87 protein-coding genes and 2 pseudogenes (2 of these 89 only partly in view) are annotated in these 115,343 nt (G+C 72.0%); 25 read left to right on the plus strand and 64 right to left on the minus strand.

All coding sequences use genetic code 11. The features are described from left to right. On the plus strand, positions 1–102 hold the final stretch of the coding sequence (locus tag OEB99_RS08685; RefSeq protein ID WP_263509652.1) for a sugar phosphate isomerase/epimerase family protein. The gene continues 918 nt to the left of window position 1, outside the view; 102 of the gene's 1,020 nt are visible here — the last part of the coding sequence; its start codon lies beyond the left edge, outside the window; its stop codon occupies positions 100–102. A 3-nt stretch (positions 103–105) separates the two neighbouring features. Next, positions 106–495, plus strand: a complete 390-nt coding sequence (locus OEB99_RS08690; protein WP_263509653.1) for a C-glycoside deglycosidase beta subunit domain-containing protein — start codon at positions 106–108, stop codon at positions 493–495. Positions 496–590: 95 nt separating this feature from the next. Here the strand turns inward: OEB99_RS08690 and OEB99_RS08695 are convergent, their stop codons facing one another. The 5 genes from OEB99_RS08695 to OEB99_RS08715 form a co-directional block, all read right to left on the minus strand. Continuing rightward, positions 591–1,775 carry an ROK family transcriptional regulator gene (locus OEB99_RS08695; RefSeq protein WP_263509654.1) on the minus strand — a complete coding sequence of 395 codons (1,185 nt, stop codon included), beginning with the start codon at positions 1,773–1,775 and terminating at the stop codon, positions 591–593. A 101-nt stretch (positions 1,776–1,876) separates the two neighbouring features. Beyond that, entirely contained in the window at positions 1,877–2,893 is a 1,017-nt protein-coding gene (locus OEB99_RS08700) for an oligopeptide/dipeptide ABC transporter ATP-binding protein (protein WP_263509655.1), read from the minus strand. Beyond that, positions 2,893–4,875, minus strand: a complete 1,983-nt coding sequence (locus tag OEB99_RS08705; RefSeq protein ID WP_263509656.1) for a dipeptide/oligopeptide/nickel ABC transporter permease/ATP-binding protein — start codon at positions 4,873–4,875, stop codon at positions 2,893–2,895. The genes OEB99_RS08700 and OEB99_RS08705 overlap by 1 nt, the downstream gene beginning before the upstream one ends. Continuing rightward, positions 4,872–5,813, minus strand: coding sequence for an ABC transporter permease (locus OEB99_RS08710; RefSeq protein ID WP_263509657.1), 942 nt, complete (start codon positions 5,811–5,813; stop codon positions 4,872–4,874). Before OEB99_RS08710 ends, OEB99_RS08705 begins: the two co-directional genes overlap by 4 nt. Positions 5,814–5,894: 81 nt before the next feature. Beyond that, a complete protein-coding gene (locus tag OEB99_RS08715; protein WP_263509658.1) occupies positions 5,895–7,466 on the minus strand; it encodes an ABC transporter substrate-binding protein in 1,572 nt (523 codons plus the stop codon). A 443-nt stretch (positions 7,467–7,909) separates the two neighbouring features. Here OEB99_RS08715 and OEB99_RS08720 point away from each other — a divergent pair, with 443 nt between their 5' ends. The 4 genes from OEB99_RS08720 (at position 7,910) to OEB99_RS08735 (ending at position 12,447) form a co-directional block, all read left to right on the plus strand. Then, the gene (locus tag OEB99_RS08720; protein WP_263509659.1) at positions 7,910–9,190 is read left to right on the plus strand and encodes an ROK family protein; all 1,281 of its coding nucleotides are present in this window, start codon (positions 7,910–7,912) and stop codon (positions 9,188–9,190) included. An 88-nt stretch (positions 9,191–9,278) separates the two neighbouring features. Beyond that, positions 9,279–10,082 carry a polyphosphate--glucose phosphotransferase gene (gene ppgK, locus OEB99_RS08725; RefSeq protein WP_263509660.1) on the plus strand — a complete coding sequence of 268 codons (804 nt, stop codon included), beginning with the start codon at positions 9,279–9,281 and terminating at the stop codon, positions 10,080–10,082. Between the two features lie 213 nt (positions 10,083–10,295). Next, positions 10,296–11,399: a Gfo/Idh/MocA family protein gene (locus OEB99_RS08730; RefSeq protein ID WP_263509661.1), complete on the plus strand. Its 1,104-nt coding sequence runs from the start codon at positions 10,296–10,298 to the stop codon at positions 11,397–11,399. A gap of 28 nt (positions 11,400–11,427) precedes the next feature. Continuing rightward, the gene (locus OEB99_RS08735) at positions 11,428–12,447 is read left to right on the plus strand and encodes a sugar phosphate isomerase/epimerase family protein (RefSeq protein ID WP_263509662.1); all 1,020 of its coding nucleotides are present in this window, start codon (positions 11,428–11,430) and stop codon (positions 12,445–12,447) included. Between the two features lie 76 nt (positions 12,448–12,523). Here OEB99_RS08735 and OEB99_RS08740 read toward each other — a convergent pair whose 3' ends face one another. Beyond that, a complete protein-coding gene (locus OEB99_RS08740) occupies positions 12,524–13,504 on the minus strand; it encodes an NADP-dependent oxidoreductase (protein WP_263509663.1) in 981 nt (326 codons plus the stop codon). 132 nt (positions 13,505–13,636) lie between these two features. On the opposite strand from OEB99_RS08740, the gene OEB99_RS08745 reads away from it, so the two are divergent. Beyond that, complete coding sequence (locus OEB99_RS08745; protein ID WP_263509664.1) at positions 13,637–14,056, plus strand: nitroreductase family deazaflavin-dependent oxidoreductase; 420 nt, start codon at positions 13,637–13,639, stop codon at positions 14,054–14,056. 80 nt (positions 14,057–14,136) lie between these two features. Here OEB99_RS08745 and OEB99_RS08750 read toward each other — a convergent pair whose 3' ends face one another. The 3 genes from OEB99_RS08750 to OEB99_RS08760 form a co-directional block, all read right to left on the minus strand. Then, entirely contained in the window at positions 14,137–15,549 is a 1,413-nt protein-coding gene (locus OEB99_RS08750) for an alpha/beta hydrolase-fold protein (RefSeq protein WP_263509665.1), read from the minus strand. Between the two features lie 335 nt (positions 15,550–15,884). Then, positions 15,885–18,059 carry a hypothetical protein gene (locus OEB99_RS08755; RefSeq protein WP_263509666.1) on the minus strand — a complete coding sequence of 725 codons (2,175 nt, stop codon included), beginning with the start codon at positions 18,057–18,059 and terminating at the stop codon, positions 15,885–15,887. Between the two features lie 255 nt (positions 18,060–18,314). Further along, positions 18,315–18,956, minus strand: coding sequence for a GntR family transcriptional regulator (locus OEB99_RS08760; RefSeq protein WP_263509667.1), 642 nt, complete (start codon positions 18,954–18,956; stop codon positions 18,315–18,317). A gap of 202 nt (positions 18,957–19,158) precedes the next feature. Between OEB99_RS08760 and OEB99_RS08765 the strand changes: the two genes are divergently transcribed. After that, positions 19,159–19,857, plus strand: a complete 699-nt coding sequence (locus OEB99_RS08765) for a GntR family transcriptional regulator (RefSeq protein WP_263509668.1) — start codon at positions 19,159–19,161, stop codon at positions 19,855–19,857. After that, entirely contained in the window at positions 19,854–20,987 is a 1,134-nt protein-coding gene (locus OEB99_RS08770) for an aminotransferase class V-fold PLP-dependent enzyme (protein ID WP_263509669.1), read from the plus strand. The genes OEB99_RS08765 and OEB99_RS08770 overlap by 4 nt, the downstream gene beginning before the upstream one ends. Before the next feature lie 6 nt (positions 20,988–20,993). Here the strand turns inward: OEB99_RS08770 and OEB99_RS08775 are convergent, their stop codons facing one another. Next, positions 20,994–21,746 (minus strand): Bax inhibitor-1/YccA family protein, encoded by a 753-nt coding sequence (locus tag OEB99_RS08775; RefSeq protein ID WP_263509670.1) that lies wholly within the window; start codon positions 21,744–21,746, stop codon positions 20,994–20,996. Positions 21,747–21,843: 97 nt separating this feature from the next. Here OEB99_RS08775 and OEB99_RS08780 point away from each other — a divergent pair, with 97 nt between their 5' ends. After that, a complete protein-coding gene (locus OEB99_RS08780; protein WP_263509671.1) occupies positions 21,844–24,450 on the plus strand; it encodes an alpha-L-rhamnosidase in 2,607 nt (868 codons plus the stop codon). 57 nt (positions 24,451–24,507) lie between these two features. Here OEB99_RS08780 and OEB99_RS08785 read toward each other — a convergent pair whose 3' ends face one another. The 15 genes from OEB99_RS08785 to OEB99_RS08855 form a co-directional block, all read right to left on the minus strand. Further along, positions 24,508–27,000 carry a GH39 family glycosyl hydrolase gene (locus OEB99_RS08785; protein WP_263509672.1) on the minus strand — a complete coding sequence of 831 codons (2,493 nt, stop codon included), beginning with the start codon at positions 26,998–27,000 and terminating at the stop codon, positions 24,508–24,510. 48 nt (positions 27,001–27,048) lie between these two features. Then, the gene (gene pgmB, locus OEB99_RS08790) at positions 27,049–27,753 is read right to left on the minus strand and encodes a beta-phosphoglucomutase (RefSeq protein ID WP_263509673.1); all 705 of its coding nucleotides are present in this window, start codon (positions 27,751–27,753) and stop codon (positions 27,049–27,051) included. After that, positions 27,750–29,444: a glycoside hydrolase family 3 protein gene (locus OEB99_RS08795; protein ID WP_263509674.1), complete on the minus strand. Its 1,695-nt coding sequence runs from the start codon at positions 29,442–29,444 to the stop codon at positions 27,750–27,752. Before OEB99_RS08795 ends, pgmB begins: the two co-directional genes overlap by 4 nt. Continuing rightward, complete coding sequence (locus OEB99_RS08800; RefSeq protein WP_263509675.1) at positions 29,441–30,490, minus strand: ABC transporter permease; 1,050 nt, start codon at positions 30,488–30,490, stop codon at positions 29,441–29,443. The genes OEB99_RS08795 and OEB99_RS08800 overlap by 4 nt, the downstream gene beginning before the upstream one ends. Before the next feature lie 45 nt (positions 30,491–30,535). Next, positions 30,536–31,735, minus strand: a complete 1,200-nt coding sequence (locus OEB99_RS08805; RefSeq protein ID WP_263509676.1) for a type 1 periplasmic-binding domain-containing protein — start codon at positions 31,733–31,735, stop codon at positions 30,536–30,538. A gap of 59 nt (positions 31,736–31,794) precedes the next feature. Continuing rightward, entirely contained in the window at positions 31,795–32,829 is a 1,035-nt protein-coding gene (locus OEB99_RS08810; protein WP_263509677.1) for an ABC transporter permease, read from the minus strand. Further along, positions 32,817–34,316 carry a sugar ABC transporter ATP-binding protein gene (locus tag OEB99_RS08815; RefSeq protein WP_263509678.1) on the minus strand — a complete coding sequence of 500 codons (1,500 nt, stop codon included), beginning with the start codon at positions 34,314–34,316 and terminating at the stop codon, positions 32,817–32,819. The genes OEB99_RS08810 and OEB99_RS08815 overlap by 13 nt, the downstream gene beginning before the upstream one ends. A 393-nt stretch (positions 34,317–34,709) precedes the next feature. Further along, positions 34,710–35,909 (minus strand): SGNH/GDSL hydrolase family protein, encoded by a 1,200-nt coding sequence (locus OEB99_RS08820; RefSeq protein ID WP_263509679.1) that lies wholly within the window; start codon positions 35,907–35,909, stop codon positions 34,710–34,712. Next, the gene (locus tag OEB99_RS08825; RefSeq protein WP_263509680.1) at positions 35,906–37,009 is read right to left on the minus strand and encodes a Gfo/Idh/MocA family protein; all 1,104 of its coding nucleotides are present in this window, start codon (positions 37,007–37,009) and stop codon (positions 35,906–35,908) included. Before OEB99_RS08825 ends, OEB99_RS08820 begins: the two co-directional genes overlap by 4 nt. Then, entirely contained in the window at positions 37,006–37,707 is a 702-nt protein-coding gene (locus OEB99_RS08830) for a cupin domain-containing protein (protein WP_263509681.1), read from the minus strand. Before OEB99_RS08830 ends, OEB99_RS08825 begins: the two co-directional genes overlap by 4 nt. After that, positions 37,704–38,639, minus strand: coding sequence for a DUF6807 domain-containing protein (locus tag OEB99_RS08835; protein WP_263509682.1), 936 nt, complete (start codon positions 38,637–38,639; stop codon positions 37,704–37,706). The genes OEB99_RS08830 and OEB99_RS08835 overlap by 4 nt, the downstream gene beginning before the upstream one ends. Next, entirely contained in the window at positions 38,639–39,286 is a 648-nt protein-coding gene (locus OEB99_RS08840; RefSeq protein ID WP_263509683.1) for a hypothetical protein, read from the minus strand. The genes OEB99_RS08835 and OEB99_RS08840 overlap by 1 nt, the downstream gene beginning before the upstream one ends. A 2-nt stretch (positions 39,287–39,288) precedes the next feature. Continuing rightward, positions 39,289–40,188: a carbohydrate ABC transporter permease gene (locus tag OEB99_RS08845; RefSeq protein WP_263509684.1), complete on the minus strand. Its 900-nt coding sequence runs from the start codon at positions 40,186–40,188 to the stop codon at positions 39,289–39,291. After that, complete coding sequence (locus OEB99_RS08850; protein WP_263509685.1) at positions 40,185–41,135, minus strand: carbohydrate ABC transporter permease; 951 nt, start codon at positions 41,133–41,135, stop codon at positions 40,185–40,187. Before OEB99_RS08850 ends, OEB99_RS08845 begins: the two co-directional genes overlap by 4 nt. A 91-nt stretch (positions 41,136–41,226) precedes the next feature. Continuing rightward, positions 41,227–42,549 (minus strand): ABC transporter substrate-binding protein, encoded by a 1,323-nt coding sequence (locus OEB99_RS08855; RefSeq protein ID WP_263509686.1) that lies wholly within the window; start codon positions 42,547–42,549, stop codon positions 41,227–41,229. A gap of 224 nt (positions 42,550–42,773) precedes the next feature. Here OEB99_RS08855 and OEB99_RS08860 point away from each other — a divergent pair, with 224 nt between their 5' ends. After that, positions 42,774–43,937, plus strand: coding sequence for a Gfo/Idh/MocA family protein (locus OEB99_RS08860; RefSeq protein ID WP_263509687.1), 1,164 nt, complete (start codon positions 42,774–42,776; stop codon positions 43,935–43,937). Further along, positions 43,934–44,836: a sugar phosphate isomerase/epimerase family protein gene (locus tag OEB99_RS08865; protein WP_263509688.1), complete on the plus strand. Its 903-nt coding sequence runs from the start codon at positions 43,934–43,936 to the stop codon at positions 44,834–44,836. Before OEB99_RS08860 ends, OEB99_RS08865 begins: the two co-directional genes overlap by 4 nt. Before the next feature lie 126 nt (positions 44,837–44,962). Here the strand turns inward: OEB99_RS08865 and OEB99_RS08870 are convergent, their stop codons facing one another. The 9 genes from OEB99_RS08870 to uxaC form a co-directional block, all read right to left on the minus strand. Then, positions 44,963–47,089, minus strand: coding sequence for an FAD-dependent oxidoreductase (locus OEB99_RS08870; protein ID WP_263509689.1), 2,127 nt, complete (start codon positions 47,087–47,089; stop codon positions 44,963–44,965). Positions 47,090–47,100: 11 nt separating this feature from the next. After that, a complete protein-coding gene (locus tag OEB99_RS08875; protein WP_263509690.1) occupies positions 47,101–47,886 on the minus strand; it encodes a 3-ketoacyl-ACP reductase in 786 nt (261 codons plus the stop codon). A gap of 144 nt (positions 47,887–48,030) precedes the next feature. After that, a complete protein-coding gene (locus tag OEB99_RS08880; RefSeq protein WP_263509691.1) occupies positions 48,031–49,044 on the minus strand; it encodes a LacI family DNA-binding transcriptional regulator in 1,014 nt (337 codons plus the stop codon). A 78-nt stretch (positions 49,045–49,122) separates the two neighbouring features. Continuing rightward, on the minus strand, positions 49,123–50,640 hold the full coding sequence (locus OEB99_RS08885; RefSeq protein ID WP_263509692.1) for an alpha-N-arabinofuranosidase: 1,518 nt from the start codon (positions 50,638–50,640) through the stop codon (positions 49,123–49,125). 57 nt (positions 50,641–50,697) lie between these two features. Next, entirely contained in the window at positions 50,698–51,807 is a 1,110-nt protein-coding gene (locus tag OEB99_RS08890) for a mannonate dehydratase (protein ID WP_263509784.1), read from the minus strand. A 49-nt stretch (positions 51,808–51,856) separates the two neighbouring features. Continuing rightward, entirely contained in the window at positions 51,857–52,972 is a 1,116-nt protein-coding gene (locus tag OEB99_RS08895) for a sugar kinase (protein WP_263509693.1), read from the minus strand. A 2-nt stretch (positions 52,973–52,974) separates the two neighbouring features. Next, positions 52,975–53,622: a bifunctional 4-hydroxy-2-oxoglutarate aldolase/2-dehydro-3-deoxy-phosphogluconate aldolase gene (gene eda / locus OEB99_RS08900; RefSeq protein ID WP_263509694.1), complete on the minus strand. Its 648-nt coding sequence runs from the start codon at positions 53,620–53,622 to the stop codon at positions 52,975–52,977. Further along, positions 53,619–55,061, minus strand: a complete 1,443-nt coding sequence (locus tag OEB99_RS08905) for a Gfo/Idh/MocA family protein (protein WP_263509695.1) — start codon at positions 55,059–55,061, stop codon at positions 53,619–53,621. The genes eda and OEB99_RS08905 overlap by 4 nt, the downstream gene beginning before the upstream one ends. Next, entirely contained in the window at positions 55,058–56,488 is a 1,431-nt protein-coding gene (uxaC, locus tag OEB99_RS08910) for a glucuronate isomerase (RefSeq protein ID WP_263509696.1), read from the minus strand. Before uxaC ends, OEB99_RS08905 begins: the two co-directional genes overlap by 4 nt. A gap of 196 nt (positions 56,489–56,684) precedes the next feature. Here uxaC and OEB99_RS08915 point away from each other — a divergent pair, with 196 nt between their 5' ends. From OEB99_RS08915 to OEB99_RS08930, 4 genes are read left to right on the plus strand one after another with little or no spacing between them, the layout of a single operon-like run. Then, positions 56,685–57,686 carry a LacI family DNA-binding transcriptional regulator gene (locus OEB99_RS08915; RefSeq protein WP_263509697.1) on the plus strand — a complete coding sequence of 334 codons (1,002 nt, stop codon included), beginning with the start codon at positions 56,685–56,687 and terminating at the stop codon, positions 57,684–57,686. Continuing rightward, positions 57,683–59,188 carry a mannitol dehydrogenase family protein gene (locus OEB99_RS08920; RefSeq protein ID WP_263509698.1) on the plus strand — a complete coding sequence of 502 codons (1,506 nt, stop codon included), beginning with the start codon at positions 57,683–57,685 and terminating at the stop codon, positions 59,186–59,188. Before OEB99_RS08915 ends, OEB99_RS08920 begins: the two co-directional genes overlap by 4 nt. Continuing rightward, positions 59,185–60,738, plus strand: a complete 1,554-nt coding sequence (locus OEB99_RS08925; RefSeq protein ID WP_263509699.1) for a UxaA family hydrolase — start codon at positions 59,185–59,187, stop codon at positions 60,736–60,738. The genes OEB99_RS08920 and OEB99_RS08925 overlap by 4 nt, the downstream gene beginning before the upstream one ends. A gap of 56 nt (positions 60,739–60,794) precedes the next feature. Next, a complete protein-coding gene (locus tag OEB99_RS08930) occupies positions 60,795–62,819 on the plus strand; it encodes a beta-galactosidase (protein ID WP_263509700.1) in 2,025 nt (674 codons plus the stop codon). A 224-nt stretch (positions 62,820–63,043) separates the two neighbouring features. On the opposite strand, the gene OEB99_RS08935 is transcribed toward OEB99_RS08930, so the two are convergent. From OEB99_RS08935 to OEB99_RS08945, 3 genes are all read right to left on the minus strand, one after another. Next, positions 63,044–64,375, minus strand: coding sequence for an ABC transporter substrate-binding protein (locus tag OEB99_RS08935; RefSeq protein WP_263509701.1), 1,332 nt, complete (start codon positions 64,373–64,375; stop codon positions 63,044–63,046). A gap of 66 nt (positions 64,376–64,441) precedes the next feature. Then, positions 64,442–65,347, minus strand: a complete 906-nt coding sequence (locus tag OEB99_RS08940; protein WP_411910678.1) for a carbohydrate ABC transporter permease — start codon at positions 65,345–65,347, stop codon at positions 64,442–64,444. Beyond that, positions 65,340–66,281, minus strand: coding sequence for a carbohydrate ABC transporter permease (locus tag OEB99_RS08945; RefSeq protein WP_263509786.1), 942 nt, complete (start codon positions 66,279–66,281; stop codon positions 65,340–65,342). The genes OEB99_RS08940 and OEB99_RS08945 overlap by 8 nt, the downstream gene beginning before the upstream one ends. 302 nt (positions 66,282–66,583) lie before the next feature. Here OEB99_RS08945 and OEB99_RS08950 point away from each other — a divergent pair, with 302 nt between their 5' ends. From OEB99_RS08950 to OEB99_RS08960, 3 genes are read left to right on the plus strand one after another with little or no spacing between them, the layout of a single operon-like run. After that, a complete protein-coding gene (locus OEB99_RS08950) occupies positions 66,584–67,621 on the plus strand; it encodes a LacI family DNA-binding transcriptional regulator (protein ID WP_263509702.1) in 1,038 nt (345 codons plus the stop codon). A gap of 36 nt (positions 67,622–67,657) precedes the next feature. Next, the gene (locus OEB99_RS08955) at positions 67,658–68,644 is read left to right on the plus strand and encodes an acetylxylan esterase (RefSeq protein ID WP_263509703.1); all 987 of its coding nucleotides are present in this window, start codon (positions 67,658–67,660) and stop codon (positions 68,642–68,644) included. Beyond that, entirely contained in the window at positions 68,641–72,243 is a 3,603-nt protein-coding gene (locus OEB99_RS08960) for a glycosyl hydrolase 115 family protein (protein ID WP_263509704.1), read from the plus strand. Before OEB99_RS08955 ends, OEB99_RS08960 begins: the two co-directional genes overlap by 4 nt. A 15-nt stretch (positions 72,244–72,258) precedes the next feature. Here the strand turns inward: OEB99_RS08960 and OEB99_RS08965 are convergent, their stop codons facing one another. Both OEB99_RS08965 and OEB99_RS08970 read right to left on the minus strand, forming a co-directional pair. Further along, complete coding sequence (locus OEB99_RS08965) at positions 72,259–73,182, minus strand: pseudouridine synthase (protein ID WP_263509705.1); 924 nt, start codon at positions 73,180–73,182, stop codon at positions 72,259–72,261. A gap of 119 nt (positions 73,183–73,301) precedes the next feature. Then, the gene (locus OEB99_RS08970; protein ID WP_263509706.1) at positions 73,302–79,007 is read right to left on the minus strand and encodes an Ig-like domain-containing protein; all 5,706 of its coding nucleotides are present in this window, start codon (positions 79,005–79,007) and stop codon (positions 73,302–73,304) included. A gap of 234 nt (positions 79,008–79,241) precedes the next feature. On the opposite strand from OEB99_RS08970, the pseudogene OEB99_RS19780 reads away from it, so the two are divergent. From OEB99_RS19780 to OEB99_RS08980, 3 genes and pseudogenes are all read left to right on the plus strand, one after another. After that, positions 79,242–79,364, plus strand: a pseudogene (locus OEB99_RS19780) (LacI family DNA-binding transcriptional regulator); the annotation flags it as partial. Positions 79,365–79,617: 253 nt separating this feature from the next. Continuing rightward, on the plus strand, positions 79,618–80,343 hold the full coding sequence (locus OEB99_RS08975; RefSeq protein WP_263509707.1) for a LacI family DNA-binding transcriptional regulator: 726 nt from the start codon (positions 79,618–79,620) through the stop codon (positions 80,341–80,343). A gap of 72 nt (positions 80,344–80,415) precedes the next feature. Then, on the plus strand, positions 80,416–81,186 hold the full coding sequence (locus OEB99_RS08980) for an SDR family NAD(P)-dependent oxidoreductase (RefSeq protein ID WP_263509708.1): 771 nt from the start codon (positions 80,416–80,418) through the stop codon (positions 81,184–81,186). A gap of 18 nt (positions 81,187–81,204) precedes the next feature. On the opposite strand, the gene OEB99_RS08985 is transcribed toward OEB99_RS08980, so the two are convergent. The 25 genes and pseudogenes from OEB99_RS08985 to OEB99_RS09105 all read right to left on the minus strand — a co-directional run bounded on the left by OEB99_RS08985 (position 81,205) and on the right by OEB99_RS09105 (position 112,122). After that, positions 81,205–82,137: a nucleoside hydrolase gene (locus tag OEB99_RS08985; protein ID WP_263509709.1), complete on the minus strand. Its 933-nt coding sequence runs from the start codon at positions 82,135–82,137 to the stop codon at positions 81,205–81,207. Further along, positions 82,137–84,608 (minus strand): beta-glucosidase family protein, encoded by a 2,472-nt coding sequence (locus OEB99_RS08990; protein ID WP_263509710.1) that lies wholly within the window; start codon positions 84,606–84,608, stop codon positions 82,137–82,139. Before OEB99_RS08990 ends, OEB99_RS08985 begins: the two co-directional genes overlap by 1 nt. A gap of 136 nt (positions 84,609–84,744) precedes the next feature. Then, a complete protein-coding gene (locus OEB99_RS08995) occupies positions 84,745–86,868 on the minus strand; it encodes a beta-galactosidase (RefSeq protein WP_263509711.1) in 2,124 nt (707 codons plus the stop codon). Further along, positions 86,858–88,351, minus strand: a complete 1,494-nt coding sequence (locus OEB99_RS09000) for a glycoside hydrolase family 43 protein (RefSeq protein WP_263509712.1) — start codon at positions 88,349–88,351, stop codon at positions 86,858–86,860. The genes OEB99_RS08995 and OEB99_RS09000 overlap by 11 nt, the downstream gene beginning before the upstream one ends. A gap of 28 nt (positions 88,352–88,379) precedes the next feature. Continuing rightward, a complete protein-coding gene (locus tag OEB99_RS09005; RefSeq protein WP_263509713.1) occupies positions 88,380–89,273 on the minus strand; it encodes an ATP-binding cassette domain-containing protein in 894 nt (297 codons plus the stop codon). Next, positions 89,270–91,033, minus strand: a complete 1,764-nt coding sequence (locus OEB99_RS09010; protein ID WP_263509714.1) for a dipeptide/oligopeptide/nickel ABC transporter permease/ATP-binding protein — start codon at positions 91,031–91,033, stop codon at positions 89,270–89,272. The genes OEB99_RS09005 and OEB99_RS09010 overlap by 4 nt, the downstream gene beginning before the upstream one ends. Next, positions 91,030–91,971 (minus strand): ABC transporter permease, encoded by a 942-nt coding sequence (locus tag OEB99_RS09015; RefSeq protein WP_263509715.1) that lies wholly within the window; start codon positions 91,969–91,971, stop codon positions 91,030–91,032. The genes OEB99_RS09010 and OEB99_RS09015 overlap by 4 nt, the downstream gene beginning before the upstream one ends. Before the next feature lie 67 nt (positions 91,972–92,038). After that, a complete protein-coding gene (locus OEB99_RS09020; protein ID WP_263509716.1) occupies positions 92,039–93,577 on the minus strand; it encodes an ABC transporter substrate-binding protein in 1,539 nt (512 codons plus the stop codon). A 196-nt stretch (positions 93,578–93,773) separates the two neighbouring features. Next, the gene (locus tag OEB99_RS09025; protein ID WP_263509717.1) at positions 93,774–94,757 is read right to left on the minus strand and encodes a LacI family DNA-binding transcriptional regulator; all 984 of its coding nucleotides are present in this window, start codon (positions 94,755–94,757) and stop codon (positions 93,774–93,776) included. Positions 94,758–94,991: 234 nt separating this feature from the next. Then, positions 94,992–95,897, minus strand: coding sequence for a PRD domain-containing protein (locus tag OEB99_RS09030; protein WP_263509718.1), 906 nt, complete (start codon positions 95,895–95,897; stop codon positions 94,992–94,994). Next, complete coding sequence (locus OEB99_RS09035) at positions 95,897–96,367, minus strand: PTS sugar transporter subunit IIA (protein ID WP_263509719.1); 471 nt, start codon at positions 96,365–96,367, stop codon at positions 95,897–95,899. The genes OEB99_RS09030 and OEB99_RS09035 overlap by 1 nt, the downstream gene beginning before the upstream one ends. A 14-nt stretch (positions 96,368–96,381) precedes the next feature. Continuing rightward, positions 96,382–98,271, minus strand: coding sequence for an oxidoreductase (locus OEB99_RS09040; protein WP_263509720.1), 1,890 nt, complete (start codon positions 98,269–98,271; stop codon positions 96,382–96,384). A 62-nt stretch (positions 98,272–98,333) separates the two neighbouring features. Then, on the minus strand, positions 98,334–99,755 hold the full coding sequence (locus OEB99_RS09045) for a PTS transporter subunit EIIC (RefSeq protein WP_263509721.1): 1,422 nt from the start codon (positions 99,753–99,755) through the stop codon (positions 98,334–98,336). A 429-nt stretch (positions 99,756–100,184) separates the two neighbouring features. Next, entirely contained in the window at positions 100,185–100,484 is a 300-nt protein-coding gene (locus tag OEB99_RS09050) for a ferredoxin family protein (RefSeq protein ID WP_263509722.1), read from the minus strand. Further along, the gene (locus OEB99_RS09055; protein WP_263509723.1) at positions 100,481–101,767 is read right to left on the minus strand and encodes an FAD-dependent oxidoreductase; all 1,287 of its coding nucleotides are present in this window, start codon (positions 101,765–101,767) and stop codon (positions 100,481–100,483) included. Before OEB99_RS09055 ends, OEB99_RS09050 begins: the two co-directional genes overlap by 4 nt. 48 nt (positions 101,768–101,815) lie before the next feature. Then, the gene (locus OEB99_RS09060; RefSeq protein WP_263509724.1) at positions 101,816–103,150 is read right to left on the minus strand and encodes a sugar porter family MFS transporter; all 1,335 of its coding nucleotides are present in this window, start codon (positions 103,148–103,150) and stop codon (positions 101,816–101,818) included. After that, the gene (locus OEB99_RS09065; RefSeq protein WP_263509725.1) at positions 103,141–104,013 is read right to left on the minus strand and encodes a MaoC/PaaZ C-terminal domain-containing protein; all 873 of its coding nucleotides are present in this window, start codon (positions 104,011–104,013) and stop codon (positions 103,141–103,143) included. The genes OEB99_RS09060 and OEB99_RS09065 overlap by 10 nt, the downstream gene beginning before the upstream one ends. Before the next feature lie 44 nt (positions 104,014–104,057). Next, positions 104,058–105,635, minus strand: coding sequence for an AMP-binding protein (locus OEB99_RS09070; RefSeq protein ID WP_263509726.1), 1,578 nt, complete (start codon positions 105,633–105,635; stop codon positions 104,058–104,060). A gap of 22 nt (positions 105,636–105,657) precedes the next feature. Then, positions 105,658–106,548, minus strand: coding sequence for an electron transfer flavoprotein subunit alpha/FixB family protein (locus OEB99_RS09075; RefSeq protein ID WP_263509727.1), 891 nt, complete (start codon positions 106,546–106,548; stop codon positions 105,658–105,660). A gap of 12 nt (positions 106,549–106,560) precedes the next feature. Further along, positions 106,561–107,304 (minus strand): adenine nucleotide alpha hydrolase family protein, encoded by a 744-nt coding sequence (locus OEB99_RS09080; protein ID WP_263509728.1) that lies wholly within the window; start codon positions 107,302–107,304, stop codon positions 106,561–106,563. Positions 107,305–107,325: 21 nt separating this feature from the next. Further along, on the minus strand, positions 107,326–108,540 hold the full coding sequence (caiB, locus tag OEB99_RS09085; RefSeq protein WP_263509729.1) for an L-carnitine CoA-transferase: 1,215 nt from the start codon (positions 108,538–108,540) through the stop codon (positions 107,326–107,328). 12 nt (positions 108,541–108,552) lie between these two features. Next, positions 108,553–109,689 (minus strand): crotonobetainyl-CoA dehydrogenase, encoded by a 1,137-nt coding sequence (caiA, locus tag OEB99_RS09090; protein WP_263509730.1) that lies wholly within the window; start codon positions 109,687–109,689, stop codon positions 108,553–108,555. 16 nt (positions 109,690–109,705) lie between these two features. Further along, positions 109,706–110,476 carry an alpha/beta hydrolase fold domain-containing protein gene (locus tag OEB99_RS09095; protein WP_318011397.1) on the minus strand — a complete coding sequence of 257 codons (771 nt, stop codon included), beginning with the start codon at positions 110,474–110,476 and terminating at the stop codon, positions 109,706–109,708. Beyond that, positions 110,368–110,766: pseudogene (locus tag OEB99_RS19725) on the minus strand (alpha/beta hydrolase fold domain-containing protein); the annotation flags it as partial. The gene OEB99_RS09095 and the pseudogene OEB99_RS19725, both read right to left, overlap by 109 nt. A gap of 30 nt (positions 110,767–110,796) precedes the next feature. Further along, positions 110,797–112,122, minus strand: coding sequence for an MFS transporter (locus OEB99_RS09105; RefSeq protein WP_263509731.1), 1,326 nt, complete (start codon positions 112,120–112,122; stop codon positions 110,797–110,799). 300 nt (positions 112,123–112,422) lie between these two features. On the opposite strand from OEB99_RS09105, the gene OEB99_RS09110 reads away from it, so the two are divergent. The 3 genes from OEB99_RS09110 to OEB99_RS09120 form a co-directional block, all read left to right on the plus strand. Beyond that, positions 112,423–113,865 carry a helix-turn-helix transcriptional regulator gene (locus OEB99_RS09110; RefSeq protein ID WP_263509732.1) on the plus strand — a complete coding sequence of 481 codons (1,443 nt, stop codon included), beginning with the start codon at positions 112,423–112,425 and terminating at the stop codon, positions 113,863–113,865. A 105-nt stretch (positions 113,866–113,970) separates the two neighbouring features. Beyond that, the gene (locus OEB99_RS09115; protein ID WP_263509733.1) at positions 113,971–115,134 is read left to right on the plus strand and encodes an ROK family transcriptional regulator; all 1,164 of its coding nucleotides are present in this window, start codon (positions 113,971–113,973) and stop codon (positions 115,132–115,134) included. Positions 115,135–115,202: 68 nt separating this feature from the next. Next, positions 115,203–115,343, plus strand: partial view of a beta-galactosidase gene (locus OEB99_RS09120; RefSeq protein ID WP_263509734.1) — the start only. The gene runs 1,914 nt beyond the window's last position; only the first 141 of its 2,055 coding nucleotides appear in the window; the start codon lies at positions 115,203–115,205; its stop codon lies beyond the right edge, outside the window.

Genomic DNA, 115,343 nt, shown 5'->3' on the forward strand with positions numbered 1-115,343 from the left:
GAGGGCAACCGGTTCACCCCGGTCGACCAGCCGATCCACGACCATGAGCAGGTCCGCCGGCACCAGGCGATGCTCGCCGCCCACCTCAACGACGGGAAGTGACCCATGTTCGACGGGTACGTGTTCACCGACGGCTCGGCCAGGAACGTCGTCGAGAACGGTGAGGTGACCGGCTTCCAGGTCGAGACCCTCATCACCTACTACCGCGGCATCCCGCTGTCGATGGTCCACGACATCGAGCTGGTCGTGGACGGCGCCGACGTCCCGCGCGACGAGCTCGTGATCTCCCCCGACGGGGAGGACTGGTTCACCCTCGCCGAGGCCGAGACGGTCACCACCTACCGCTGGGAGTACGGCGACCCGCTGTACGTCCGCTGGCTCCACGCGGGCGGCGTGCCCGCGGGTGAGCACGAGGTGACGCTCAGGCTCAAGATCCGGGTCGCGTACATCCCGGTCCCGTTCGGCGGTGAGCGCACCCGGCTCGTCGCCGTCTGACCCGCACCCCGCGAACGGCCCCGCCGCACGACGTCTGCGCGGCGGGGCCGTTCGCGAGCGTGACGGCCGCACCCGACGACCGAGACCGGGCGCGGTCAGCCGACGGGAGCGGCGAGCGCTGCCACCTCGGCGTTGATCGAGTCGGCGTCGAGCACGTTGTCCAGCACCAGCCGAGCGGCACCGATCGCGCCGCCGAGCGCACCACCCTTGGCCAGGACCACCTCGAGGTCGCGGCTCGCGAGCGGCAGCGTCCGGGCGAACACGACCTGACGCACGCCGGAGATGAGTGACTCACCGGCCGTCGCGAGCTCACCGCCGAGCGCGATGAGCCGCGGGTTGAGCAGCGCGATGCAGGTCGCCAGCACCTCACCGAGCGCCTGCCCGGCCAGCCGGAGCGCACGGATCGCCTCGAGGTCGCCCGCCCGGGCGAGCTCGGTGACGTCGTCCGCGTTGTCGGCCCGCACACCGGCCTCGGAGAGCAGCTGGGCGATCCCGATCCCGCCGGCGACCGTCTCCACGCACCCGGTGTTGCCGCACCGGCACTGCCGCCCGGCCGCAGCCTGGCTGAACACGTGACCGAGGTCGCCCGCGGCTCCCTGGACACCGTGGACGAGGCGGCCGCCGGTGATGATGCCCGCGCCCACACCCGAGGCCACCCGGATGTACAGCAGCTCGTCGAGGTCGGGGTACGCGACCGTCTGCTCGCCGAGCGCTCCGAGGTTCGCGTCGTTGTCGACGAAGATCCGGGCGCCGTAGTGGGCCGAGAGCGCCTCGACGATGTCGTAGCGGTCCCACCCGGGCATGATCGGCGGGCTCGTGGGCCGTCCCGTCGAGTGCTCCACGGGGCCGGGGATGCCGACCCCGACGCCGGCGACCGTCCGGCCCGACCCCACGGACGCCACGAGCTGGTCCATCGCCGCGACGACCTCGGGCATGACCACGTCGGGCCCGTCGGCGATCTGGATGTCGATCACGGTCGTGGCGATCGGCGTGCCGGCGAGGTCGGTCAGCGCGAGCGTCGCGTGCCGCACACCGAGGTCGGCCACGAGCACGACCCGGGCCTCCGGCTTGAACTCGTAGGCCGCGGACGGGCGCCCACCCGTGCTGGCCTGCGCCTGCGCCGTGCCGACGAGGCCCAGCCGCTGCAACGGGTCGAGGCGCTGACTGATCGTGGCCCTGGTCTGGCCGGTCATCGCGGCGAGCTCGGTGCGGGTCCGGGTCCGGCCGTCCCGGAGGATCTCGACGAGGTCCCCCGAGGTGCCCCCTCGGTCACCGTCCACGGTCGGCCTCCTCGCAGTCGTCATCCCGCTCGGACGAGACGCTGTCGGCAGTGTTCCACGGACCGCGGCGCGGGGCGCAGCGCCCCGCCCGGCCGGCGCGCTCATGGCCGCACGACGGGTGACGGCACCCAGGCGGGCCGGTTCGACGGCCCGAACAGGTGGCACTCCACGACCTGCTCGCCGACCGGGACCGCCTCCGGTCGTTGGGTCCAGCAGCGCGACATCACCTTCGGGCAGCGCGGCGCGAACGGGCAGCCCTCGGCCGGTGGCTGGGCCGCGGTCCCGGTGCTGACCGCGGTGGCCCGGCGGCGCGCGCGGCGCACCCGCTGGACCGCGGGGTCCGGCACCGGCACCGCGGCGAGCAGCATCTGGGTGTAGGGGTGCAGCGGCGACTCGTGCACGGCACGGGCCGGTCCCTGCTCCATGATGCGGCCGCGGTACAGCACGACGGTGCGCTGTGAGACGTAGGTGACGATCGGCAGGTCGTGTGCGATGAACAGGTAGGCGAACCCGCGCTCGCGCTGCAGGTCGCCGAGGAGGTTCAGCACCTGGGCGCGGGTCACCAGGTCGAGTGCGCTGACCGCCTCGTCGCAGATGATCAGCTGCGGCGAGATGGACAGCGACCGGGCGATCGCGATGCGCTGGCGCTGACCGCCGGAGAAGCTCGGCGGGTACCGGTCGGTCGAGTCCTCGGGCAGGCCGACGTCGGCGAGCAGCGAGGCGACCTTCTCCACGGCCCCGGCCCGTGCCGCACCGCCCTGGACCTCGAGCGGCTCGACCATCGTCCGGCCGACCGTCCGCGCCGGGTTCAGCGAGCTGTACGGGTCCTGGAAGATCGCCTGGAGCCGGCGGGACACCTGGCGCTGGGTCGCACGGTCGCGATGCGTGACGTCGTGGCCGCCGAACTCGATGCGGCCGCCGGCCGGTTCGAGCAGGCCCAGGACCGCTCGGCCGATGGTCGACTTGCCCGAGCCGGACTCCCCCACCAGGCCGACGGTCTCGCCTCGCCGGATCTCGAAGCTCACGCCGTCGACGGCGCGGAACGGCGCACTGCGCCATCCCGTCCCGGGGTACTCGACCCGGAGGTCCTCGACCTTCAGCAGCGTCTCGGTCTCCATCATCGCTCCTCGGTGGACGGGTGCGCCGGCGAGATCGCGGCCACCTCCCTGGCGGCCAGGCACCGGCTCAGGTGCCCGGCGTCGACGATCGTGGCGTCGACCGGCGCCTGCGTGCACGCCGGCATCCGGAACGCGCACCGCTCCGCGAACCGGCACCCGGTGGGCCAGTCACGCGGCAGGGGCACCCGGCCCGGCAGGGCAGCCAGCCGGTCGCCCTCCGCCGCCGCGTCCGGCACGGCGGCGAGCAGCCCGCGGGTGTAGGGGTGACCGGGCCGCGCGAACACGTCCGCGGTGGTCCCGGTCTCGATGATCTCGCCCGCGTACATCACGGCGACCCGGTCCCCGACGTCGGCGAGGACACCCAGGTCGTGCGTCACGAGCACGATCGTCATGCCCTCGGAGTCCCGCAGGTCGAGCAGCAGGTCGAGGATCTCGGCCTGGATGGTCACGTCGAGCGCCGTGGTCGGCTCGTCCGCGATGAGGATCTCCGGCTTCCCGGTCAGCGCGAGCGCGATCGCCACACGCTGGGCCATCCCGCCGGAGAGCTGGTGCGGGTAGCTCTGGAACACCGCCATCGGGCGCGCGATGCCGACCTTCGTGAGCAGCTCGAGCGCCGTGGCCTTCGCCTCGGACCGGGACATGCCGCGGTTCGCCCGCAACGCCTCGACCAGGGCCGAACCGGCGGTGAAGCACGGGTCCAGGGCCACCATCGGCTCCTGCCCGATCATCGCGATCGTCCGGCCGCGCAGGCGCGCACGATCCTTCTCGGACATCGACGAGACGACGTGCCCCGCGATCGAGACCGACGCCGCCTGCACCGCTCCCGGCGCCGGGACCAGGCCGAGGACGGCGAGCGCCGTCATCGACTTGCCGCAGCCGGACTCCCCCACCAGGCCCAGGACCTCACCGCGCTTCGCGTGCAGCGACACGGTGTCGACGACGGCGATCTCGCCTGCGTCCTGCGGGAAGGACACCGTCAGGTCGCGCACGTCGAGCGCCAGGTCCTCGTCCACGAGCTCGCGCGGAGCCGCGAGGCCGCTCGTCCCGTCGGGCGTGAGGGCACGGTCGGCGAGGTTGGCCGGCTTCGGCGCAACCCGCGGACGGTCCGAGACCAGCATCGACTCGCGGCGGTTCTGCGGCAGCGACTCGCGCAGGCCGGCGCCGAGCTGGTTGAAGGCGAGCACCGTGAAGATCAGCGCCGCGCCGATCGGCACCATGAGCCAGGGGTGGTCGTTGATCTCCTGCGTCGCCTGCTGGACGAGCTGGCCCCAGTCAGGTGACTGCGGGTCGAACCCGAGGCCGAGGAAGGACAGCGACGCGAGGATCAGGAACGCCTGGGCGAGGAACAGGAACGTCTGGACGATCAGCGGCCCGGTCACGTTGGGGAACACGTGCCGGGTGATGATCCGCGGCGTGCTCAGCCCGGACACCCGCGCCGAGTCGACGTACAGCAGGTTGCGCGCCGCCTGGGTCGATCCGCGGACCAGCCGCGCGATCGCGCTGGAGAAGACGACGCCGAGCGAGGCCATGATGACGACGACGTTGTTCCCGGAGATGAACGCGACGGTGACGATGATCACGAAGCCGGGCACGGACAGCAGGACGTTCACGTAGAACGAGACCGCACTGTCGGCCCAGCCGCCGAAGTACCCGGCGACGAGCCCGAGGACGACGCCGATCACGACCGCGACGACCGCGGTGAGCACGGCGCCCTGGAGCATGCCGGTCGAGCCGAAGATCAGCCGGGAGAGGATGTCCCGGCCCAGGTTGTCGGTGCCGAGCCAGTGCGTGGCACTCGGCGGCTCGAAGATCGCGCTGAGGTCCTGCTTCAGCGGGTCGTACGGCGCGAAGAAGTCGGGAAACACGGAGATGAGCACCAGGAGCCCGACCCAGACCAGCGCGACCACGACGGCCGGCCGCCGGACCATGGCACCGAGCGCCGCTCGGAACGGTGAGCGGGTACCGGTCATGACGGCGCTCACGACAGCCTCACCCGCGGGTCGAGCCACCCCGTCGCCAGGTCGACGGCGAGGTTCGTCAGGATCACCAGGATCGCGAAGACCACGATCGTGCCCTGCACGACCGGGAAGTCGGCGCCCTGGACCCCGGTGAGGAGCAGGTTGCCGAGACCCGGCGTGTTGAAGATCGCCTCGATCACCACGACCCCGGAGAACACCCCGATGAACGAGATGCCGGTGGCGACGGCGACCGGGATCGCGGCGTTTCGCAGCACGTGCTTGGTCAGCACGGCACCGCGGCGGATCCCGGTGGCCTGCAGCGTGCGGATGAAGTCGCGGCTCTGGACGTCCAGGACGCTGGCCCGGGTCTGCAGCAGGATCTGGCAGGTGTTGGCGATCGCGATCGACGCGACCGGTAGCACGAGGGACTTGAGCCAGCCGACCGGGTCCTGGTTGATCGGGACGTACCCGGTGGCGGGGAAGAGCTGGAACGTCAGCGCGAAGACGAGGATGAGGATGTAGGCGACCCAGAAGTTCGGGATCGCCAGCCCGACGCCGGCGACCTGCTGGATCGCCCGGTCGGTCCAGCCGCCCTTGACCGCGCCGAGCATCCCGAAGGTCACGCCCAGCAGGAGCGACACGACCGTGGCGAGGATCGCCAGCGACATCGTCGGGGGCAGCGCGAGGCTGAGCGACGAGACGACCGAGCGCCCGGTGATGATCGACGTCCCGAGGTCGCCGGTGATCGCCGAGCCGAGCCAGGAGACGTACTGCTCCATCGGCGGCTGGTCAAGGCCGAGCTGCGTGTGCAGGTCGGCGATCTGGGACTGCGTCGCGTTCTGGCCCAGGATCATCAGAGCCGGGTCGCCCGGGACGAGCTGCATCAGGAGGAACGAGAACGTCGCGACGACGAACAACGTGGGTACGGCGAGCAGGAGCCGCCGTACAACGAGCCTTGCCATCAGGGTCTCCTCGGCCTTCGCGGCCCTGGTGGGTGGTCGTCAGGACCGGCCTGACGACCACCCACCTGTCGATGTCGGCCGTCAGGCCGGCGTGATCATGTACAGGAACGGCACCGGCGAGCCGGGGGGGCTGTCCACGACGAGCTTCTGGTCGTCGTAGGCGCAGGCGCCGCGGACGAGCGTCGGCGAGAGGTACCAGGACTCAGTCTGGAACTCCTTGGCGATCTCTTCCAGGATCGCGGTCCGCGCGGCGTCGTCGCCGGCCTGGTCGAGCTGGCCGAGGAGGTCCTCGATGGTCGGGCTCTCGTTCTGCATGACGTTCCAGAAGCCGTTCGGGCTGACCAGGTTCTCGTACGTGTGGATCGGGTTGGTGCCGATCGAGAAGTTGTACGTGATCATCGGCCAGGTCTTGGACGTGAGCTGCTGGAAGAAGTCTGCCGACTGGTCGGACAGCTCGAGCGTGATGCCCACCTCGGCGAGCTGACCTGCGATGGCCTGGGCCGCGTCACCGTAGATGAACGGCACGGTCATCACCTTCACCGTGAACCCGTCGGCGTAGCCCGCCTCGGCGAGCAGCTCCTTGGCCTTCTCCGGGTCGTAGGGGTAGGTGTCCTTGAGTGCGTCGGTCCACCCGTCGGCCTCGGTCGTGAACGGCGTGGAGTAGCCGGTCTCCGCGGCGTCGCCGTAGATCGCCGACGCGATCGCCTCGCGGTCGATCGCGTACTGCATGGCCTGTCGCACCCGGACGTCGGCCAGCGGCTCGGACAGGGTGCCGGTGATGTCGTTGAACATCAGGCCGCGGAAGTCGGTCGAGGTGAGCTTGATCGCCAGGCCCGAGCTGGTGTCGGTGGCGTCGACCGACTGGATCAGGTCGATCTGACCGGCCTTCGCCGCGTTGGACGCAGCGGTCGCCTCGGAGAAGTAGGTCAGCTTGATCGTGTCGAACGGGAACGCCTCGGGGGCCCAGTAGTCGGGGTTGCGCGTGTAGGCCCAGACCTGACCCTGCACCGAGTTGGTGTCGTCGAGCAGGTACGGCCCGGAGCCGGCCGGGGTCGAGCTCAGCGACTCCGGGTTGTCGAACGCGGTCGGGTTGACGATCAGGCCGGCGCACGTGCCCAGGTCGGTCATGAAGCCGACGCTCGGCTTGTCGAGCGCGATGTCGACGGTCGTCGCGTCGGTCGCGGTCGCGGTCACGCCGGCGACCCACTCGTTGCACTCACCCGGCGTCGTCGCGGTCTTGGCGTACTCGAAGTTCGCGACCACGGCGTCGGCGTCCAGCGGCGTGCCGTCGGTGAACGTCACGTCGTCCCGGAGGGTCAGCGTGTAGTGCGAGGAGTCGGCCTCGGTCCAGTCCGTCACGAGCCAGGGCTGGGGCTCGCCGCTGGCGTCCAGGTGCACGAGCGAGTCGTACAGCGCCTGGTTGCTGAGCAGGCTGCCGTTGTAGCCGCTCTGCGCCGACCACGGGTCGTAGGTCGTGATGTCGCCCTGGAGTGCGATGTTCAGCTCACCACCGCCGGCCGCGGACGAGGTGTCGTCCGACGGGGTCGTCGACCCTTCGTCGCTCGTGTTGGTCCCGCCGCACGCTGTCACGGCGACGGCGAGTAGGCCGGTGGTCAGCAGCGCGAGCGCTGGCCGGCGGAGTCGTGTCTGCATCATTGCTCCGAATCTCCTTGGGTGTACCGGTATCTCAGTGGGGATAGGTCATGGGGCGCGCCGCGACGCACCGTCTGGGGCAGTACCGCGCGTGCCGCTCGGTCGTAGTGTGCGAGCAGCAGGCCATCGGCTCTGGCGCCGTATCCGCCGCCTCGACCGACGGGATCGGCCGGGTCCGGACGGTCCTGCTCTGCTGCTGCATGCCGCCACCTCCTCGTGGACTTCCAATGGCCCGCCGCTTATGCGTCCGAACGACGGTACTGGATGCAGGTTATGGTACTGGCTGACGTATCACAAGGTGTCTTGATAACGTGGTGGTCACAGTTCACCGGATCTTCCGCCAGACATGAGGGCACCGGGACGGCCTTGAGCCCTCGCAGGAGACTGCGGTCCTAGACTCGTGATCATCGCGGCTGCGCCGCGGGACGTCGGAAGGTGGAGCAGTGGTCGTGGTACCCCCGCAGGACCCCTGGGCGCAGGTCGCCGAGGTCGTCCGACTGATCCGCGGCGGCGAGGCACAGACCCGCCCCGAGCTCGCCGACGTCACCCGCCTCGGGCGCAACGTGATCAGCCAGCGCGTCCAGGCCGCGCACGACCTCGGCCTGGTCCGCCCGTCGGGTGACATGCGCTCGCGCGGGGGGCGGGCGGCCGACGTCTGGGAGTTCTGCGGCGACGCGGGCCACGTGCTCGTCGGGCTGATCGGGACGACGAGGTTCACGGTCGCGCTGGCCGGCCTGAACGGCGACGTCCTCGACGAGGTGGTCGTCGACTGGAAGGTGGCCGAGGGGCCGGAGGCCAGCTCGCGGCGGATCGCCCAGGAGATGCGCGCGCTGCTCGCCGCGCACGAGGTCGACCACCCGTGGGGCATCGGCATCGCCCTGCCGGCGCCGATCGAGTTCACCACCGGGCGCAGCGCCGACCCGGTGGCGCCCAGCTCGATGAACTACCGGTGGCCGGTCGACTTCGACATCCGGCAGTGGTTCATCGAGGAGTTCCGGACCCCGACCTTCACCGACTCGGTGATCCACATGGTGACGCTCGGCGCGGCCGCGGCGCCGGACGCCCCGGACGACCTGGTCTACGTGCGGATCGGCACCGGCCTCGGCGCCGGGCTGGTCTCCGGTGGCCGGATCCACCGCGGGGCCACCTGGGTCGCCGGCGAGCTGAACCACGTCACCATGTCGGACGACCCGCGGCGGATCTGCCCGTGCGGCCGCGTCGGCTGCCTGGAGACCTACTGCAGCGGGTGGGCGATGATCGCGGACGCGCAGCGGATCGCCGCGTCGGGCGCCTCCCCCTACCTCGCCAAGATCGCCGCGACCCGCGAGCTCGAGCTCGACGACCTGGGCGCGGGCGTCGACTTCGGGGACGCGGCGTGCGTGGAGGTGGTCGCCGGCGCGGCCGACATGCTCGGGCGCGCGCTCGCCACCGTGATCACCCTGTTCAACCCGGCTCGTGTGACGATCGGCGGCTTCCCGATCTCGCACAACGGCCTGCTCCAGCGCGTGGTCGAGCGAGCCATCCGCACGCACACCCTGGCTGCGTCGATCGCCGGGCTCGAGATCGTCCCGGGCGACCCGGAGCAGCGCGAGGGCATCCACGGCGCCGCGGAGCTCGTGGTGGACGCGCTGCTCGCACCGGAGAGCCTGGCGACGTGGGGTCCGCTCGGCTCCCCCGTCGGCGTGCCCGAGCTGCTCGAAGGGCCCCAGCAGCCCGGTTCGTAGACCTGGCCCCTCGCACCCGGGCAGATCCGGCACCATCGATGCGTTAGGTGCGATCACTTGTGCATCCCGGGTGCTAAAGTCGCGTCCCGTGAGCAGCGACGCACCTACCCACGTCATCGGGATCGACATCGGCGGCAGCAGCCTCAAGGGCGGCGTCATCGACGTGGGCGCCGGCGCGCTCGCCGGCCCGCCCCGCTCGGTCGTCACGCCGGAGCCCTCGACGCCCGAGCTCGTCGCGACGGCCGCCCGCGAGCTCTTCGACCTCCTCGACGGGGCGTCGGTCGGCGGCCCCGTCGGCGTGGCGTTCCCGGGCGTCGTCCGCGACGGACGCACCTGGACGGCCGCCAACGTGGACCGCTCCTGGGTCGGCGCACCCGCCGAGTCGATCTTCGAGGAGGCGCTCGGCCGGCCGGTCCGGCTGATCAACGACGCCGATGCCGCCGGCCTCGCCGAGGCGCAGGTCGGCGCCGGTGCAGGCTTCCCCGGGTCGGTCCTCGTGCTGACCTTCGGGACCGGGATCGGCTCGGCGCTCATCCACGACCGGCACCTCGTCCCCGGCCTCGAGCTCGGCCACCTCGAGCTCGACGGCGCCGTGGCCGAGCACCGGGCCTCCGCGTACGCGAAGCGGCGCGAGGACCTCGACTGGCCCGAGTGGTCGGCCCGCGTCGACCGGTACCTCAACCACGTCGGCCGGCTGGTGAGTCCCGACCTCGTGGTGGTCGGCGGCGCGATCAGCGCGGACGCCGAGCAGTGGCTGCCGCTGCTGCACGTGGACTTCCCGGTGGTCCCGGCCCGCCTCGGCAACGACGCCGGCGCCGTGGGTGCCGGCCTCTACGCGCTCACCGCCACGGCGCCCGACGGGCAGCCGCGGACCGCGGCCCTCGCGGGCTGAGCCAGGCCTCACGAGCCGGCCTCGGACCGCGCCTGCCGCGCGGCTCGGGGCCGGCCACGCGCTGCTGCGTCGAACCCGTCTCAATGGCCGCAGAGCGGGCGGAACCATGCTCGCCTAATGCTTGACACCCGGCGTAAGCCTCTCTACTTTTGCACGTAGCGGGCGGAACTTGCCTGGCATACGACGGCGTGAGCACGGCTTAGGAGAACTTCCATGGACAAGTTGCGGGTTGGCATCATCGGTCTCGGCTTCATCGGGACCGCGAAGCACCTGCCCGGTCTGGCCGCGAACGCGGACCTCTGCGACGTCGTCGCGTTCTGCGACCTCGAGCTGGACCGCGCCGAGCAGGCCCGCGAGACGTTCGGCTCCGCCGACGCCTACACCACCACCGAGTACCAGCGGCTGGTGGACGACCCGAGCATCGACGTCATCCACGTGTGCACGTGGAACATCAGCCACGCCGAGATCACCATCGCCGCCCTCGAGGCCGGCAAGCACGTCATGTGCGAGAAGCCGATGGCGATCACCGGTGCCGAGGCGCGCGCCATGCTGGAGGCCAGCAGGCGCACCGGGAAGAAGCTCACGATCGGCTACCAGTACCGGCTGCGCGACGACGCCCAGTTCCTGCGCGCGGCCGTCGACAAGGGCGAGCTCGGCGAGATCTACATGGCGCAGGCCCACGCGGTCCGCCGGCGCGGCGTGCCGATCTGGGGCGTCTTCACCGACAAGAGCAAGCAGGGCGGCGGTCCGCTGATCGACCTCGGCACGCACGCACTCGACCTGACCCTCTGGTACATGGGCAACCACGAGGTCGAGTCCGTCACCGGCACCGTGTTCCACAAGCTCGGCGACAAGCCGGAGGGCAACATGGCCGGGCCCTGGGATCCGGCCACCTACACGGTCGAGGACTCTGCGTTCGGCTTCGTGAAGATGAAGAACGGCGCGACCGTGTACCTCGAGGCGGCCTGGGCGCTCAACGTCAAGAACTCCCGCGAGGCGTGCGTCACGCTGATGGGCACCGACGGCGGCGCGGACATCGAGATGAAGGGCGGCGACTACCAGGTCACGCTCAACAGCGTGCTCGGCAACCAGCTGGTCACCACCGCTCCCGAGGCCGGGGCCGGCTACTTCGGCTCGGGCGGCAAGACCGTCTCCGGTTTCGAGAAGATGGGCACGCTCGAGGCCCGGCAGTGGCTGCGCGCGATCCTCGACGACACCGACCCGCTGGTGCTGGCGGAGCAGGCCTGCGTGGTCACCGAGGTGCTCGACGCGATCTACCGCTCGGCCGAGTCCGGCCAGCCGGTCTACTTCGACTGATCCGCCCGAACGAACCAAGGAGCCAAGGATGCCTCGCCCGGTCACGCTGTTCACGGGCCAGTGGGCCGACCTCCCCTTCGAGGAGGTCTGCCGGCTGGCCGGGGAGTGGGGGTACGACGGCCTGGAGATCGCCTGCTGGGGTGACCACCTGGACGTCTACCGCGCCGCGGAGGACGACGCGTACGTCGCCGAACGCAAGGAGATCCTGGCCCGCAACGGGCTGAGCGTGTGGGCGATCTCCAACCACCTCAAGGGTCAGGCCGTGTGCGACGACCCGATCGACTTCCGCCACCGGGACATGGTCTCGGACCGGGTCTGGGGCGACGGGGAGGCCGAGGGCGTGCGCCGGCGCGCCGCGGAGGAGCTCAAGCTCACCGCCGTGGCCGCCCGCAAGCTCGGGGTGGACACCGTCGTCGGGTTCACCGGGTCGAAGATCTGGCAGTACGTCGCGATGTTCCCGCCGGTGCCGGACGCGGTGATCGACGCCGGGTACGAGGACTTCGCGGCCCGGTGGAACCCGATCATGGACGTGTTCGACTCCGAGGGTGTGCGGTTCGCGCACGAGGTGCACCCCTCGGAGATCGCCTACGACTACTGGTCGACGAAGCTCACGCTGGACGCGATCGACCACCGGGAGGCGTTCGGGCTGAACTGGGACCCGTCGCACATGATGTGGCAGGAGATCGACCCGATCGGCTTCCTGGTCGACTTCGCCGACCGGATCTACCACGTGGACTGCAAGGACACGAAGATGGCGACCGGCAACGGCCGCAACGGGCGGCTGAGCTCGCACCTGCCGTGGGCCGACCCACGCCGCGGCTGGACGTTCGTGTCCACCGGCAACGGTGACGTCCCGTGGCAGCGCGCGTTCCGCACGCTCAACGCGATCGGCTACACCGGCCCGATCTCGATCGAGTGGGAGGACGCCGGTATGGACCGGCTCCGCGGCGCCAAGGAGGCCCTCGACTTCGTGAGGGCCAACCTCTTCGACCCACCCACCGCATCCTTCGACGCGGCGTTCAGCACGAACACCCAGCCGGGCGACTGACCGGACGACGCAGCAGGGACCCGGTGCGGCCTCCGACCCCGTCAGGGCTCGGGGGCCGCACCCGTCTCCCGGACGGTCAGTGGCGCACCTCGAGCACGAGCTTGCCGGCCACGGTGCTCGTCGCTCCGTCCCGGTGCGCCGCCGCGGCGTCGGCCAGCGGATACGTGCGGGCGACGCGCGCGTGCAGCGCACCGGCGGTCATCAGGCGGGCCAGCTCCTGGAGCCCGCCCTCGTCCGGCGCGACCAGCATCCCGGTCGTCACGCGGACCCCGCGCTCGGCCGCGACGGCCCTGGCGGCGGCCTGGTCGCACGGCCCGATCGGGACGTACGTGCCACCGTCACGGATCGCGGCCAGGGTGGCGGCCACCGTCTCGGGCGACCCGCCGGCCAGGTCCAGCGCCACGTCGACCGGCGCGGTCACGGCGGCGACGCTCGTCTGCGTGTAGTCCACGAGCTCGTGCGCGCCGAGGGACCGCAGCCAGTCGTGGTTCGCGGCCCGGGCCGTGCCGACCACGTGCGCCCCGAGCGACACGAGGATCTGCACGGCGAGGTGCCCCACCCCTCCCCCGGCGCCCTGGACCAGCACGCGCTGGCCCGCCCGCACCCCTGCGACCTCGGTGAGCGCCTGCCACGCCGTCAGCCCGGCGAGCGGCACGGCGCCGGCCTCGACGAACCCGACACCCTCCGGGACCCGGACGAGCTGCCTGGCCGGCGCGGCGACGTACTCGGCGTACGCCCCCGCGGGCCGCGGGAACCACGGCATGCCGAACACCCGGTCGCCGACGTCGAAGCGGTACACGCCGGGGCCGACCTCGACCACGACTCCCGCGACGTCCCACCCCAAGACGTGCGGCGGCGGCCCGAACGCGAGCGCCGGCGGGGTAGGGGCCCCGGCGCGGGTCTTCCAGTCGACCGGGTTCACGCCGGCCGCGTGGACCTCGACCAGGACGTCGCCGGGCAGCACGCGCGGGACGTCGATCTCGGCGAGGGACAGCACCTCCGGCCCGCCCGGCCGGTCCATCACGACGGCCTGCATCCGAGTCGGGATCGTCCGCATCGGTCTCCTCGTGCTCCTGGTCGACGGGCAGCGCTCCCATCCTGCCGCCCCGGGCCTCGACCTGCGCTCGCGGCCCGCGCGGCTCATGATGCCGATGGGGGGCGGCGCGCGACCGTCCGGGAGGAGGGTCCGATGGCCGGCTACGGGGACTGGAACCAGAAGGTGATCGACGAGTTCCGCGACAACGACGGGACGGTGACGACCGCGGGCTTCGGACGCAACCTCGTCCTGCTCCATCACGTCGGGGCCAGGTCGGGTACCGAGCGGGTCTCGCCGGTGATGGGCATCCGGCAGGACGAGGGCACCTGGCTGATCGCGGCGTCCAAGGCGGGAGCCCCGGAGAACCCGGCCTGGTACCACAACCTCCTCGCGAACCCGGACGTGACCATCGAGACGCCCGACGACGGCGTGGTCGCGGTCCGCGCGGACGAGCTCGCCGGCGAGGCCCGGGACCGGGCGTGGGCCCGGTTCACCGCGAAGAGCTCGGGCTTCCGTGACTACGAGGCCCGGACCACCCGGACGATCCCGGTCATCGCCCTGAGGCGTCGCTGAGAGCAGCGCCGGGCGCCTGATCCGTGGCCCCGGCGGGCGAGCGGGCCCCGGCGCGACGCTGCCGGGGCCCGCTCGGCGTGCTAGTTGGTGCTCCAGGTCGCGAACGGCAGCGGCTGGAACGCGACGCGGGTGACGAAGTCCTTGAGCAGGATCCGCCACACGTACCACTCGTGGCCACCGTTGACGTAGTCGGTGGACACATGGATGCCGGCAGCGGTCAGGAGGCTGACCTCCTGGGCCGGTCCGGTGTGGAAGGTGTTCCCCCCGATCCCGAAGCCGACGGCGAAGATCGGGTCCTGCCAGCCGGCGCCGACGAAGACCGACACCTGCTGGAGGGCGGCGACCTGCTCCGCGCTGAGCGTCGTCCCCGGCGGGAGGCCGGCCGACATCATCCCGTAGTAGCCGAACTGGTCGGTGTTGTAGAGCATGAGCTGGTTGGTGCGCAGGCCACCGGCGGACAGGCCGGAGTAGGCCCGGTCGGCCGCGTCGGCCGAGACGTTGAAGTTCGCCTCGATGAACGGGAAGACCGTGTTGATCAGATCGTCACGGTAGGCCTGGTTGTTCGACGAGCTCGGGTAGCCGTTGCCGTTCGGCATCACGACCACCATCGGCTGGACCTCACCGGTGTCGATCAGGTTGTCCATGATGTTCGCGAGGTTGCCCTGCGTGCTCCAGCCCATGGCGTCCTCACCGCCACCGTGGCTCAGGTAGAGCGTCGGGTACGGCTCGGCCCGCGTCGGGTCGTAGCCGGGCGGCGTGTAGACGACGAGGTAGTTCGAGTCGGCCGGGTTCACGTGACCGGGCGAGGCGTACGTCAGGAACTGCAACGCGCCCTGCTCGTCGTTCGGCGCCTGCCACGAGTAGTCGATCGTGTCGAACTTCGCGTCCGAGGGCACGTAGACCTGCGACACGGTCACCGGCGCACCGGTGACCACACCGTCCACCACGTCCCACGCGGGGTTCGCCGGGTCGGGGACCTCGGTGCAGCCGGACTGGTCCGCCGTCTCGCAGTCGACGTAGAACCCGTAGCTGAACACCCCGGACGGCAACGGCGTGGTGTAGGTCCACACACCGCTGCTGCCGCGCTCGGTCATGTCGACCACGGGCCAGTTCGGGCTGGTCGAGTTCGGCGACGCGATCGGCACGTCGCCCGGCTGCCAGTCGGCAGGCATGATGCCCGGGGTCTCGACCGTGTAGTCGGGCGTGCTGGCCAGCTGCGCCAGCTCGCTCGGCCGCTCGAAGTACCACTCGCCCTTGATCTGGACCCGCGTCGCAGACGGGTCGTAGTAGCGGAAGGTCACCGTGTAGCCGGTGGGCGCCTTGCCGGTGTGGCGGACCTGCGGGCCGAGGTCGTGCTGCGAGGACCCGTGGCTGTCCTTGAGGGCCGCCGGGCCGCTCGCGACGGCGGCGGAGGCGCCGACCGACGCGGTGATCAGGCCGAGGCCGATGACGGCCGCGACGACGCGGCCGGGACGGTTGATGTGTCGTGACATGCGGACGTGCTCCTCGTCATCGAAGGCATTCGTCAGGTGGGCGGCGCGGTGGCCGCCGAGGGGCGCTGGGGCCCGGTCGTGGAGGCGCGGACGAGCAGCGGCACGGCGGGGCGCGTGCCCGGCGCGTGCCGGCGGAGCCGCAGCCGTGCGGCATGTGCGCTCCTTCATCGGCGGTCAAGGGCCGCGGCGCGCCCGACGGCGCGGGGCGGCCGACATCGCGGGGCACCGAGCGGTGCGGCCGACGTCGCCGCGTTCCACTATGCGCCCGCACGGGGCAGGCGCCAACGGGGCGCTGCGGCGGCCCCGGCGGGAGAGCGCCAGGGCCGCCGCAGACCTCAGTCGGTCACCTTGATGGCGACCGCACCCTTGCCGTCGAGCGACAGGTCGGTCGTCGAGGTGGCGACCACGGCGAACTGCGTGGACGTCTCGTCGGCCGCGACCGTGAGCAGCCCGGTGGCTGAGATCGACGTTCCGTCGACGTGCGGCCCGACCAGGCCCCAGGTGACCGACGGGTCGGCCGCGTAGAACTGCTCGGTCGTCCCGCGGGCGACCTCCCACTCGAACCGGCCGGTCCACGGGGTGACCTCGATCCCGGTCCACCCGACGTCCACGGCCTGCTGCCAGGCCCACTTCTCGTGGGTGATCCAGTTCGAGGTGCCCCACGGGATCACGTACCCCGGTGCGGCCCGGAGGCCCGGGTCCGCCGCGGTCGGGGCGAGCAGCCGGCCACCGGCGTAGACCTTGTCGAAGGTCACCGGCGTGCCCGCGACGTCCGTCGTCACGGTCTGGCCCATCCGGCGCGTGATGTACAGCGAGTTGCCGATCAGCTGGATGTTCCGGTCGGCGACGCCCGAGCCGTCGAACACCGTCGCCTCGGCCGCCTCGCTCGCGAGGTACGGCGTGCCTCCGGCGTCCTCGGCGTAGTAGACGGTCTGGTCGGCGACGGTCGCCACGAGCGTGTAGGTGGCCGGGGACATCAGCTGCTGCCACGACTCGAGGTTGGTGAACCCGTAGAAGCTGTACGCGGTCACCGTGCCGTCGATGGTGGTGCCACCGCCGCCCTGCTGCGCCTCGTAGACGTAGACGCTGACGGCGTCGTACGAGGCCTGCAGCGTCGCGGCCGCGAGACCGCCCGCATGCTTGAGCGACGTGCGGTCGACGGCCACCGTCAGGGTGGTGAAGACCGGGGTGAACGACCAGTTGATCGCCGTGATCGCGACCTGCGTCTCACCGGCCGAGGAGCTCACCACGTAGTCCGTGCCGGGCACCAGGACCTTCGAGTCGCCGAGCGCGTTGGACAGCGTCACGGTGACGTCGTCCTGGGTGACCTTGCTCGCGTCGACCCGCGTCGGCCAGGTGACGTAGACGTCGTCGGCCACGTGGTCGACGAGGTTCGGCAGGTCGCCGGCACCGACCCAGGTCCACACCGGCACCGTGCCCGGGCCGGGCGGGTCCGCGACCTTGGTGCTGAGCGGGGCGATGACCGGGTCCACGACGATGCCGCTGCCGTAGAGCTCGTCGGCGCCGCCGCCGTAGTCCTGACCGTAGATCTTCACGTACGCGCCGAACGTCGAGGTCGCGACCGGGAGTCCGTTGTAGGTGATCCCGCTGACCTCGAGCGTGAAGTGGTAGTTGCCCTGGCCGTCGCCGCCGAGGCAGCTCCACTCCCGGCCGCTGTTCGTGTCGCTGATCAGGTAGCCGTCGGTGTCGATCACGATGTCGCCGGCCTGCAGCGCGTACTGCGTGGCACCGTGGTGCCACGCACCCGTGAGGGCCGTCCCGGAGAACAGGAACTCCGACGCGTAGTAGCCGTCGCCGTCGACCATCGCGACCGCAGCGGCGCTCGCGTCGATCTTGCTGTCCCGCAGGCCGGCCAGGCTGAGGGTCAACGTCGCGGACGTGTCCGGGTCGTAGCCGACGTCGATCCCGAAGTCGCTCTTCAGCGTCGACTTCGACGCGGTGAACGCGCTGCCGAAGATGTCGCTGTCGACCGTCAGCCTCGGGATCACGTACCGGCCCACCCGCACCGCGGCGGGCGCGCGCGACGGGGTCTGCCCCGCGACGAGCAGAGCGGACGCCGGGACCTGTGCGTAGATCGCCGCCGGTCCGTTGGTGGCGAAGGCCTCGATCGCGCCCGCGTCGATGGTCACCGTCAGCGTGGAACGCCCGGAACGCTGGGCCACGGCCACGCCGTCCGACGGCGCGAACGCCGGGACACCGTCCGCGGTCACGAACCAGCCGGTCACATCGTCTCCCGGAGACACCGCCCAGGTCGTGCTGCCGAGGGCGCTCAGCTCGACCCGGTAGTCGGTGTCGCGCTCGATGGTGACCTGCCGGCCGTGGAGGGCGACCCGCGGCGCGGCGGCACCGCGGGTCGACGGGGCGGCCGTCACGGCAGCCCCGTGGCTGCCGACGGCCGGTGACGCGTTGGCGGCGGCTGCCGGCACCACGAGGGCGACGACGACCGATGACACGAGCGCGAGGCTTCGCGCTCGCCGACTGACGTTCATGGCGACTTCCTTGGGTCGGGATGGACGGGGGGTGGCGGACGGGTGCCGGCGGAGGGCGACCGTGACGGTGCGCGGGCGGCGCGCCCGAGGAGGCCGGCGGGGCGTCCCGGGCGGGGCACGGCACCGTCGCGGCGACGTGCCGGGCGCGGCCGCGTGGCCGGCCATGCCCTCCCCGGCGGCGCGGGACGGGTGCGGGGTGCGCGGTGGCTCGGGAACGTTCGTGCCGGGCACCAACCCTTCTTCCGTCCCGTCAGGTCAGCCGAGGGCCTGCAGGGTGTCGATGACGCTGTCGATGTGCGCTCTCATGGCGGCCTCGGCGGCCACCGGCTCGTGGGCCACGACCGCGTCGATGACCGCGAGGTGCTGCTCGAGCGAGACGGCCGCGCGGCCGGGTACGCGCGCCAGGGCGAACCGCTGGCGGACGAGCTGGCCGCGGATCCGCTCGAGGACCCGGGCGGCCGTACGGTGCCCGGACACCTCGCGCAGGATCGCGTGCAGCTCGGCGTCGAGCTCGAGGTACTCGCCGAGCTCGCCGGCCGCCACGGCCTCGCGCATCCGTCGTCCGACGTCGGTCAGCCGGTCGACGTCCGCGGGGCCTGCGAGCTGCGCCGCGCGGCGCGCGACGAGCCCCTCGACCAGCTGGCGCACCTCGGCGATCTCGATCGCCTCGGCGAGGGGGATCTCCCGGATCCGGGCACCGCGATGGTGCTCGCGCTCGACGATCCCCTCGACCTCGAGCCGGTGCAGCGCGTCCCGCACGGCTGCCCGGCTCGCGCCGAGCTCCTCGCACAGCTCGGACTCGACCAGGCGTTGCCGAGGCGCGAACTGCCCGCGCAGCACCGCCTCGCGCAGGTCCTCCGAGACGTCGTCCCGACGGGACGCCTGCTCGGTGGTCATGGCTGCGCTCCGAGCAGGGCCGGACCGAGGAGCTCATCGTCGAGCACACGACGATCGTTGTGCCCTCGGGGAACGACTGTCAATCGTTTTGTCCGACAATTTTGCCGACGTTTTGGTCGGACGTGGCATCACCGTGGGGATGGAAGCGCCACCGCACCACGGGGTGGCCGCCGGGCCCCTCGCGCAGCGGGATGATGGGCCCATGGAGCGCCGAGGTGACCCGCGCCCGGACCGCGGCCTGGCCGGGGCGCTCCACGACGCGCTGCTCCGCGGCGAGTACGCCCCCGGCCAGCGACTCGTCGAGGCCGACCTCTGCGACCGGTTCGGAGCCAGCCGCGCCGCCGTGCGGGAGAGCCTGCGGCTGCTCGCGGGCGACGGCCTGGTGGTCCTCGAGCCGCATCGCGGGGCGCGCGTACGGCGCATCACGCTCGACGAGGCGATCGAGATCGCCGAGGTCCGGGTGGCGGTCGAGGTCCTGCTCGCGCGCCGCGCGGCCGAGCACATCACACCGCAGACCGCGACCGAGCTCCGCGACATCGCGACCGGGATCCGCGGCGCGATCGAGGGGTTCGACCCCGTCGCGCACTCGGCGCTCAACGAACGCCTGCACCTGCGGATCGCCGAGATCGCCGACCACGAGACCGCCGCGGCCGTGGTCCGCAAGCTCCGGACCCAGCTGGTCTCCTTCCAGGTCCGGCTGTCGACCCTGTCGGGCCGCGCGCAGACCACCCTGGCCGAGCACGAGCAGATCACCGCAGCGATCGCCGACGGCGACCCGGACGCCGCCGTCGCGGCCATGCGTCGCCACCTCGAGGGTGCGGTCGCCGCGCTGCGGGCCCTTCGCGCCTCGGACGGGTCCGACGCGGCGGGGCGCGCGGCCCACGTGGCGGGCGCCGGATGAACGACCGCCGCAGCCTGTTCACCCTGGACAGCACGCTCACCTACCTGAACCACGCCTCGTTCGGCGTGCCGACCCGTACCGCGCTGCGCCGTGCGGACAGCGAGCGACGGCGCCTCGAACAGGACACCGCGACCCACCTCGGAGCCGAGCTCGTCCAGCGGCTCGAGACCCAGGCCGCCCACGTCGCCCGCCGGCTCCGGGTTCCGGCGGGCACGCTCGCGCTCACCACGAGCTCGACCGAGGGGAACGCCGCCGTCGCGACCTCGTGGCCGCTGTCACCCGGCGACCACGTGCTGCTCCTCGACCTGGAGTACTCCTCGGTCATCCGCGCCTGGCAGGTCGCAGCCGAACGCGCCGGCGCGGCCGTGGACGTGGCCCACCTCCCGCCGCCTGTGACGCAGGACGGGGTGCTCGCGGCCGTCTCGACGGCGCACCCGGCGACCACCGTGGTGGTCCTCAGTGCGATCACGTCCTCCACGGCCGTGCGGATGCCGGTCCGCGACGTCGTCGAGGCGTGCCGCCGCCGCGGCATCGACGTCGTCCTGGACGCGGCGCACGTCGTCGGCCACGTGCCGCTCGACCTGTCGGCTCTCGGCGTCACCGCGGCCTTCGGCTCGTTGCACAAGTGGCTCCCGGTGCCCCGACCGGTCGGCTTCCTGTGGTTGGCCGACAGGCTGACCGACGTGGTGCGCCCGGCTGCGGTGTCGCTCACCTGGGACGCGACGTCGCTGGTCGAGAGGTTCAGCTGGCGTGGCACGTGGGACCCGGCGCCTGCCCTCGGCCTGGTCCACGCCTTCGCCGAGCACGACGAGTGGCGCCTGGCCGGCGACCTCGACTCCGCCGTGGACGTCGCCGACACGCTCGCGACGGGGCTGGTGGACGCCGGGCTGCGCCCGACCGCGGACGGCGCCCTGGTCCCGCCCCGGCTGCGCGGGTTCGTCGTGGACGGGGTGCCCCTGCAGGGCCTGCGCACGGCGCTGGCGGAGCACCGCGTCCGCGCCTGGACCGGCGCGACGCCGGACGGGACTCCGGACGGCGCGACCCTCCTGCGGGTCGCGACCCACGTCTACAACGACGCCGCCGACCTCGGCCCGCTGACCGGCGCCCTCACGGCCGCCCGGGACGCCTGACCGCGTTCAGCCGTTGCGCGCGGCGGCGACGCGGGCGAGCAGCCGGAGCACCTCGAGGTAGATCCACACGATGCTGGACACGATGCCGAACGCCGCGTACCACTCGGCGGCCTTCGGGACACCCGCCTTCACACCCTGCTCGACGTACGTGAGGTCGACCAGCAGCGTCGAGGCCGCGATGCCGAGGATCACCAGGCTGACGACGATGGCGGTCGGCGAGTAGCCGTAGAGGAAGGTCAGGTTGACGCCGAACAGCGAGAGCAGCCAGCCGGTGAGGTACAGCAGGCTGACCCCGAGGACCAGGACGGCGATGATCTGGGCGCCGCGCGGCGTGACCCGGAACCCCGCGACCGAGAACAGCAGGAGCACGCCGAGGCACACGGCGAGCGTGCCGAGCAGGGCCAGGCCGACGATGCCCTCGAAGACCTCCTCGTAGAACCGCGAGATCGCGCCGATCCACAGTCCGTTGAGGACGGCGTAGAGCAGTCCGGCCGCCAGGGCCAGCCGCGGGTTCTGCACTGCGGCGACGGTCAGCCCGATCAGCACGATGAAGCCGACCAGGTAGACCAGGCCCGAACCCTGACCCGCGACGACGCTCGCGTTGGCCCAGCCGATCGCGGCCAGCGCCGCGGTCACGGCGAGGAAGAACACCGCCTTGACCGCCACCCCGCCGTACGACATGGTGCGCTGCGCCGGCCGGAAGGCGGTGCTGACCTCCGACGACGTCCAGGTGCGCTCGTTCAGCATCTCCCGAGACATGGCGTGACCTCCTGGGGCTCGAGGGCAGGCTAGCGCGGGTACACTTGCCTGAATCGTTTCATGCCGTGCCGACGGCGCCTCGACGGAAGATGGACCCGTGACGTTCGACGTACCTGCCCCGATCCTGAGGGTCGAGCACCACGCACCCCCGTCCGCGCTCGGCACCGGCGAGGCACGGCCACGGCTCTCCTGGCAGATCGCCCGCGCGCCCGGCTCCTACCGGCAGGCTGCGTACGAGGTCTCCTGGCGCACGACCGCACCGGACGGCACCACCACCGAGGAGTCCTCGAGCGTGACCGCCTCCGCCGACCAGGTGCTCGTCCCCTGGCCCGGCGCGCCGCTCGCACCGCGCCACCGCGCCGAGGTGCGGGCCCGCACCCAGGACGCCGCGACCGGGCTGTGGGGTCCGTGGAGCGAGCCCGTCGTGGTCGAGCGCGGGCTCGGGCCGGACGACTGGCGCGCCGAGCTCGTCGGGCCCGGCTACCCCGAGGGGCCGGAGGACGACCGCCGCGCCCCGCTGGTCCGCGGCCGGTTCACCGTGCCGACCGGGTCCGTCGCCGCGGCCCGCCTGCACGTCACGGCCCACGGCCTCGTCGAGGTCGAGCTGAACGGCACCCGGGTCGGGCAGGACGAGCTCCACCCCGGCTGGACCCCGTACGCCGAGCGGCTGCGGGTCCGCACGTACGACGTCACCGGCCAGGTCCGGCCCGGCGAGAACGCGATCGGCGCGTGGCTGGCCGACGGCTGGTTCCGCGGCCGGTTCGGCTTCGAGGGCGGGACCACCGACATCTACGGCGACCACGTCGGCGTGCTCGCCCAGCTCGAGATCACGCTGGACGACGGGAGCACCGTCACGATCGGCTCGGACGCCACGTGGCGCAGCGCGCCCGGCCCACTGACCAGGGCCAGCCTGTACGACGGCGAGCGCATCGACCTCCGGCTGCTGCCCGCAGGCTGGTCCGAGCCCGGCTTCGACGACTCGGCGTGGGCTCCGGTGGCGGTCCTCCCCCTCGACCGGGCGGTCCTCGCCGCACCGGACGCTCCCCCGGTGCGTTGCACCGAGGTGCTCGAGCCGGTCGAGGTCACCGCGGTCGACGGCGGCTGGCTGCTCGACTACGGGCAGAACCACTCCGGCCGGCCCCGCGTGCGCCTGCCCGAGGCACCGGCCGGAACCCACGTCACGATCCAGCACGCCGAGGTGCTCCAGGACGGTCGGGTCTACCGTCGGCCGCTGCGGCAGGCTGCGGCCACCGACGAGATCATCACGGACGGTCGCGCCGTCGAGTGGGAGCCCAGGTTCACGGTGCACGGCTACCGCTACGCGTTCGTCACCGGGTGGCCCGGCACCGAGCCGCCCGCCCCGGGGGCCGTGGTGTCCCGGGTGCTGCACTCGGACATGGCGCGCACCGGCTGGTTCTCCTCCGACCGGGCGGACCTCGACCGGCTGCACGAGAACGTGGTGTGGGGCCTCCGCTCGAACTTCGTCGACATCCCGACCGACTGCCCGCAACGCGACGAGCGGCTCGGCTGGACCGGCGACATCCAGCTGTTCGCCCCGACCGCCGCCTTCCTCTACGACGTGCACGGCGTGCTGTCGGACTGGCTGCGGTCGGTGAGCATCGAGCAGCAGCGCTACGGCGGGACGGTCCCGGTCTACGTGCCGTGGGTGCCGGGCGGCCAGTGGTGGCGCCCCGACATGGACGTGGCCGCCTGGGGCGACGCGGCCACGGTCGTGCCCGAGGCCCTGTTCCGCGCGTTCGACGACCGCGACCTGCTGGTGCGTCAGTACGAGTCGGCCCGGACCTGGGTCGACAAGGTCGCCGGGCTCGCCGGACCGAGCCGGCTGTGGGACCAGCAGCTCCAGCTCGGCGACTGGCTCGACCCGGCCGCGCCGCCGGACCGGCCGATGCAGGCGATGACCGATCCGCACCTGGTCTCGACCGCGTACTTCGCCCGGTCGGCGGACGCCCTCGCCGGCATCGCGGCCGCGCTCGGCCGCGACGACGACGCCGCGCACTACGCCGGGCTCGCGGCCGAGGTCCGCGCCGCGTTCGTCGGGCGCTACGTCGGCACCGGCGACCCGATGCACGACACGGTCTGCGCGCACGCGGTCGCGATCGCCTTCGACCTGCTGCCGGACGCCGAGCGCGACCGGGCCGGCGACCGGCTCGACGAGCTGGTCCGGGCCCGCGGCTGCACGGTGTCGACCGGGTTCGTCGGCACACCCGTGGTCACCGACGCCCTGACCGCGACCGGGCACCTCGACACCGCGTACCGCCTGCTGCTCAGCCACGACGACCCGTCCTGGCTCGCCACGGTCGACCGCGGCGCCACCACGATCTGGGAACGCTGGGACTCGATGCTCGCCGACGGGACCGTGAACCCCGGGGACATGACGTCGTTCAACCACTACGCACTCGGGTCGGTGATGGACTGGGTGCACCGCACGGTCGGCGGCCTGGCGCCGGCCGCACCCGGCTACCGCGAGCTGCTGGTCGCACCACGGCCCGCCGAGGGCATCACCCGGGCGCGCGTGCGGCACCTGACCCCCTACGGCGAGGCCGCGGTCGCCTGGGAGCTGCGCGACGGCGAGCTCGTCGTGTCGTTCACCGTGCCGGTCGGGACCACGGCCGTCGTCGACCTGCCCGGCCAGGAGCCGTTCCGGGTGGGCCACGGCGACCACGAGGCGACCGTCCCGGCCTGAGCGCAGGCGCAGGGCGGCGGCCGGCCCGCGCGACGACCAGGCCGCCGCGCCCGCGACCTACCGCGAGTGCGCGCCGGTCGGCACGATCTCGACGAACCGCACCTCGAGCGGCTCGAGCACCGCCGACACGGTCAGGGCGTCGCCGTCCACGACCGTGTCGTTCACGATCATCTGCGGGACGGCGACCTGCCGGATGTACTCCACGCACTCCGGGTCGATCGTCGGTGCCCCCATCTGCAGCCAGGTGTCGAACGCCGAGCCGTGCTCGGCGTTGATGACCCGTTCGCGCAGGCGGTAGGCACCCGGCTCGAGCCCGGTGAGCTCGATCGAGACGTCCATCCGACCGACCTCGGAGAACGGTGCGTAGCGCTCGAGGTAGGTCATGTCGTACCGCTCGCCGGAGGCGAACAGGTGGCTGAAGTGCTCGTAGTTGTAGAGCACGACCTGCATCGCCGACCCCCGCGCGGTGACCACGTAGCCGTCACCGCGCGAGACGAGCCGGTCACCGAGCCGCGAGAGACCCTCGAGCACGTGGTAGTGCGGCTTCTTCACGCCGTTGTAGGTGAGCAGCCCGAGCCCGCCGTGGAACATGTCCGCGCTCGGCTGGAGCTCCTCGAGCAGGTCGGTGAGCGTCCAGTACGTGAAGGCGTCGAGCTCGTCGTAGTTCTCCAGGAGGTTCTTGGCGAGGTAGCAGCTCTTGAAGGTCGTGTCGTTCAGCAGGTCGCGGTGCGAGACCGTGAGGTTCCACTCGGTGAGGTAGACCGGCACCTTCAGCCCGAGGTCGCGGAGCAGCAGCGTGAGCTGGCCGATCGTCTTGCCGAACGCGTCCTGGTCGCGGTTCAGTCGCGTCGAGCTCGGGTGCCCGGGCGTGTGCTCGTCGAGCGTCGACCCACTGAAGTCGTTGTCGTAGAAGTGCACGGCCAGGAAGTCGGGCGAGCACCCGCGCCGACGCACGTCGTCGAGGAACCCGACGAGCCACTCCTTGCCCTGGGTGTAGGAGACCAGCATCGCCGGGCTGCCGAACTGCAGCGACTCCCCGAACCCCTTCACCGCGCGGTAGGTGGCCTCGTAGAACTCGTAGAACTCCGCGTCGTCCTCCCAGCCGAACAGGGTCGGGCCGGTGTCGGGCTCGTTCCAGACCGTGAAGAGCCAGGTCCCGACCTCACGCGCCGAGTACCGGTCGATCGCGTGCCGCATGAACGCCTCGACCAGGTCGACCCACCGCTCGGTGCTGCGCGGCGGGCTGACGTTGAACGGCGCGGAGTACACCGTCCGGTCCGGCACGGAGGCGAGATCCTGCGGCGTGAAGGAGAGCTGGACGAACGGCTTGAGCCCGATCGACAGGAGGAAGTCCAGGACCTTGTCGACCAGGACGAACGAGTACACCGGGGCGCCGTCGGCGTCCTCGCGGTAGACGTGCATGTCGTCCGCGAACAGGCCGTGGAACTTCACGTACTCGAACCCGACGTCGCTCTGCCACTGCCGCAGCCAGTCCCGGACCTCCTCGAAGAGCAGCTCCTTCGCGCGCCCGACCGCGGTCATCTTGCGGTAGCTGTGCCGCAGCGGCCTGCCCGGCGCGGACACGTCGACGCCGTCGACGGCGACCACCTTGGTGGGCGGCTCGACCTCGGCGCGGCGCTCGACGGTCGGCTCGGCCGGCAGGTACTGCGCGAGGATCCGCAGCGGCGTGTCCGGCGCGGCCCCGAGCGTCGTCGGCGGGCGAGACTCGCTCGGCTCGGCGGCGACGTGGTCCCGGCGGTACTGGCTCGGCAGGACGCCGTACCGGTCCTTGACCTGTTTGACGAATGCCCGCGGGTCGCGGAAGCCGTTCCGCTTGGCGACCACCTCGATGCTCTCGTCGGTCGTGACCAGGTCGTCCACCGCGCGGTCGAGCCGCAGCTGGGTGTAGTACGCCGAGAACGTGGTGCCGACGTGCTCCTTGAAGAACGCCGACAGGTACGGGGCCGAGAGGTGCTCGTGCGCGGCGACCTGGTTGAGCGAGAGCCCCTCGGCGTAGTGCTCGTCGATGTACCGCAGCAGGCCCCGCAGCCGTGCGCGGTGCTTGTCCGAGGTGGTCTGCTGGCCCGGGCGCGCGACGAACCGGTGCATCAGCTCGTCGAGCAGCGCGTACAGCAAGGCGGTCGTCTGGAAGCGTCGCTGCTCGTCCTCGGTGCTGTTGACCTTGATGATCGTCGCGAGCAGGTGGACCAGCGGGCGGAACGCGGCCCGGCCCTGGACCGCGGTGGAGTTGGCCCGGAACTGCACGTCGTCCAGCGACGGTGCGAGGCGGTGCACGTCCACGCGCAGCACGATCAGCTGGCACCGCGCACCGGCCTCGACCTCGAGCAGGCTGTGGGGGTTGACCCACAGCACGTCCTCGACCCCGAGGGCGACCTCTTCGTCGTCGACGACGAGCAGCGCCTGACCGTGGACCACGAAGACGAGCTGTGCCTCGTCACGCCGCGACGGGCCGGCCCCGTCGGTCTCGACCATGAGAACCCGAGCCGGGACCGACCGGGACAGCTTCACCAGCTCGGACTCGGTGTGCATCTCCGGGATTATCCCGCACGGGCGCAGGCCAGGCGGCCCGCTCCGGGCCTAGCCCGCGACCCGGGCGGGCACCTCGGCCAGCCCGTCGATGCGCCAGGTCACGTCCGGGTGCGTGGCAGCGGCCCCGATGCCGAAGCAGGCGAAACCACCCGCGAGCGCGGCGTCGACCCCGGCGTGCGCGTCCTCGACCACGGCGCACTCCCCCGGTGAGAGCGCGAGGAAGTCGGCGGCCCGCAGGAAGACCTCGGGGTCCGGCTTGCTGCGGGTGATGTTCTCCCCGTCGGAGACCGCGTCGAAGAGGCCGCGCAGACCCACCTTGTCCAGGATCACCTTGGCGTTGCGGCTCGACGAGCCGATCGCCAGCCGCAGGCCCATCGCGCGCAGCGTCCCGAGCGCCGCCCGCACCTCGGGGCTGACGTCGTCCGGTGTCATGGTCTCCAGGAGCCGGCGGTAGAGCTGGTTCTTCTCGTCGGCCAGCACCTCCTTCTCGGTCTCGGACACCTCGGCGCCGCCGAGCGAGAGCACGATGTCCAGGCTCTCCGCGCGGGACACCCCGCGCAGCCGGTCGTTGTCCGCCCGGGTGAACGGGATCCCGAGCCGGTCCGCAGTCGCCGACCACGCCTGGAAGTGCAGCTCGTCGGTGTGCACCAGCACGCCGTCGAGGTCGAAGATCACGCCCCTCAGACGGCGGCGCGCGCCCCCGCGCGCGCCGTCCTGCGCGGAGTCCTGCTCACCCTCCTGCTCGCCGCTCACAGGTGCGTGTCCCACTGCCCGCAGAACGCGTCGACCGGGCTGGTGCCCGCGAACGGCGCACGGCCCTGGAGCCGCTCGAGCAGCGCATCCAGCACCGCCGGCGAGGAGCCGTAGGTGTTGACGAAGGTCCGGACCCGGGGCACGTCGAACAGGTGGTACGGGTTCTCCAGCGAGACGAACACCGTCGGCACGCTGTGCACGTACGCGGGCACGTTGGCGCCCATCGGCTCGGCCCACTCGATCCGCACCACGGTCTGGTTGGACCGGGTGGACAGGTTCGCCAGGTAGAGGATCAGGTCGTAGCTGTCCGTCACGTCGGTGGTCGGGCTCGCCATGCCCTCCCAGCCACCGCCCGGCTTGAACCGGGTGACCTGGTGGCCCGCGGCGGTCAGTCGCTCGATGACCTGTTCCACCGCCCCGGCCCGGGCCCCCTGGCCGATCGGGCTGCCGCCGTTCTCGAGGTCGTGGACCAGCACTCGGGGGTACCGGTCGGCGGTGAGCGGCAGGACGCCGGGCTCCTGCTTGACGAGCGTGACGGACTCGCCGGCGATCCGCCGGGCGACCGCGTCGTGCTCGGGGTCGGCGAGGACCTCGGCGGCGTCCGGCCGGGGCAGGTTGTCCCCACGGTGCAGGCCGAGCGACGCCTTGAGCGCGAGCACCCGGGTCACCGCCTCGTCGAGCCGCTCGCGGGTGATCACCCCGTCGCGGACGCCGGCCTGCATGAAGGCGACGTCCTCGTCCAGGTTCTTGGTGAACAGGAACATGTCGCACCCGGCGGCGATCACCCGGGGCACCGCCGCGGACCGCGGCAGCACCGAGGCGAGCCCCGCCATCGTGGTCGAGTCGGACACGATCAGGCCGTTGAACCCGAGGCGGCCGCGCAGCAGGTCGCCCAGCAGCTCCTCGGCGACGATGCCCGGCATGATCTCCGCGTCGGCGATCCCCGGGCGCAGCTCGCGGCTGTAGGCCGGCAGCATGATGTGGCCGACCATCACGCTCTTCACGCCCGCGTCGATCGCGGCGCGGTACACCCGGCCGAAGGTCTGCTCCCACTCGGGCACCGACAAGGTGTTCACGGATGCGAGCAGGTGCTGGTCGCGCTCGTCGACGCCGTCGCCCGGGAAGTGCTTCACCGACGCGGCCACGCCCTCGGCCTGGATCGCGGTGACGTACTCGGCGCCCATCGCCGCGACCTTCTCGGCGTCGGAGCCGAAGGTGCGGGTGTTGGTGATCGGGTTGCGGAAGCTCGCGTCGACGTCGACCACCGGCGTGAACGCCCAGTTGATCCCGACGGCGCGTGCCTCCCGGCCGATCACCCGGGCCGCGTCGTGCGCGGCGTCGGCGCGACCCGTGGCGGCGATCGCCATGTTCGAGCCGACGTGGGTCGCCTCGGCGATGGTCTGCGACGCGCCGCCCTCGAGGTTGGCCGAGATCAGCAGGGGCACGGCGGCGGTGCTCTGCAGCGTCGTGACCGTGCTCACGGCCTCGTCGGTGCTCATCGTCCGCAGCAGCACGCCGCCGACGTGCTGGCCACGCGTGAGGTGCTCGAGGTACCCCGGGTCGCTGGTGTACGTGATGAGGCAGAAGAGCTGGCCGATCTTCTCGGCGTCCCCCATGCCCGCCAAGGTGTCGGTCACCCAGGCCACGCCGTCGTCGTCGAGGGAGAACGGCGGTGCGGTCAGATCGATCATGATGCGTTCACTCCGGAGGTCACGGGGGCCTTGTTCGGGGTCGCGGCCGTGGTGGGCGCTGCCGGTCCGGACGGGCTCGCGCCGCGGCGGTGCGTGACCGAGCGCCATGCCCGCCCGATGCGCTCCTCGTTGCTGAGGAACATCAGGAACCCGACGAGCAGCAGTGCGTTGGTGATGGACTGAACCGTGCTGCTCAGGCTCAGCGCGGCGAACGCGAGACCCACGAGCGTCATGGTCAGGGCGCCGAGCAGGAAGCCCAGCTTGTCGTTGGAGAACCGCCCGATGTAGCCCCCGATGAAAACCGGGAGGAAGGCGGTGAACATGATGCCGATGGACCCGAAGTTCAGCTTGCCCGCCTCGATGTAGCCCATCTGCGACGCGATGATCAGGCCGACGACGCTCATCAGGGCCCCGCTGACCGCGTAGGTCAGCACGGCGTTCCGCTTCTCCTTGGTGCCCGAGGCGACCGCGGCGGCCTGCCCGGTGATCAGCGCGCGGTAGTCGAACCCGAACCGCGTGCGGTCGAAGACCGTGTAGACCAGCACCAGGCCGACGGCGACGACGAGCACCATCGCGAGAGTGCTCTTGGCGAACGACGTGAGGCCGCGGTCGAGCAGGAAGCTGACGTTGGCGCCACCGGTGATCGCGAACGAGATCCCCTCGTACAGCAGCGTGATGCCCAGCGAGCACACCATCGGGGAGATCCCGAGCAGCACGTACACCAGGCCCGAGACCACGCCGAGCAGGATCCCGGTGCCGATCGTGACCAGGGCCATCACGGCGAAGCCGCCGCCGGTCTGGATCGCGACCGTCGCCCCGACCACCGACGACAGCGTGGCCATCGCGCCGAGCGAGAAGTCGAACCGGCCGCTGTTGAGGTTGATGGCCAGGGCCATCGAGGTCAACATCGTGGTCGCGACCCCACGGGTCAGCAGCAGCAGGCTGTCGTCGGTGTGGAACAGGGAGACACCGTTGAGCGAGCACAGTGCGGTGAGCACGACGAACGCTCCCACCGGGATGATGAGCGTCCCTGTCGCTCGTCGCATGAGTCCGGCTCCCATCAGCGGTGCCTCCCTGGTCCTCTCGTCGGGTCAGTCGGCGACGTAGGTGTAGGCCGCGACGAACGCCTCGAAGGTGTCGTAGCCCTGGTCACCGTTGGCGAACTGCTCGAGCTCCGCCTTGCCGTAGAACGGGTTCTCGATGGTGTCGCCGGCGAGGAACGCGTCGAACTGCTCCGGCGACGTCGCGACCCAGTAGCCCTGCTCCAGCGCGAGCGCCGTGTCGCCCTCGGCACGGATCGGGTGGCCCTCGACCGCTGCGTAGGTGGCGGCGAAGATCGGGCCGATGCTCGAGGTGAACTTGCCGGCGAGGTAGCCGACCAGCCCTTCCTTCATCGCCTGGCCGTTCTCGTCGGTGTAGGCGTCGATGTCACCGATCGTGATGCCGGTGTCGGCGACCGCAGCGCCGAAGACCGCGAAGCCGGTTCCGGCCGCGAGGATCACGTCCGGCTTGGACGCGACGACGGCGGCCAGGTTGGCCTGCCACGCGGCGTCGTCGAAGCTCCACACCTCGTGGTAGCCGGTGAGCTCGTAGACGTCGGACTGGAAGTCGGCGACCTTGACGGTGCCGTCCTGCATGATCTTCCCGAGGATCGCGCCGAAGTCCGTCGCGCCGCCGTACGACGTCGAGGGCTCCTCGGCGAGCGCGGCGAGCATGCCCGCGGTCCGGTAGATGTGCATGTCGATGTAGTAGGGGACGCCGGCGCCGTAGATCGCGAAGCGGGTGTCGCCCTGCTCCACGAAGTACTTCGCCATGTCGTAGCCGGCCTGGTACTCGACGCCGAGGCTCGGGCCGATCGCACCGACGTAGTACTGGTAGTCCTTGAACTCCTCGTACTGGTCGTCGCTCAGCGTGCCGGTCGCGACCGCGTAGTAGATCCCCGCGTCCTCGGCCATCTGGATCTGCGTCGGGCGGTCCGCGGAGGCGAACGAGATGATCGCCTCGCAGTTGTTGGCGATGAAGCTCTCCATCGCGCGCTTCTCGGCGTCGGCGTCGCCGACCTCCTCCGAGTAGACGAACTCGACGGGGAAGTTCTCCTGGATGTACGTCGTGTAGTAGTCCTTGAAGCCCAGGGCCTCGGAGGACGTGGCGTCCGCGACCAGGACGCACATCTTCACGGGGTCGGAGCCGCCGCCGGCAGCGGAGTCCGAACCGCCGCCGCAGGCCGTCAGGCCGAACGAGAGCCCGAGCGCTGCCGTCGCGGCGAGCGCGGTGGACCTGCTGATCTTCATCGATCTTCCCTTCACTTGGTGAGTCGTGCTTCTCAGGGGTTGGAGGTTCGGTCCCGCGCCTACCGCGGGAGCAGCTTGCTGCGGTGGCCGCTCGTGGCGACCCACACGACGGCCAGGAAGAACAGGGCGCGGACCACCTGGGAGATGCCGTTGCCGGCCGAGGACGTGGCGAGCAGGGTCGTCATGGTCTGGTTGAGCACCGCCATCGACAGGCCACCGAGCAGCGCCGCGTAGATCCGGGTGCGCGGGCCGCCGGAGATCGGCATACCGCCGAAAACCATCGCGACCAGCACGTTCATCCCGATGTCGGCGGCCGAGCTCGTGGTCATCGTCGGCGTGCGCAGCACCGTGAGGAAGGCGCCGAGGCCCACGCCGAGCCCGGCGATCGCGAACGCCGCGATCGCGGTCTTCTTCATCGAGACGCCGGTGAGCCGCGCGGTCACCGGGTTCCCGCCGATCAGCTTCTCGACCCGGCCCAGCCGGGTGTAGGTGAACAGGAACACGCACAGGGCCAGGAAGGCCACGGCCACCGAGAGCTTGACCGGCAGCGTGTCGTACTGGCGGGCGAAGGAGCTGTCGACCTTGATCTGGGCGCCACCGGTGGTCTGCACGAGCGCGACGGCGACCGCACCGAGCACCGAGAGCATCGCGACGGTGGTGACGAACACCGGCAGGTTGAAGACCGCGGCGAGCGACGCGCTCACCAGCGACGTCGCGACCGCGGTGAGGATGCAGGCCACGAGCATCGCCACGAGGCTCTCGGTCGCGTTGTAGGCCAGCCCGCCGACCATCGCCGCGACGAGCGTCGAGGCGCCGAGGCTGATGTCGAACGAGCCCATCGCGAAGATGAAGATCGCGCCGGTCGCGATGATCACGATCACCACCGACTGGTTGATCAGCGTCTGGACGCTGTAGGACATGTTGACGCCGCTCACGGTGCCGACGACCACGAAGGCCACGGTGAGGACGACGAGCCCGAGCAGCGGCGCGAGGGCCGGGACGAGCTCGCGCGGCGACCTGCGCCGGGCAGCCGTGCCGTTCGGTCCGCTCGTGCCGTTCGCGCCGGGCCGGGTGCGCTGGGTCAGATCATGCACTGGATGATCTCCATCTCGGTCAGTTCCGGGCCGCGCTGGAACTCGCGCGCCACCGTGCCGTCCTTCATGATCAGCAGGCGGTCGCACATCCCCATGAGCTCGGTCATCTCCTCCGAGACCATGACGATGGCCTTGCCCTCGCTCTTGAGCTGCACCATCAGCCGGTACATCGCCTGCTTGACGCCGATGTCGACACCGCGGGTGGGGCAGTCCAGGATCAGGACCTCGCTGCCGCACGCGATCCACTTGCCGAAGACGACCTTCTGCTTGTTGCCGCCGGACAACGTCCCGACGACCTGCCGGTCGTTCGTGGCCTTGATCGCCAGCTGCCGCATGGGCCCGGCGACGTAGCGCTCCTCGGCGCGGCGCGTGATCAGGCCCCCTCGGCCCCGGCCCAGCAGCCGCAGGCCGGCGCTCGCGATGTTGTCGCTGATGCTCGCGGTCAGGCTGAGCGACTCGGTGTCGCGGTCCTTGGACACGTAGCCCATGGCGGCGCGCACGGCGCGCTGCTCGTTGACGATCCGCTTGCCGTTGACCACGACGTTGCCGGCGTCGAGGCGGACGGCTCCGAACAGCGCCTGGCCGAGCTCGTGCATGCCGCAGTGGCTCAGCCCGCCGATGCCCACGATCTCCCCGGCCCGGACCACGAGGTCGACGCCGCGCACCTTGTCACCGACCGTGACGTCGGTCGCGCGGAGCAGGACCTGCGGGAAGGCGGTGGCCGTGGTGTCCGCGCGGTAGTAGTGGCCGTCGAGGTTCCGGCCGATCATCGCCGCCCGGATCGCGTCCTCGTCGAACTCGGACTTCTCGAACGTGCGGATCATCTCGCCGTCGCGCAGCACCGTGAGGCGGTCGCAGACCGCGAGGATCTCCTCGAGGTCGTGCGAGATGAAGATCACCGAGCCGCGGGCGCGCTGCTCGTCGACCAGGCGGTAGAGGGTCTCGCGGCCGTGCTGGGACAGCGCGGTCGTGGTCTCGTCGACCACGACGACCTTGGGCGCGTGCATCATCACGCGCGCCAGCTCGACGAGCTTGCGGGTCTGGAAGTCGAGGGCGCCGGCCGGCGTTCGCGGGTCGATCGCGTCGATCCCGATCGCGGCGAGGGCGCGCCCGGCCTCCCGGTTCATCGCTGCGCGGTCCACGAGCCCGAGCCGGACGAACCGGCCGGCGTCACCGAGGAACAGGTTCTCCGCGACGCTGATCCCCGGGACCGTGCCGCTCTCCTGCACGATCATCCCGATGCCGCCGTCGAGCGCCTCGTTCACCGACGCGGGCGACCACGGGCGGCCGAGGAAGTGCACGGTGCCCGCGTCGGCGCGCTGCTGGCCCGCGACGATCGACGTCAAGGTGGACTTGCCCGACCCGTTCTCGCCGATCAGGCCGTGCACCTCGCCGTCACGGAGCTCGAAGTCCACACCCTTGAGCGCACGGACGACGCCGAAGCTCTTCGACATGTCGGTGACGGTGAGGACGCTCTCGCTCGTCATGGCACAGCCTCTCTGCTGCCGCGCGGTAGTCCGGCGGTCTGGTGGACGACCTCATGGTTCGTCGCGCGAGGAGAGGCCGACAACGAGCACTCGTACGGGGTTCGCCGCCCGCTCTTGGGGTCACCCGGGTGAGTGCCGGGGCTCCGCCCGGTGCGGTCGCATTACCGGGACGAGGCTCGGGAGGACACCCGACCGTAAGGAGTTGCACCTGCGCAGACGCGGCCTCGTTTGCTTCACATCCGGCGGTCGGCACCGTCGCGCGGGCGGTCGGCACGGCCGCGCGGGCGGTCGATCGGTGCGCCGTCGTGGGTGGCGATCACGAGGGCGGCGCCGCAGGCGGCCACGAGGACGCCTCGGCCGGGCAGGCCGCGGTGGTGGTGCCCGGCGGGGCTCCTACCGGACCGGCGCGTCCGACGTCGACCCGCGGCCGGCGGGCGTCGGCGACACCGAGACGAGGACCTCCGCGAACCTCCGGCCGATCTCGCGGTGCGCGGCCGGATCTGGGTGCATCGCGTCGCTCCACGGTGCTGCCGCCTCGTCGGCCTCGCCCCACAGCGCCCGGCCGTCGAGGTGCTGCAGCGCCGGGTCGTCGCGCACCGCGACCACCTCGTGTACGAGCGCCCGGATCCGGCGCAGGTCGAGCCGGCCGTCGGCGCGATCGTCCGCCCGACCATGGGTCGCGAACCTGCCCCGGTCGGGATCGAAGTAGGTCGGGCCCGGCACGTCCTCGACCAGCGGGCACAGCAACGGGGAGATCACCACCACCGGGACCGACGGGAGCCCGGAGCGGATCGTGTCGAGCATCCCGTGCAGCGCGGGCCCGAACGTCCGCTCACGCAGACAGTCCCGGTTGACCACGTTGATGCCGACCTCGAGCGAGACGACGTCGGCGCCGCTGTCCCGGATCGCGCCCGCGACGTACGGGTCGAGCATCGCGTTGCCGGACATGCCGAGGTTGACCAGGTCCAGGCCGGCGGCCCGGGCCGCGACCGCCGGCCAGGTCGTGGTCGGCGACGCGGCGCCGGCGCCCTGGCTGATCGACGAGCCGTGGTGCACCCAGCGCGGCGCCGAGACCGGGCTCGGCGGGTGGATCGGAGCGTCGGCCTCGACGTCCCGCAGCACCACCGCGGCGTCGACCGGGAGCCAGATCTCGACGTCACGCAGCCGGCCGGCCCCGGGGAGCTGCGCGACCACCTCCACCACCTCGCCGACGGTGCGCCGGACGTCACCCGACGCCGGGTCGAGCAGGTCGGTGCCCGTGCTCGTCGACCGGACCGGTGCCACGTCCCCGAGCGGTGCGTCCCGCACGACGTCCCACACCAGGTCGCCGGGCGGCGGCCCGCCCACCAGCCGGGTGGCGATCGGCCGGCCACGCACGACGACCCGGCCCGCCGCGGTCCGCAGGCGGATCCGCACGGCGGCACCCTGCTCGTCGACCATCCGGGCGAAGCCGTCCGGCATCCGCGTGCGGCACCGGGCGGGCAACCGGTGCGGCAGCACGCCGCCCGCCACTCGCTCTAGCCACGCACTCCCCCGGATCTCGAGCCGGTCGGCCGGGACCCGCTCACCCGGGCCCGCGACCGCTCCGCTCACCGTGGCGCCTTGACCGGCGGCCACGGAGCACCCGGGCCCTGCATCCGCTCGTAGAACGGGTCGCCGGCACCGATCTCTCCCCGCCGCACCTCACGCCCCGTGAACGCCGAAGCGTAGGTCGCAGCCGCCAGCTCGAGCGTGACGCGGGCCACCTCGACCGGTACCGGCAGCGGAGCGCCGGACACGAGGGCGTCGAGCACGGCCGCCCACTGCGCCGCGTGCGAGCTCGGCCGCCCGGGTGCGCCCGGGAAGACAGCGGCGAGGTCGGCGTACCCGGGCGCCGGCGTGAGCCGCCAGCCGGCGTCGTCGTAGCCGTACAGGTGCTCGAGCTCGAGCGTCGCGCGGTCGGTGTCCACCCGGATCGACGACACCTCGCGCGGGGAGAGGACCGAGTTCACGATCGTCGCGACCGCACCCGACTCGAACTGCACGACGGCCGCCGACACGTCCTCGGTGTCGGTGTCGCGGGACAGCCGTGCCGCCATCGCCCGCACCGCGGACCACGGTCCGAGGAGTGCGAGCAGCAGGTCGAACTGGTGGATGCCGTGGCCCATCGTCGGACCGCCGCCCTCCACCTCCCAGCGTCCGCGCCACGGGACCTCGAAGTACGCGGGCGCGCGGAACCAGAGGGTGTCGCAGGTCGCGACCAGCGGGCGGCCCAGGGGTCCGGGACTCCCGTCGCCCCGAGGGGCGAGCAGCTCCGCGGCCCGCAGGCCGGCGCCGCCGAAGCGGTGCTGGAACACGACACCGACCCGCGCCCCGGTCCGGTCCTGCACGGCGATGAGGCGGTCCATCTCGGCGAGGCTCAGCGCCGGCGGCTTCTCGGTCAGGACCGGGACACCGGCCTCGAGCGCCTCGGTGGCGAGCGGCAGATGGGTGCCCGGGGGCGTGCCGAGCACCACCAGGTCGGCACCGCCCGCGAGCGCCGCGGCCAGGCTCCCGCCCGAGCGACGGACCCCGTGGCGCGCCGCCACGTCGGCGGCTCGTGCCTCGTCGACGTCCACCACCCAGGTCACCTCGGCGCGGCCGCTCTCCGCGACCGCGGCGAGGTGCGAGGCGGCGATCGCACCGGCACCGACCAGAACCACACGCGTGGTCATCGTTCCTCCTTCGTGGCGGGCCACGGGCGCAGCCGGCCGCACATCCCGTAGCCCGGCTCACCCGTCCACGCCTCGCCCGCCGCCACCCGGGCGGTGCTCATCAGGTCGGCCGGGCTCCGCCCCTCGCCGGCGGCCGGGCGAGCGAGGCGTGCACGCCCCGCCGCGAGCACGGCGGGGCCGACCAGCCGCTCCGCCGCCGCGTGCAGCCGGGCCATGGCGTCCACCGGGCCGATCCGCTCGACCGCGTCGTACAGCTCGGCGAGCCCCTCGATCGCGAGGTCGCGGCGGTGTCGCGCGGCTGCCGCCACGTCTCCGTCGCGCGGGAGCGCCGCCTCGGCCCGGTACCGCTCGGGGTCCGCGAGCACCGCGCCGGGGAACGTGAGCACGGCATCGCCGGCCTCGGCGAGCCCCGCGTCCGACATCACCACGAGCACATCGAGGTCGCCGTCGTTGACCGCCCGATGCACGGTGCCCGCCGTGAACCAGACCGCCACGCCGGGCCGCAGCTCGTGCACCGCCGCGCCGGACGGCGTGATCGTGTGCACCGAGCCGTGCCCGCCGAGCACCACGTACGCCTCGGTCGACACCGTGTGCAGGTGCGGGGCGCCACTGCCGACCAGCCCGACGCCGTCGGGCGCCGGCCAGTCGTAGACGGCGAGCCTGGTGAGCTGGGTGCCCCCAGGCATCGGAGTGCTCATCGCACGGCCTCCGCGGCGAGCGCGGACTCGCCGAGCGCGGCCAACCGGCCCGCCCGCCTCGGGTCCGAGGCGCCGTCGGCGACGACGGTGGCATAGCGGAACCGCAGCTCCGCGCCCGGGTCGAAGCCGACCTCCGCGGAGAAGGCGGGCGCCGGGCACAGGGCGGCGAAGTTCTCGGACCGCGCGAACCACTCGACCGGGTGACCGGGGTTGCCGACCGCGTCGACCATGACGACCGTCGACGAGGCGTCCACCTCGTCGTGCCGTCCGGTGAAGGCCATCCACGCCGCACGCTGCCCGCGAAGCTCGTCACCGCCGGACGCCGTGGCCGTCAGCAGGGTGCCGCCGGTGAAGGACCGCGGCCCCCGCCAGAACAGCCCGCCGTAGCCGGCGTTCGGCCGGCCGTTCGTGGTGGGGCTGCGCAGCGGGAGGGGCTCCCCCGACGTGTTCGTCATGGCCGACGACCAGGTGAGCACCCACACCTCCGGGTCGTCGGTGAGGAGGAACCCGAGGCGCCTCGTCTCCGAGACGACGGCTCGACCGTCCTGGGTACGCCACACCAGCCGGTGCGCCAGTCCCGCGGCGCTGCCCCCGCTCGACAGGTCGAGCATCTCGAGGTGCTCCATCGAGCCGTCGTTGTCGAGCTGGACGTAGCCCTGACCGGCCACGAACGTCGGGCCGCCCCAGAAGTTGTGCGGCCCGACGCCGGGCAGCGACCAGGCGATCCCCTTGTGCCACACGTGGTCGTGCGGCCGGTACGCGGTCACCACGTGGCCGGCCAGGGACCGCACGGGGTGCAGGTACGGCCGCGGGCTCTCCAGCTGCGGCGCGTCGGTGAGGTACACGTACCGGGCCAGGACGACGCCGTCGGCGACGACGTCGACGGCACCGCCGGGATCGCGGGCCTCGAGCGTCACGACGCGGTCGCTCATCAGGCGGCCGCCCGCGCGGCGCGCCGCTCGACCGAGGTCAGGGCGAGCGCCAGGAGCCCGGGGACGAGGACGACCATCACCGGCAGCATCCACACCAGGCCGGCGCACACCCCGGCGGCGACCACCACCAGGAGGTCACCGGACACGTCGCCCCCTGCGCGACGTGCCCCGGTGCGCACCGCTGCGACCCCGGACAGCCCGGGACGCCAGGCGCCCGCGACCCGCAGCCCGACCACGAGCACGGCGGCTGCGAGCGCCACGCTGATCACGAGCACCGGGCGACCGCCGGGCAGCGAGCCGCCCAGCGCGAGCAGTGCGTCGAGCGTCAGGAGCGCGAGGAGCGCGGTCGCGGCGAGCCCGACCCACCACAGGTCGCGCACCGCCGCGCGGAACCCCCGCAGCAGCTCGCGCGTCCCGTCCTCGCGCCCCTCGACGTGGCGCCGCAGGTGGTTCGCACCGGCAGCGGCGGCGGGAAGCGCGGTGAGCACCGGCAGGCTCAGCAGCCCGACGACCAGGCCGGTCAGCGCCATCCGCGAGAAGAGCCCCAGACCACGTTCGACGGCCACCCGCCGCTCGGCGCGCCCGGACTGCGCCGGGCGCGCGGCCGGGCCTCGACGGTTCGACCGGTCGGTGCTCACGTCGCTCACGCTCACCCCTTGAGCCCCTGCGTCGCAACACCTTCGACCAGGTACCGCTGGAAGACCAGGAAGAACAGGAGCACCGGCAGCAGGGCGAGGACGGCCATCGCCATCTGGGCGCCGTAGTCGGACGTCGTGGTCTGGTCGACGTAGAGCCGCAGCGCGATCGGCAGCGTGTACAGGTCGGGCTTCTTCAGGTAGAGCAGCGGTGCGAAGAAGTCGTTCCAGCTCCAGATGAACGCGAAGATCGACGCGGTCACGAAGGCCGGCTGCATGAGCGGGAGCATGATCGACGTGAAGATCCGCACGTGCCCGGCGCCGTCGATCCGCGCCGCCTCGTCGAGCTCACGCGGCAGGTTGCGCATGAACTGGACCATGAGGAACACGAAGAAGCCCTCGACCGCGAGGAACTTGCCGAGCAGCAGCGGCACGAACGTGTTCACCAGGCCGAGCTGGTTGTAGATGATGTACTGCGGGATCACCACGACGTGGAACGGCAGCAGCAGCGTGCCGATCATGAGCGTGAAGAAGACGTTGCGCCCGGGGAAGGACACCCGGGACAGCGCGTAGGCGCTCAGCGAGCAGGAGATCAGGATCCCGACCACCGAGCCGACCGCGAGGATCAGCGAGTTCAGCACGAACGTCCAGAACGAGACGCCGCCGATGCCGTTGAGCGCGGTCTGGATGTTCGCCCAGGACGCGCCCTCCGGCACGAGCGAGACGTTGCCGATGATCTCGTTGCTGGGCTTGAACGACGAGATCAGCATCCACACCGCCGGGTAGAGCACCACCACGACCAGGGCGAGCACGAGCCCGTGGTAGATCAGCGCCTGGACGCCGCGGCGGGCGCGGCCCTGGCGGCGCAGTCGCAGGCTCTCCGCGTCGGAGGGCAGGACAGTGGCGGCGGTCATCGCGCGTCTCCCGAGTAGTGCACCCACATCCGCGAGCTGCGGAACAGCAGCGCCGTGACGGCTCCGACCACGAGCACCAGGGCCCAGGCCATCGCCGCGGCGTAGCCCATCTGGAAGTCGACGAAGCCGCGCTGATACAGGTAGAGCGTGTAGAAGAGGGTCGAGCCGGCCGGGCCGCCGGTCCCGTTGGAGATGATGAACGCGGACGCGAAGATCTGGAACGCGTGGATCGTCTCGAGCAGCAGGTTGAAGAAGATCACCGGGGACAGCATCGGCAGGGTGATGTTGACGAATCGCCGCACCGGGCCGGCGCCGTCCATCGACGCGGCCTCGTAGAGCTCGGTCGGGATCTGCTTGAGGCCGGCGAGGAAGATCACCATCGGCGCGCCGAACTGCCAGACGGTCAGCAGGATCAGCATCGGCAGGGTGCGCGTAGGGTCGCCGACCCAGCCGCCCGGCTCGGCGCCGAAGAACTGGCTGATCCGGTCGACGATGCTGCCGTCGATGAACATCGCCTTCCAGACGATGGCGATCGAGACGCTGGCCCCGATCAGGGACGGCGCGTAGAACGCGGAGCGGTAGAACCCGCGGCCCCGGCGCTTGGTGTTGAGCAGCATCGCCACCGCGAGGGCGGCCGCGAGCTTGAGCGGCGTGCCCAGCAGCACGTAGGAGCCGGTGACCTTCCACGCCTGCAGGTAGTTCGGGTCGGTGAACAGTCGCTGGAAGTTCTCCAGGCCGGTCCACGTCGGTGCACCGAACAGGTCGTAGTCGGTGAACGCCAGGTAGAGCGAGGCGAGCATCGGGCCGGCCGTCAGCAGCACGAAGCCGATCAGCCAGGGCGACAGGAAGGCGTAGCCTGCGAGCGCCTCCGAGCGCCGGCGGCGCCTGCGCCCGGCCTCGCGGCTCGCCTCGTGGACGAGACCGACGGTCTGGATGTACGTGGTCATTCGTTGATCCGTTCGTCGAGGTGCCCGGCCGGCACGGGTGGGGTGCCGGCCGGGCACTGCGCCGGTGCGGCGCGTGAGGCTGTCGTACGGCTCAGGACATCGCGAGCTCGGCCTCGTCGAACCACTGCTTCGCGAAGTCCTCGGGCGTGAGGTTGCCGTACGCGACCTCTTCGGCGAGGGTCTTCCACTTGGCCTCGATCGTGCCGTAGCCCTTCACCGGGATCGGGACGGTCTCGGTGACGTCCCTCGAGATCGACTCCTCGTAGGCGATGACCTGGGCGTCGATGCTGCCGGGCGCCGCCTCGACCTTGTCCCGCTGGACGACGTCGGCCGGCACGCCCTTCGAGGTGCCGAAGATGGCGCCGACCTCAGGCTCGGTCAGGAGGAAGTTGATCAGCGTGGCCGCAGCCGCCGCATGCTCGGTGTTGGCACCGGCCACGAGGAGCATGGACGGCTTGAGGAACAGGTGCTTCTCGCCCGGCTCGATCGACGGGATCTGGTGCAGGGCGAGCTCGCTGCCCGAGTCGGCCGAGTCGGACGCCAGGAAGTTGTCCCAGTTCATCTGGGCGGCCGCCTCGTTGGAGGCGAAGCCGCTGACGGGCGTCAGCGCCACGGTGCGGTCCTGCGGGTAGGTCTGGCCGGCCGCACGCAGGTCGGCGGTGAGGTTCAGGAACTCGACCACGTCGTCCTGGGTGAACCCGAGCGAACCGTCCTCGGCGAAGGGCTGGACACCCTTCTGCAGCAGCCACTGCATGAAGAACCAGAAGGTGCCGGTGTAGTCGGGGCTGCCGTAGATGGCGTAGCCGTCGTCCGTCGTCGCCCCGGCTGCGGTCGTGTCCGCGATGAACTGGTTGAAGTCCTGCCAGGTGTAGGTCGCGTCGTCCGGGAACGCAACCCCCGTCTGGTCGAGGATCGCCGGGTTGGTGAACATCGAGAACGTGTTGGTCGAGGTCGGGATCGCGACCTGCTTCTCGTCGAGCACACCGGCGGAGACGAGGCTCGGGTCGAACCCGGACAGGTCGATGGTGCCGTTGTCCAGGTAGGGCTGCAGGTTCAGCAGCATGTCGTTGTCGGCGTACTCACGCATGTACGACAGGTCGAACTGCATGACGTCCGGCAGGCTGCGGCTCGCAGCCTCGGTGGACCGCGCGGTCCAGTAGTCGTCCCACGGTGAGAACGTCGGCTGCACCGTGATGTTCGGGTAGGCCTCCTCGAACAGCGCGATCGCTTCCTGGTAGCGCGACGCACGGTCGTCGTTGCCCCACCAGGTCAGCGTCAGGGTCACCTGCTCGTTGGGGTTGAACGTCTCGGCGGAAGACGGGTCGGCCGTCGTTCCCCCCGCACTGCTGCAGGCGGAGAGGGCAAGGGCCCCCGCCGCGACCACGCTGGCAAGGGCCAGCTTGTTGTGCCTCATGTAGAGCCTCCTTGCTCGATGTGAAAGCGCATTCCGCAAGGTAGGAGACCGCTTTCCCGGTGTCAATAGGACCTATGAATCGTTGCAAGATCGACACCCCTGAGGTACGCGCAGGCGCGCGCCCGCATCGGCCCCGGGTCGAACCTCCCGCGTCGGGCGGCTTGACCCGGGACCGACCGGTCGGTACGTTGGAAAGCGCATTCCTGCTAGTCATAGGAGACTTCATGAGCATGTCGCCGCTGCGTATCGCGATGAACGGCGTCACCGGGCGGATGGGCTACCGCCAGCACCTCGTGCGTTCGATCCTGGCCATCCGCGACGACGGCGGGCTGCTCATGCCCGACGGCTCCCGCGTCCAGGTCGAGCCGGTCCTGCTCGGGCGCAACGAAGCCCGGCTGCGCGAGCTCGCCGAGCGCCACGACGTCGCCCACTGGTCCACCGACGTGGACGCCGCGATCGCCGACCCGGACCTGCCGATCTACTTCGACGCGCAGGTCACCTCGCGCCGGGTCGAGGCCCTCACCGCCGCGATGAAGGCGGGCAAGCACGTGTACACCGAGAAGCCCACCGCCGAGACGCTCGGCGAGGCGGTCGAGCTGGCCCGCCTCGGCGCCGACAGCGGCGTCACGGCCGGCGTCGTGCACGACAAGCTGTACCTGCCCGGGCTGGTCAAGCTCCGCCGGCTCGTCGACGAGGGCTTCTTCGGGCGGATCCTGTCGCTGCGGGGCGAGTTCGGGTACTGGGTGTTCGAGGGCGACCACCAGACCGCGCAGCGTCCGTCGTGGAACTACCGCAAGCAGGACGGCGGCGGCATGACGGTCGACATGTACTGCCACTGGAACTACGTGCTCGAAGGCGTGATCGGCCGGGTCGAGACGGTCACCTCCGAGGTCGCGACCCACATCCCGACCCGCTGGGACGAGTCCGGCGCCGCCTACCAGGCGACCGCGGACGACGCCGCCTACGGCATCTTCGGGCTGCGCACGCCGGCCGGGGACCCGGTGATCGCCCAGATCAACTCCTCGTGGGCGGTCCGGGTGCACCGCGACGAGCTCGTCGAGTTCCAGGTCGACGGCACGCACGGCTCGGCGGTCGCCGGCCTGTTCGGCTGCGTCGCCCAGCAACGCGCGCACACCCCGCGACCCGTGTGGGACCCCGACGTGCCCACCTCGGAGCGGTTCCGGGAGCAGTGGCTCGAGGTGCCCGACAACGGCGTACCGGCCAACGGCTTCCGGGCGCAGTGGGAGGAGTACCTGCGCGACGTGCTCGCCGGTCGCCCGCACCGGTTCGGGTTGCTCTCCGCAGCGCGTGGCGTCCAGCTCGCCGAGCTGGGCCTGCGGTCCGCGGCCGAGGGCCGCCGGCTCGAGGTCCCGGAGATCACGCTGTGACCGACCCCGCCGACCACTCCCGGCTCTCGCTCAACACCGAGACCACGCACGGCTGGTCGCTGCTCGACGCGGCGGCCGGAGCGGCCGCCGCGGGGCTGTCCGCGATCGGACCGTGGCGTCACCTCGTGCAGGAGACCGGCCTCGCGGTGGCGTCCCGGATCCTCGCGGACCACGGCCTGCGCGCGTCGTCGCTGTGCCGCGGCGGGTTCCTCACGGCGAACGACGAGGCCGCCGTCAAGGCGTCCCTGGAGGACAACCGCGCGGCGATCCGGGAGGCCGCCGGCATCGGTGCCCCGGAGCTCATCATGGTGGTCGGCGGCCTGCCCGCCGCGAGCGCGCCCGGCGGCCCGGCGCGACCCTACCCGGCCGCCGCCGCCAGCGACCCGGCCCGCGACCTGGTCGCAGCCCGGTCCCGGGTCGCCGACCGCATCGCCGAGCTCGTGCCGTACGCCGCCGAGCACCGGGTCCGCCTGGTCCTCGAGCCGTTGCACCCGTTGTTCGCCGCGGACCGGGCGGTGATCTCGACGCTCGGCCAGGCGCTCGACCTCGCCGACCCGTTCCCGGCCGAGACCGTCGGCGTCGTGGTGGACACGTACCACGTGTGGTGGGACCCGCAGCTGCGCGAGCAGATCGCGCGGGCCGGGGCCACCGGTCGGCTGGCGGCGTACCAGGTGTGCGACTGGCTGCTCCCGCTGGCGCCGGAACCGCTGCACTCCCGCGGGCACGTCGGCGACGGCTACGTCGACTTCGCCCGGATCACCACGTGGGTGCGCGACGCCGGGTACACCGGCGACGTCGAGGTGGAGATCTTCAACCAGCAGGTGTGGGACACCCCGCCCGAGCAGACCCTCGCCACGATGAGCGAGCGCTACACCCGCTACGTGCTGCCGTACCTGTGACCGCCTGACCGCGCGGCCCCGGGAGCCGGACCTCCTCGACCGGCACCCGGGGCCGCGTCGCGTCGCCTCCGCAGCCGCGTCACGTCACGTCGCGTCCCCTCCGCAGCCGCGTCACGTCGCGTCGCCTCAGGGCACGTTGCCGTGCTCGCGGAACTCCCGCCAGACGTTCTCGAAGAAGTCGTCGTCCGCCGGGATCGGGCGCCGCGGGCGCCAGCGGAACACCGGCGTCCCCGCCGGGTCGTCGAGGTCGGCGTCGGCACCCGCCCGCCACGCGTGCTCGTCCGGCGCCTCGGGCAGGGTGGCCCCCGGGGCCACCCAGCCGACCTCCTGGATCTCCTCGTCGAGCGCACCGCCGTCCAGCGCGAACCGGAACTCCTCGGGCAGCTCGAGCTCGGTGTCGGCCAGCGGCCCGTGGCCCACGTGCGGCAGCTCACCGGCTCGGTCGGTGTACAGCACCGACCCCCGCGACCGTCCGCCGTGCGCGACGTAGTCGGCCATGGCCGAGAGGTAGACGTAGGCGCTGGTCAGGATGTCCCGGACCAGGAAGACCCGGTTCACCGCACGGCGCGAGCCCGGGTCCGCCACGACGTCCTGCGGGTAACGGGCCAGCAGCGAGCGCACCGCGGCGAGCGCCTCGGCGATCGACTCCGCCGAGCGCACCGGTCCCGCCTTGGCGCTCATCAGCTCCTGGACGCCGGTCAGCAGGTCGGCGGTGTTGTCCGCCGCCCCGGCCGAGTGCCGCCCGGTGGCGGCCTCGGTGAGCCCGACCGCGGCCTGCAGCACCGGCGCCGCCGCCGCCGCGAAGGTCGCGTCGTCAGGCGGTGCGTCTCCCCGCCGGGCGGCGATGTAGATCGCGGCCCGCGTCGCACCCACCTGGCCGCTGTTCAGCGCCGCGCCGCCGGGGCGGTACACGCCGTGCGCCCCGCCGGCCTCCCCCACCGGGAAGAACCCGGGGAGGTTCGCCTGCCACCAGGCGTCCACGAGCAACCCGCCGTTGTTGTGCTGCGCGCACACGTCGACCTCGAGCAGGTCGGTCTCGAGGTCCACGTAGGGGTTCTTGTCCAGGTAGAACTGGTAGGCAGGTTCGTTCAGGTGCCGCAGCCGCTGGATCGGCGTGCCGAACAGGCAACCGGCCCGGTCCAGGTACTCACGCGCCTCGTCGGACAGCGCCGAGGGGTCGAGCTGCTCGCGCACCGGGTTGCGACGGAAGTCGAGGAAGACCCGCCTGCCGCGGAGCACGGTCTCGCGGTAGACCAGCAGGTCGATCAGCGAGGACCCGTCTCGCGCCTTGCGGATGTCGAACGGCCACTGGTAGCCCTTCAGGAACACCATCGACAGCAGTCGCCCGTAGTCGTCGATCGCCTCGGTGAGGAACTCCCGCTCGTCGCCGCCCTCGGCGTCGGTCGAGACGAACCGCGGGAGCACCTGCATGTACGAGCCGGACACGTTCCACCGCGGCTTGGTCGACGCCAGGCCGAACTGCCACTCGGTGAGGTTCTTGCCCTGCACGCCGGCGCGGTAGGCGGCGCCCGAGGCGCCCCACTGCCCGTTCGGGAACACCCGGGTCGCATACATCCCGGCCGGCCCACCGGTCGCGTAGACCAGGTTCGTGCACCGGAACAGCAGCCAGGGCGACCGTTCGCCGTCGTGCGGGACGTCGGTGCGCAGCGCGAGCAGGCCGGCCACCTCGCCGTCGCGGGTGATCACGTCCACCACGCGGCACTCCCCGAACACCCTGGTGCCGTTGCGCGCCACCTTGGCCTCGAGCTTCTCGACCATCGTGCGACTCGTGTACGGACCGACCGAGGTCGCCCGGCGGCGGGGGTCGTGGTCGGTCTTGTAGCCGATGAACTCGCCCCACCGGTTCTGCGGGAACGGCACGCCGAGGTCGCACAGCCGCAGGAACGCCCGCGCGGACAGCGCCGCCTCGGCGAGCGCGTTGTCCCCGTCCATCGCGCCACCGGCGAACAGGGTCGTGGCCATCTCGTGCACCGAGTCCCCGTCACCACCGGACAGCGTGAGCTTGTAGTAGGTCTGCTTGTCCGAGCCGGCGTTGCGCGAGGCGCCCGCGTGCACCTTGTCGGCGAGCATCACCACGTCCGTCTGGCCGAGCTCCCAGAGCCGGTCGGCGGCGCAGAAGCCCGCGGAGCCGGTGCCGACAACGACGGTCGTCGCGGTGACCACCGGTACCTCGAGACCCGCGACCGTCACCGTCCCGGGCGCCTCGGACGAGCGCTCCTCGTGCCTGCCCACCGTCTCTCCCCTCACAGCCGCGCGATGTGCATGCCGCCGTCGACGTGGAACACCTCGCCGGTCGAGTACGGGGTCTGCCCCGACGCGAGGATCGCGACCGCGCCGGCCACGTCGGCCGGGCGACCCCAGCGCCGGATCGGCGCGAGCCCGTCGGCCAGCAGGGCGTCGTACCTCGCGGTCACGCCTGCGGTCATGTCGGTGGCGATCACGCCGGGGCGCACCTCGTAGACGACGATCCCCTCCTCGGCCAGGCGCGCGGCCCACAGCTGCGTGGCCATCGCGACCCCGGCCTTCGACACGCAGTACTCGCCACGGTTCGTCGACACCGTGGTCGCCGAGATCGACGAGACGTTGACGACCGTCGCGACGGGCCCGGCCGGTGGCTCCGGCAGCGCAGCCAGCGGCCCTCGGAGCGCCACGACCCGGCGCGCGAACGCCTGGGTGAGGAAGTACGGCCCGCGCAGGTTGACGTCCAGCACCCGGTCGAAGCTCTCCGGCGTCGCGTCGAGCAGGTCCGCGCGCACGTCGGGCGCGACCCCCGCGTTGTTCACCAGCAGGTCGAGCCGGCCCCAGGCGCCGACGACCGCGTCGAGCACCCGGGCGTGGTCCTCGAGCTCGGCCACCGACCCGACCAGGTAGCGCAGTCGCTCGGGGTGCTCGCTGAGCAGGGCCGCCATCGCGTCCGGGGGCTGCGGCCTGGTGGCGAGCACCGCGACCGCGAAGCCGTCCTCGAGCAGTCGCCGCGTGATCCCGAGCCCGATGCCGCGGCTGCCTCCAGTGACGATGGCGACCCGCATCCGCGCTCCTTCGACGTGGCGGCCGGGCGATCCGGCTCCCCTGATCGTGGCACGTCTCGGCGTGCCGGGCAAGCGCTTTCCAAAAGTCGGGCACGCACGGTCGGATCGCGCCGTGGTGGGATCGGGGAGGAGCGCCGCGGCAGGTCAGCGGGCGGGGGTGGACTCCCTGACGACGACCTCGCCACGGACGGGCTCGAGGGCGTCGGCCCCACCGGGGATCAGCGCCAGGGCGGTCAGCCGCTGCCCGATCTCGCGCAACGGCAGCCGCACGGTCGTCAGTGCGGGGGTCACGTCGCTGGCGATCTCGATGTCGTCGAAGCCGGTCACGGCGACGTCCTCGGGCGCGCGCAGCCCCGCGTCGCGGATCCCGCCCAGCACGCCGACGGCCATCAGGTCGGTGACCGCCATGATGACCTCCGGGCGCTCCGCGAGCGCGAGCAGGGCGGCCGCGGCCGCGCGTCCCCCGGTCCGGGTGAGATCGGTGTGCACCACGCGGTCGTCGGGCACCGGCAGCCCCCGGGCGGCGAGCTCCGAGCGGATCGCCGCCACGCGGGCCGCAGCGGTGCGGTGCCGGGGCCGGCCGGCCGCGATGGCGAACCGCCGATAGCCCAGGTCGACCAGGGCTCCGGCGAGCTCGGCGGCGCCGCCGCGATGGTCGACCGCGAGCACGGGGAGGTCGCCGAGGCGCTGTCCGACGAGTGCCACCTGGCCGCCGCGCCCGCGGTACGCCTCGAGCGCCGCGAGCAGAGCGGCGTCGTCGGCGTCGTCACCGAGCCTGGTGCCGGCCAGGACGATCGCCATCGCGCGCTGCCGGTCGAGCAGCGAGACGATCTCGACCTCGCGCCTCGGGTCGCCCTGCGTCTCGGTCAGGGAGACGATCAGCCCGGCCTCCTCGGCGGCCTGGCTGACGCCTGCGGCGATGGTGGAGAAGAAGGGGTCGGCGATGTCGTGCACGACCAGTCCGAGCGACGTGGTGCGGCCCCGCGCCATCGCCTGCGCGTTCGCATCCGGTGTGTAGCCGAGCGCGGAGGCCGCCGCGAGCACCCGCTCCCTCAGGTCCGGCCGGACCGTGCGGTTGCTGCCGTTGACCGCCCGGGAGGCGGTCGCCTGGGACACGCCGGCGGCATGGGCGACATCCGCGAGCGTGACCCTGGCCATGGGCCGCATGCTACGCCGCGGAACCCGCTTTCCCTGAACGCTGGCCCGACACGCGCCCGGACGGGTCGGCGAGCGACCTCAGCCGAGCTCGACCGAGGCAACCGCCACGGACGCCGGTGGCAAGGTGACCGCGAGCGGCCCTCCGGCGCCGAGCACGGCGAGCTCGCGTGGCCGCACGAGGTCCGGCCGCGCAGCGGTGTTGTGGTCCGCGAGGTCGTCCGAGGCCAGCACCCGGGCTGCCGCCGTGCGGGGCGAGCCGCCCCGTAGGTCGAGCACGACCTCGACCCGCTCCTGCGGGTGCAGGTTCGCCAGCGAGACGTGCACGGCACCGTCCCGCGTGCTCGCCGAGGCCGAGACCACGGGGATCTGGACACCGCCGCCCGACCCGATGAGGTCGCCGCGCAGGTGGACGGCGAGCGACGCCGCGTCCTGGTGGACCCGCGCCATCTCGAAGACGTGGAACGTCGGGGTGCGGACGACGGCGCCGGTCTCCAGGTCCACCAGCAGCATCGCCTGGAGCACGTTCACCGCCTGCGCGACGTTCGCCATGACGAGGCGCTCAGCCGTGCGGTGGAAGACGTCGAGGTGGACGGCCGCGACCACGGCGTCGCGCATCGTGCCCTGCTGGTGCAGGAACCCCGGGTTCGTGCCGGGCTCGACGTCCCACCAGGTACCCCACTCGTCGAGCACCAGGCCGATCCGGCGCTCCGGGTCGTAGCGGTCCATCACGGCCACGTGCCGGCGGACGATCGACTCCACCCGGCGCGCCTCGGCGACCGTGCGCCACCAGTCCTCGACCGAGAACCGGGTCGCCGAACCCTTCGCGTGCCACGGACCGGCGAGCGTGTAGTGGTGCAGCGACAACCCCTGGAAGGCCGGCCGCTCGCCGACCGTGCCGGTCGGCGCGACCGCCCGCATCAGGGCCTCGGTCCACGCGTAGTCCTCCGAGTCGGCGCCCGCGGCGATCCGGTACAGCCGCGAGTCCCCGTGGTCGCGGCAGTAGGTCGCGTACTGCAGCGCGAGGTCGGCGTAGGCGTCGGCGCGCAGCTGCCCGCCGCAGCCCCAGGGCTCGTTGCCCAGGCCCCAGAACCGGATGCGCCATGGCTCGTCACGGCCGTGGGCACGACGAAGGTCGGCCATCGGCGAGCGTCCGTCGCGGGTGAGGTAGTCCACCCACTCGCTCATCTCCCGCACCGAGCCGGACCCGACGTTGCCGCAGATGTACGGCTCGGCGTCGAGCAGCTCGCACAGCCGCAGGAACTCGGCGGTGCCGACGTGGTTGGTCTCCTCGACGTCGCCCCAGTGGGTGTTGACCATCCGGGGCCGCTGCTCGCGCGGTCCGACGCCGTCGCGCCAGTGGTACTCGTCGGCGAAGCAGCCGCCCGGCCACCGCACGTTCGGCACCCCGAGCTCGCGCAGCGCCGCGACGGCCTCGGCACGGAAGCCGTCGACGTGGTCGACGCCGGAGTCCGTGCCGACCCAGAGCCCGCCGTACACCCCGGTGCCGAGGTGCTCGGCGAACTGGCCGTGCAGGTGTCGGCTGATCGTCGCGCCCGGCACGTCGACGTCGATGACGGCCTCGACCCGCCGCGTCATGTCGCCGGCTCTTCCGCGCCCGTGCTCACCCGCATCGAGCTCCCCCCTCGTCGTCGGTCAGGACCGGAAGGCGTCCCACAGGCCCAGCAGGTACTGCACCCCGAGCGCGCGGTCGTACAGCCCGTAGCCGGGGCGGGGTCGGTTGGTCGTGTTCTCGTCCCACAGGTGACGGCCGTGGTCGGGCCGGACGTACCCGGTGAACCCGGCCTCGGCGTAGGCCTTCATGATCCCGACCGTGTCCACCGAGCCCTCGCTCGCGCGGTGGCCGACCTCGGTGAAGCTGCCCCCGGGCAGGTGCTTGATGTTGCGCACGTGGGTGAAGTGGATGCGGTCCACGAAGGCGCGCACCGCGGCCACCGCGTCCGCCTCGGGGTTCGAGGAGAAGCTGCCCAGGCACAGCGTGAGCCCGTGGTGGGCGCTCGGGTTGAGCGACAGCACGGTGGCCAGGTCCTCGTGCGTCGAGACCACGCGCGGCCAGCCGAACAGGTCGAAGGCCGGGTCGTCCGGGTGAACCGCGAGCTTGACGTCGTACTCCTCGCAGGTGGGGATGACGGCGTCGAGGAAGTACCGGTAGTTGCGGTACATGTCCTCGTGGGTGACGCCCCGGTAGGCGGCGTCGAGCTCGGCGACGTGCGCCAGGCGCTCGGGCTCCCAGCCGGGCAGGGTCAGCCCCCCGGAGCCCTTGGCCATGTCGTCGATGAGCACCTGCGGCGAGAGGCCGTCGACGATCGCCTGGTCGTAGGCGAGCGCGGTCGACCCGTCCGGCAGCGGGTGCCACAGGTCGGTGCGCAGCCAGTCGAAGACCGGCATGAAGTTGTAGCAGACGACCTTCACGCCGGCTCGGCCGAGCCGCTCGATCGTGGTGACGTAGTTGGCGATGGCCTCGTCCCGGTCGAGACCGAGCACGGTCCTGCCGACCTTGATCGACTCGTGCACGTTGACCGACTCGACCACCTCGGCGTCGAACGTCCGGGTGATCCCGGCCGCCCGGTGGTCCGGCGTGAGCTGGGTGATCGTCGCGATCTCCGCGGCGATCTCGTCCTCCGCCCAGGCCTCGCCCGCCTGCTTGTGGTGCAGCGACCAGACGATCGTCTCGACCCCCGGGATCTGGCGGATCTGGTCGAGGCTCACGGTGTCGTTGCCCTCGCCGTACCAGCGGAAGCCCATCTTCACGGCGTTCGCCCCTCGGGATCCCGGGTGCTCGGCGTCCGCGGGGTCATCGGTCGACCCGCGCACCGCCGCCGCCGGCGAGCTTGAGGATCTCGGCCCGGGTGGCCATCGACGTGTCCCCGGGGGTCGTCATGGCGAGCGCACCGTGCGCGGCGCCCCAGTTCACGGCCTCGCCGAGCGACCGGCCCTCGAGCAGCCCGGCGACCAGCCCGGACGCGAACGAGTCCCCGCCGCCGACCCGGTCGAGGATCTCCAGGCCATCGCGCTGCGTGGCGCGCACCAGGCCCGTGCCGCGCGACCACGCCAGGGCGCCCCAGTCGTTGACCGTGGCGCTGCGCACCGTTCGCAGCGTCGTGGCGATCACCCCGAAGTTCGGGTAGGCCGCGGCGACCGAGTCGATCATCGACGCGAAGCCCGCGACGTCGAGCTCGGCGAGCGACTCGTCCACGCCGGGGACCTCGAAGCCGAGCGCGGCGGTGAAGTCCTCCTCGTTGCCGATCATCACGTCCACGAACGGCGCGATCTCCCGGTTGACCTGCTGCGCACGCGCCTGCCCACCGACCGCCTTCCACAGCGACGGCCGGTAGTTGAGGTCGTAGGACACGACGGTCCCGTGCCGGCGGGCCGCCTGGACAGCGGCGAGCGTGGTGGCCGCCGCGGTGTCGGAGAGCGCCGCGTAGATCCCGCCGGTGTGCAGCCAGCGCACGCCGAGCTCGCCGAACAGGTGGTCGAAGTCGACGTCGTCCGCGCGCAGCTGGGCGGCCGCGGTGTGGCCCCGGTCGGAGACCCCGACGGCGCCGCGGACGCCGAACCCGCGCTCGGTGAAGTTCAACCCGTTGCGCACCGCGCGCCCGACGCCGTCGTAGTCGAACCAGCGGATGAACGAGGTGTCCACACCGCCGGCCAGGATCAACCCCTCCACCAGGCGGCCGACCTCGTTGTCCGCGAGCGCCGTGACCACGGCGGTGCGCAGACCGAAGGCACGGCGCAGGCCGCGGGTCACGTTGTACTCCCCGCCACCTTCCCAGGCCCGGAACTCCCGGGCGGTGCGGATCCGCCCCTCACCCGGGTCGAGGCGCAGCATCACCTCGCCGAGCGAGACCGCGTCGAACCGGCACTCGGACGCCGGTCGAACCTGCACCGGGGCCGCGTCCTGCGTCATCGTCACTCCGTCCCGGCCGCGAGCGCGACCGCATCTGCCACCAGGGTCCGCACCGCCGCCCAGTCACCGCTCGCGACCAGGTCACGCGGGACCATCCAGGAGCCGCCGACCGCGTGCACGCTCGGCACGGCGAGGTACTCGGCGAGGTTGGCCGGCCCCACCCCGCCGGTCGGCACGAAGCGCACGCCGCCGAACGGCGCGGAGAGCGCCGCGATCGCCTTCGCGCCGCCGGACGTACCGGCCGGGAAGAACTTGATGGTCGTGATCCCGAGCTCGAGCGCCTGCTGCACCTCGGTCGCGGTGACCGCGCCCGGCAGCGCGGGCACGCCGTGCTCGTGGCACCGCTCGACGACCGCGCGCGACAGGCCCGGTGACACGACGTAGGCGGCGCCCGCGGCGACCGCACGATCCACCTGATCGGGCGTCAGCACCGTCCCGGCGCCGACGAGCACGTCGCCACGCTCGGCCATGACCCGGATCGACTCCTCCGCCGCGGCGGTGCGGAAGGTGACCTCCGCGACCGGGAGCCCTCCGTCCACCAGCGCACCGGCCAGCCCGGCGGCCCGGGCCGGGTCGTCCAGCACCACCACGGGCACCAGCCGCCGCGCGCCCAGCGCCTCGATCACGTCGGGCGACGTCGCCTCGCTCACAGGTCCTCCCCCAGGTCCAGATCCACGATGTCCACGGCCTGGCCGGTCGCCAGGGAACGGTTGGCGGCGATGCCCACGGCGACCGCGCGCAGCCCGTCGCGGTAGCCCGCGGCCCGGGCGAGCGGGTCGTCCTCGACCCGCAGGTCCCGCCGGAAGACGTCCATCAGCAGGATCGCGTCGCCGCCACCGTGCCCGCCGATGCCGGCCGGGATCGGGACCTCCTCGGCGCGCGCCCAGTGCTGCTGCACGAGCAGTCGCTCGCCCTCGGGGCGCAGGTCGGGACCGGTGCGCGTCTCGGGCGTGGCCGACGGGTCGAGGGTCACCTTGCCGTGCTCGTCCACGACGACCGCGCCCCGCTCCACCACCTCGAGCTCGGCCCGGCCGCGCGTGCCGTTGACGGTGACCCGGTAGCCCTCCCAGGGGCTGTGCGCATTGAGCGAGTAGGTCAGCAGCGCCCCGCCGCGGTAGTCCACGACGAGCGCGAGGTTGTCCTCGATGGTGATGCCCTCGGCGAACGGGTCGCCGTCGCGCCGGTAGCCGTCGTGGTGCTCGGCGTCGAGGTAGAGCGCCTGCAGCCGCGGGTCGTCCCGCAGGTCCAGCGAGAACGGGTCGTCCTCGGCGCCAGTGCCACGCTCGGGCCTGGGCCACAGCCCGCGGGCGCGGGCGTTCTCGGCGCCGTAGAACTTCAGGCCGCCGCGCGCGTAGACCCGCTCGGGCACGTCGTCGAGCCACCAGTTCACCAGGTCGAAGTGGTGGCTCGACTTGTGGATCCCGAGACCGCCCGAGTTCTCCTTGTTGCGGTGCCAGCGACGGAAGTAGTCCGCCCCGTGCACGGTGTCGAGCGCCCACTCGAAGTGCACGCTCGTCACGTCCCCGATCGCTCCGGACGCGATGACCTGGCGCAGCGTGGAGTTCCGCGGCGCGTAGCGGTAGTTGAAGGTCATCACGAGGTCGCGTCCGGTGTCGGCGAGGGCGCCGACGATGCGCCGGCAGCCGGCCGCGTCGATGGTCAGCGGCTTCTCGACCACGACGTCGGCGCCGGCCCGCATCACACGGTCGACCATCTCGGCGTGCGCGTGGTCCGGCGTCGTGACGATCACGACGTCCACGTCCTGCTCGGCCACCATCGCCTCGAGCCGGTCCGGCGTGTACCGCGGCAGGCCGGCCGGACCGGCCAGGCCGCGAGCCTGGCCGAGCTCGGCGTCGTAGACGTCGATCCGGCCGGGGTTCGGGTCGCACCAGGCCACGAGCTCGCCGACGTCGGCGTGCTCGCCACCCAGGGCCGCGACGTACATCCCGGCCCGGTGCCCGGTGCCGACCACCGCATAGCGGCGGCGCGGTCGGGTGGGGTCCGGGTCGGCGAACTGCGGCACCACCCCGGCGCCGGGTGCGGTGTGCCGGGAGGGCGGCGCGGTCGGGTTCTGGTCGACGACGCTCATGCCGACGCACCTCCGAGCGGCGGGTAGGTCCGTCGCGGCAGGTCGTAGGCCAGCGCCCGCGCGACCTCGTGCGCCTCGTCGAGGTCCAGCCGGTGCTCGGCGACCAGCCGCGCGAGGTGCCCCGCGTCGATCCGCCGGGCGAGGTTGTGCCGGGCCGGGATCGAGAAGAACGCGCGGGTGTCGTCGACGAACCCGGTCATGTTGTAGAACCCCGCGGTGTCCGTGGCGGCCTCCCGGAACCGTCGCATCGCCTCGGGGGTGTCCAGGAACCACCAGGGGGCGCCGAGCCGGACCGCCGGGTACACGCCGGCCAGCGGCGCGAGCTCGCGCGAGTAGACGTCCTCGTCGACCGTGAACAGCACGAGGGTGAGGCGCGGGTGGTGCCCGTACCGCTCCAGCAGGGGCCGCAGCGCCCGGGTGTACTCCGCGGCGACCGGGATGTCGTAGCCGACGTCGTTCCCGCGGGCCGCATGCACCGCCGGGTCGTGGTCGCGCAGCACGCCGGAGTGCAGCTGCATCACCAGGCCGTCCTCGCAGGACATCCGGGCCATCTCCAGGAGCATGTGGCCGGAGAACGCCGCCGCCTGGGCGGGCGTGGCCCGGCCACGCAGGGCCGCGGCGAGGATCTCCTCGGCCTGGGCGGGCTCCAGCGGCGTGGTGTCCGCCGTGACGTGCCCGTGGTCGGTCGCCCGGGCGCCGGCCGCGACGAACGCCGCGCGGCGCTGCTCGAGCGCCGCGACGAAGCTCGCGTAGGACGTGACCTCGATGCCCGACCGCTCCCCCAGGAGCGCGACCTCGTCCCGCCAGGTCGGACGGTCGACGTGGACCAGACCGTCGGGACGGAACGTCGGCACGACCCGCTCACCCCAGCCCCGAGCGGCGAGCGACGCGTGGTGCCGCAGGTCCGCCTCCGCCGAGTCGGTCGTCGCGATCAGCTCGATCCCGAACCGGTCGAGCAGCGCCAGCGGGCGGTACTCCGGCGTCGCGAGCCGGGCCGCGATCGCGTCGTACGCGGCGTCGGCCGTCTCGGCGGACAGCCGCTCCTCGACGCCGAACACCTCGACCAGGACGTGCTCGAGCCAGAACCGGCTCGGCGTGCCGCGGAACAGGTGCCAGTTCGACGCGAAGGTCCGCCAGATCTCGCGCGGGTCGGTCTGCACCGGGCGACCGTCGCGCCGCGGCACACCGAGCGAGTCGTGCGGGACGCCCTGGGAGACCAGCATCCGGACGACGTAGTGGTCGGGCACGACCAGCAGCCGCGCCGGGTCGTCGAACGCCCCGTCGCGATCCAGCATCTCGGCCTCGACGTGCCCGTGCATCGAGACGATCGGCAGCGCTGCCGTGGCGTCCAGGATCGCGCGGGCGATGTCCCGGACCTGGCCCTCGACCGGCAGCGCACGATCCGGGTGCAGTTCCCACCGGCGCATGTGGACCCGTCCTCCTTGATCGGTCGGCCACTGGTGCATTCGATTTCACCGTTTCACCGACCGGGGCATCTTGCCACGACTTGACCTCTCTGCGCAAAGGTCTTCCGACGTGCGGATCCTTCGCAGACCCAGGCGACCGAACGAATGGTGCAATCGATCTCAGATGCTCTAGACTCACGGAACGGAAGGAGGGACGATGGCCACCCTCAAGGACGTCGCAGCGGCCGCCGGCGTGTCTCCGGCGACCGCCTCGCGCGCGCTGTCCGAGCCCGGCTCGGTCGCCACGGCGGGTCGCGAACGCGTGCTGCGCGCGGCCGCCCAGCTCGGCTACCGCGTCAACCCGGCGGCCCGGGCGCTGCGCAGCGGACGCTCGGGGCACCTCGGTCTGGTGCTGCCCGATCTCGCCAACCCGTTCTTCGCCTCCGTCGCCAAGGGCGTCCAGGCGCGCGCCCGGGAGCTCGGCCGGACCGTCCTGGTCGCGGACACCGAGGAGGACCCGGCGCTCGAGCTCGACCTGGTCGCCCGGCTGCGCGAGCAGGTCGACGGCGTGATCCTGTGCAGCTCCCGGATGCCCGAGAGCCAGCTGCGCAGCCACGCCGACGCCGGTCGCGTCGTCCTGGTCAACCGGGAGCTCGACGGCGTGCCGTCGGTGAGCGTGGACAACGCCGACGGCGTGCGCCAGGGGCTCGAGCACCTCCGCGCGCTCGGCCACCGCACCGTCGCCTACGCCGGCGGCCCCGCGTCGTCGTGGTCGGACCAGCGCCGGCGGGAGGCGTTCGCGGCCGTCGAGGGCATCACGGTCGTGGATCTCGGGCCCGGCCGGCCGGTCGCGGCACGCGGCGTCGCGGCGGCCGACCTCGCCCTCGGCTCGGCGGCGACGGCGGTGGTCGCCTACAACGACCTCGTCGCGCTCGGTGTGCTCGACCAGCTCCGCACCCGAGGCGTGCGCGTACCCGAGGAGATGTCCGTGATCGGCTTCGACGACATACCTGCCGCGGCGCTGGTCCATCCCCCGCTGACCACCGTGACCCTGCCGCTGCGCGAGGTGGGCCGCCGGGCCGTCGAGCTCGTCGTGGCCACCGCGGACGCCGACCCGTCCGACCCGCCCGCGGTCGTCCGCGAGTTGCTCGGCGTCGAGCTCGTCGTGCGCGGTTCCACCGCCCCGGCGGCGGCCGGCGCGGCGCGGAGCCAGGCATGACCGCCGACCGGCTGAGCGCCCGGACGCTCGCCGCCCTCGCCCCGGTGCCACGGGGTGTCCGGCTGCCCGGCCCACGGCCTGCGTCGACCGGCATCGTCCACCTCGGGCTCGGCGCGTTCCACCGCGCCCACCAGGCGGTGCTCACCGAGGACGCCGCGGCTGAGACCGGGGACGACCGGTGGGGCATCCACGGCGTGACCCAACGGTCCGCGCGGGTCGTCGACCAGCTGGCGCCGCAGGACGGCCTCTACGGCGTACTGTCGCTCGGCCTGGACGCCGAGGGCGCGGAGACCGCCGCGTTGCGCGTCGTGGGTTCCGTGCGCGAGGCGTCCTACCCCGGCCGCGACACGGCCCGCGTGCTGTCGACCCTCGCGGCACCCAGCACGCACGTCGTGACCCTGACCGTGACCGAGAAGGGCTACCGCAGGGCGGCCGACGGGCATCCCGACCTGAACGACCCCGACCTCGCCTCGGACCTCGCGGCCCTCGCCGACGAGCTCGGGCACACCCCCGAGCGCCCCACCGAGGCACGCTCGCCGATCGGCCTCCTGGTGCGCGGGCTGGCCCACCGGCGCCGTGCGGGTTCGGGGCCGCTGACCGTCGTCTGCTGCGACAACCTGGTCGACAACGGGCCGGCGCTCGCGACCCTGGTGACCGAGGTGCTCGCCGCCACCCCCGGCTCCCGCTCGCTGCAGGACTGGGTGGCCGAGCACGTCCGGTTCCCGGCGACCATGGTCGACCGCATCGTGCCCGCCACGGCACCGCAGCACCGGGAGCTGGCGCAGGCGATGCTCGGCCTGGCCGACGAGGGGCTCGTGGTCGCCGAACCGTTCATCCAATGGGTGATCCAGGACGACTTCGCCGGGCCGCGGCCCGCGTGGGAACGCGCCGGCGCCACCCTCACCGACGACGTCGCGCCGTACGAGCGCGCCAAGCTGCGCGTGCTCAACGCGACCCACTCGACCCTCGCCTACGCCGGCGCCCTGCGCGGCCACGCGACGATCGCCGAGGCGATGGTGGACCCGGTCCTCGCGTCGCTCGCGCGCACCCTCGTCGACCAGGACGTCCTGCCGACCCTCGTCGCGCCGGACGGCTTCGACCTCGCCGCCTACCGCGACCAGGTGCTGACCCGCTTCGCCAACCCCGCCACGGGGCACACCACCGTCCAGGTCGCGATGGACGGGTCGCAGAAGCTGCCGATCCGCCTGCTCGGGACGGTGCGGGACCGGCTGGCCGCCGGGGTCGTGCCGACGGCCTCGGCCCAGGCCGTCGCGGCGTGGATCGCCTACGTCACCGCCGCGGCGCGGGGCACGCTCGAGGTGAACGGCCGGCGGGTGCCGCTCGACGACCCCGCGGCCGGTGCGCTCGCCGCCGCGGTCGACGGGCCCGCGCACGGGCTCGCCGACCGGTTCCTCGACCTGCGGGACGTGTTCGGCGACCTGAGCGACCACGACGGGTGGCGCGCCGCCGTCCGCGACGCGCTCGAAGGACGGCCGGCGTGAGCCCGGCGGTGGCCGGGCCGATCGACCTCGCCGAGGTCGCTCTGCTCCTGCGCCCCGGGGACGACGTCGCCGTCGCGACCCGCGACCTGGTGGCGGGGACCCGGCTGCGGCTCCCGGACGGCGACGTGGCGGACGTCCCCACGACGATCCCGCGAGGCCACAAGGTCGCGACGCGCGGCGTCGCCGCGGGCGACCCGGTGCACAAGTACGGCCAGTCGATCGGGCTGGCGACGGCCCCGATCCGGGCCGGCGAGCACGTGCACACCCACAACCTGGGCATGGACGACGCGGACCGCGAGCACGAGTTCGGCACCGACCGCCGGGAGCTCCCCCCGCCGTCGGCCGCCCGGACGTTCGACGGGTACCGCCGCTCGGACGGGCGCTGGGCGACCCGGAACTACGTCGGCATCGTCACCTCGGTCAACTGCTCGGCCTCCACCGCGCGGCTGATCGCCGACCAGTTCCGCGGCCGGGTGCTCGACGCCTACCCGAACGTCGACGGGGTCGTCGCCCTCACGCACGACACCGGGTGCGGCCTGGTCCCCACGTCGGAGGGCGCGCAGATCACCCTGCGCACGCTGCGCGGCTACGCCACGCACCCCAACATGGCCGGTCTGCTCGTCCTGGGTCTCGGCTGCGAGATGCTGCCGGCCGCCGGCCTGCTCGACGGCCTGGCGCTGCGCGACGACCTCGCGGTGCGGACCCTGACGATCCAGGAGACCGGCGGCATCCGCGCCACCGTGCGGGCCGGCGTCGCCGCGATCGAGGAGATGCTGCCGGGGATCGACGCGCTGCGGCGCGAGCCGGCGCCCGCCTCGGCCCTCGTCCTCGGGCTCAACTGCGGCGGCTCGGACGGGTACTCCGGGATCACCGCGAACCCCGCCCTCGGGCGTGCGTCCGACCTGCTGATCGCGCAGGGCGGCGCCTCGATCCTCGCCGAGACGCCCGAGGTCTTCGGGGCCGAGCACCTGCTGCTGCGACGCGCGGTCTCCCCCGAGGTCGGCCGGCGCCTGCTGGACCGCCTCGAGTGGTGGAAGAGCTACACGGCGTCCGGCGGCGGGACCATGGACAACAACCCTTCCCCGGGCAACAAGGCCGGCGGCCTCACCACGATCCTCGAGAAGTCACTCGGGGCCGTGGCCAAGGCGGGCTCGGCCGACCTGGTGGCGGTCCACGAGTACGCCGAGCCGGTCACCGAGCACGGTCTGGTGTTCATGGACACCCCGGGGTACGACCCGGTCTCGGTCACCGGCATCGTGGCCGGCGGCGCCACGGTCGTGGTCTTCACCACCGGCCGAGGCTCCGTGCTCGGGTGCAAGCCCGCTCCGTCGATCAAGGTCGCGACGAACAGCGAGACGTTCCTGAGGATGCGCGAGGACATGGACCTCGACGCCGGCCGCATCGTGGCCGGGACGGCGACGCTCGACGAGGTCGGCGAAGAGATCTTCGACCTGATCCTCGACGTCGCCTCGGGTCGGCAGACGGTCTCCGAGGAGCTCGACCTGGGCGCCGACGAGTTCGTCCCCTGGCAGCTCGGCGTCGTGACCTGACCGGACTGCCTCTCGCACTGCGTTCCTGCTCAGCTCCTGCTCACCTGGAGGACCCCGTGACCGACCCCGCCCGCTGGCCGCTCGGCGTCACCGGCCTCGCCTACGGAGGGGACTACAACCCCGACCAGTGGCCGGACGACGTCCAGATCGAGGACGTCGCCCTCATGCAGGAGGCCGGCGTGAACCTCGTCTCGGTCGCGATCTTCTCGTGGGCGAGGATCGAGCCGGCCCCCGGCGTCCTGGACTGGCAGTGGCTGGACGACACGATGGATCGTCTGCACGACGCCGGGGTGAAGGTCGCCCTCGCGACCGCCACGGCGAGCCCGCCGCCGTGGCTGGTCCACGCGCACCCCGAGATCCTGCCGGTCGCCCAGGACGGCACCGTGCTCGGGCCCGGCAGCCGCCAGCACTACCGGATCGCCTCGCCGGTCTGGCGTCAGCACGTGCTGCGCCTGACCAGGCTGGTCGCCGAGCGCTACGCCACGCACCCTGCGCTCGCCCTGTGGCATGTCGACAACGAGCTCGGCTGCCACGTGCCGCACGACTACTCCGACGACGCCGCCGCGGGCTTCCGCCGGTGGCTCAAGAGCCGCTACGGCGGCATCGACGCGCTGAACACCGCATGGGGCACGAGCTTCTGGTCCCAGCGCTACTCGACGTTCGACGAGGTGCTGCCGCCGCGGTCGGCCCCGACCTCGCTCAACCCGGCCCAGCAGCTCGACTTCGCCCGGTACTCCTCGGACGCCTGGCTCGAGCACTACCGGGCGATCCGCGACGTGCTCCGGGACGTCACGCCGCACGTGCCCGCCACGACGAACTTCATGGTCACCACCCGGAACAAGTGGATGGACTACGTCGCCTGGGCCGAGGACATGGACGTCGTCGCGAACGACCACTACCTGATCGGCGACGACCCGGAGGCCCACGTCGAGCTGGCGTTCAGCGCCGACCTGACCCGCGGGGTCGCCGGTGGGAAGCCGTGGATCCTCATGGAGCACTCCTCCTCCGCGGTCAACTGGCAGCCGCACAACCGTGCGAAGCGCCCCGGCGAGATGCTGCGGAACTCGTTCCAGCACGTCGCGCACGGTGCCGACGCGGTGATGTTCTTCCAGTGGCGAGCCTCGGCCTCGGGCGCGGAGAAGTACCACTCCGCGCTCGTGCCGCACGCCGGGACCGACTCTCGCGTGTGGCGGCGCACGGTCGAGCTGGGCAGTGCGCTGCGGTCCGTGGCCGAGCTGCGTGGCTCGCGCGTCAGGTCCCGGGTGGCCCTGGTCTTCTCCTACCCCGCCTGGTGGGGCGCCGAGCTCGACTCGCACCCCTCGGTCGACATCAGCTACCCGGGCACGCTCCTGGCGCACTACCGCGCACTGTGGCGGCGGAACGTCACGGTCGACGTCGTGCCGCCGGGCGCGGACCTGACCGGCTACGACCTGGTGGTCGTGCCGACCCTGTACCTGCTCACCGCCGACGAGGCGGCCAACGTCGCGGGTGCCGCCGAGCACGGCGCGACGGTGCTGGTCACCTACTTCTCCGGGATCGTCGACGAGCACGACCGGGTTCACCTCGGGGGCTACCCCGGCGCGTTCCGCGACCTGCTCGGCGTCCGCACCGAGGAGTTCTGGCCGTTGCTGCCCGGCGAGGTCCACACCCTCGACGACGGCACCCGCGCCGACCTGTGGAGCGAGGACCTGCACCTCGAGCCGGGCACCGTCGCGATGCGCACGTTCTCCGACGGTGATCTGGCCGGTGTCCCGGCGCTGACCCGGCGGACCGTGCCCGGCGTGGCCGGCTCGCCCGACGGTTCGGCCTGGTACCTGGCGACCCGTCCCGACGCCGAGGGCCTGCAGCGACTCACCGACCTGCTGCTCGCCGAGGCCGGGATCGAGCCGGACGTGGTCACCCCCGCAGGGGTCGAGGTCGTCCGCCGGCACGATGGCGCAACCACGTGGCTCGTCGCCGTGAACCACACCAGCACCGACGCGACCCTCCGGGCCGCCGGGCACGAGCTGCTCACGGGCACCGACGTGACCGGCCGATGGACGGTCCCGGCGGGTGCGGTGCGCGTGCTCCGCGAGGGCTGAGCCGCTCGGCACTGCCCGCTCCACGCTCGCGTCCCCGGCCACCCCGCGCGACGCCGCCCGCTCCGGGCTCGCACGCGGGTCCCGGTCCGTTCGTCGCCGCCCACCCCGGCCCCGCACGCGCGCGGCGGTCCGTTCGTCGGATCGGCGCGCCGCCGCCGGTGAGCCCCGGGCACACGAGAGCCGGGGTGGTGGCTCGCGCCACCACCCCGGCTCGTCGGTTCAGCTCAGTTGGCCTCGTCGATCGACTGCTGGAGCTCGTCGATCATGGCCGTCGCGGCATCCGCCGGCGTCTCCTTCTCGAACTCCACGTCCTGCAGGTACCGCGCGATCACGGAGTCCAGCTGGCTCGCGCCGTTCGGCGTGATGTTCGGCGCGGTCCCGAGGTTCTGGGAGAAGATCGCGTCGAAGTCCACGGCCTTGGTCTGCCCCGACGACAGCGTGTCGGCGATCGCGGAGCGCACGTCCGGGTTGGCCGGGATGCCGCGGTCGGTGCCGAGGATCTTGCCGGCCTCGACGCTGTTGACCATGAAGTTCACGAACGCGGCGGCCTCGGCCGGGTGCGCGCTCTGCGACGAGACCGACCAGTACATGCCCGGCTTGACGTACGCCCACGGGGTCTTGTTCGCGTCCATGCTCGGGATCTGCACCAGCTGGATGTTCGCGCCGGTGGAGGCCTCGTAGACCGGGACCTGGGTGGACTGCGAGAACGCGAGCGCCTGCTTCTGCGTCGAGAAGTCGGACTGGTCGATCGAGCCCGAGGCGGACTGCGCCTGCTGCGAGGCGGACGCGGCCGCGCCGGACTTCGTCCAGTCGAGCGCCATCTGGAAGTAGCCGGCCAGGGTGTCCGCCGAGATGGACACCGCGTTGTCGGTGAAGAGCTCCTCACCGTTCTGGCGGGCCCACAGGCGCAGCGAGTACCCGTTGTTCATCGGCCCGATGCCGACGATCGAGCCGCCGCTCGCCTCGGTGACGGACTCCGCGAAGGCCTGCAGGTCGTCCCAGGTCCAGGTCGTGGTGTCCGGCAGGGTCAGCCCCAGCTCGTCGAGGACGTCCTGGTTGACCAGGATCGCGAACCCGGTGGTGCTGATCGGCATGCCGTAGAGGCCGTTGTCGGTCTGGCCGAGCGCGACGACGTTGGGGTCGAGCGCGGAGGTGTCCAGCTGCGGGTACTGCGACAGGTCGACCAGGGTGCCGCGCTGGGCGTAGGACGCCAGGTACAGCTCGTCCATCTGGAACACGTCCGGGGCGTTGTTGCCGGCGGTCTCGGTGGCGAGCTTGTCCCAGTAGCCGCCCCAGTCGGAGTACTCACCGGTGACGTGGATGTTCGGGTACTCGGCCTCGAACGCCTTGATCGCGTCCTGGGTGATCGGCACCCGGGAGTCACCGCCCCACCACGCGACCCGGAGGTCGACGTCCTCCGTGCTGAGCGTGGGGGTACCGGACCCGCCGGCGTCGGTGTTCCCGGTGGCGGTGCCGCACGCGGCCATCACCAAGGTGCTCGCCACAGCGAGCGCGGCCACGCCCAGTCGGCGTCGGGACAACACTGTCGAACGCATTGATGATCCTTTCGTAGGGGTGGAGCTTGCAGCGGCGGAACCCGCCGGGTGAACCTCGGCCGAGGGCTACTTGCCTCCGGTCGTCGCGATCCCTCGGATCAGGTACTTCTGACCGAAGGTGAAGATCAGGAGCATCGGCAGGATGGACACGACGCTCATCGCGAACATGCCGCCGTACGAGGACTGGCCCTGGACGTCGATGAACGCGCGCAGCGCGACCGGGACCGTGTACTTGGTGGGGTCGGTCAGGTAGATCAGCTGGCCGAAGAAGTCGTTCCAGGTCCACAGGAACGTGAAGATCGCCGTGGTGGCCAGGGCCGGGGTCATCAGCGGCAGCAGGATCTGGCCGAAGATCCGCCAGTGACCGGCACCGTCCAGCCGCGCCGCCTCGTCGAGCTCCTTGGGCAGCCCGCGCAGGAACTGGACCATCAGGAAGACGAAGAACGCGTCCGTGGCGAGGAACTTCGGCAGGATCAGCGGCACGAAGGTGTTGATCAGACCGAGCTGGGCCCACACCACGTACTGAGGCACGATCACCACCGGCAGCGGCAGCATGATCGTCAGCAGCATGACCGCGAACGCGGGGCGCTGGAAGCGGAACTTCAGCCGGGCGAACGCGTACGCCGCCATCGAGCAGGCGATCAGGTTCCCGATCACCGCGCCGGCGACGATGATCGTCGAGTTGACCAGGTAGACGCCGAACGGCTGACCCAGCGCGTTCCACCCGTGCACGTAGTTCGACACGTCGAACGAGTCCGGGATGAACGACGTGTTCGTGAAGATCGTGCTCTCGGGCCGCAGCGAGCTCGCGACCATCCAGAGCACCGGGTACAGCGAGAACAGCACCGCGGTGAGCATCAGGATGTGCTTGACGACCGTCCAGATGCGGGTGCGCAGCGGCGGGCCGGACCAGGTGGGGGTGGGGCGCTCGTTCTGGCGCTCCGAGCTGTCCATCGTCAGGGTGTCAGTCATCGTAGTGAACCCAATACTTGGAGACCCAGAAGTTGATCGCGGTGAGGACACCGACGATGAGGACCAGCAGCCACGCCATCGCCGACGCGTAGCCCATCCGGAACGAGCCGAAGCCCTGCTGGTAGAGGTAGAGCGTGTAGAAGAGCGTCGAGTCGGAGGGACCGCCGGTCCCGCCCGAGACCACGAACGCCTGGGTGAAGGTCTGGAACGAGTTGATCACCGCGAGGACCAGGTTGAAGAAGATGATCGGGGTCAGCAGCGGCAGCGTGATGTGCCGGAACTGGCGCAGCGGGCCGGCCCCGTCGGTCGAGGCGGCCTCGTAGAGCTCGCGGGGGATCTGCCGGAGGCCGGCGAGGAAGATGATCATCGGCGACCCGAAGGTCCAGATGTGCAGCAGGATGATCGTCCACAGCGCGGTCGAGGGGTCGGCGATCCAGCTGTGCGTCGTGTCGATGCCGAAGATCCCGAGGAACGCGTTGAACAGGCCGTCCGCGCCGAACACGAGGCGCCACAGCACGGCGATCGCGACGCTCGAGCCGAGCAGCGACGGCAGGTAGAACGCCGAGCGGTAGAACGCCAGGCCCCGCATCCCGCGGTCGAGCACCAGGGCGAGGAAGAGCGCGACCGCGAGCTGGCCCGGGACGCCGACCAGCACGTAGGTGAAGGTGACGCGGATCGACTCGTGCAGCCGCTCGTCGTGGAACATCCGCACGAAGTTGTCGAAGCCGACGAAGTTCGCGTTCTGGAGCAGGTTGTAGTCGGTGAAGGACAGCACCAACGACGCGATCATCGGCCCGAGGGTGAGCCCGAGGAACCCGAGGATCCACGGACCGAGGAAGGCCAGGGCGGCCTTGTTGTCCGGCGTGTCCGCCTGGCCGGCGCCCTTCGCCGCACCCTTGCGCTTCGTGACGCGCTGCAGCTCTGCGAGGCTCATGGCCGGGCCGCCCGGGGCGTCCGCGACGTGGCCGAGGGCCGGAGGGCCGACGCGCACACTCGCTCGTTCATCATCCGTACCTCTCCCTTGAGGGGGCCGTGCGCCGCTGCTGTGCGGCGGTGACGGCAACTTTGGCACCGGTTGCAACATCTGTCAACCATTTGCATCCCACGGATCGGGACCGTGGGACGCGCCATGCCATGGCATGCCTCTGACCTGCAACTTTGAGAGAATCTTCTGAGGACTTGCCGAATGCAACCGATTCCACGCTATGCTCACTCCGTGCCACCAAGGGAGGTGCCGTGAGCCCGACGATCCACGAGGTAGCGAAGGCTGCCGGTGTGTCGGCGTCGACCGTGTCGCGAGCCATGTCCGGGGGGAGCGTCCACCCGAGCACGCGCCGCGCGATCCTCGAGGTCGCGAACCGGCTCGGCTACACGCCGAACCGTTCGGCCCGAGGCCTGACGACCGGCCTGACCGGCAACCTCGGCATCCTCGTCCCGGATCTCTCCAACCCGTTCTTCGCCAAAGTGATCAAGGGTGTGGCCGCGCGGATCCGCACCCCTGACAACGCGCTGTTCGTCAGCGAGACCGACGAGGACGTCACCCGCGAGCGCGAGACCATCGAGTCCCTCGTCCGCAACACCGACGGGCTGCTGCTCTGCTCGCCGCGGTCGAGCGACGAGCAGATCCGCGAGGCCATCGGCGACGCGTCGGTCGTGCTGCTCAACCGGCGCATCCCCGGTCTGCCCTCGGTGACCTACGACCTCGGCGCCGCAGCGATGCAGGGCGTCCAGCACCTCATCGCGCTGGGTCACCGGAAGATCGCCTACGTCACCGGGCCCGAGGGCTCCTGGAGCAACGACATCCGCCGAGCGGCCGTGCTGTCGGCGCAGGACTCTGGCGTGGAGGTGATCGTGGTGCCGACGCCGGCGCCCACCTTCGCCAGCGGGGTCCTGGCCGGCGACCTCGTGCTCACCACGGGCGCGACCGCCGTCATCGCGTTCAACGACCTGCTCGCGATCGGCGTGCTCAACCGCCTGGTCACCCGAGGTGTCCGGGTGCCCGAGGAGTTCAGCGTGGTCGGCCACGACGACATCGACATGGCCAGCATGTGCACGCCGCCGCTGACCACCGTCGCCGCCCAGACCGAGCGCATCGGCTCGATGGGCGCCGACCTCCTGCTCCGGTCGCTGCACGGCCGCCGCGGGCGCGGCGGACGCGACGGCAACGGCGCATCGACCGACGCGCATGAGCAGGAGATCCTGACCCCGAGCGAGATCGTGCTGCAGGGCTCGCTGACCGTCCGCGGGTCGACCGCGGTCGTGCCGCCGCAGTGACCGGATCCGCCGACTCCACCGGCCGGTGAGGAGACCATGCCCCTGTTCGACCTCGAGCTCGACGAGCTGAGGACCTACCTGCCCCGCGTCGACGAGCCCACCGACTTCGACGACTTCTGGGACGGCACCCTCGGCGAGGCCCGCGAGCACGACCTCGGCCTGACCGTGACCCCGGTCGACACCGGGCTCGCGCTCGTGGAGGTCGACGACATCTCGTTCGCCGGCTTCGGCGGCCACCCGGTGCGCGCCTGGGCGATCCGGCCGGCGGGCTCGGCGGGGACGCCACTGCCCGCGGTCGTGGAGCTGCTCGGCTACGGCGGGGGTCGCGGCCTGCCGATCGAACGGCTCACCTGGGCGTCGGCCGGGTACCTGCACGTGGTGATGGACACCCGCGGCCAGGGCTCGGGCTGGGGCGGCGGCGCCACCGCGGACCCGGTGGGCAGCGACCCGGCGGTCTCCGGCGTGATGACCCGCGGGATCCTCGACCCCGAGACCTACTACTACCGGAGGCTGATCACCGACGCGGTCCGCGCCGTGGACGCCACCCGTGCCCTGCCGGGGGTCGACCCGAACCGGATCGCGGTCACCGGGGTCAGCCAGGGCGGCGGGCTGGCCATCGCCGTGGCGGGCCTGGTGGACGGGCTCGTGGCCGCGATGCCCGACGTGCCGTTCCTCTGCCACTACCGCCGCGCGGTGGACATCACCGACCGGCAGCCGTACTACGAGATCGTCAGCTACCTGCAGGTGCACCGGGACCGGGAGGCCGCGGTGTTCCGCACGCTCGGCTACCACGACGGGGTGTCGTTCGCCCGCAGGGCGACCGCGCCCGCGCTGTTCTCGGTCGCGCTCCGGGACATGACCTGCCCGCCCTCGACCGTGTTCGCCGCGCGCAACCAGTGGGGTCACGACCGTGAGCGGCCGCCCGCGGAGATCGAGGTCTACCCCTACAACCTGCACGAGGGCGGCCAGGCGCACCAGGTCACCCGCCAGCTCGCCTGGCTCGGCTCCCGGATCGCCCGGTGAGGACGAACCTGCTGGCCCCGGAGCGCACCGGGCTCACGATCGCAGCGCGCGGCGCGACCACCGTCGTCGCCGTCGATCCCGCGGAGTCGCCCGCCGTGCGACGCGCGGCGGAGGACCTGGCACGCGACCTCGGCAAGGTCTGCGGTGCGGTGGTCGAGGAAGGACCGTCCAGCGCCGCGCACGTCGTGCTCGGCACGATCGGGACGTCGCCCGCGATCGACGCGGCCATCGGCGCGGGCGTGCTCGACATCGCTCCGCTACGCCAGGACGGCACCCTGCGCTGGGAGGGGTACGTGCTGCAGGTCGTGGGCGAGACGCTCTACGTCGCCGGCACCGACCGGCGCGGCACCATCTACGGCATCTACGAGCTGTGCGAGCAGGCGGGTGTCTCACCCTGGTGGTGGTGGGGCGACGTCCCGGTCAAGGCCCGCGAGCACGTGACCCTGCGCCCCGACGCGGTGGTCCACGACTGGCCGTCGGTCCGCTACCGCGGCGTCTTCCTCAACGACGAGGAAGAGCTCGACGCCTGGGCCGCGGCGCACACCGCCGACGGCACGATCGGCCCCGAGACCTACCGCCGCGTCTTCGAGCTGCTGCTCCGCCTCAAGGCCAACTACCTGTGGCCCGCGATGCACGTCAACGCGTTCAACCACGACCCGGAGAACGGCCGCCTGGCCGACGAGATGGGCATCGTGGTCGGGTCCAGCCACTGCGACATGCTGCTCCGCTCCAACGAGCACGAGTTCCGGCCGTGGTGCGCCGCCCAGGGCGAGCAGGTCGAGTACGACTACTCGGTCCCCGGGCACAACCAGGACATGCTGCGCGAGTACTGGCGCGGCTCCGTCCGGCAGAACGGCGCGTACGAGGTCAGCTGGACCGTCGGGATGCGCGCGATCCACGACTCGGGCTTCACCACGCGGACGATCGACGCCGACGAGTCGCTGTCGCCCGAGCAGAAGCACCGGGCCAAGGTCGACATGTTGGGCGAGGTCATCGCCGACCAGCGCCGGCTGCTCACCGAGGGCCTCGGCGACCGCGCCGCCACCGCCCTGCAGCTGTTCATCCCGTACAAAGAGGTGCTGCCGCTGTACGACTCGGGCCTCGACCTGCCCGACGACGTGACCGTGGTCTGGGCGAACGACAACTTCGGCCACGTGCGGCGCCTGCCCTCCGAGGCCGAGCGCGCCCGGTCCGGCGGCCACGGCCTGTACTACCACTCCTCCTACTGGTCTCCCCCGCCGCGCAGCTACCTCGCGACGTCGTCTACACCGCTCGCGCTCATGCGCCACGAGCTCGAGAAGTCGTGGCGGCACGGGATCCGCACGCTGTGGGTCGACAACGTCGGCGGGTTGAAGCCGCTCGAACTCGAGACCGAGTACTTCCTGCGGTACGCGTGGGACGTCGAGCGCGCGCCCGACGCGCCGCCGCACGACTTCGTCCGCGCCTGGGCGGACCGCACCTTCTCGGGCGGGCACGGCGAGCGGATCGCCTCGATGCTGTCCACGTACTACCGGGTGAACCAGCAACGGAAGATCGAGCACCTCGCGGCCGACGTCTTCCCGCAGACCGGGTACGGCGACGAGGCCGGCCGCCGGCTCGCGGTCCTCCGCGACCTCGTCGACGAGTCGCTCGACCTGCTGGCCGCGCTGCCGGACGCCGAGCGGGACGCCTTCGCGCAGCTCGTCGCGGTCAAGGTGCACCTCGCCTACCTGGTCAACGGCGAGTTCGTGCACGCCGACCGCAGCACGCTCGCGCACGAGCAGGGCAAGCTCGCCGCGGCCGACCACCACCTGGCCGTCTCGCGGGCCTTCGCGGACGCGGCCGGTGCCCTGATCGACTTCTACAACGGCACGATGTCCGACGGCCGGTGGGAGCACATCTTCACCCCGAAGGACTTCCCGCCGCCGACCATGGCGCTCTTCCCGCCCGGACGCCCGGCGCTGCAGATCCCCGCCGAGAGTGAGCTCGGAGTCGTGGTGCGGGGCGACGACGCACCGGTCGCCTCGCCCGAGCTCGTGCTCGGGCCGGACGGGCCGTCCTCGAGCTGGCTCGAGCTCTTCCCCACCGGTGCACGCCCGGTCCGCTACGCGATCACTGCGGACGACTGGATCACGGTGTCCGAGCCGGTCGGCGAGGTCGCCACCGAGGCCAGGCTGGGCGTCACGCTCGCGGGCACCGCCGGCCCCACCGGCACCGCTGCCGGGCGGCGCGGATCGATCCGGATCCGCGACCTGGGCACGGGCGCCGAGACCACGGTCGCGGTGCGCGTCGCAGCGGCGGCACCGACGGGCGTCCCCGGATACGTCGAGGCGGACGGCGTCGTCGCCATCGACGCCGCGCGACCCGACCGCCCGGCCGCCGGCGCGGATGCGTCGTGGCGCGTCGTCCCGGACCTCGGCCGCGACACCACCGGCCTGCTGGAGTCGACCGGCGCCGCGAGGTCCGAGTCCGAAGCCGTCGAGTACGACGTCCATCTGCTGACCCCCGGCGCGCACGTGCTCGAGCTGCACCGCCTGCCGACCCTCACGTCGACCGGCCGCATCCGGGTCGGGGTGAGCGTCGACGAGCACGCGACCGTGACCGTCGAGTCCCCCACGACCGACGAGCACCGCGGGGTGTGGGACCAGGCGGTCCTCGACGGCGTCGAGCGGCTCCGGCTGCGCCTGCCGTACCTGGTGGCCGGGCCGCACACCGTCCGCCTGCACGCCCTGGACCCGGACGTCGGGCTGTCCAAGCTCGTGCTGTACACCGCGGCCGAGCGGCCGACGAACCTCGGCCCGCCGGTGAGCCGGCACGACGGCCGGCCGTGGACCGGCACCACCGACCCGGACCCGGCTCAGGACCCGCGCCCGTTCCTCGACCGGCTCGCACGGGCGGTGTACCGGACCGATCCGGCGACCGTCCCGCTGCCCGACGTGCGGTACGCGGACTCGACGTTCTGGGCGACCGAGACCACCTTCAAGCGGCCGACCGAGCGACCGCAGGCGAACCTCGGGCCCGCGACACACACGGCACGACCTGACGGCACCAAGGACCTCCTGGCCGCGCTCGACACCGGCATCCACCGTGAGGTCGGCGGCACCATCGCGATCGAGGCCGAGGCCGCCTTGGTCGAGGGCCCCACCGCGTGGACGACCCCGTCCCTCGCCGGGCCGCCCGCCCGGTGGCGGCACACCCAGGCCGAGACCGACGGGCGCACCGGCCTGGCCATGCACGTACCGCAGCGCGGACTGGTCTGGGACGACCCGGCGACGGCCCCCGGTCTGCACTACCGCCTCGACGTCACCTCGCCCGGCACCTGGCACGTGTGGCTGCTGGTGAAGTTCGACGACAAGACCGACGACTCGTGCGTGCTCGCGCTGGACGGCACGCCGCAGCCGGTCACCGAGCAGTTCTGCGGCGGCGACCTCTACACCTTCGGCACGCAGCAGGTGTGGATGTGGGTCCACCTCGCCGACCTGGCGATCACCGCCGGCCCGCACACGCTCTCGGTGCTCGCCGGCGAGTCCGGCCTGCGCGTCGACCGCATCCACCTCACGACGCACGACGACCTGCCGCCCGCGGACGCCGCCTGGCCGCGGGGTCAGCAGCGTCCGTGAGGGGCGCCCCGGGGATCAGCTCTCCGGTGCGAGCGGTAGCGAGCGGGCGCTGGTGAACCGTCGGGGTCGCCCGTCGACCGGGTCGGCGAACGCGATCTCGGCTGCGAGCAGCTGCAAGGGATGGCGGAAGTCGTCGATCGCGACGTCGAGCACCTGCGGGTACAGCGGGTCGTTCACGATCGGGATGCCGAGCTCGAGCAGGTGCAGGCGAAGCTGGTGGGTGCGGCCCGTGCGCGGCGTGAGCCGGTAGACCCCGAGACCGTCGACCTCACGCTCGAGCTCGACCAGGGTCTCGGCGTTGGCCGGCGCATCCGGGACCACCTCGGCGCACCAGCTGCCTCGCTGCTTGCGGATGTGGTTGCGCACCACACGCGGGAGCTCCAGGTCGGCGCGCAGCGGCGCGAGCGCCCGGTACGTCTTGTGCACCGCGCGCCGCTCGAAGGCGCTCTGGTAGGCGCCGCGCCACCGGGCCTCGGTCGCCAGCATCAGCAGGCCGGAGGTGACCCGGTCCAACCGGTGCGCCGGCGACAGCTCCGGCAGCCGGAGCTCCTCACGCAGCCGCACGACGACGCTCTCGCGCACGTGGCCGCCACGCGGGATCGTGGCCAGGAACGGCGGCTTGTCGACGACGACCAGGCGCTCGTCCCGGTGCAGCACGTGGATCCGGCCGGGCACCGGCGGCTCGTCGCGCAGCTCCCGGTGGAACCACACCCATCGCATCGGCGCGTAGGGGTCCGCGTCGCGCACGGCGCGGCCGGTCTCGTCGACGAACCGCTCCTGCGCCAGCATCCCCGGCACGTCGACGTGCTCCGGCAGGCGGTGCCGGAGCCACGCGCCCATCGTCGGCCACCGGTCGACCGGCTCGCGGTCGGCCGCGGGAGTGTGGATCCGGGCGGCGTCGAGGCCGTGGCGCGCCGGGAGCGGGGAGCGGGGCGGCACGGGTCGATCGTACGAGGGCGTGCTCCCGGACCGCGCCGCGTCGTCGGCGGCGTGCCTGCACCCCGGACGCCCACGGTCGGTCGGGAAGACGTTCCTTCCCGACCGACCGAGGGTCCGCGCTACTTCACCGTGACCGTGAGCGGCTTGGACCGGGTCGCGCCGGCGTCGTTCACGAGCTCGCTGACGACGGTGTGCTTGCCGACGCCCAGCCCCGCGAGGGACGTCTCGACGTGCTGGGCCGCCGGGGTGGCCGCCACGAGGTCGCCGCTCGCGAACAGCTCGCCGTCGACGTAGACCCGGTACCCGGTGCCGTTGGTGCCCCACCACAGGTCGGTGAGCAGGGTCAGGGTGTCGCCGCTGCCCTCGACCCGCACGGACGGCGTACCCGGCGCGGCGTCGGTGACCTTGACGGTCGTGCTCGTCGTTGCGGTGCTGCCGGCGCCGTTGACCAGCTCCCCGGTGTAGACGTACGTGCCGTCGGGCCGGCCCGCGATCGGCACCGAGGCGTGCTGGGCGTTGAGCCCGTCCGGCTCCAGCGGGATCGTCGCGATCAGCTCGCCATTCTCGTAGAGCTTGAACAGGCGCGCGTTGACGCCCCACCACAGGTTCATGGTGACGTCGTAGTTGCCGTCGTGCAGGCCGTAGGCCCAGCCCGCCGTGTTCGACAGGACCGCACGCCCGGGCGCAAGGGTGTCCTCCGACCAGGGATCGCCCTCCACCGAGACCGGGATCTCGGCGACCAGCGGCGTCGAGGTGGTGTAGAGCCACACCGTCACCGTGACCGTCGCGGACCCGCCCCGCACGGCGTGCACCTCGACGCTCGCCGGGCCCGCGTCGGACGGCTCGAGCGCCACGCTGGTCGGGTTCGACGACGTCCACTCGATGTTCGCGATGTCCGTCGCACCGTCACCGCCCGTCGGGTTGGCGGTCAGGGTCCGGACGTCGTCGAGCATCAGGACGAGCGGGTCGTCGCTCGGGTAGACCGCGCGGCCGTCCTCGTCGAGCACGTTGAACTGCTCCGAGGCGTGCGGCGTCGCGGTGACCTCGACCCGCACGGTCGCGTCGACCGACGGTTCGGAGGCCGACGCGACGGTCACGACCGCGGTGCCCGGGACGACGCCGTCGAGCGAGTCGGCGACGTGCGTCGCGGTCACGAGACCCGTGTCGCTCACCGTCACCACGTCCGGGTCGGACGACGTCCAGGTCAGGTCCTGCGGCGCCGTCGACGGCGACACCGTCGCGCTGAGCTGCTGGCTGACCCCGAGCGTCCCGGAGACCGGGATGAGCCGGACCGACGTCGGGGTGACCGACACCTGCTTGGCGACCGGCGCGAGGGCGTAGACGTTCACCTCGTCCAGGCACGGCCACCAGACCCCGCTGCTGCTGCTCGGGGTCCACAGCTGGATCCGTGCCAGGTCGCCGCCGAACTCGGTGGCCTCGTCGAGGGCCATGGTGTGCTCGGCCGTGAGCGCGGCGTCGTCACGTGCGGTGACCGTGAACGCCAGGGTCTGCGCCTCGTTGTCGACCTCGACGTGCACCTTGTACCAGCGGTTGTTGACGTTGAACCCGGTGCCCACCGCGGTGAGCCCGTCGATCGCCTGGCCGGCATTCGTGGCGTCGAGCACGCCACCGCTGCCGTAGGCGAGCTCGCCGCCCTTGTCGGTGCGCAGCACCAGGTAGCGGTGACCCGCGCTGTCGGTCAGCGCGAAGTACGCCCCGGCCGTCGAGCCGGGCGTGCCGACGTTGATCACGAAGTCCGCGACGACCTGGCTGTTGGCGACCGGCTCGGCGAGCACCTTCTGCCGGGCGCTGGCGCCCGAACCGCTCGCCGAGTTGAGCACCAGGGCCTTGCCGGCGCTGCCGGACGAGACCTTGGCTCCCATCGAGGCGATGTCGGTGACGGCGGTCAGGCCCCACGTGTAGCTGCTCGCCCGGGACTCGAACGACTCGCTGATCGCGGGGACGTGCACGCGTGCCTCGGTCGAGACGCTGCCGTCGCGCGTCGTCGCGGTGATCACCGCCACACCGGGGCTGACGAACCTGACCACGCCGAACTGGTCGACGGTGGCGACCTGCGGGGTGTCCGACGCCCAGACGATGTCGGCGTTGGTCGCGTCGCTCGGCGTGACGGTGACCGCGAGCGTCCTGGTCGGGGCGTCCCCGGCGGGGTCGTCGCTGAACCAGTCCGACCTGACGAACAGCGTGTCGACGTCGAGTGCGAGCGCCGTGACGTCGACGGCGTCGGCCACGACGGTCACGTGGACCGTGGCGGTCAGGTCGGTCCCGTCGTTCGTCGTCGCGGTGACGTCGACCTCACCCGGGGTGACCGCCGTGATCACCCCGGTGGCGTCGACGGTCGCGACCGCGTCGTCCGTGGAGGTCCAGGTCAGCGAGGGGTCGGCCGCGTCGGTGGGCAGCACCTCGGCCTCGACGGCACGCGACGCGCCGGCCTGGAGGGTGATCGACGAGGCGTTCAGCGTGACGCTGCTCACCTGCACCCCGACCACCTGGACGGTCGCGCTCGCGACCGCGTCGGGGTTGTCGACCGACGTGACCGTGACCGTGGCCGCACCCTCGCCCACCCCGGTGACCAGACCGCTGGCATCGACCGTGACCACGTCGGGCGCGCTCGACGCCCAGGTCACCTGGTCGAGCGACGCGTCGGCCGGCTCGACCGTGGCGGTGAGCTGTGCGGTCGCGCCGATGCCGACCGTGAGCGACTCCTGGTCCAGCCGTACTCCGGTCACGGCCACCTTGGTGCTCTGCAGGTGGAACGTCAGGGCGGCGCCGCCGTCGGCGGTCGCGACCGTGACGTCGGTCGTGCCGCTGTCGTCCACGTCGAGCTGGACCACGTGACCGTCGCCGGCGAACGCGCGCAGCGTCCCGGGCGGCGTCTGCCAGGTCTCGCCGAGGAAGTGTGCGACGCCCGGGTCCGAGGAGGTCAGGACGAGGGTCGGGTCGGTGATGCCGGCACCGAGGGTCGTCGTGAGCTGGAGCCTCGTGAGCACGCCGACGGGCAGCGTCTGACCGTCGGTGACCGGGGTGCCGTCGACGCTCACCGTCAGGTCGGCGCCCGTCGCGACCTGCGCACCGGAGACCGTGACCGTCGCGACGGCGGTGTGACCGGCCGCATCCGCGGCGGAGACGGTGGTCTGGCCGGGGGCGGTCGCGACCACGAAGCCGTCGGCGGTCACCGAGGCGACGCCCGGGTCGGCCGAGGTGTAGGTGATCCGGCTGTCGGTGAGCACCTGGTCGGCCGGGCTGAGGACCGGCTCGAGCCGTTCGGTGTCGCCCACCGCGAGCGCGAGGTCACCGTCGGTCAGCGCGATGCCCTGCGGCGCGGTCGCCTCGACGGCATAAGCCGCGTGCACGCCGGGCTCGTCGAGCGGGGTGTGCATCTCGGCGGTCTTGTCCTTCACGACGCCGCGCATCAGGTACGCGTCGAGACTGTCGAGCGCGTCGCCGGCCTTACCCGGTTCCGCGCTGCCCATCTCCCGGATCGACGTGTCGCCGTTGTTGAACATCGTGCGACTGCTGATGTCGATCGGCACGTACTGCTTGGAACCGATGCCGTCGACCGGGATCCAGTCGATCTCCCAGTAGTAGAACCCACGGGTCCGGCCGTACGGGTTCGGCACGTCGAACGGTGCCTGCATGTAGTCGAGCAGCCAGTTGTACTGGCCGTTGACGCTGCCCCGGTAGTACTGGGCCTCCGGGTTGATGAAGTTCTCGGTGGCCCAGGTCGCGCGGTGCTTCGTGAAGGACATCGCCGTCTCGACGTTGACGTAGTCGAGGTACCGCAGCGAGGGATCGGCGTTGAGGGTTTCCGCCATGGTGAGGATGTTGGCGCTCGACCGGCCGCCGTACAGCGAGAAGGCGGCGCCGTCGAACGTCGCGCCGTTGGCGAGCAGCCCGCCGAAGAACGACGTGGCAGCACTCGTGCTGTAGCCGTTGTTGGTGTGCACGTAGCCGGACAGGCCGGGCCACGCGGCCTCGATCGCGTCGTGGCTCGCGGCGATCAGCGCGGCATGGCCGAGCGACGTCGCGCCCTTGCCGATCGGCCAGACGATCCCGTTGTTCTGCTCGTTGCCCTGCTTGACGCCGATCACGTCGACGTCGGCCTGCTTGAGCGCGGTCATGACGTCGTAGACGTAGTTGTAGACGATCGACCGCATGTGGGCGAGGTCGGAGTTGGCCAGGGTCCCGTCGTAGGACCGGTCGAGCCACTCGTAGGGCGTCGAGGCCTTGCCGGACGACATGAACGCGTCGCTGTAGTGGAAGCTCGGCAGGAAGGACATGCCGAGCGCGTCGGCACGCTCGGCGAGCGCGACGGTGTGGACCTTGTCGAAGTACCCGTCGTGGGAGACCTTCGGGGTGTCGGGGTAGACGCTGCCGTCGGGCAGCTTGTCGCCGATCAGGATCAGGTTGAGGTAGTCGTCGTACAGCTGCTCACCGGCGTGCACGAAGATCATCCCGGTCACCGAGCTGACCCCGCGGTTGGCGAGGATGCGCAGCGCGTCCTGCTGGACGCCGTTGGCGTAGTAGGCCGCGCCGTGGTCCTCGAGGACCTGCAGGTTGGACACGTCCGCTCCGCGGATCGAGTCGTCGGTGAGGGTGAACATGTCGATGTTGTCGACCCACGCGTGGTCCGTGCCGTTGCCCGCCCAGTCGTCGGCCGGCGCGGCGACGGAGTCGTCGCCGGTGTAGATGCCGACCGAGTCCAGGTACGCCTGGTCGCGGATGGTGTTGGCGTAGACGGTGACCTGGTGGTCGTCGGGGCCGGTGGTGAACGTGACCGGCACGAGCGAGTAGCCGGTCGTCCCGGCGGGCGCCTGGCGCAGCACCTGCCCGCTCGCGGTGCGCACGCCGACGTTGACGCGGTCACCGGTGCCGGTCCGGGTCGAGGTGTAGCCGATCGGCCCGTACTGGTCGGTCTGCTGGGTCGTGTCGTAGGTGTCCTGGCGGTCGACCCTCGTCCGGGCGGTCAGCACGTACTTGGTGTTCGGCTCGACGTCGACGGTCTGGGACACCTCACCGCCGGCGGCGAGCTGCACGGCTCCTGAACCGGCGTCGGCGCCGGTCGTGACCGCCACCGCCTTCGTGGCGTCGTTCGCCTGCCAGCCGTCCAGGCCGCTCTCGAACCCCCAGTTCTGCACGGGGTTCGCGTCCGCGGCGTCGAGCGTGAGCGCGATCGAGTCGACGTCAAGCGCGGCGCTGCCCGAGGTGACCGTGACGGTCAGCTGGCCGTTGTAGACGAGGACGTTGCGGTGGGCGGCCTGGGACCACGTGCCGTCGCCGGTCAGGTAGACGTCGAGCAGCGCGGTCGCGTCCGGTGCGCCGGTGTCGGTCGCGGTCAGCGTCGCGGTGTTGTTGCTCGCGGTCCCGTCGAGCCAGACCGACAGCGTGTAGCTGCCCTGCGGGATGCCCGTGAGGGTGCGCGACACCGACGACCCGGCTGCGAGCCGCGCGTACCCGGATCCGCTCTGGGGCGCGTCGGTGCCGGCGGTGACCGTGCCGGACGTGGTCCAGCCGTCGAGGCCGGCCTCGAAGTCGAGGTTCGCCCCGGTGAGATCCGGCGCTGCGCTGGTCGCCGCGCTGGTCGCCAGGGTGCTCGCGACGGTGCTCGCGATGCCGGCCGCCGACGCGGTCGAGGTCATGACGCCCTGCGCGACTCGGGGCGCGGCGACCGCCGGCGCGGACGGGACCGCGAGGGCGAGGGCCGCGGTCGCGACGACCGCTGCCCGGCGGGCTCGGGACCCCAGGCGGGCCCGTGCGTGGCTGTCCTGCTCGGCCGCGTGGCGCGACCCTGACCGGCTGACGTGCATCGTTGCTCCCCTGCGGGTCTGGCGGCGCCGGTGCCGAAGCGAACCGGCGAACGGACACCCTCCTTGGTGAACGTTCACCTTCCGTGTTCGCCATCGACGGGGTCGTCGCCCTCGTCGTGGATCGTCAGAAAAATAGTGAACGATCACTATTTCCGTCAAGACCCCCGGCACCGGAGCTCCGACCAGGGCTAGAGTGCGGCGATGGCCACGACCCGCCCGCGTCGCGCGACGATCATGGAGGTCGCCCGGGCTGCCGGAGTCTCGCACCAGACGGTCTCCCGCTACCTGCGGTACCAGGGCGCCGGCATGAAGACCCCGACGCGGGAACGGATCCGGGCGGCGATCGACGAGCTCGGCTATCGCCCGAACCTCGCGGCCCGGGCGATGCGCACCCGGCGCACCGGCCGCGTCGCCGTCGTGCTCCCGGAGGGGTCGGCCCACAGCAGCGTCGAGGTGCTCGAAGGCGTGCGCGTCGGAGCGCACACCCCGGGGTACGACACCGAGGTCGACACCGGCGCGCCGGGGGGGCCCCCCACCCCCCGGGGGCGGGGGGCCCGGGGGGGCCCCCCCCCCCCCCCCCACCGCGGGGTACGACACCGAGGTCCTCACCGTGGGCGGATCGCTCACGACCAGGGACGAGCGCGTGCTCGAGCTGGTCGGCTCCGGCCTGTTCGAGGGGTTGCTGTCGCTGACACCGCTCACGCTCGACGACACGGTCCTCGCAGCACCGCTGCCCGTCGAGGTGTTCGGCATCTACGACGAGCACCTGCGCGGCATCGGCCCGCTCGCCGACGGCTCGCCGGTCGGCGAGCTCGTCCGGGGGCTGGCCGCCCAGGGGCACCGGACGTTCCTGCACGTCGCGGGCGACCTCGGCCACGAGTCGGCTCGCCTGCGCCGGGACGCCTACCTCGACGCGGTCCGCGACCTCGGGCTGCGGTCCTACGGCGTCGTGGAGTCCGAGTGGCGGCCCGAGAGCGCGGTGCAGGCGATCCTCGAGCTGCCCGCGGACAGCGGGGTGACGGCGGTCGTCGCGGCGAACGACCTCCTCGCGGCCGGCGTCGTGCACGGAGCGACGGCGCGCGGCTGGCAGATCCCGCGGGACCTCTCGGTGACCGGCTACGACTCGAACGTCCTCGGCGCGTGGCTGAGTCCCGCACTCACCACCGTCCAGGTCGACCACGCGGGACTCGGCCGCTCGGCGATGCGACGGCTCGTCGCCCGGCTGCGCGACGAGCCTCTGCGGGAGGACCCGACGCCGCGCACGACGGTGGTCTGGCGAGACTCGGTCGGCCCGGCGCCTGCGGCACACGACGCCGAACCTCACGGCCACGACTGAGACCCGGCTCGCGATCACTAAACCGATTTAGTAGAGTTTCCCTCACACCAGCTCGACGGACGAGGGAGTCTGATGCAGCTCGAGGGAAAGCGGATCATCGTCACCGGCGGCGCCCAGGGCATGGGCGAGGCCACCGTCCGGGCCTATCTGGCCGAAGGCGCCAGGGTCGCCGCGATGGACGTCCAGGACGAGGCCGGGCACGCGGTGGTCGAGTCCGCGGCGGCCGACGGGGCCGGTGCCTACTTCCACGTCGACGTCGCCGACCGGGGCGCCGTCGAGGACGGGTTCGCCGAGGCCGTCTCCTGGCTCGGCGGCCTCGACGTCCTGGCGCACGTGGCCGGAGTGATCCGGACCCAGCGACCGGAGGAGATCGACGATGCGAGCTGGGACCTCGTGATGAACGTCAACGTCAAGGGCACGATGCTGACCAACCAGGCGGCGTTCCGGGCCATGCAGGAGCAGGGCAGCGGCGCGATCATCAACTTCGGCTCGGTCTCGGGCCTGCGCGCCGAACCGCGCGGAGCGATCTACTCGGCGTCGAAGGGTGCCGTGCACTCCTGGACGCGCACCGTCGCGGCCGCCTGGGGCCGCTCCGGCATCCGCGTCAACGCGATCCTGCCGATCATCGCGACCCCGATGTACGAGAAGAACCGTGCGTCGATGACACCCGCCCAGCTCGAACGCTTCACCCGGGAGACCGAGCAGGCCATCCCGCTCGGCGGGAGGTACGGCGACGCGGACCGCGATCTCGCGCCGGTGATGGTGTTCTTCGCCTCCGAGGCGTCGCGCTTCATCACGGGCCAGCTGATCCCGGTGGACGGCGGGCTGGCGAGCGTTCGCTGACGCCGCCGGCCCGACGGCTCAGGATCCCGCGTGCGCGGCCAGCTTGGCCACCAGGTCGCCGAACATCAGCCGCACGTCCAGGTCGGTGTAGACGCGGATCGGCCGCCCGGACGGCTCGGCCCGGTAGGACCCGTCGTCGGCGATCCGCGGCGCCGGCATGGTCACGTAGCGGCTCGACGACGGGTCGGCCTCGAACGACGACTGCAGCGCGGTCAGCAGCACCAGCGGGCTGTCGCCCAGGATGTAGGTCTCGCCGATGTCCAACCCGGCCGCGCCGGCCATGGTCCGCACCTGCTCGAGCGCGTCGACGAGGTGCGCACCGAGCGCACCCGCGGGCCGCACCAGGGCGTCGAGCTCGGCGAACGACATCAGGGCCTGCCGGTAGGCGTCACGCGGCACCTGCCACAGCGGCAGCGTCGAGCCGAACACGACCCGGCTGGCCGCGAGGTCGATCCGCTGGTTGTACTCGGAGACCTCGGGGCCGTCGGGCCGGGGTGGTGGCACGGCCAGCCCGGGATGCTCGGGCCCGCCGATCCAGACCACGGTCAGCCGCGTCGCGATCGTCGGGTCGAGCAGGAACGCCGACGCGATCTCCGTCAGCCCCGCGCCGCAGACCACGAACAGCGGTCGATCGTCGTCGCGCCGCGCCTCGGCGAGGATGAGGTCGACCGCCGCCGACGGCCGTGGCGTGGCCGCGTCCGCAAGAGCGCGCTCGCCGCCCGCGACCACCGGGACGTCGCCGCGCCCGGCCAGCTCCAGCACGCGACGGGCCGCGTCGGCGCCCCGCTCGGCGGACCTGCCGTCGGGGTTCCACGGGTCGCCCACCGCCAGGTGCGAGCCGATCACGCCGACCAGCTCGACCGAGCCGGACAGCGCGTGGTGGGCGAGCTGGACCAGGCCGTCCGGGTCGCCGGCGTAGTCGTTGTCGCTGATCACACGGATCCGGGACATCAGACGGTGACCTCCCCGACCACCGGGAGGTCGGTCGCCGACGCGCCGGCCGCGACCACGAACGTGCCCGGTTCGGTGACCCAGGCGTGCGCGGCGACGTCCCAGTGCTGGAACGCGCGCGGCGCGAAGGCGACCGGCACGCTCCGCTGCTCGCCCGGCTCGGCGACCACGGCCGCGAACCCGACGAGCCACCGGTGCGGTCGCTCGACCGCGGAGTCCGGGCGGGAGGCGTACACCTGCACCACCTGGCGGCCCGGGCGCGCGCCGGTGTTGGTGACCGTCACCTCGACGCCGCCGCCGGTCACCGCGAGCTCGTCGACCGACCACGTCGTGTAGCCGAGGCCGTGACCGAACGGGAACTGCATCGCCCGGTCCGGGTTCCGGTAGCCGATGCGCAGACCCTCGTCGTAGCGCAGCACGCCGTCGACCGGCGTGGCTGAGGGCAGGTTCGCCTCGTTCGCGGGCCAGCTGACCGGCAGCCGCCCGCCCGGCTCGACCGTCCCGAGCAGCACGTCGGCGAGCGCGTCGCCGAACTCCTGCCCCGGGAACCAGGCGAGCACCACGGCCGCCACCTCGTCGACCCAGGGGGTCAGGACCGGAGCGCCGGAGTTGACCACGACCACGGTGCGGGGGTTGGCCGCCGCGACGCGCGAGACCAGCTCGTCCTGACGGCCGGGAAGCGCGAGGGTCGTGCGGTCGTAGCCCTCGGACTCGACCTCCTCCGTGGTGCCGACCACGACGACCGCGACCTCGGCCTCGGCGGCCAGCGCGACCGCCCGTTCGATCTCGTCGTCGTCGCTGCTCATCGGGAGCTCGACGTTGACGTGCATCATCGTGCCGATGTCCACACCGTCCATGGTCGGGCCCGAGCCGACCCGGTGGCGGACCACGACGGCGACGCTCTCACCGATCCCGAGGTCCACCGGCACCACGTGCTGGGGCGGGGCCATCAGGGCCTCGACCAGGTCACGCCCGGCGGCGAGCTCGAGGTGCTCGGAGACCGGCGCCGAGTCGCCGACCGTGACCTCGAAGTCGCCCAGCCCGGACCCGCCGACGTGGTGGGTCCCCGCGCGGTCGGCCACGACGGCGAACGACACCTCGACGGTGGCGACCTCGCCGTCGGCCGGGATCCCGGCCATCCAGTTGAACGCTCCCCCGCGGCGCTCCTCGCGGCCGAGCTCGGCGCCGTCGGCGGCCAGGAACCGGACGAGCAGGCCGGGCGTGCCGTCCGGGCGCTGCGTGACCTCCTCACGCGAGACCGAGAAGCGCCCGTACGGGCGCACGCCGGGTGCGTGCGTGATCGTCGCCCCGGGCAGCGCGCGGGCGATCCCTGCGAGCGGCGAGACGGTGTGACGTGGGAAGACGGTCGCGCTGCCGCCGCCGAGCGTGCGGGACACCTCGCTGTTCGGCCCGAGCACGGCCACGCTCGCCGGGGACGCGCCGCCGGGCCCGACCAGCGGCAGCAGGCCGTCGTTGGCGACCAGGACCATGCCCGCCGCAGCATCGGAGCGGACCTGCGCGTCGACGGCCGCGTCGTCCACCGGGGCAGCCTCGGCGAAGCCGGGGATGCCGTCCAACGCACCGACCCGGGCCGCGAGCCGCAGCAGGCGCAGCACGTGGTCGTCGATCCGGGCCTCGTCGACCTCGCCCGCCCGGACCGCGGCGAGCAGCGCGTCGCCCCACGGCCCGGCCGGCCCGGGCATGACCAGGTCCAGGCCGCCCGTGGCCGACTCGACGGTCGACCTCGCCGCGAACCAGTCCGACATGGTCAGGCCGTCGAAGCCCCACTCGTCCTGCAGGACGTCGCGCAGGAGGTCGTTCGCGGTCATGAAGGTGCCGTTGACCCGGTTGTAGGCGGCCATCACCGACCACGCACCAGCCTCGCGGACGATCGTGTCGAACGGCACGAGGTACAGCTCGCGCAGGACGCGCTCGTCGACGATCGCGTCCAGGCTCATCCGCTCGGTCTCGGAGTCGTTGGCCACGAAGTGCTTGACGCACGCGCCGACGCCGCCGGACTGCACACCGGTGACGTACGCGGCACCGATCCGGGCGGTGAGCAGCGGGTCCTCCGAGTAGCACTCGAAGTGGCGGCCGCCGTACGGCGTGCGGTGCAGGTTGACGGTCGGTGCGAGCAGCACGTCCACGCCCTTGCGGCGGGCCTCGGCCGCGAGCAGCACGCCGACCTGCTCCACCCGGTCGGGGTCCCAGGTCGCGGCGAGCGACGTGGGCGAGGGCACGTTGGCCGACGGGTCACGGTCGTCCCACAGCTCGCCGCGCACGCCGGCCGGGCCGTCGGAGACCACCAGGCGACGCAGACCCGCGGCGGGCTCCGGGTACAGCGACCAGAAGTCCGCGCCGGTGAGCAGACGCACCTTGCGGGGCAGGTCGAGCGCGGCGAGGCGGCGGCGCAGGTCCGCCTCGTCGACGGCGGGGGCCGCAGCGGGAGCGGCAGTCGGCTGGGTGGTCATGGGGTGGCTCCGGGCGTTCTCGAGTCGGTCACGTCGGTCGGGTGTGGTCGGTGTCGGTCGTCGGTCCGGTCGCTGCCCGCCGGCCGGTGTCTCGTGCTGTGTCGGTCGTGCTGCGTGCACGCAGCGGGTGCGCTGCTCAGGTGGTGGGCTCCTCGCGCAGCACGCGGACGTCCCACGGCCCCAGCCGGAGCAGGTCGCCCCGCTCAAGTCGCTCGCCGGAGAGCACGTCGACGCACGCGGTCGGAGCCTCGAGGCCGGCGTACCCCCAGTCCCAGTGGTGAACCACGCGCCACGGTCCCCCGTCGTCAGGGTCGAGCGGGCGCATCGTGTGCACCGTGACGTCGGCGGGCCGGGCCTCGCGCCAGGCGTCGGTGGGCAGGTCGCTCGCCAGGAAGTCGCCCAGCGCCCGGCCGAGCTCGCGGTCCGGCAGGGTCCCGACCGTGGTGACACGTCCGGCGCCGTGCGCGTGGGTGACCACGGCGGCGAACTGCCGCAGGTGCGGGTGGTCGTACCCGGCGAGCACGTCGGCGTCCTCGGGAAGCAGCCCGTCGGCCCAGCCGCGGGCGGCACCCGGCCAGCCGCTGAGCGGGACGGGACCCGCCAGGTTGGTGTACTCCAGGTAGCTGACCCCAGCGGGTCCGCGCAGCACCCCGGGTGCGACCACCGGCCGGATCACGTTCTCCTCGGTCGCGTAGCCGGTGCGCGGCGTGAGCATCAGGTGCCCGCCGGCCTCGGCGTAGGCCGCGAGCAGCTCGAGCGTGCGGTCGGAGGCGACGTACAGGGCCGGCACCACGAGCACCGGCCAGCGTGCGGCCATCGCGGCCGGGTCGTCCGGCAGCTGCCTCGGCGCCACGACGTCGACGGCCAGACCGGCGTCGAACAGCGAGCGGTAGAACGCCTCGAGGACCTGCTCGTAGGAGGTGCGGTCACCGGTCCACGAGTGCGGCGTCGCAGCCAGCGGTCCCTGGAACTCCAGGGCCCAGCGCGACTCCGGGTCCACCAGCAGGCCGACGTCGCTGTGCGTGGCCAGGCGCAGGATCTCCTCGCCGACCTCGTCCAGCTCGCGGGCGAGGCGGGAGAGCTCGTGGTACGTCCGTCCGGGCTCGAGGGAGTGGCCGAGGATGCCGCCCCAGTACGACTCGGCGCCGTAGTGCTGGGTCGCCCAGTGCCAGTACTCCAGCATCCGCGCGCCGCGCGCCACCATCAGCCAGCCGGCCTGGCGCCACTGCCCGTCGTAGCACGGCAGGTTGTCGCCGCTGCCACCGATCGAGGTGGCGTTGGACTCGGTGACCAGGAACGGCTCGTCGCGCACCGAGCGCGCGAGGTCGGCCTGCAGGGCCGGGAACGCCGGGCCGGTCCACGGCACGAAGTCCGGGTCGATGCCGGGGCGTCCGTCGCCGGGGTGGGTCAGCGCGTCCTGCGTCGCGTAGTAGATGTTCACCGCGGTGAGGTCCAGCGGCGTCGCGATGGTCGAGATGTCTTGGCCCTTGTGGTGCGGCGCGATGCACGTCATCACGAACTGGTCGGGCCGGGCGTACTCGCGCACCACGTCGGCCTGCCAGGCGATCAGGTCGTCGGCGAGGCGGGCCTGGTGGCGACGCCAGGCGAGGTCGTAGGCGGGCGTGGTGTTGAGGTCGGGCGTCCAGAGCTCGTCCCACTCGGCGATCCGGTGCGACCAGTAGGTCAGCCCCCACGCGCGGTTCAGCTCGTCGACCGTGCCGTACTGCTCCTCGAGCGACGCGACGAAGCTCGCGAAGACGTCCGGGTTGAAGAAGATCTTGTGCCCGGGCTCGTTGTCGACCTGCCAGCCGACCACGGCCGGGTGGTCGGCGTACCGCTGGACGACCGCGCGCACCACGCGCTCGGCGAGCCGGCGGAACGTCGGGTGGGCGTAGTCGACGTCCTGGCGGGCGCCGTACGGCATCGGGGCTCCGGTGGCGATGTGCGCGGTGGTCTCCGGGTACGCCTTGCGCAGCCACGGCGGCGCCGCGTAGGTCGGTGTGCCGACGATCACGGCGATCCCTCGCCGGTGCGCGGCGTCCAGCACCGGCGCGAGCCAGTCGAGCTCGAACTCGCCGTCGCGCGGCTCCCAGGTGGACCAGACGGACTCGCCGACCCGGATCACCGAGAAGCCCCCTGCGACCATGAGGTCGAGGTCGGCTTCGAGCCGCTCGTACGGCTGGTACTCGGCGTAGTAGGCGGCACCCACCCGAATCCGTCCCGGCATCAGCGGCGGGACCTGCGACGACTCAGCGCTCATCGTTACCCCTGTAGTCGATCGATCGGAACGCCACCTCACCGGAGGCGGCATAGGGACCCCACACGCGCCCGGTGAACGAGGCACAGGTGTCCGACGTCAGGTACCGGCCGTCCATCGCCGCCACCTCGACCTCGTCGTCGTTCCCGGTGGTGAACCCGAGTCTGACGATGTCACAGCTCATCCCCTCGCTGCTGAAACCACCCTCGGTCGGGACGGCGTCGATCCACAGCTCGACCGGGCCCGCCGGGGCGGGCGCCGACCAGAGGTGCTCGACCTGGTCGAGCCGGACGCGCGCGAGGATCACGTCACCGGCCCGCTCGACGTCGTAGTGGTGGTCCTCGTCGTAGCGCACCGACAGCCCACCCGTCCCGCGGCCGGGCTCGAGGACCGCCGAGATCCGCGCCCGCTCGTGCTGCTGGCGCCGACCGACGAACCTCGGCCGGGGCGCGTCCATGGCGACCGGCGGGGCCTGCGGGTCCGCGGTGAGCACCATCGCGCCGTCCTCGTGGCGCAGCCAGGTCCGGTCCGCATCACGCACGGTGAGCCACTCCGGGCCGAGCGGTCCGGCGAGGTCGGTGTGGACGGTCACGGTCGGCAGGCCCTCGGTGAGCGCGAACGGCTCGACCACGGGCCAGCCGTCCACCCACCGCACCCGGGTCTGGTACGTCTCGCGCCCCATCGGGGCGAACGCGCGGGTGGCCCCGCGCGGCCGGGTCCCGAGGCTGACCATCACCCAGTCGTCGTCGGTCGCGACCAGGTCGGCGTGCCCGGAGTTCTGCACCGGGTGGTCGGTGGAGCGGTGCGTGTGGATCGGGTTGGCCGGGTGGCCCTCGAACGGGCCCTCCGGGCTCGGCCCACGGGCGATCGACACCGAGTGGCCACGCTCGGTCCCGCCCTCGGCGATCATCAGGTACCAGGTGCCGTCGACCTCGTACAGGTGCGGCGCCTCCGGGAACATCTTCCCGGTGCCCGACCACAACGAGATCGGGTCGCTCAGCGCCCGCCCGGTCTCCGGATCCATCCGGACCTGCTGGATGCCGAGGTGCTTGCTCACCTCGTCACCGGTGAGGATCAGGCCGGAGTACGTCACGTAGCAGGTGCCGTCGGCGTCCCAGGCGATGTCGTGGTCGATGCCGTCGGCGCCGACCATCACGGTGCCGTCGCTCCACGGCCCGCGCGGGTCGGTCGCCGTGAAGATCAGCCCACCGCGGCCCATGGCGTCCGCGACCGTGACGTAGAAGAGCCCGTCGTGGTACCGGATCGTCGGCGCCCAGGCGCCGCCCCCGGTCGGCACGTGCTCGATCGCGAGCTGGCCGGGGCGGGTGACGACGTGCCCGACGGGCTCCCAGTGCTCGGCGTCCGTCGAGTGGAAGATCGGCAGGCCGGGGAAGTACTCGAAGGTCGAGCACGCCAGCCAGTAGTCGTCGCCGACGCGACAGACGCTGGGGTCCGGGTGGAAGCCGGGGACGGCCGGGTTGAGCACGGGAACTCCTTCGTGTCCGTGTGCGGTGTCAGGCGGAGCGGGGCAACGCCTCGTCCGCGCCCGCTCCGGCCCCGGCCTGCTCGTCGAGCTCGGCCTGCTGGGCCAGCAGCCGCAGCCGCTGGGCGCGGCGGACCTCCTGGGCGTCGGGGTCGGGCACCGGCGCGGCCATCCAGAGCCGCTGGGTGTAGGGGTGCTCGGGCGTCGAGGTGACCTGCGCAGCGTCGCCCCACTCGACGATGTCCCCGCGGTAGAGCACCGCGACCCGGTGGGACACGTTGCGCACCACGGCGAGGTCGTGGGTGATGAACAGGTACGCCACACCGGTGCGTTCCTGGATCTCGACGAACAGGTCGAGCACGCGCTGCTGGGTCGACAGGTCGAGGGCGGAGACCGGCTCGTCGCAGATGATCAACGACGGCTCGAGGGCGAGGGCCCGGGCGATCGCGACCCGCTGCCGCTGGCCGCCGGAGAACTCGCGGGGCAGCCGGGTCAGGGCGTCCGACGGCAGCCTGACCTGGTCGAGGAGCTCCTTCACGCGCTCGCGGGCCTGCGCCTTGGGCACGCGCCGGGCGGTGAGCGGCTCGGCGAGGATGTCGCCGATCGTCATCGACGGGTTGAGCGAGGTGTAGGGGTCCTGGAAGACGACCTGGATCTCGCTGCCCATCGCGCGCCGCTGCGAGCGGTGCATGTGGGCGATGTCCTGACCCCGGTAGCGGATCTGGCCGCCGGTGACCGGTGCGAGCCCGAGGATCGCCCGCCCGAGCGTGGTCTTGCCGGAGCCGGACTCGCCCACCAGGCCGACGCACTCGCCCGGCCGGATGTCGAGACTGACCTCCTTGAGCACCCGCAACGGGGCGCTGCGGCGCCCCTTGCCCGGGTACTCGACGACGAGGTCGCGGACCTCGATCAGGTTCTCGCTCATCGGGCCATCTCCCTCGCCACGTACGCCGGGCGGACGTCGTCCTCGGACAGGATCGCGTCGAACAGCTGCCGCGTGTAGGGGTGCTGCGGGTCGGCGAACACCTCGCGGATGTCGCCGCGCTCGACGATCAGCCCCTCCTGCATGACCGCGACCCGGTCGCACAGGTCGGCGACCACACCGAAGTTGTGGGTCACCAGGATCACGCCCATCTGCAGGTCCTGCTGCAACGAACGCAGCAGCTCGAGGATGTCGGCCTGGACGGTGACGTCGAGGGCCGTCGTCGGCTCGTCGGCGATGAGCAGCTCGGGTTCGCACGAGATCGCACCCGCGATGAGCACGCGCTGGGCCATGCCACCGGAGACCTCGTGCGGGTAGGACCGCATCGTGCGCGCCGGATCGGGGATGCCGACCCTGGCGAGCAGCTCGCGCGCCCGCTCACGCGCCTGCGCCCGGGACATCCTGAGGTGCTGCCGCAGCGGCTCGACGAGCTGGTAGCCGATCGTGAACGACGGGTCGAGGTTGCTCATCGGTTCCTGCGGGATGTACGCGATCTTGTTGCCGCGCAGCGCCGCGAGCTCCTTGGCGGGCTTGCTCACGAGGTCCTCGCCGTGCCACAGCACGCGCCCGCCGGTGATGCCGCCACCCACCGGCAGCAGCCCCATGATCCCGAAGGCGGTCTGGGTCTTGCCCGAGCCGGACTCGCCGATCAGTCCGAGCACCTCACCCGCGCGGACGTCGAGATCGATGCCGTGCACGACCTCCTTGACCCCGCCGGGCACGCCGTAGGCGATCCGCAGGCCGTGGACCTCGAGCAGCGGCACGTCCTCGACCGAGGACTGCGTGGCGCCGGGGGTGCCGGCGTGGCCGGGGGCCTTGGGCTGGGTGGCACCGGTGTTCTCCAGCGCGTCCCGCAGGGCGTTCGCGATCAGGGTCAGCGCGAGACAGGTGAGGGCGATGAGCAGTCCCGGCCAGAGCACGAGCATCGGCTGCTGGTAGATCTTGGTGAAGCCGTTGTTGAGCGCCTTGCCCCAGGACGGGATCTCCGGGTCACCCATGCCGATGAACTCCAGACCGGCCTGGACGGCGATCGCGACGGATGCGATCGAGGCGACCTGGATGATGATCGGCGCCCGCACCACCCGCAGCACGTGCCGGAAGATGATCCGCACGTCCGACAGGCCCGAGACGCGCGCGGCGTCGACGTAGAGCTCGTTGCGCACGCCCTGCACGGCGGCCCGGACCAGGCGGAACACGGACGCCGACAGGATGACGCCGAAGATCCCCATGGCCCACCAGGCCGAGGGCCCGACCACCGAGCGCGCGGCGAGCAGCACGATCATGGCCGGCAGCGCGAGCAGGATGTTCGCCGCCCACGAGCCGAGCGAGTCGAACCACCGGCCGAAGTAGCCGGCGATCAGACCGGAGACGGCACCGAGGCCGACCGCGACGACGACGGCGAGGGCGGCGCTCGCGAGGGAGAACCGGCCGCCGTAGAGCAGGAACGACAGGACGTCGCGCCCGGCGCCGTCGGTGCCCAGCGGGTGCGTGCTGCTCGGCCCCTGGAGCGCGTCGGCCAGCACCTGGTCGTTCCACCCGTAGGGGGCGATCACGCCGGCGAAGACCGCGGCGAGGACGACGAGCAGCAGGAACCCGAGCGCACCGACCCCGAGCGGGTCCTTGAGCAGGCGCCGGCCGAGCGACGGGACGGCGGTCTCCGGGTCGGCGGCCGGAGCGGACTGAGTGGTCAGTGCCTCGCTCATGAGATGCGCACCTTCGGGTTGAACCAGCCCTGGAGGATGTCGATCACCAGGTTGACGACGAGGACGATGACGGCGATCGCGACGACGAGGCCCATCACGACGGGGATGTCGCCCTGCGAGGTGGACGAGATCGCCAGGGAGCCGGCGCCCGGGATCGCGAAGAGCTGCTCGATGATCACCGCGCCGCCGAGCAGGCCGACGAACAGCAGGGCCAGCACCGACAGGGCGGGCCCGGCCGCGTTGCGCAGCGCGTGCAGCAGGACGACCCGCCACTCGGGCAGCCCGCGGCTGCGCAGCGTGCGCACGTAGTCCTGCCGGAGCGCGTCGATGAGCGATCCGCGCACCTGCTGGGCGACGCCCGCGACGGTGGTCACGACCAGGGCGAGCACGGGCAGGGTGATCGACATCAGCCAGCCGCTGATCGAGTCCTGCGGGCGGGTGTACCCGGTGGGCTCGAACCACTTGAGCTGGATGGCGAGCACGATCACCAGGACGAGAGCCACGAGGTAGTTCGGGATCGCCGCGCCGACGATCGAGCCGACCTGCAGGCCGCGGTCGATCCAGCCCCGGTGGACCGCCGCGATGACGCCGACGATCACGGCGACCAGAGCGGCGAAGAACGTGGACAGGAAGACGAGGGAGAGCGTGACCCCGAGCCGCTGACCGACGAGCTCGGTGACCGGGACGCTGGAGAACCACGAGGTGCCCAGGTCGCCGTGGAGCGCTCCGCTCACCCAGTCCACGTACCGCGTGAGCAGCGGCTGGTCGAGACCGAGCTGCGCGGCGCGGGCGGCGACCGCCTCCTCCGAGGCGTTCTGCCCGAGCAGGTTGCGCGCGATGTCCGTGCCCGTCATGAACATGAGCAGGTAGGCGAGGGTCGAGATGACCGCGAGCATGGCGATGCCCGAGAGCAGACGTCGAACTAGGAAGCTGAGCACGGGACTCCTTCGTCGTCCGGCCCGGGCCGGGGGCGGTGAGTGGCCACCACCCCCGGCCGTGAGGGGGTCAGGAAGCCGGCTGGATCAGGTAGAGGTACGGCGACGCGTTGTCGGCGGCCGGGGTGACCACCACGCTCGAGTTGCCGACGTAGAAGTTGTCGATCCGGTAGAACGGCGCGAACCAGGCGTTCTCCACCACGTAGGTGTTGACCTCCTGGGCGGCCGCCGCAGCTTCCTCGTCGGTCCCGGTCTGCATGGTCTCGAACAGGGCGTCGAGCTCGGGCGACTGCGTCCCGAACATGTTGAACGTCGCGTTCGGCACGAGCGCGAGCTGGGCGAACTGCCAGTCGTTGGCCGAGGCGAGCTGCATCCAGCTGGAGGTGAACTTCCCGCCGAGCAGGTCGGTGATGAAGTTCGCGCCGGTGTCGGTGAGGGTCACCGTGATGCCGACGTCCGCGAGCTGGGTCTGGATCGCGCTGAGCAGGTCCTGGTTCAGCGCCGAGGAGTTCGGCATGTCCAGCGAGAACCCGTCGGCGTAGCCGGCCTCGGCGAGCAGGGACGTCGCCTTCTCCGGGTCGTAGCCGTAGTAGTCGTCCAGGTCCGCCTGGTACCCGGCGGTCGCCTCGCCGAACGGCTGGCTGGTCACGGTGCCGTGGCCCAGCTGGATCACGTCGAGGATCGTCTGCTTGTCGATCGCGTAGTTGATCGCCTGACGCACCCGCACGTCACCGAGCGGCTTGTCGACGGTGCCGTCGCGGTCGTAGAACAGCAGGCCCATCCAGTCGAGCTGCGAGGTGTAGACGGTGTAGCCGGCCGCCTCGACCTGGTCCATCGACGTGACGTCCATGAACGTCGCGGCGTCGACCTGGTTGCCCTGGATCGCGTTGAGCAGCGCGGTCTGGGTCTCGTAGTAGTTGATGGTCAGCGTGTCGTAGACCACGTACGAGTCGTCCCAGTAGTCCGGGTTCTTGTCGAACACGTAGGTCGAGCCGGTGACCGTCTTGTCGATGTTCAGGGTGTACGGGCCGGTGCCCACCGGGTTGGTCGCCACGTCCGGGTTGGCGAACGAGTCCGGTGCAGCCATGAAGCCGAACGACCCGGTCAGCCACGTCGTGAGCATCGGGTCGGGAGCGGAGAGGTGGTAGGCGACGTGCGTGTCGTCGACGGCCTCGACGGACTCGACGTACTGCGCGTTCGACAGGTCCGGGGTCGAGGACGCCTGGAAGTTCTCGACGTTCGCGACGACGGCGTCCGCGTTGAACGGCGACCCGTCGGTGAAGGTGATGCCGTCCTGCAGCGTCAGCGTCAGGGTGGTCCGCGCGTCGTCGTAGGTCCACTCGGTCGCGAGGCCCGGGACCAGGTTGCCGTCGCCGTCCTGACGGATCAGCGTGTCGAACACGGCGTTGAAGTACTGGACGTAGTGGGCGATCGAGTAGCCGTTGACGTCGAACCCGGTCGGGTACGACAGCTCGCCGATGACCAGGCTCGCGTGGTCGGACGCCGCCGTGCTGGTGTCCTCGCTCGACGTGGTGCCTCCGCCACCGCCACAGGCCGCCAGGCCCAGCGTGAGTGCGGCCGCTCCGACCGCTGCGACGATCCTGCGCATGACTCTCCTTCGAGTTGAGGCTGCTGATGCGTCTACTGATACGTCTAACTGAGACGTGTAAGCAACATACGCCCGAGCCGTCCGGCGAAGCAAGGGGCCGAGACGCGATCGTTACGTCACGAGGCCGAGGACGGGCCTGCCACGCCACCGCACCGGGCGCACGGGCGCCCCGCCGCCAGGCGCGTGGACGCCACCGTCAGGCGGACTCGCGGACCACCAGCGTGAGCGTGTCCTCGCCGTTCGACACCGGCTCGGGTCCGTTGCCGAGCAGGAACTGCACGTACGCGGCGATCCGGGCGGCGAGGAGCTCGACGTTCTGGTCGATCGTGGTCAGCGGCGGGCTGGCGAGCGCGCCGAGCGGGACGTTGTCCACGCCGATCACCGCGAAGTCGTCCGGTGCGCTCAGGCCGAGCCGGTGCATGCCGGCGAGCAGCGCGAAGGCGACGTCGTCGTTGTAGGCGCAGATCGCGGTGATCGGCTCGGACCCGTCCTGCCAGGCGCGCACCGCTGCGGCGCCGGCGTCGGCGGACAGCTCGACGGGGACCACGACGGGCTGGGCCAGTCCGAGGTCCAGGCACGCCTCGCGGACACCCTCGAGCCGCAGCCTCAGGAACTCCGACACCCGGTCGTCCTGCGGGGCTGCGTAGCCGAGCACGCGGTGCCCCCGCGCAGCGAGGTGCTCCACCTGCAGCTGCCCGATGGTGTCCTGCGGCACGGTGAGCGCCCCGACGTCCGACGTGGGCGCCAGCACCGAGCTGGAGATCGGGATGCCGGACCGGCGGATCTCGTCGTGCTCCGCCTCGGTCAGCGCGGCGACGTCGATGACGGCGATCGGCCGGAGCTGGCGGACCGCGTTGAGGGCCTGGCCGGGTTCCCGGATCCGGCGGGTGACCAGGGTCAGCCCGATGGCCTCGAGGTCGTCCGTGAGCTGCTCGATGATGTGCGCCACCGTGTGTCCGAACGGGATGTTCGGCAGCACCAGGAGCACGGCGTCCGACGTGCCCAGCCGCAACGCCCGCGCGGCCGCCGACGGTGCGTAGCCGAGCGCGGCGGCGGCGTCGAGCACGCGCCGGCGGGTCGGCTCGGAGATGCGTTGGTTGGGGTTGGCGTTGATCACGTAGCTGACGGTGGCCTGGGAGACCCCGGCAGCCCGCGCGACGTCCTTCGCCGTGACGACCATGTGCCACCCCCGGTTGCTGATACGTCACAGTACCCCGCTGGGCGAACGCGGGGCACCCCGCGGGCGGGCTCACGGACGGACGCGCTCCGTGCCGAACGCGACGCTCAAGGCTAGTCGGCCGACGGTCGGGCGGTGAACAGCGACGAAGCCCCTCCCCGAAGGCGAACCTGGCCCCGCTCGGGCACCTCGTCGCTCAGGCCGACGCCGCCGCACACCCGCACGCCGGACCGCAGGTCACACCGTGCGCCGCCCCGACGCCCGGAGCCGCGCGACGTGCAGCGTGAGGTAGAGCGTCTCCTCGTCGGTCGCCGGCCAGCCGAACCGGTCCTGCAGCAGCCGGGCGATGCCGACCGCCGCGGCATGCTCCAGGGGCTGTGCGCTGCGGACCGCCTCGACCACGCCCGGAGGCGTCGCGGCCAGCTCCGCGCCGGTCCGGCCGCGCATGAACAGGTAGCGCAGGTGGGAGACGAACCGCGCGACGTCGAGCGAGTCCTCGTCGACCTCGACGCCGAGCTCCGTGGCGAGCTGACCGAGGATCTCGGCGAGCACCTCGGTCATTCGGATCGTCCCGCCGATGTCGGTCGAGCCGAACTGGGCGTTGACGAAGTGCAGGGCCATCGGGACGGCCTCGGCATCGGGCAGCCGCACGCCCAGCCGCTCGTGGATGAGGTCCAGCGCACGCCGGCTGAACTCGACCTCCGCGGGGTACAGGTGCTGCACCTCCCAGCGCAGCTGGTAGTCGATCGCCGGCTGACCGTCCCGGGCCCGACGGACCGCGTACACGACGTGGTCGGCGAGCGGCAGGAACACGTGGTCGCTGATGTGGTCGCCGAGGGCCTCCCGGGCCTCGCGGAGCACCTCCTGGGCGGCCTCGATCTCCACGAGCGAGAGATCGGACAGCAGGGCCGCGAGCCGCTCGGCGCTCCCCCGTTCCTGGAGCACGAAGACCTTGTCCACCAGCGTCGGGTCGACCGGCTCGCCCGGGCGCACGTGGAAGCCGATCCCCCGACCCAGCAGCACCTGCTCGGCCCCGGTCGGGTCCGCCGCGAGGACGACGCTGTTGTTGAAGACGCGCTTCACGACGAAGCGCAGGTCGCCGCCGACGTCCGGCGGGCTGAGGTCGCTCCGCGCCGCGCTCATCACACCACCACCGTCACGAGGACGTCGCCGCTGGCCACCGCGTCCGCGGGCAGGACGACCACGTCCCGGGCGCTCTTCCAGCCGGTCACCACGACGATGGTCGTCGTGTCGTACCCCGCCCCGGCGACCGCATCCATGTCCACGGTAGCCAGCAGGGTGCCGGCAGCAACCCGGTCCCCCTGCTCCACGCGCGGCACGAAGTGCTCGCCCTCCAGCCGGACGGTGTCCAGTCCGATGTGCACCAGCACCTCGACGCCGGCGTCCGTCATGAGCCCGTAGGCGTGCGGCATCGCCACGACGACGGTGCCGCTGACGGGTGCGACCACCGCGCCGTCGTCGGGGATGACGGCGATGCCCGGACCGAGCGCACCCGAGGAGAACGCGGGGTCGGCGACCGCCGACAGCGGCACGGCGCGCCCACTGACGGGTGCGACGAGGTCGATGGCGGTACTGCCCTGGGTGGTTGTCACTGTCGTTCTCCTGGTCAGAGGTTCATGGCGTACGTGTACGCCTCGAAGACCGCGTCCTGGATGATCCGCGGCTGGACGCAGTCCCCGACCATCACGGTCTCGGGGGTGATGCCGTACAGGGCGTGCGCCTGCTCGCGGCGGGGACGCATGCCGACGCTGATGACCACGTCGTCGGCCGGGATCGAACGCACGGCGCCATCGCTGGTGACGACGTCGACGCTGCCCGAGCCGATCGACGCGCAGGTGGTCTCGAACAGGAACTCGAGCGTGACAGCCTTCTCGAGCTTCTGCCGCAGACCCTCGCGATACAGGGAGTTGCCCTGCGGGGCCCACCGTGTGCCCAGCTCGATCATCGTCACGTCCCGTCCGGAGAGCGTCGCGAGCTCGAGCCCGATCTCGGTCCCGATGGACCCGGCGCCGACGATCGCCACCTGCTTGCCGAGCACGGCCTCGCGATCGATCGCCCCGGTCCCGGTGTGGACGTGCGGCAGGTCGGCACCGGGGATGGGCGGCACGTGCTCGGTGGCGCCGAGCGCGAGGACCAGGGCGTCGGGCCGCAGCGAGCGGACCACGTCGGGCGTCGCCTCGCATCCCAGACGGACGTCCACGACGCTCCGCTCGACCGTGCGCCGCAGATACTCCAGGTAGGCGCGGATGTCCTGCTTGTAGTGCTCCTTGGCCACCCACCGCAGCTGGCCGCCCAGCTCGTCGGCCTGCTCGAGCAGGACGACGTCGTGCCCGCGCTCGGCGGCGGTGACCGCGGCGACGATCCCGGCGGGACCACCGCCCACCACGACCACTCGCTTCGCGTCCGGCGCCGGGGTCAGCCGCCGCGGCACGAACGACTCGTTCCAGAACCGCGCGTTGACCGAGCAGCCGACCTTCTTGCGCTCGGTGGAGATGTGGTAGCACTGCAGGCACCGGATGCACGGGACGATCTCGTCCGCGCGGCCCTCCTGGGCCTTGCGCGGCCAGTCGGGATCCGCGACGAGCGGGCGGCCGAGCGCGACCAGGTCCACGACGCCCGAGGCCAGCAGGTCCTCGGCCTCGTCGGGGTTCATGATCGCGCCCACCACGGCAACCGGGATGCCCACCCGCTGCCGGACCGCGGCCGCCCACGGCGCGTTCGGCATGTGGTCCTCGAAGTTGGTGGTGGCCATGTGCACGTTGCCCTGGATGCCGATGTCCACCCCTGCGCTGATCTGCACGGCGTCGATGAACGGCTCGGCCATCACGATGAACTCGAGCACGTCGGCGAACTCGATCGAGTTGTCCATGAACTCGTAGGCGCTGATCCGCATGTCGACGGGGAACCGCGGGCCGACGGCCTCCCGCACGGCCTGCAGGATCTGCAGCGGGAACCGGGCCCGATTCGCCAGCGACCCCCCGTACCGGTCGGTGCGGTGGTTCGTGCGCGGCGACAGGAACTGCGCCGGCAGCCACCCGTGCCCGAAGTGCAGGAACACCATGTCGAACCCGAGCTCCTGGGCCTCCCGGGCACGTTCGCCGAACATCCCGGCCACCGCGGCCATGTCGTCCTCGGTCATGCCGCGCACCGGCAACCCGTCGGCGCGGACCAGGTCGACCGGCCCGCGCGCGAACTCGTGCGCACGGGCGTGCTGTCCGCCGTGGAAGATCTCGATCGACGCGCGGGCACCCGCCTGGTGCACCTTGAGCACGCGACGGCGGGTCTCCTCGCGCTGGTACTTCGCGAACGCGTCGGCCTCGTCCGCGCTCGCGTAGCTCGAGTGACCAGGCTCGACGATCGCGTGCCCCGCGATGACGATCCCGGCGCCGCCGAGCGCCTTGTCCTCGAAGAAGTCGCCGGTCGGCGTGGCGACGATGCGGTTCTTGGTGATCATCCCGTTGATCGTCAGCGGGCTGAAGAGTGTCGGGTACTGCACGGGTCCTCCTGGCACCGGGCGGGCCGGGAGGGGCCGCCGCCGGGCGGCCCCTCCCGGTGCGGTCACGACTGGGTCACCAGCTCCCGTTCGACCGGCTCGACCCGCGACCGCCTGCGGCGCGCGCCGAGCTCGGTGAGATAGGTGACGGCGAACGCCGTCGCGATCGTGACGGCGACCGCGAGGAAGTACGGCGCCGCCTTCGGCGAGGACAGGAACGCGGGCGACCCGATCAGACCGGTGAACGCGAACGCCGTGATGTAGACGTTGAAGATGCCGCAGACCAGGCCGCCGGCGAGACCACCGACGGTCACCGCGATGAAGTACCGCTTCGCCTTGACGATCACACCGAAGATGCCCGGCTCGGTGATGCCGGCCACGGCGTTGACGAACGCGGCTGAGCCGGCGACCGTGCGGGTCGGGCGGTCACGCGAGATCAGGAAGACCGCGAGCAGCACGCCGAGCACGGCGTAGTTGCCCATCCCACCGGCGGCGAGCGAGTACTCCTTGCCCTGGTCGGCGAGGATCGCGAGCTGGATCGGCAGCACCAGCCAGTGCACGCCGAACATGATCACGTAGATGAAGAAGCCGCCGAAGAGCAGGCTCAGCAGGATCGGGTAGTCGACCAGCCAGTTGTAGGCGTTCGCGATGCCGTCGGCGAACCAGAAGCCGATCGGGCCGAACACCAGCAGCGTGGCCGGCACCATGACCAGCAGTGAGATGACCGGGACGAGGAGCAGCTGGGTCATCTGCGGCAGGACCTTCTTCAGGCCGCGCTCGAGGTAGCCGAACACCCACATCGCCACGAGGATCGGCACGACGGTGCCGCCGAACGCCTGACCGATGAACGGGATCCCGAGGAAGTCGAGGTGCTCACCGGTCACGTTGATCGCGGTGAGGTTCGGCTCGAGCAGGGCGGCACCGATCGTGGCACCCACGTAGGGGTTGGCCCCGAACCGCTTGGCGGCCGTGAACGCGAGCAGGATCGGGAAGAAGTAGATCACCGCGTTGCCGGCCGCGGCGAGGATCGCGTAGGTGTTCGAGTCCGTGGCGATCCAGCCGTAGTTGGCCGAGATCGCGAGCAGGCCCTTGATGATGCCGACCGACGCGAGCAGCGGGATGTACGGGGTGAAGATCGCGGAGATCGTGGCCAGGAGCCGGTCGAGGAGGGATGCCTTGACGGTGACCGGCTCGACCGGCGCAGCCGCGACATCCGCGTCGTCGTCGGCCTGTCCGCCTCCGGGCACACCGGGAACCGCGACCACGGCGTCGTAGACCTTGGGCACGTGCGTGCCGATGATCACCTGGAACAGGCCCTGCGCCTCGAAGGCGCCGACCGCGCCGTCCAGACCTTGGACCACGTCCTTGTCGGCCTTGGCCGGGTCCCGCAGCTGGAACCTGAGCCGCGTCGCGCAGTGCGTCACCGACGCGATGTTCTCGGGGCCACCGACCGCGGCGACCACCTGCTCGGCGAAGTTGTCGTTCATGACCGTCCCTTCTCGGCCGGGAACGTCGGCGTCCCGGCGGCGGAAAGTGCTGGCGGTGCTGGACGGCGTCCGCGTCCCCGGCAGGGTGCCGAGGGCGCGCGGCGCCGCACCGGACGATCGGTCGACATGCCGCGGGCGCAGCGGAGCAGCGGGGCTGCTGAGATTCCTGCCACCTGGCACTCTCCCGTTCCTGGACCGCCGCGGTCTCAGGAGGGGGGATACCCGAACCCGCGCGACGGACACGTCCGTGCACCGGGCCCCAGGTCTAGCCTCGTCTGCGAGTCACTTCCCCAGATGGCCAAGCGAAGCTGTGCTTCGGCGAGGGATTATTCGCGGGATCGGCGGCGGCGTCAAGGATCGGCACTGACACGTCGCGTCGTTCGGCACGGAACGACCACCACCGACGACCCCGAGGTGCCGGGCGTCCGGTCACCCGTAGCGGTACTCGACGCCCATCGTCGGCCGCGGGTACGCCCAGGTCGCGACCGCGCGGCCACCCGCCACGATCCGGCAGGTGCCGCACTCGAGGCAGCCGGCGTAGTCGAACGTGGGTTCGCCGGCCTCGTCGACCTTGTACAGCGCGGCGGGGCAGACCCTGACGAGCTCGGCGAACTCGATCGGGTCGGGGTGCTCGGCGATCGTGATGTGGGCGTGCTCCTCGTCCACCTCGTACCGGTTCCGGCCGAGGTACTCCTCGATGCTGACGGTGGTCGGACGCGGAGTGCTCACAGCGATCTCATCCCCTTGACCAGGTCCTTCGCGACGTTCAGGTAGCCGGTGCGCTTGACGATCGGTGGGACCGCCTTCGCCAGCGGCCGCATCGGGGTGCCGTCGACCAGGAACAGCTCGCGCATCACGTCGCGCGCGAGGTCCGGGTAGTCGCGGAAGACCCGTGGCGTGCTCTCCATGAAGTGCGGGAACCGGCGCAGCGTGCGCAGGTCCCGCAGCACGAAGCTGTCCTCGAGCGCTGCCCGATAGCCCGCCAGGCCCTCGGCCGAGGTGTCCCCCGCGTCCAGCGCGGCGGCGGCGCTGCGTCCGGCCTGCTGCCCGGCCGCGAGCGCGAGGTCCATCCCGCGCACGGTGTACCCGGCGTTGACGCACATCAACGCGGACTCGCCGGCGAGCAGCACGCCGTCGCCGACCAGCGGCGGCAGCGCGTCGTAGCCGCCCTCGGCCACGAGGTGGCCGGAGTGCTCGACGACGGTCCCGCCCTCGAGGATCGGCGCGACGGCGGGGTGCCGCGTGAACTCCTCGAGCAGCTGGTAGATGGGTGTCTCGGACTCCATCAGGTCGCTGACCGTCGCGACGATGCCGACCGAGATCGTGTCCCGGTTCGTGTAGAGGAAGCCGCCGCCCACCCGTCCGTGGGTCGCGTCCCCGACGAAGAGCCAGGCCATGCCGTCGCCGTCGGCGCACATCGCCCGGTCGGAGATCACCGTCTCCGGGAGCTCGACGACGTGCTTGACGCCGACCGCGACCTGGTCCGGGCGGGGCCTGGGCGCGCCGACGGCCTGCGGCACGAGCAACGAGTTGACCCCGTCGCAGAGCAGCACGACGTCCGCGGTGATCTCGTCGTCACCGGCGCGGACACCGGTCACCCGGTCGCCGTCCTTGAGCAGCTCCTCGACCGCGATGCCGTTGATGTACTCGGCACCGGCGCCCTCGGCCTGCTCGGCCAGCCAGGGGTCGAACCGGGCACGCAGGACCGACCAGGACTCGTACCGCTCGTCGCGCATCAGCTCGTCGGTGACGTCGAGGGTCGTCGCGGAGTCGGCGGAGAGCAGGGAGACCCGCTCCCGCACGATCCGGCGCTCGAGCGGTGCGGACCCGGCGTCGTCCGGGAACAGCGCGCGCAGGGCGTGCAGGTAGAGCCGGCCGCCCGAGACGTTCTTCGCCCCGCTGGTGGTACCGCGCTCGATCACGAGCACGCTCTTGCCGGCCTTCGCCAGCTCGTAGGCGGCCGCCGGTCCGGCGCAGCCCGAGCCGACGACGATGGCGTCGAAGTCAGCCACGACGCTCCTTTCTGTGCGCAGGTCCGCTGACCTGCTCTCGGTGGTGGGTCAGCCGGCGCGCAGCGAGCTCGCCTCGGCCAGCGTGAGCCCGCGGGTCTCGGGGGCCATCGCGATCGACAGGACCAGGCATGCGACCAGCAGCCCCGCGCCGACGAGCATGGTCGGGCCGATCCCGTAGGCGGCCAGGAAGAGCGGCAACCCGTAGGTCGAGACCACGACGCCGATCCGGCTGATCGCGATCGCCACCCCGACCGCGGTGGCACGCACCTCGGTCGGGAACATCTCGTTCGGGTAGAGCCACTGCAGGATCCCGGGACCGCCGGAGAAGAACGCGTAGACGCCGAACGCGAGGATGATCACGACGATGCTCGCGCCCGGCCAGATCCCGGGGACGAGCAGACCGAGCGCCATCAGGGCGAGCGAGCCGATCAGCAGCGGGCGCCGGCCCATCGAGTTCAGCCAGTACATCGCGGGGACGGTCCCGATCAGGAAGAACAGGCTGACGGCCGCCTCGCCGAGCACCGACAGGCTCCCCTCGCCCAACCCGAACGCCGCGATGATCGACGGCCCGAAGGTGTACATCGCGTACATCGGGACCACCTGGCACAGGATCAGCAGCCCGAGGTAGACGATCCGGCCGAGGTAGCCCTGCCGGAACACCGCACCGAAGCCGGCCGGAGCAGGCTCCGGCGCGTCCAGCTCGACGTGCTCGCCGAAGACCTTCGCCATGACCTCGCGGGCCTTGTCGACCTGCCCGCGCTGGGCGAGCCAGCGCGGGGACTCCGGGATGTCGTGCCGGCCGATGAGCAGAGCGACGCACGGCACCAGCGCGCTGCCGAGCATCCACCGCCACCCGCCGTCGACCGAGTACAGGGCGAAGCCCACGAAGGCGGCCGCCGTCGCGCCGAGGTACCAGGCCGCGGAGACCACGCCCATCGCGATCGCCCGCTCGCTGCGCGGTGAGAACTCCGCGATCAGCGACGTCGCGATCGGGTAGTCCGCGCCGATGAAGAAGCCGAGCAGCAGCCGCAGCACGATCAGCTGCCACGCCGCGCCGACGAAGCACGCGGCGAGCGAGACCACGCCGATCGCCGACACGTCGAGGATGAACATGGTCCGCCGACCGAGCGCATCGGTGAGCCGACCCCCGACGAGCGAGCCGAAGAAGATGCCCGCGAGTGCCGCCGCACCGGTCGCCGCGGTCTGCGCGTCGGTCAGCCCGAGCGCCGGGGTGAGCTGCACGAGCGCGACGCCGATGATCGACAGCACGTACCCGTCGAGGAACGCCCCGCCGCTGGAGAAGAGGACGATCTTCTTCACGAAGCGGGTGGTCTGCGCGTCGTCGATGAGACGGCGCGTCGCCGCCCGGTCGGCTACTTCCATTCGATGACGCCCCAGTTGAGGTGCGGCTTGGCGGCCGGCGCGTCGGTGTCGACGAGGCGGAAGCGGGCCTCGTGGTCGCCGACCTGCCACAGCTGGGTGGACAGCGTCGAGCCGGGGTGCACGGGCGAGGTGATCCGGGTCTTGAACCGGGTCAGCCGCTCGGGCTCGCCCGGGATGAAGGTGCGGATGAAGTGGCGCATGACCACGCCCGCGTAGCTGATCGCGTGCAGGATGGGCCGCGGCTCGCCGTTCTCGGCGGCGTAGTCCCAGTCGATGTGCTGCGGGTGGAAGTCGCCGGACAGGCGGTAGATGAGGGCCTGGTTCTCCGGGATGGTCTCGACGACCTCCGCGTCGGGCTCGCGGTCGGGCATCTCGACGACGTCCTTGGGCGCGGCCGGGCCGCCCCAGCCGCCGTCGTAGATCAGGCAGTCCCAGGACTCGTTGGTCAGCAGCAGGGTGCCGTCGGAGTCGTAGGTGTCGCCGATGTGCTGGGCGAGCAGGCCCTTGCCCTCGCCGCGGTCGTACAGCCCCTCGAGCCGGACCATGGTCGAGACGCGGTCGCTGAGCCGGGTGATCGGCTGGTGGAACCGGAGGTCGAAGCCCCAGTGCAGCGAGCCGGCGTAGTTGTAGCCGTAGTCGATGGTCCGGGTGACCTCGGAGTCGACGATGAGCATCGCGCCGAACATCGGCAGCACCTTCAGGCTCGGGTCCCGCTCGTCGTGCTCGTTGAGGTAGACGAGGTCGTCCTTGCCGTCGATGCCGGCCCCGCAGCCGAGCGCGAACAGCTCGAGGTCGCGGAACGTGTAGTCCCGCACGAACGGGCCGAAGGTCTGGCCCACCATCTCGGTCTGGATCCTGCCCATCTCGTTGTCTTTCCCTTCATCGGGTCCGCAGCCGTGCGGACGGTTCAGTGCAGGAGCCGCTTCTCGATCTTCATCGACTCGGTCCGCGGGAAGTCGTCGACGATCTCGACGAGCTCGGGGACCTTGTACGGCGCGAGCCGCTCGCGGCAGTGCTGGGTGAGGTCCGTGGGGCTGAGCGCGGCGCCCGGGTCCAGCCGGACGAACGCCTTGACCGCGCGGTCGCGCACCGGGTCGGGGACCCCGACGACGGCGGCCTCGGCGACGAGCGGGTGCGACGTGAGGACGCACTCGACCTCGGTGGCCGAGACGTTCTCGCCCGCCCGCTTGATCACGTTGATGCTGCGGTCGACGAAGTAGAACCAGCCGTCCTCGTCCCGGTAGCCCTGGTCGTGCGTGCGCAGCCAGCCGTCGGCGCCGAGCGCCGCGGCGGTGGCAGCGGGGTCGTCGTGGTACCCGAGCATGAGCGAACGCCCGGGCACCCCCTTGATCCGGAACTCCCCCACCCGGCCGGCGGGCAGCTCGCGCCCGGCCTCGTCGAAGATCCCGACCTCGTAGCCGAGCCCGGCACGCCCCACCGAGGGCCACCGCCGCTCGCCCTGCGGCGGGTCGGTGACGGCCCACCCGATCGACTCGGTCGAGCCGTAGCTGTTCAGCAGCCGGATCCGGAACCGGCGCTCGAACTCGGCCTTCTCGGCGTCGGACAGCGGCATGAAGTAGAGCGCCTCGCGCACCTCGTGCACGCCGTCGTCCGGTGAGGGCGGCTGGAGCATCAGGGTGCGCGCCATCATGGCGATGAGCTGGACGACCGTGGCGCGCTCGGCACGGACCTGCTGCCAGAAGTGGCTGGCCGAGTAGCGGTCCACCACGATCAGCGCGGCCCCGGCGACGAGCACCGGCGTCAGCGCGGCGAGCTGGAAGTTCGAGTGGCAGGACGGCATGGTCGTGAGCAGCCGGTCGTCGCTGCGCAGCGAGGTCTGCCACACGCCGTAGTGGCCGGAGAACACGACGTTCGCGTGCGTGACCATGACGCCCTTCGGCGCCGCCGTGGTGCCCGACGTGTAGAGCAGCTCGAGCACGGTCTCGTCGCTGATCTGCGCATCGGTCACCGGCGCGGCCGGCTGACGGCGGCACAGCTCGGCGTAGGACTGGACGCCCGGCTCCGCGGTCCTGGAGTCGTGCGCACTCTCGTGCGACACGTCGCCCCCGGCGAGCACCCGCAGCTCCGTCAGCCCCTCCTCACGGAGTGCGAGGTGGTCGCCCACCCGGGTGGCGTCGACCACGGCCCACCGTGCCCCGCACGCCCGGTAGGCGCGCAGCAGCTCAGCCGGGGTCGCGCCGAGCCCGGTCGGCACCGCGATCGCACCGATCTCGGCCAGGCCGAACAGCGCGGAGAGCACCTCGGACCCGTTGCCGAGCTGGAGGATCACCGTGTCGCCCGGCCCGACCCCGACGGCGCGGAACGCGTGAGCCGCCTGGTGCACCAGCGCCGCGAACTGGGCATAGCTGAACTCGCTGCGGCGCCCGGCCGGACCGAGGTGGACCAGGAACGGACGGTCGCCGAAGCGACGGCACGCCGTGTCCCACAGGTGTGTCGTCGTCTGACCCGTCGCGATGTCGGCCACCGCCCGCTCCGTCGCCGCTGCCTCAGAGCGCGTCGACCAGCGCGGGCAGCACCTGGTACAGGTCGCCGACCACGCCGAAGTCGGCCTGCTGGAAGATCGGGGCGTTCTTGTCCTTGTTGATCGCGACGATCACCTTGGCGTGGTTGACGCCGACCAGGTGCTGGATCTGGCCCGAGATCCCGATCGCGAGGTAGACGTCGGGCTTGATCGTCGCCCCGGACACGCCGAGGTAGCGCTCCGCGGGCATCCAGCCGACGCCCTCCGAGATGGGCCGGCTGCAGGCCAGCTCGGCGCCGAGCCGGTTCGCGACGGCGCGTGCGAGGTCGAGGTCCGCCTCGGCGGCGAAGCCCCGCCCGACACCGACGACGCGCTTGGCGGCGGTCAGATCGACCTGCTCGCCGCCCTTGGGGCGGGTCTCGACCAGCGTGAGCCCGGCGGTCGGCGTGGCGTCGACAGGTTCGACCGCACCCTGCCCGGCGACGTCCGACGGCGTCACCGCGCCGGGTTCGAGCACCAGCACCGCGACGGGTGCGGTGATCTCGTCGGTGGCCACCGCGAGGCCGCCGTAGGCCAGCCGCGTGACCACCAGCGGAGCGGTCGACACGACGCCGGCGACGTTGGTCGGGCCGACGCCGAGGTGGGCGGCGACCTGGCCGGCGAGCAGCCGGCTGCGCACGTCGCCCGCGAAGGCGACGACCGTGGCCCCGCGCGCCGCGAGCAGTGCGGCGACCGGCTGCGCGTAGGCCTCGACCAGGGCGCCGGGGGCCGCGTCGACGGTGAGCGTGAGGTCCGCGTCGGCCAGGCCACCGGCGCCGACGCTGACCGCCACGACCCGCTCGGCGAGCGCGCGGGCCGAGCGGGCCAGGGCGTTGCCGCCGTCCAGGTCGTGGACGACGATCCAGGCTTCAGTCATGATTCCGTGCTCCTAGAGGGTCGTGAGGAACTGGGCGAGCTGCTGCGCGGTCTCGGCGGGGTCGCCCTCGACGACGACGCGTCCGCGGTCGACCTGCTCGGGGGCGAGCAACGACGCGACCCGGGCCGAGGCGCCGGGCATCGCGGCGGCGACCTCGGAGACCGGCTTCTTGCCCGCGGCGAGGATGTCCTTCATCCCGGCGATGCGTGGGGTGTTGATGCCCGAGGTGAGGCTCAGCACCGCGGGCAACGGCACGTCGACGACCTGCACCCCGTCCTCGAGCAGCCGCTCGACCCGCACGTGGTCCCCGTCGACCGTGATGGCGTCGACCTGGTTCAGCGTCGGCCGGCCGAGCAGCGCGCCGAGCTGGTTGCCGACCTGCTGGGCGTAGCGGTCGGAGCTGCCGGCACCGAGCAGCACCAGGTCGCAGCCGCCGAGCTCGCCGACCGCCGCGGCGAGCGCGCTCGCGGTCTGGAAGCTGTCCGCGTCGGGGTCACCGGGAACGACGACCAGGCTGTCCAGCCCGCGCGAGAGCACGTCCTTGCGCAGCTTCGAGCCGGACCACCCCTCGCTGCCGACGCTGAGGCCGATCACCTCGCCGCCGACCTGGTCGGCGACCTGGCGGGCGGCCTCGACGGCGTTGAGGTCGTAGCTGCCGACCTTCCACTGCGCACGGGACAGGTCCAGGGTGCGGTCGGGCTTGACCGCGATGTCCGAGTCCTCCGGTGCGGCCTTGACGCACGCGACGATTCGCATCGAGTTGTCCTCTCTCGGGGTCTAGGCGGGTCGCTTGACGACGCCGGCGGCGACGAGGCGGTCGACCTCGTCGGGCGAGTAGCCGAGCTTGGCGAGCACGTCGACCGTGTCGTGCCCCTGGTCCGGCATCGGCCGCCAGACCTGCCCGGGGTGCTGGTCGAAGCGCGGGAACACACCCAGCCCCTTGAAGGTCTCCCCGTCCGTGGTCGGCCAGTCCTGCCAGACCCCGCGGGCCTCGAGGTGCTTCTCGGCGACGAGGTCGGAGAACTCCATGACCTTCTGGGCCGCGATCCGGTGCGCGGAGAAGTCGGCCTCGACGTCGGCGACGGTGCGGGTCGCGAGATGGGCCTCGAGGTGCTCCTCGATCTGCCGGGCGTGGGAGCTGGACAGCCAGAGCGCGCTGCAGTCCTCGGGGTAGTCCCCCGTGCCCCACAGGTGCCCGAGCCCGATCGTCTCGAGGAGGTACTTGTTCTGCGGGACGCCGTACACGCACAGACCGATGAAGCCGTCCGCGCAGCGGTACTCGCCGATCGCGCAGAGGTTCTGGTTGCGCGCGCCGGGCCTCGGCCAGCTGATCCCGGCGTTGAGGTAGTCGACCAGGTAGTACTGGCCGATGGACAGCAGGGTCTCGAACATGGCGAGGTCGATCGACTCGCCCTTGCCGGTCCGGCCCGTCTTGTGCAGCGCGGCGAGCGTCGCGCCGACGATCATCAGCGAGTTGAAGTAGTCGCCGGCGTACGGCCCGGGGTTCATCGGCTGGTCCGGCGTGCCGTTCTGGCTCATGTAGCCCGAGTAGGCCATCACGGTGAGGTCGTAGGCGGCCCGCGTCACCATCTCCGGCACACCGGTCTGGCCGAAGCCGGAGACGTGCACGATGACGAGCTCGGGGTTGGCCTCACGGAGCACCTCGTCGGTCAGCCCGCGCTTGGACCAGGTGCCGCCCTTGCTCGACTCGATGAACACGTCGGCGTCGGCGAGCATCCGCAGCAGGACCTCCCGCCCCTCGGCGGAGAAGAAGTCGAGCGCCACGGACCGCTGGTTGCGGCGCTCGGCCTGCTTGATCCACGGGGTGTCGCGGATGGTGTCACCCGCGCCGGTGTTCTCCAGCCAGGTCACGTCGGCGCCCCAGTCGGCCATCAGGCTGGCGGCCTTGGGCACCGCGAGCTCCATCGCGGAATAGACGACCTTGACGTCGTCAAGAACACCGAAGGACGGCTTCTCGGTTGCGATATCCATGGGATTCATTCCTCAATTCGCGTACGCGCGCAGCACGCCCTTGGCCACGGTGAGAATCATCATTTCGTCGGTGCCGCCGCTGATCCGGTCCACCCGCAGGTCACGCCAGATCCGCTGGATCCGGTGGTCGCCGGCGACCGAGATCCCGCCCATGACCTGCATCGCGTCGTCCACGACGGCGAACGCGGCGTTGACGCAGTAGTACTTGCACATCGCCGCCTGGGCGGACGTCATTCCGTCGTTGTCGTAGTGCCACGCGGCCTCGTAGAGCATGTTCTTCATCGCGTCGAGCTTGATCGCCATCTCGCAGAACTTGAGCTGGTTGAGCTGGAACCGCCCGATCGGCTTGCCGAACTGCACCCGGGCGTTGGCATAGCGCGCGGCGTCCTCGAACGCGGACAGCGCCACGGCGTAGTCGCTCAGGCCCACCAGGAACCGCTCGAAGTCGAAGTCCTTGACGCCACGGCGGAACCCGTTGCCCTCGGTGCCGAACATGTCGTCCTCGGTCAGCTCGACGTCCTCGAGGTAGACGTCGGAGCAGCTGTCCATCCGCAGGCCGAGCTTGTCCAGCGGCTCGATCCGCACACCGGGCAGGCTCATGTCGAGGAACCACTCGGTGAAGACCTCGGGGTCGTCGGCGTTGCGCGCCATGACCACCAGGTACGGCACGTGCGCGGACGACGTGATGAACGTCTTGTGCCCGTTGAGGTAGACCTTCCCGTCCCGGCGCGTGTACGTGGTCTGCAGGCTGCCGACGTCGGAGCCCGCGCCGGGCTCGGTGCACGCGGAGTTCCAGATCTGCTTGCCGGTCCCGACGTACGACAGCACCGTCTCGACCTGGTGGGGCGTGCCCTCGCGCAGGATCGTGTCGAAGCACGGGAGCTGGTAGAGCACATAGGTCGGGGCGCCCCAGCGCCCGAGCTCCTCGTAGACGGCGGTCAGGGTGACCAGGCCGAGGTCGAGGCCGCCGTGCTCCTCGGGCAGCATGATCAGGTCGAAGCCGAGGTCGCACAGGTCCTTGACCCAGCGCTCGGGGTAGGTGTGGGTCCGGTCGCACTCCGCGAAGTACGCCTCCCAGTTCTCCCTGGCCATCAGGTCTCGGACGTTCTCGACGAGCAGCTCCTGCTCGTCGCTGAGGCGGAAGTCCATCTGCGGGTTCTCCTTGTCAGTGGGTGGTCTCGAAGGCTCGCCGCAGGAAGGCCCCGCCGCGCTGCAGCGCGACGACGGCGTCGTCGAGCATCCGGGAGTGGTGCAGGAAGCCGTGCAGCACGCCGTCGAACACGTCGTGCACGTGGCGCACGCCGCGCACGGCGAGCATCTGGGCGAGCGCAGCCGTGTCGTCGCGCAGCGGGTCGAGCTCGGCTGCGGCGAGGTAGCAGGGCGGGACCCCGCTGCCGAGGTCGGCGCCCAGGCAGTCCAGGTACGGGCTTCGGGCGTCGGCCGGATCGGCCAGGTAGCACTCGCTGTAGTACTCGAGGTCGGCCTCGGTCAGCCCGTCCCACGGTCCGCCGAGCAGCCGTCGGCTCGCCGAGTCCCGCAGGCCGTACAGGCCGTAGTAGAGCGCCAGCGCCGTCACCGCGACGGGCGGCCGGCCCTCGGCCGCCTCGTCGCGCAGCAGCAGCGTCGTGGCCAGCGCCATGTTCGCGCCCCCGCTGTCGCCGGCGAGCGCCAGTCGGCTGCCGTCGACCGGGAGGCCGCCCGCGCCGTCGAGCAGGTGCCGCGCGACCGCGGCGCACTGCGCGACGGCGACCGGGCGCGGGGCGGCCCCCCCGCCCCCGCCCGCGGGGGGGGCGCCCCCCCCCCCCCCCCCCCCCCCGCGACCGGGAACTTCGCCTCGGGCGACAGCGCGTAGTCGACGCCCACGACGGCCGCGCCCGACTCGTGGGCGAGCCCACGCATGATCCGGTCGTGGGTGTTGAGGTCGCCGACCACCCAGCCACCGCCGTGGACGTAGACGACGACCGGGAGGCCGTCGGCGTCCACCGGCAGGTGGCAGCGGATCGCCACGTCACCGTGCGGGGTCGCGACGGTGGCGTCGATCGTGCGCGCCATCGTCGGACCGCCCTCGTTCCAGAACCGGCGCTCCAGGGCGTAGGCCGTCCGCAGCTCGGCGGTGCCGGCGTCGGTCGCGTAGGCGTCGGGTGCGAGCTCGGCCGACGTGCTCAGCACGGCCCGCATCTGGTCGGAGATCCGGTCGAGGACCGGCAGCTTGGTGACGTTGCTCATGGTTCGGTCCGTTGCGTTCCGCGGGCCGGTTCAGACCGTCGCCGTGACGCTCTCGCGCTCCGCCACCTGGTCGCGGGACCGCGTCCTGCGCAGGTAGAAGAACAGCGCGAGCGAGGCGATCGCGGCGAGCACGGCCGAGCCGACCAGGATCATGAAGATCTGCTGGTACGCACCGGCCGCGACGTTCCCGTCGGCATCGGTCTGCGCGTCGAGGATCGAACCGAACCAGGTGCTCGAGAAGGTGTCCGGCAGGAAGCCGATGATCGAGAGCAGACCGGTGGCCGCACCGAAGTAGGTCAGCGGCACCTTGCCCTCGGTGAGCTGGGCGGAGACCACGCCGAACGAGCCGTTGGCGATGAACCCGAGCACCACGACCAGCGTGCAGGCCAGGACCACGATGCCCGCGGAGGCAGGCAGCGCCATCATCGTGAGCAGCGCGACGCAGAACAGGACGGAGCCGGCGGCGATCACGACGGACGGCCGGAACTTGTTCGCGATCCAGCCGAACGCGGGGCCGGACAGCAGCGTGATCCCGTAGTTGCGGATGTTCGCGACGATCGTGGCGGCGGCGAGCGAGACGCCCAGGACACCGGTCATGTACGGGGTCGTGTAGGTCACGCCGGTGTAGAAGAAGTAGACGAAGAACAGCGAGACCGCGGCGATCCAGACCACCGGGTCACGCAGCGCCCGGCCGAACTCCGCGAGGCTGAAGGTGCTCTCGCCCTTGATCTCACCGGCGAACTTCGGGATGAACAGCCACGACAGGATGCCCAGGACCAGGATCAGACCGCCGAGGAAGAACAGGTAGATCGAGACGCCCAGACCGAGGTTCTCGCCGACCGCGGCGACGATCCAGGTCGAGATCAGGCCGATCACCAGGCCGGCCACGCCGTAGATGCCGTACGAGATGCCGATCCGCTTCGGGTACTCGTCCTCCTTGGAGACCAGGCGGACGAGCTTGTAGCGCACGCCCCACCAGATCAGGATCGTCGTGACGCCCATCAGGATGAACACCGCGTACAGCACCGCGAGGCTCGGCAGCATCGCGTAGACGAAGGTCAGCAGGGCCGTCGAGACGAACCCGACCGACGAGAGCGTCCGCATCCGGACCTTGTCCGCGAGGATGCCGGACGGCAGGTAGCAGATCAGCGCGGTGATCGCGTAGGCGCTGAAGACTGCGCCGAGCTGGGTGTTCGTGACGCCGAGCGCCTCGCGCAGCGGGTCGTAGAACACGGCCTTGAGGTAGGCGGGCGCGTAGATGATCGAGCTGCCCATGCTCGCCAGTGCGAGCAGGAACCAACGCCGACCTGAGCTCAGGTCCGCGTAGCTCTTCTCGTCACCCAATGAGTTCACCATCGAGACTCCCTAGCGGTGGATGCGGGCCGCTTCGGGGACTCCGGAGGTGAGCGGCCAGGGCGCTTTCGGCCCGGCCGGAAGTGTTGCGGGCGCCGGGGCCCGCAAGGCCGCTGAGGCATCGACAGATCGGCGTGAATCGCAGGTCCATCAGTTTCCGCGACCCGGATAGTCAACTTCTCGCGATGGGGGTCCCAGGTCGCTGATGGGACACTACGTAGCGGCGCAGCGGGACCCCGAGCGCCGGCGGTCAGCCCCCGACCGTCGGAGGTCCCGCACGTCGGGAGCCCCGGAGAGGGAGTCATGACCACCAGTGGGCTTCTGGCCCAAGAAGCGCCCGCATCGACGCGGATCGTCCTCGGCCCGAGGCTGAAGTACCTCGGCCTCACCCTTGTCCTGGCGTGGCACTACTGCCTGTGGTTCGTCCCGGGCTCGTTCCCGTCGCAGTTCCTGCTCGACGACCGGATCACGTTCGCCTGGCTGATCGCCCTGACCGCCGGCGGCGTGGTCCCGCTGCTGCTGGCGTGGTGGCTGGGTCGCCGGCGCCACCTCGAGGCGAGCGCGCCGCTGGTCTGGTCGGTCTCGGTGCTCGGCAGCGCCGCGACCGTGGCCCTGACCACGGTCGGGATGAGCTCGGCGTCACTGGCACCCGCGTACCTGTCGGCCGTCGTCATCGGCGCGAGCAGCGGGGTGCTCTGGGTGCTGTGGGGCGAGGGCCTGGCCCTGCACCGGGCGCGGTTCACGCTCGGTCGCGTCGCGCCCGCCTACGGCGTGGTCATGCTGGTCGTGGTCGGGGGGGTCTACCTGCTGCCCGGCTGGGGCGCGCCGGCCGTCGACGCACTCCTGCCGCTCGCCTCGGCGTTCCTGCTGCGCTCGCACGTCCGCGCGCTGCCGGACGGGCAGTACCCGCGGCTCCTGCCGGTCAAGGCCGCGGCCGTCGGCATCCGGACGATCGCGATCGTCGCCGGCATCTCGTTCGCCGCAGCGGCGGTCTCCTACTACACCGTCGCGATCGTGCCCTGGGAGGCGCTCGGGCACGTGCAGGACTACTTCACCTACGGGATCCTGCTGGGCGCCGCGATGTTCCTGCTCCTCGCGGTGGTCCAGGCCGTGCCGCTGTGGCACCAGTCGACCTACGGCGCCTACCCGTGGCTCCTGCTGTTCAGCATCGCCGCGTGCGTCCTGTACCTGTCCGACAGCGGGTTCGAGGCGCCCGCCTTCCTCCTGGCGCTGGCCGTCTCCTCGCTGTTCGAGATCCTGCTCACGATGTACATGGGCGTCCTCACCCGGCGCGGGTACGTCCCCCCGGCCACCGCGTTCGCGCTGTCCGGCGGGGCGATCCGGCTCGGGATCCTGGTCGGCAACGGCACCGCCCTGACCTTCGAGCGGGTGCCGGGGCTCGAGGACACCCTCGTGCGCCCGACCTTCGCGCTGCTGGTGGTGATGCTCACGGCGCTGCTGATCTCGATGGTGCGCCAGGAGTACGCGATCGACGCCCTGACGCGCAACCCGCACTCGGACTCCGAGCTCGCGCTCGTGGTCGAGTCGGTGGCGGAGGAGTTCCGGCTGTCCGGGCGCGAGCGCGAGATCCTCGAGCTCATCGGCCACGGCTACACGGCGTCGGGCGTGGCCGAGACGCTGGTGATCTCGCCGCACACGGTGAACACCCACGTCCAGCACATCTACGCGAAGCTCGGCATCCACAAGCGCTCGGAGCTGATCAGCTACCTGCACCGGCGGGGGTAGGGCGGGGCGCCACGTCGAGGTCGGTGGCGATTTTGTTGCGTAGAGAGCAAAATGACCCGCGTGACCCCTCCCCGGCGCTCGAACGAGCAGGTAACGTCCGGGAACGTGACGATCGACGAGGCCGCGGACAGCACCGCCCGGCGACCCGCCGACGCCCCGTTCGCCTGGCCGAGCCTGAGCCAGGGCCAGCGCGCGGTGCTGCTCGACCTGATCCTGCACGGGCCACGGTCCCGGGCGGAGCTGACCCGGCGCACCGAGCTCTCCCGGGCGACGCTCTCCCGCGTCACGCGTGACCTGGTCAAGCACGGGCTGATCGAGGAGCGCGGGCTCCAGAACTCCGGACGCGGACGCCCGTCCGACGTCGTCGCGCTGCGACCCGAGGCCGCACTGGTGATGGGCATCGAGCTGACCGGTGAGACGGTCGCGCTCGCCGTGTGCGACCTGCAGGGCCGCGTGCTCGAGACCAGCGACCGGCCCTTCACGTCGCACGACGTCGACACCGTGCTGCACGAGCTCACCGGCATGGTCGAGGAGACCCGCGGACGGCACCCCCGACTCACCGCCGTGGGCGTGTGCCTCGGGGCCGACGTGCGGATGGACCGCGGCTCCGCCGTCGTGGTCGACGCGGACGGTCTGGGCTGGGACGAGGTCCCCCTCGAGCGGCTGCTGAGCCGCGCCGTCCGGCTGCCGGTCGCGGTCACCAACAACGTGCAGGCCCTGACGATCGCGCACCACTGGTTCGGCGTCGGTGAGCAGACCCCGTCGTTGGCCGTGATCGCCGTCGGGCTCGGCATCGGCGCGGGGATCGTGCTGGACGGGGAGCTGCTGCACGGCTCGCGCGGGCACCCGGGCAAGGTGAGCCACGTCAGGGTCTTCGGAGATGGCCGCACGTGCGATCACGGTCACGTCGGCTGCGCCTCCGCCTACGTGACGATGCGCGCCATGCAGCGCAACACCGGCCACGCCTCGTTCGACGACCTCGTGCTCGACGTCGCAGCGCACGACGCCGCGGCCCTGGCCGCCGTCCGCCAGGCGGCCACCGCGCTCGGTGTGGTGATCGCCCAGGTGGTCAACCTCGTCGACGTGAACCGGGTGGTGCTCACCGGGCAGGCCCGGGTGATCTGGGACGTGGCCGACGAGGCGCTGCGTGCCGCGCTGCTCGAACGCCTCGACCCGGCCGCCGAGCCACCCGAGCTGCTCGTGCACCCGTTCGCCACGACCGACTACGCGTGGGGTGCCGCGGTCTCGGCGATCCGGCACCTCGTCTAGCCGCTCGACCGATCGCCGCCGACCCGACCCGCCCCGACCCGCCCCGACCCGACCCGAGGAGCATCCGCGTGCCGTTGGATCTGCCCGACCGCCGAGCCACCCGGCGCGACCTGCCCTGGCCGACCCGCGGGCTCGCCTACGGCGGGGACTACAACCCCGAGCAGTGGCCCGAGTCCGTGCAGCGCGAGGACGTCGCCCTGATGCGCGAG

The organism is Actinotalea endophytica (assembly GCF_025717005.1).
Taxonomy (GTDB): domain Bacteria; phylum Actinomycetota; class Actinomycetes; order Actinomycetales; family Cellulomonadaceae; genus Actinotalea.

Excerpts from the sequence above, each read along its gene's own strand:
- OEB99_RS08770 (WP_263509669.1), top strand. The coding sequence starts at position 19,854 with ATGAACGACCGCCGCAGCCTGTTCACCCTGGACAGCACGCTCACCTAC.
- OEB99_RS09005 (WP_263509713.1), bottom strand. The coding sequence starts at position 89,273 with ATGAGCGAGAACCTGATCGAGGTCCGCGACCTCGTCGTCGAGTACCCG.
- OEB99_RS08745 (WP_263509664.1), top strand. The coding sequence starts at position 13,637 with ATGGCCGGCTACGGGGACTGGAACCAGAAGGTGATCGACGAGTTCCGC.
- OEB99_RS08785 (WP_263509672.1), bottom strand. The coding sequence starts at position 27,000 with ATGCACACCGAGTCCGAGCTGGTGAAGCTGTCCCGGTCGGTCCCGGCT.
- OEB99_RS08710 (WP_263509657.1), bottom strand. The coding sequence starts at position 5,813 with ATGGCAAGGCTCGTTGTACGGCGGCTCCTGCTCGCCGTACCCACGTTG.
- OEB99_RS09025 (WP_263509717.1), bottom strand. The coding sequence starts at position 94,757 with ATGGTCGTCACGGCGAAGGACGTCGCGCGGGCTGCCGGGGTCTCCCAG.
- OEB99_RS08895 (WP_263509693.1), bottom strand. The coding sequence starts at position 52,972 with ATGACGCAGGACGCGGCCCCGGTGCAGGTTCGACCGGCGTCCGAGTGC.
- OEB99_RS08940 (WP_411910678.1), bottom strand. The coding sequence starts at position 65,347 with ATGACTGACACCCTGACGATGGACAGCTCGGAGCGCCAGAACGAGCGC.
- OEB99_RS09030 (WP_263509718.1), bottom strand. The coding sequence starts at position 95,897 with ATGAGCGCGGCGCGGAGCGACCTCAGCCCGCCGGACGTCGGCGGCGAC.
- OEB99_RS08920 (WP_263509698.1), top strand. The coding sequence starts at position 57,683 with ATGACCGCCGACCGGCTGAGCGCCCGGACGCTCGCCGCCCTCGCCCCG.
- OEB99_RS08915 (WP_263509697.1), top strand. The coding sequence starts at position 56,685 with ATGGCCACCCTCAAGGACGTCGCAGCGGCCGCCGGCGTGTCTCCGGCG.
- OEB99_RS08890 (WP_263509784.1), bottom strand. The coding sequence starts at position 51,807 with ATGGGCTTCCGCTGGTACGGCGAGGGCAACGACACCGTGAGCCTCGAC.
- OEB99_RS08875 (WP_263509690.1), bottom strand. The coding sequence starts at position 47,886 with ATGCGGGTCGCCATCGTCACTGGAGGCAGCCGCGGCATCGGGCTCGGG.
- OEB99_RS08815 (WP_263509678.1), bottom strand. The coding sequence starts at position 34,316 with ATGACGAGCGAGAGCGTCCTCACCGTCACCGACATGTCGAAGAGCTTC.
- OEB99_RS08905 (WP_263509695.1), bottom strand. The coding sequence starts at position 55,061 with ATGAGCGTCGTCGACCAGAACCCGACCGCGCCGCCCTCCCGGCACACC.
- OEB99_RS09065 (WP_263509725.1), bottom strand. The coding sequence starts at position 104,013 with ATGGGCAGGATCCAGACCGAGATGGTGGGCCAGACCTTCGGCCCGTTC.
- OEB99_RS08880 (WP_263509691.1), bottom strand. The coding sequence starts at position 49,044 with ATGGCCAGGGTCACGCTCGCGGATGTCGCCCATGCCGCCGGCGTGTCC.
- OEB99_RS09080 (WP_263509728.1), bottom strand. The coding sequence starts at position 107,304 with ATGCGAATCGTCGCGTGCGTCAAGGCCGCACCGGAGGACTCGGACATC.
- OEB99_RS08885 (WP_263509692.1), bottom strand. The coding sequence starts at position 50,640 with ATGACGCGGCGGGTCGAGGCCGTCATCGACGTCGACGTGCCGGGCGCG.
- OEB99_RS08690 (WP_263509653.1), top strand. The coding sequence starts at position 106 with ATGTTCGACGGGTACGTGTTCACCGACGGCTCGGCCAGGAACGTCGTC.
- OEB99_RS08830 (WP_263509681.1), bottom strand. The coding sequence starts at position 37,707 with ATGAGCACTCCGATGCCTGGGGGCACCCAGCTCACCAGGCTCGCCGTC.
- OEB99_RS08845 (WP_263509684.1), bottom strand. The coding sequence starts at position 40,188 with ATGACCGCCGCCACTGTCCTGCCCTCCGACGCGGAGAGCCTGCGACTG.
- OEB99_RS08835 (WP_263509682.1), bottom strand. The coding sequence starts at position 38,639 with ATGAGCGACCGCGTCGTGACGCTCGAGGCCCGCGATCCCGGCGGTGCC.
- OEB99_RS08935 (WP_263509701.1), bottom strand. The coding sequence starts at position 64,375 with ATGCGTTCGACAGTGTTGTCCCGACGCCGACTGGGCGTGGCCGCGCTC.
- OEB99_RS09075 (WP_263509727.1), bottom strand. The coding sequence starts at position 106,548 with ATGACTGAAGCCTGGATCGTCGTCCACGACCTGGACGGCGGCAACGCC.
- OEB99_RS09045 (WP_263509721.1), bottom strand. The coding sequence starts at position 99,755 with ATGAACGACAACTTCGCCGAGCAGGTGGTCGCCGCGGTCGGTGGCCCC.
- OEB99_RS08730 (WP_263509661.1), top strand. The coding sequence starts at position 10,296 with ATGGACAAGTTGCGGGTTGGCATCATCGGTCTCGGCTTCATCGGGACC.
- caiA (WP_263509730.1), bottom strand. The coding sequence starts at position 109,689 with ATGGACTTCCGCCTCAGCGACGAGCAGGAGCTGCTCGTCGAGAACGTC.
- OEB99_RS08850 (WP_263509685.1), bottom strand. The coding sequence starts at position 41,135 with ATGACCACGTACATCCAGACCGTCGGTCTCGTCCACGAGGCGAGCCGC.
- OEB99_RS08855 (WP_263509686.1), bottom strand. The coding sequence starts at position 42,549 with ATGAGGCACAACAAGCTGGCCCTTGCCAGCGTGGTCGCGGCGGGGGCC.
- OEB99_RS09110 (WP_263509732.1), top strand. The coding sequence starts at position 112,423 with ATGACCACCAGTGGGCTTCTGGCCCAAGAAGCGCCCGCATCGACGCGG.
- uxaC (WP_263509696.1), bottom strand. The coding sequence starts at position 56,488 with ATGCGCCGGTGGGAACTGCACCCGGATCGTGCGCTGCCGGTCGAGGGC.
- OEB99_RS09105 (WP_263509731.1), bottom strand. The coding sequence starts at position 112,122 with ATGGTGAACTCATTGGGTGACGAGAAGAGCTACGCGGACCTGAGCTCA.
- OEB99_RS08805 (WP_263509676.1), bottom strand. The coding sequence starts at position 31,735 with ATGAAGATCAGCAGGTCCACCGCGCTCGCCGCGACGGCAGCGCTCGGG.
- OEB99_RS09060 (WP_263509724.1), bottom strand. The coding sequence starts at position 103,150 with ATGGAAGTAGCCGACCGGGCGGCGACGCGCCGTCTCATCGACGACGCG.
- OEB99_RS08700 (WP_263509655.1), bottom strand. The coding sequence starts at position 2,893 with ATGGAGACCGAGACGCTGCTGAAGGTCGAGGACCTCCGGGTCGAGTAC.
- OEB99_RS08750 (WP_263509665.1), bottom strand. The coding sequence starts at position 15,549 with ATGTCACGACACATCAACCGTCCCGGCCGCGTCGTCGCGGCCGTCATC.
- caiB (WP_263509729.1), bottom strand. The coding sequence starts at position 108,540 with ATGGATATCGCAACCGAGAAGCCGTCCTTCGGTGTTCTTGACGACGTC.
- OEB99_RS08765 (WP_263509668.1), top strand. The coding sequence starts at position 19,159 with ATGGAGCGCCGAGGTGACCCGCGCCCGGACCGCGGCCTGGCCGGGGCG.
- OEB99_RS08980 (WP_263509708.1), top strand. The coding sequence starts at position 80,416 with ATGCAGCTCGAGGGAAAGCGGATCATCGTCACCGGCGGCGCCCAGGGC.
- OEB99_RS08740 (WP_263509663.1), bottom strand. The coding sequence starts at position 13,504 with ATGCGGACGATCCCGACTCGGATGCAGGCCGTCGTGATGGACCGGCCG.
- OEB99_RS08800 (WP_263509675.1), bottom strand. The coding sequence starts at position 30,490 with ATGCGACGAGCGACAGGGACGCTCATCATCCCGGTGGGAGCGTTCGTC.
- OEB99_RS08955 (WP_263509703.1), top strand. The coding sequence starts at position 67,658 with ATGCCCCTGTTCGACCTCGAGCTCGACGAGCTGAGGACCTACCTGCCC.
- OEB99_RS08755 (WP_263509666.1), bottom strand. The coding sequence starts at position 18,059 with ATGAACGTCAGTCGGCGAGCGCGAAGCCTCGCGCTCGTGTCATCGGTC.
- OEB99_RS09020 (WP_263509716.1), bottom strand. The coding sequence starts at position 93,577 with ATGCGCAGGATCGTCGCAGCGGTCGGAGCGGCCGCACTCACGCTGGGC.
- OEB99_RS08970 (WP_263509706.1), bottom strand. The coding sequence starts at position 79,007 with ATGCACGTCAGCCGGTCAGGGTCGCGCCACGCGGCCGAGCAGGACAGC.
- OEB99_RS08760 (WP_263509667.1), bottom strand. The coding sequence starts at position 18,956 with ATGACCACCGAGCAGGCGTCCCGTCGGGACGACGTCTCGGAGGACCTG.
- OEB99_RS08795 (WP_263509674.1), bottom strand. The coding sequence starts at position 29,444 with ATGATCGATCTGACCGCACCGCCGTTCTCCCTCGACGACGACGGCGTG.
- OEB99_RS08735 (WP_263509662.1), top strand. The coding sequence starts at position 11,428 with ATGCCTCGCCCGGTCACGCTGTTCACGGGCCAGTGGGCCGACCTCCCC.
- OEB99_RS08775 (WP_263509670.1), bottom strand. The coding sequence starts at position 21,746 with ATGTCTCGGGAGATGCTGAACGAGCGCACCTGGACGTCGTCGGAGGTC.
- OEB99_RS09010 (WP_263509714.1), bottom strand. The coding sequence starts at position 91,033 with ATGAGCGAGGCACTGACCACTCAGTCCGCTCCGGCCGCCGACCCGGAG.
- OEB99_RS08990 (WP_263509710.1), bottom strand. The coding sequence starts at position 84,608 with ATGACCACCCAGCCGACTGCCGCTCCCGCTGCGGCCCCCGCCGTCGAC.
- OEB99_RS08945 (WP_263509786.1), bottom strand. The coding sequence starts at position 66,281 with ATGAGCCTCGCAGAGCTGCAGCGCGTCACGAAGCGCAAGGGTGCGGCG.
- OEB99_RS08825 (WP_263509680.1), bottom strand. The coding sequence starts at position 37,009 with ATGACCACGCGTGTGGTTCTGGTCGGTGCCGGTGCGATCGCCGCCTCG.
- OEB99_RS08715 (WP_263509658.1), bottom strand. The coding sequence starts at position 7,466 with ATGCAGACACGACTCCGCCGGCCAGCGCTCGCGCTGCTGACCACCGGC.
- OEB99_RS08985 (WP_263509709.1), bottom strand. The coding sequence starts at position 82,137 with ATGTCCCGGATCCGTGTGATCAGCGACAACGACTACGCCGGCGACCCG.
- OEB99_RS08860 (WP_263509687.1), top strand. The coding sequence starts at position 42,774 with ATGAGCATGTCGCCGCTGCGTATCGCGATGAACGGCGTCACCGGGCGG.
- OEB99_RS08995 (WP_263509711.1), bottom strand. The coding sequence starts at position 86,868 with ATGAGCGCTGAGTCGTCGCAGGTCCCGCCGCTGATGCCGGGACGGATT.